The sequence below is a fragment of the Luteibacter anthropi genome (assembly GCF_023699965.1).
Classification (GTDB): domain Bacteria; phylum Pseudomonadota; class Gammaproteobacteria; order Xanthomonadales; family Rhodanobacteraceae; genus Luteibacter; species Luteibacter anthropi.
In genome coordinates, this window is the sequence record NZ_CP077072.1 from 344844 (window position 1) to 457223 (window position 112380).

The following is a 112380-nucleotide window of genomic DNA, read 5'->3' on the forward strand; positions in this document are numbered from 1 at the left end:
CCGAGGAAGCAGGGCGCGCAATGCGGCGGCCTCGTTCTTGGCGGGAAGGATGATGCTGATACGGCTCAAGAGGTATTCCCCGGTTAACCGGTGGATGATAAGCGAAAGCGCGGCCCTTCGCTGTCACAGGCCCTTCCCCGGCCCCGATATTCATCTCCGGTGACGTGACCGGTCACACGTTCTGGAGTAGATTGCCCCCGAATCTCGGGGTAAACGGAAGCCATCATGGTTTCAAACATGCAGCAACCCATGCTCGCCGGGCTGACGGGCATGGCTCGGCGGCTCGTCAGTGAAGGCGTCCTGCCGGAGGCCGACGTCCGCAAGGCCGTCCAGGACGCCGCTGACAAGCGGGTGTCTCTTTCGTCGTGGCTGGTCGACCACAACCTGGTCGACAGCGGCCGGTTGTCGCAGGTGGCCTCCGCCGAATTCGGCATGCCGCTGATGGACGTGTCTGCCATGACGCCGGCCAACCTGCCCCTGGATCTGGTCACGGAGGCACTGATCTCCAAACATCAGGCCCTGCCCCTGTTCCGCCGGGGCAAGCGCCTTTTCGTCGGCATCGCCGATCCCATGCAGTCGCATGCGCTGGACGAGATCAAGTTCCACTCCAATCATATGGTGGAGCCGGTACTGGTTGAGCGCGCCCAGCTGCGGCGTGTGATCGACAACGCCCTGTCGACCATGACCAGCAACGTCCCCGGCTTCGAGGACGGCGGCGGCCTGGACGAACTCTCGCTGGAAAGCGGCGAGGACGAGGCCGACGGCAGTTCCACCGGCATCGACGCCAACGCCAATGACGACGCGCCTGTCGTCAAGTTCGTCAACAAGATTCTGGTCGATGCGATCAAGCGCGGTGCCTCGGACATTCATTTCGAGCCGTTCGAGGCCGTATACCGCGTGCGCCTGCGCATGGATGGCATCCTGCGCATCGTGGCCAATGCGCCGATCAAGCTGGGTAATCGCATCGCCTCGCGCCTGAAGGTGATGAGCGGCCTGGATATCGCGGAAAGGCGCGTGCCGCAGGACGGCCGCATCAAGCTCAACCTGACCAAGACCCGGGCCATCGATTTCCGCGTGAGCACGCTGCCCACGCTGTTCGGCGAGAAGATCGTGCTGCGTATCCTGGACGGTTCGTCGGCCAAGCTCGGCATCGACAAGCTGGGCTACGAAGAACACCAGAAGAAGCTTTACCTCGATGCCATCGACAAGCCCTACGGCATGGTCCTGGTCACCGGCCCCACGGGCTCGGGCAAGACGGTCTCGCTGTACACGGCGCTGAACATCCTCAACATCGAGGGGCGCAATATCTCCACCGTGGAAGACCCCGTGGAAATCCGTGTCGAGGGCATCAACCAGGTCCAGCAGAACACCAAGCGCGGCATGACCTTCGCGGCGGCCCTGCGATCGTTCCTGCGCCAGGACCCGGACGTCATCATGGTGGGCGAAATCCGCGACCTGGAAACAGCCGAAATCGCCGTGAAGGCCGCCCAGACCGGTCACATGGTGCTCTCTACCCTGCATACCAACGATGCCCCTCAGACCATCTCGCGACTGATGAACATGGGCATCGCGCCCTACAACATCACCTCGTCGGTCACCCTGATCATCGCCCAGCGCCTGGCCCGCCGCCTGCACGACTGCAAACGCGAGGTCCACCTGCCCGCAGCGGCCCTGCTTGCCGAGGGCTTCACGCAGGAGGACATCGATGCTGGCATGACCGTCTACGAGCCGGTCGGCTGCGATGGCTGCAACGATGGCTACAAGGGCCGTGTAGGCATCTACCAGGTCATGCCCATGGTCGAGGACATCCAGAAGATCGTCCTGGAAGGGGGCAACGCCCTGCAGATCGCCGAAGTGGCGCGCAAGGCGGGCATCAACGACCTGCGGGCCTCGGCTTTGCTCAAGGTGCGCAACGGCGTCACCAGCCTGGCCGAGATCAACCGCGTCACCAAGGATTGATACGACTGGCCGGCAGCGTCAGGATGTGCGCTATATGGCAGAAAAATATACGGAAAGTCGTTCAGACTATCCGACGGTACGGGGCTCCCCACGGGGTCCCGGCAACAGTTTGATTCCCGGGGACCTCCGCCACATGGCATTTGCCACCGCCAACAAGAACACCAAGGCCATCGGCGCCGCCCGCGCGGAGGTCGCCAAGATGGCGATGTACGAATGGAGCGCCCTGGACAAGCGCGGCAAGCGCATGAACGGCGAAATGCAAGCGAAGAATGCCTCCCTCGTGAAGGCCGAGCTGCGCCGCCAGGGTATGAACCCCCAGCAGGTGCGGGAAAAACCCAAGCCGCTGTTCGGGGCCTCGGGCTCCACAGTGAAGCCCCGCGACGTAGCGATCTTCAGCCGCCAGATCTCCACGATGATGGCGTCGGGCGTACCGATGGTGCAGGCCTTCGACATCATTGCCAGCGGCCAGAAGAATATCCGCTTCAAGAATATCCTTACCGATGTCAAAACCAACATCGAAGGCGGCGCCTCATTGCACGAGGCGCTGGGTCAGTACCCGATACAATTCGACGAGCTTTACCGGAACCTCGTCCATGCAGGTGAGCAAGCCGGTGTGCTGGACACCATTCTGGACACGGTTGCCACCTACAAGGAGCGCGTGGAAGCCATCAAAGGCAAGATCAAGAAGGCCCTTTTCTACCCTGCCATGGTGCTCGTGGTTGCCTTGCTCGTAACAATGATCCTGCTGCTCTTCGTCGTGCCGGTGTTCCAGCAGACATTCAAGGACGCCGGTGCCGACCTGCCTGTACCCACACTCGTGGTAGTGAAAGCGTCTGAATTCATGCAGAGCTATTGGTGGCTTGTCATCGGCAGTATCGCGGGCATGATTACCGTGTTCATCATGGCCAAGAAGCGCTCGCAGAAGTTTGCTCATTTCCTGGATAGGCTCTCTCTGCGGATTCCGATCATCGGTGTTGTCCTGCGTCAGTCGGCGTTGGCCCGCTTCGCCCGGACCCTTGGCGTGACCTTCCAGGCAGGCGTGCCGCTGGTTGAGGCACTCGAGGCCGTTTCGGGTGCCACCGGAAGTATTGTTTACGGTGAAGCCGTGCTGCGTATGCGCGATGACGTATCCGTCGGTCACCAATTGCAGCTGGCCATGCGCCAGACCAATCTGTTTCCAAACATGGTGGTGCAGATGACAGCGATCGGCGAGGAAGCGGGCTCACTCGACTCGATGCTTTTCAAGGTGGCCGAATTCTACGAAGAAGAAGTAAACAACGCTGTCGATACCCTCAGCAGTTTGCTAGAACCCTTCATCATGGTGATCCTCGGCACCCTGGTCGGCGGTATGGTCATTTCGCTTTATCTGCCCATCTTCAAGATTGCCGGTACCACGTAACAGACCATCGCGAGGGTCCACGACGACGGGCTTGCGCGTTCTGGACCAATACGGAGACGAAACGCCTCGCATCGAACCATCAGGGAAGGTCTCAACTTCAAACGACCAGCGGCGGCTTTCCGCGACGAAAACCCGATGAGTGCCCGGTTTTTCCAATGCTGCCACCTGCTCGACCCAGCCCGTGTCCCAGGGAGGTGTACGCCGCAGGTGATCAACGTTCACGATTGCCCAGACCAGCATCCCAGCGATGACTGATACAGTCAGGGAGCTGGGACTTCGCGACCAGTTAGCCGCAAGCGCCCCCCAGATCAGCCACCACATGACCGCCTTGAGCCCAAAGAAGTACCTGTCGTGATCCAGGTTGACCGTAAGCATGTACGAAATGGTTGCGATCGCCAGAACGCACATCGCCATGGCAAAGGCGAACGGCAACAGAATTGCAAGTTTTGTTGGATGATCGACGCGTTTACCGAATAGGAGTGCAGCGACCAGTAAAACCAGCAACAACGGCACCAGGGCAGGAAATGCAGGCAAGCCTCCGAATAAATGGATCGGCAGTTGCCAGAACGCAAACAGCTCCATCCAATCCGCCCAGGGTCGGACATAGGGAGCGGCCCCTCCGTCACTCGCCGCCAACACCCCCATCTGAATAAGACTGGCAAGGAAGGAACCTGCCATGGCTGATCGGTCCAGCGCATTCGCGTAGGTGCGAACACTGGCAAGCCAGGATGCCCTGTTCGCTTTCCCGCCGTTGGCAGCCACTGCCAGCACGACGAGAACGATCGGAACCAGCAGAATGCTGAATGGGCCGGTCAGGCCAAGTAGCAGCGCCACGAGAAAGCATCCCCATCCCCCCCGGTGCCCGTCAGCCGAGGGCACCAGAACAAAGACAGCCAGGGCTAGGCCTGTGAACCAATGAATATTGGTGATGTAGCCATAAACCTCAGCGTTGGTCCAGCTGAGCAAAAAGGAGCCGGCAACGATCGCGGGAGGAATCACAAGGGCGAGCCGCCTGACGATGAAAGTCAGTGAGGCTGCGGCGATCACGATCGCCAGGATCGCATACACTTGTGGTTGCAATGTCAGGGGAAAGGGCATCGCCACCCAGGCGACTGCACGGATGAGGGTATGCAAATAGCCGGAGTACGGCGTGAAGAACACCGGCATGAGGTGCCCGAGTTGCTGCGCGAAGAAAATGGCACCATCTTCTGCCCAAAAGGCAGGAATGGAAAAGAAACCCGTGCTTTTCCACATGACACCGGCAAACATTAGTGCAAACACCACCACCGTGGATGGTACGTATCCCGCGCGCAACCAACCACGCCACGATCTGCACTCAGCGCCTGAAGCGTACGATGTCGCCCTGTACACCACTGAATTTCCCCCAATCCATTGCGACCTGCATGCTAACACCGTGTCTAGTCCAAGCGCAGCAGCTACGATGGAAGCCTCTCTTACTGACATGCAACCGCAATGCCTGACCTGTCCCTGACAACATGGATCATTCTTACCGGGGTTTTCGGCCTCCTGGTCGGCAGCTTCCTCAATGTGGTGATCCTGCGAATACCCCCGCGCATGGAAGCCCGATGGCGGCGCGAGGCAAGGGAAGTCCTTTCCCTGAAGGCTCTGGACGAGCCACTTCCTCCCGGCGTGGTCCGCGAAGGTTCGCACTGTCCGAGATGCAAGCATCCTCTGGCGGCCAGGGACAATATCCCCGTGCTCGGTTGGCTGATCTTGCGTGGTCGCTGCCGATACTGCGGTGAGCCCATTTCAAAGCAATATCCTCTGGTCGAATTATTCACGGGTATTGCTAGTGCGGCGATCATCTGGCGATTCGGCGTTACGCCGGGTGCGGCGGCGGCGCTGTTGTTGACGTATTTCCTGGTCGCCCTCTCCGGCATCGACGCACGCACGCAATTGCTGCCAGACGAGCTCAACTATCCGCTGCTCTGGCTCGGGCTCGGCCTGACACTGATCCCCGCCTGGCAGGCCCTGCCCATCGCTCCTTCTTCGGCCATCCTCGGCGCGCTCATCGGCTACCTCAGCCTGTGGAGCGTCTACTGGCTGTTCAAGCTGCTCACGGGCAAGGAAGGCATGGGGCATGGCGACTTCAAGCTCCTGGCCGCCCTGGGCGCCTGGATGGGGCCGTCTGCCATTCTTCCCGTCGTCCTGTTGTCCTCGCTCATCGGTGCACTGGTCGGCGGCACGCTCATGGCACTGAACCGCCACCGGCGCGATGTGCCCATGCCCTTCGGTCCCTACATCGCAGCGGCCGGCTGGGTCTGGCTGCTGGTCGGTGACCGACTGCTGGACACCTACCTGCGGATGTCGGGGCTCGCGTGAGTCGCTTCGTCGTTGCGTTGACCGGTGGCGTCGCCTCGGGCAAGAGCGCCGTGGAACGCTGCTTCGAAGCTCTCGGCGTGCGCACCTACGATGCCGATGTCGCGGCGCGTGCCGTCGTCGAACCAGGGGCAGAGGCGCTGACCGAGATCGCCCGGACTTTTGGTGCTGAGGCCCTCGACGCCGAGGGTCGCCTGGACCGTGCCTCCATGCGCCAGCACATTTTCACTGATCCCTCGGCCCGGACCACGCTCGAAGGCATTCTCCATCCGCGCATCCGCCAGTGGCTGCGCGATGCGGTCGAGGCCAGTGACGGACTTTACTGCGTCCTTTCCATTCCCCTGCTGGTGGAAAACCATGCGCACTATGCGTGGGTGAACCGGGTGCTGGTGGTGGATGCTCCCGAAGGCCTTCGTATCGAACGCCTAGTCAAACGTGACGGCATCGATGAGACGCTGGCAGAGAAGATGATCGCGGCACAGGCGTCCCGCGAGGAACGTCTGGCCATTGCCGACGATGTCATTGTCAACGATGGCGACGAGGCCACACTGGCGAAACGGGTCGAAGTGCTGCATGAGCACTACATCGAGCTGTCCACCCATCGGTAGAATCCCGCGGTGCAGAATATCTTCACGTCATCCCTGTGAAAGCTTCGGATCCAGTACGGTGCAGCGGGTTTTCGCGCCAGGGCTTTCTACGCACGAGCCGATGAGGCGTGGCGGTGTTTGCTGGTGAACCGGGGCGCTGGGTTCCAGCGTTCGCTGGAACGACGGGGTCTTGTTGCCCCATGCACTCACCACGGATGGGGTTACACCATCGAAGATGCCGCCAGGCGCTCGGCGACGAATTCGTCGGCCGGCATCGGGCGGCCGATGTGATAGCCCTGGACGACGTCGCAGTCCATCTCTACCAGGCGCAGCAGGGTTTCCTCGTTTTCCACGCCTTCGGCCACCGCTTCCATGCCCAGGCGATGGGCCACCTCGACCATCGCGCGTACAAGCTGCTCGGTACGTACGTCGCTGGTCATGGCACTGACGAAGGAGCGGTCGATCTTCAGCTCGGTCGCAGGAAAATGGCGCAGATAGGCGAACGAGGCATAGCCCGTCCCGAAATCGTCGATGGCTACCCGCACACCGCGATCACGCAGGCGACGCAGGCCGCGCACGCTCATGTCGAGATCGGTGAGCAGGGCGGTTTCGGTAATTTCCACGATCGCGGATTCCGCCGGCACACCCCATATTTCCAGTGCACTCAGGATGTGCTCGGCAAAGCCGTGCTCCACGAACACCTTCGGCGAGAGATTGATCGCCACGTCGAGCGGACACCGGCCCCGGTGCAATGCCGCGACATGCCTGAGCGACGCATTGAGGCTCCAGCGCGTGAGCGGCACGATCAGGTCGCTGCGCTCGGCGAAGGGAATGAAGTCGCCCGGCGCAACATCGCCGTGCATCGGCGTGCTCCAGCGGGCCAGTGATTCCACCCGCACCATGTCGCCGCTGCGCAGGTCACGCAGGGGCTGGAAGGCCACGTGCAGGCGGTTGCTTTCGATGTCCTCGCGCAACTCGCCGTAGAGGATTTCCACCGGCGTTACGTCCGGTTCGTAGATGGCGAAAGGCTCGCCCAGGCGAACCGCGTCATCGTGCGCCATCTCCGCGCGGCGGTAGAGCCATTCGGCGGAGTTTCCGTGGTCCGGGTGCATGGCCACGCCGATGACCACGCGGCCATGCCAGGGGCGCTCCGGGTGCGGCAGCGGCGTGTCAAAAGCCCCCACGATGCGAGTGGCGGCAAGCATGGCATGGGTGCGGTTGCGCACGGCAGGCAGCACGATCACGAAGTTGTCGTCGCCGGCGACGAATACCTTGTCGATATGGCGCAGCGCATCGACGATGCGTTCGCGGGCCGCCAGCATGATCTCGTTGCCGAAGCCATAGCCGAAGCGCAACTGCATTTCGCGCATGCCCTTCATGCGCACGACCAGCACCGCACACAGGCCGGTCTCGGGCAACGCCCGATCCAGTATCACCTGCACGGCGGGCAGGATGTGGCTACGCTCGCTCATGAGGCCAGGGACTCCCTCGGCTCGACGCCATGACTCCCCGGCGCCAGCGTCCGCTGGATTTCGCGGCGGACGCCTCCGTCCTGGCTGAGCAGGTCGACGATGACCGGGCGATCGAGCTTCTGCTTGTCGGTCCGGGTGAGTACCGCCACATGCGGCTGCAGCCGTCTGGTCTGGTTCTGCATCGTCACCACGGCGACCTCTCCGGTGTTGAGTTCCACCAACGAGCCTGTGGGATAGACACCGACGCAGGCCTGGAATTGTTCCACGAGCTCCCCCTGGAACTCACGGTCGCGACCGGCGTAGATCTGCCGGATCGCATTATGTTGTGACACCGCCGCCCGGTAGGGGCGCGGCGTGGACATCGCATGATAGGTGTCCACGATGGCTGCGATGCGACCGGCCAGTGGAATGGCGGTGCCCGCCAGTCCATGAGGATAGCCGCTCCCGTCGAAGCGTTCATGGTGCGTGAGCACCATGTCGCGGATTTCGTTGTCGGTGACGCCGGAGCCGTCGAGGATCCGCAGGCCGTCGTCGACATGCCGGCGGGCGATCGCCCACTCCGGTTCGCTCAGGGGGCCTTCGCGATGAAGCAGGTCATCGGGCCAGCGCGACTTGCCCACGTCCAGCAGCAGGCCGCCGGCCGCCAGGCTGACGATCGCCTCCTGCTCGATGCCCATGTGCCGGCCGAACACCGCCGCCAGGCTGGCGCAGCCCACGGCGTGGCGGTAGGTGTAGCTGTCGTAGCGACGCAGGCTTTCCACCCAGAGGAAGGCATCCGGACAGCGCAGCAGGCTGGCCACCATGGGAGCCACGCAGGCGCTGAGTTCCGCCGCGTCGAAGGTGCGGCCGGATTGCACGTCGGCCAGCAGTTTCCCGGCGAAGGTATTGATCCGCTCGAAGGCCGCGGCCGCGTGCGGCAGTTCTTCCGCCGCCGTCGCGGTGTCGGTATAGGTGCACTGCGAGATGAGACGGGTATTCAGCGCCGGGCGCGGGGCCGTGCTGGTGACGACGCGCGCAGGCATCACCCGTCGCTGCATGTCCACGAAGACGAACTTGCAGAACCGGCTGAGCTTCTCGATGTCCTCGCGTGACGTGATCGGCACGCCCTGCCACGGGAACGGCGTGTCGGACCACTCGCAATCGAGACGGCTGACAAACATGCCGACTTCCAGGTCGGACACGAAGACACGCCTCTCCACCAGATCGTACGCCACTTGCTACTGCTCCTTTGGATCTACCTGCCAGCACGCCAGCCATCGGGCGACGGCCCCGGCATGGCGCGCCGCATGGTCGTGCCACCGTCTGGCCGGCGTCAATGCCAGCTGAACAGAATGCCGAAATTGCGCCATGACAGACTACCTACGGTTGACCGGAGGCTTATCGGCCAGTTCCCCGCGAACTGAAGACGCCAGCTTGTCAGGAAAACGACGACTATCCGGTCTGCTGCGGTAAGCCACTGTCCGAAGGAGAGATTCATGGTCCGCGCACTTTCCGTCCTCGTCCTCGCTCTTGCCGCCTGCTCCAGCGCCTCGGCGCGGGAAGACGGCCTTCGGCTCCCTCCCCCGGCACAGGACACCGCCCCTGCCACGGGCGAAGCCAGCGCCGTTTTTGCCGGCGGCTGCTTCTGGGGCGTGGAAGGCGTCTTCCAGCACGTCAAGGGCGTGAAGAGCGTCCGCACCGGTTACTCGGGCGGCGACGCCAGGCACGCCAACTACGACGATGTGAGCGAGGGCGACACCGGCCACGCCGAATCCGTGCGGGTCGTCTACGACCCCGCGCAGGTCAGTTACGGCCAGTTGCTGCAGGTGTTCTTCTCGGTGGTCCAGGACCCCACCCTGCTCAACCGGCAGGGGCCCGACTCCGGCACACAATACCGGTCGGCGATCTTCTATGCGACACCCGAGCAGAAGACGGTGGCCGATGCATACATCGCCCAGCTCACGGCAGCGCATGCCTTTGCACGGCCGATCGTGACCCAGGTGGCACCGCTGAAGGGTTTCTACCTGGCCGAGGGCGAGCACCAGGACTATATGCGGCTGAACCCGGATGCCATCTACATCGCGATCAACGACCGGCCGAAGGTGCTGGCGCTGGAGCGCATCTACCCGCAGATGTACGTGGCCCAGTGGGCCAACGGCCGGTAACCCCGATTGTAGGAGCGCGCCTCGCGCGCGACCGGTGCGGAGCGAGCATATTCGGCTCCGCACCGGTCGCGCGCGAGGCGCGCTCCTACAGGGGGGTGTTCATCCCAGCATCGGGAGGTTCAGGCCCTGCTCCTTCGCGCAGGCAATGGCTTCCGGGTAGCCCGCATCCGCATGCCGCATCACACCGGTGCCGGGGTCGTTCCAGAGCACGCGGGCGATGCGCTTGTCGGCAGCCTCGCTACCGTCGCAGACGATGACCACGCCGCTGTGCTGGCTGTAACCCATGCCCACGCCGCCGCCATGGTGCAGGCTGACCCAGGTGGCGCCACCGGCCACGTTGAGCATGGCGTTGAGCAGCGGCCAGTCGCTCACGGCATCGCTGCCGTCACGCATGGCCTCGGTCTCGCGATTGGGGCTCGCGACCGAGCCCGAGTCCAGGTGATCGCGGCCGATCACGACCGGCGCTTTCAGCTCACCCTTACGAACCATCTCATTGAAGGCCAGGCCCAGGCGGTGGCGCTGGCCCAGTCCGACCCAGCAGATACGCGCCGGCAGGCCCTGGAAGCTGATTCGCTCACGGGCCATGTCCAGCCAGCGGTGCAGGTGCGGATCGTCGGGGATCAGCTCCTTCACCTTGGCGTCGGTCTTGTAGATGTCCTCCGGGTCGCCCGAGAGCGCCACCCAGCGGAACGGACCCACGCCCCGGCAGAAAAGCGGGCGTACGAAGGCGGGCACGAAACCCGGGAAGGCGAAGGCCTCGCCCAGCCCCTCGTCCTTGGCCATCTGGCGGATGTTGTTGCCGTAGTCGAAGGTGGGCACGCCCTGGGTATGGAAGGCCAGCATGGCCTCCACGTGACGGCGCATCGAGCGCTTGGCCTCGCGGGCCGTGCCGGTCGGATCGCTCTTGCGACGCTCCAGCCATTCCTCGACCGTCCAGCCCGACGGCAGGTAGCCGTTGACGGGATCGTGCGCGCTGGTCTGGTCGGTGACGGCATCGGGACGCACGCCACGGCGCACCAGCTCGGGTAGCACGTCGGCCGCGTTGCCCAGCAGGGCCACGGAGACGGCGCGGCCTTCCTTCGCGTAGCGATCCATGCGCGCCAGCGCATCGTCGAGATCGGTGGCCTGCTCGTCCACGTAGCGGGTCTTCAGGCGGAAATCGATGCGGCTCTGCTGGCATTCGATGGTAAGCGACGAGGCACCGGCGAGGCTGGCCGCCAGCGGTTGCGCGCCGCCCATGCCGCCCAGGCCGGCGGTGAGGATCCAGCGGCCGGCCAGGTTGCCGCCGTAGTGCTGGCGGCCCATTTCCACGAAGGTCTCGTAGGTGCCCTGCACGATGCCCTGCGAGCCGATGTAGATCCACGAGCCGGCCGTCATCTGGCCGTACATCATGAGGCCCTTGCGATCGAGCTCGTTGAAGTGCTCCCAGTTCGACCAGGCCGGCACGAGGTTGGAGTTGGCGATGAGCACCCGCGGTGCATCCGGGTGCGACGGAAACACCCCGACCGGCTTGCCGGACTGCACCAGCAGCGTCTGGTCGTCGCCCAGTTCGCGCAGGGCGCGCAGGATGGCGTCGAAGCATTCCCAGTTGCGGGCCGCGCGACCGATGCCGCCGTAGACCACGAGTTCGGCCGGATTCTCGGCGACTTCGGGATCGAGGTTGTTCTGCAACATGCGGAACGGCGCCTCGGTGAGCCAGCTCTTGCAGGTCAGTTCCGTGCCGCGCGGGGCGCGGATGGTGCGGGTGGTGTCGATGCGCGTCACGGCCGTCATCGGGGGCTCCATGATCCTGGGGAAGCCCCGATTATGGTCGCGCCACTCCGCGCCTCGCCATACGCGATGCAGCAATGATCAGCGGCTTGGTCAGTGGCCGCTGCTACCTGCCGGCGGCGGCTGGGTGGGGTGCTGCTCCTGATAGCGCCGTGCAGCGTCATCCTGGCGCGACTGATCGAGCTGCTGCTGCGCGCGCGAGGCATTTTGCAGCTGGTTGCGCTGGTTCGGATCCGTGGTGCCATTGATCTGCTGGTTCATGCTGTTCTGGCGCAGCTGGTTCTGCAGGTCGGCCTGACGCTGCTGGCTCTGGATCGCGCCACGGTCCGCAGCCCGCTGCCAGTCGTGCTGTGCCTGACTCGGCGGCTGGGGGGCCGGCCTCGGTGCGGGCGCGGCGGCCCTGGCGGGGACGTTGGACTGCTGCTGCGACTGGGCCATGGCAGCGGCCGGGAGGAGCACCAGGCACGCCAGCAACAGTTTCTTGCGTGATGAATTAGTCATGCTCGTGGTCCAAAATAGGCGGTTGTTACGAAACCAGAGCCTACGTCTGCCCCCATGAACGTCACGTTGCCCACCTCGTGGCGCGTTGCCATCGCGCTGCTCGTGGTGGTGCTGGCCGGCTGCTCCACGCAGCCCGCCAGGCCCGCCGCATCCTCCCCCGCCCCGGTGTTGCTGATTTCGATCGACGCATTCCGGCCCGACTACATGGATCGCGGTCTCACGCCCCATCTGGCGCAGCTCGCGGCGGAAGGCGCCCGTCCGGCGTACATGTTCCCGTCGTTTCCCTCGCTCACCTTCCCGAACCACTACACGATCGTCACGGGCCTGGTGCCCGACCACCATGGCATCGTGAACAACACGATGGTCGATCCGGCGCTGGGGAAATTCAGCCTGTCGCTGCCTGCCGCCACCAGCGACGGTCGCTGGTGGGCCGATGCCGAGCCGATCTGGGTCACCTTGCAGAAGCGCGGCCTGCGCACGGCCACGATGTTCTGGCCGGGCACCGAGGCGGCCATCCACAACGTGCGTCCCGACCACTGGATTCCCTACGACGGCCGGCTGACCTCGCGCCAGCGCGTGGACAAGCTGCTGTCGTGGATCGACGAGCCGGGTCCGAAGCCTGTCTTCGATACGCTCTACTTCGACACGGTGGATCACGCCGGTCACGAGCACGGTCCGGATTCGCCGGAGGTGAACGACGCCCTGCGCGAAGTGGACGATGCGATGGGCCACCTGGTGGCCGAGCTGCGTCGTCGCGGCCTCTACGACACCATGAACATCATCGTGGTGTCCGACCACGGCATGGCGCCGGTGCCCAAGGGCAATACGGTGTTCGCCGACGAAGCAACCGACCTGGATGCCCTCGATGCGGTGTCCTACGGCGTGATGGCCACTTTCAACCCGAAGCCGGGCCACGACGCCTCCCAGGCCATCGCGCGCCTGCTGGGTCCGCACGAGCATATGCACTGCTATCGCCGTGAAGACCTGCCCAAGCGCCTGAACTACGGCACCCATCGCCGTGTGCCGGCCATTCTCTGCCTCGCCGACACCGGCTGGGCCATCATCAGTCACGACGCCCTGGCAAAACGCACCGACCCGATGTCGCTGGGCGAACACGGCTACGACAACCTCGATCCCACCATGCGCGCGCTCTTCATCGGCCGCGGCCCCGGCTTCCGCCAGGGGGCGACCGTGGCTCCGTTCCAGAACATCGACGTATACCCGCTCGTGATGCACCTGCTCGGCCAGCCGCCGCTGCCGAACGACGGCCATCTCGACGAAGTGAAGGGTCTGCTGACCCGCTGACCCGCGATCTGGCGCAATCCCGTAGAATCCCGGGCATGCGCCAGATCTATACCTCTCCCCGCCAGGAAAACATCGACCGGATCGTGGCCCTTCTCGGCGAGCACGAGATCGAAACCACGGTCACGAACCGGTCGAACTGGAAACGCCCCAGCTACCAGCGTTTCAGCTATTCGCAGCGCCAGGACGACCGCGAGTCGTGGCCGCAGGTATGGGTCAAGCATGCGGATGATTTCCCGCGTGCCCGCGCCTTGCTGAAGGACATCGGCATCGAGCCGGTCGTGCGCTTCCAGGAAGAACTCCAGCTTCACCGCAGGCCGGATTACCGGCCGCCGGCGCAGCGCACGGCCGCACGGGTACGCCTCATGGTGCTGGCCATCGTCGCCAGCGTCATGCTGGTCGTGGTGCTGAAGGCCACCCAGGTTCTCTGAATGCACGGCGTCGCCGCAGCCACGCCCGCCCACCGATTCCTGCGCGAACAGACCCGCGACGCCCATGAGGCGGCCGAGGCCACGGCAGGTATGCGGTGGTTGATGGGGGAGGCGTTGGATGAGTCAGCCTACGAAGCGGTACTCGGTGCAAAGCTGGAGTTGTTCCGCGCATGGGAAACCGGGCGTGGTGAGTGGTTGCTGTCGATCCGGGAACAGTGGGGCTACGCATCCAGGGTCACCTCCCTCGAAGCCGACCTCTGTAGGAGCGCGCCTTGCGCGCGACCGGTCGCGCGCAAGGCGCGCTCCTACAGCGACACCGCCGGCTGGGGCGAGGCGCGCTCCTGCAGTGATGCCGTGTGCTGGGGGGAGCTTTATGTCATCGAAGGCTCTTCACTGGGTGCTCGCGTCATCGTGAAACACCTGCATGCGATGCTTCCCTCGCACCCGCACCACTTCTACGCGATGGGCGAAACCTCGCCCACCGACTGGCGCCGCTTCCAGTCCGTACTGGATGCCGCCCTGCCCGACGATGACGCGCGACACGACGCCCTGACGGGCGCCCGCTCCATGTTCGCGCGCTTTCAACAGACCCTCCAGGATGCTGTCGCTCATGTCTGAGTTGCCCGACCTCACCGCCTGCGACCGCGAACCCATCCATATTCCCGGTTCGATCCAGCCCCATGGTGTCCTGCTGGTCGTGGACGCCGCCACGCATGAGATCCTCCAGGCCAGTGAAAACGCCAACGAACTGCTGGGCGTTGAAAACGACGCCCTGAAAGGGGCACCGCTCGACGACGTGCTCACCCTGCCGCTGGGCCTGTTCGATGACGACGAGCGCCCCGCTCATAGCGCGTGGGTGCCGGTGTTCTTCCCGCATGGCCGCACGGATGGCACCTGGCATGCCGCCGTGCATGCGTACGACACGCGCTGGATGATCGAGATCGAACCGCGCGAGGCCTACTTCGAGGACGACCCGATCCGGGTCGCCTACGATCTTGCCCGCAAGCTCGAAAACGATCCCAACGTGGAACGCGCCGCGGCCCGTGTGGCGCGTGTCATCCGCAACGTGCTCGGCTACGACCGCGTGATGGTCTATCGTTTCGACCATGACTGGCACGGCGAGGTGGTGGCCGAGGCGCGACGCGACGACCTGGAGGCCTATCTCGGCCTGCACTACCCCGCCACCGACATTCCCGTGCAGGCGCGCGCACTCTACCTGCGCAATCGCGTGCGCCAGATCAGCGACTGCAAGTACATGCCGTCACGCATCCTGCCGGCGGCCGATCCGAAGACCGGCGACGCCACCGACCTCTCCGACGTGTCGCTGCGCAGCGTCTCTCCCGTGCACCTGGAATACCTCGGGTACATGGGCGTCACCGGCACGCTGGTCGCCTCCATCATCACCAGTGGCCGGCTTTGGGGCCTGATTTCCTGCCACCACTACAGCCCGTTCTTCGCGGACCACCAGATGCGCGAAGTGGCCGATGGCGTGGCGCGTGCGTTCGCCACGCGCGTGTCGGCCATCGAGGAGCTGGAAAAGATCGATGTCGAAAGCACCCTGCTCACGGTCCGCGAGAAGCTGATCACCGCCTTCAACGAAAGCGAGCAGATCGATCCTGACCTGCTCGCCTCGCTCGCGCCCGAACTGCTCGAGGTGGTCGATGCCGACGGCGTGGCTGTGTTTGCTGGCAATCGCGTCATGCGTCACGGCATCCTTCCTGATGAAGCCACCCTGCTGCGCATCCGCGATTTCGTGGGTACTGGCCAGCCCTCGGGCGAGGATGGCATTGCCGGCGTGCTCAACACCGACGAGATCGGTCGCCGTTATCCGGAGCTTGCCGCCGCCGAGGTCACGGGGCTCGCGGCCGGCATCATCTTCATGCCGCTCCAGGTCGACGCACACAATGCGGTGATCTGGACGCGTACGGAACAGGTGCGCCATGTACGCTGGGCGGGCAATCCCGCGCTGGCAAAGCTGGAGAACATCCCAGGCGCCCGCCTGTCGCCACGGCAGAGTTTCGCGTCCTGGCAGGAAACCGTGCGGGGCCGCTCCCGCCCCTGGTCGCGCCAGCACCTGGATTCCGCGCGCGGCCTGCGCGTGCTCATCGAGATGATGGAGCGCAAACACTACCAGCAGAGCTTTGCCCTGCTTCGTGCCTCGCTGGGACGCCTTCCCGATGCGGTAGTCATCACCGATGCGTCCAGTGCGGACTGGCGTGAATGCATCGTGGTTTTCGTCAACGCCGCCTATAGCCGTCTCACGGGACGCATGGCGGAAGCCGTGGCGGGATTGCCCATGTCGGCCTTGCTGGGCGGAGATACCGAAGCGCTGGCGCAGTCGCTGGATGCCCGCGCGGCGGTACGCGTCGATATCAGCCTGCGGCGGGACGACGAGACGCTGGTGCCGGGGCAGGTCGAGCTGGAGGCCGTGGCTGATCGCAATGGGGGAATTACCCATTGGATGTCGGTGCATCATCCCTTGGGCTAGACCGGTCGCGCGCAAGGCGCGCTCCTACAAATGTGGGGCGGGCGGCGCTATAACATGGGGGCATGACCGACCGCGTCCGCCTGTTCCAGACCCTGCCGCATACCTGCGGGTATTACGCCGAGCGGACGGCGCAAAATCTCGTGGTCGATCCGGGGGCACCTCACCTTGACCGGCTCTACGGTCCCGCACTGTCCAAGGGGTTTCGTCGCGCGGGCGGCCATCTCTATCTGCCGCAGTGTGTCTCCTGCCAGGCCTGCGTGCCCTGCCGTATCGACGTCGAGCGTTTCGAGCCCGACCGTACCCAGCGCCGCGGCCTGAAACGCAATGCAGACCTGACGGTGGCGGAGTCGATGCCCGGCTACAACGCCGAACGGCACGCGCTTTACGAGCGCTACCTGCATGCGCGGCATAGCGGCGGTGGCATGGACGCGGCGGATGCCGAAGACTTCCAGCGCTTCCTGAGCGCGCCGTGGAGTCCCACGCTGTTCCTCGAATTTCGCAAGGACAACCGTCTGCTCGGTGTGGCTGTCACTGACGTGCTGCTGGCCGGGCTTTCGGCCGTCTATACGTTTTACGACCCGGACGAAGCCGCGCGCAGCCTGGGCACCTTCGGCATCCTCCAGCAGGTGGCGCTGGCGCGGCGGCGCGGCATTCCGTATGTGTATCTGGGCTTCTGGATCGCCGGGCACCCGAAGATGGACTACAAGCGCCGCTTCAACGCGCTGGAAGTGCGCCGGCATGGTCGCTGGATACCCATGCCGGGCTGACCGGGCCTCTTACGGATAAAGCAGGCGGCTTGTCCAGCTTGTACCGTGGTCGGTATGCACGATGCGTTCGTGCAGGCGGAAGGTGGCGCCGTACCAGAACTCGATGCGATCCGGTTCCACGAGGTAGCCGCCCCAGTGCGGCGGACGCGTCACGTCTCGGCCGGCGAATTCCTTCTCAAAGTGGGCCACGCGCTCTTCGAAGGTCTGCCGGTCGGGCAGTTCCTGGCTCTGCTTCGAAGCCCAGGCACCGATCTGGCTGCCACGGGGGCGGCTGGCAAAGTAGGCATCGGACTCGGCATCGCCGACCTTCGACGCGCGGCCTTCGAAACGCACCTGGATGCCTTCGCGGATCTGCTTCCAGTGGAAACAGAGGGCGACCTGCTTGTGTTCGGCGATCTCGCCGGCCTTGGCGCTTTCGTAGTTGGTAAAGAAACGCAGGCCCAGCTCATCGATGGCCTTGAGCAGGACAATGCGCGAATGCACACGGCCACTGCCGTCGACGGTGGCGAGGTTCATCGCCGTGGGCTCGCGGTCGCCGCTGGCCCTGGCTTCGTCGAGCAGGCCACGGAAGGTATCGAGGATCTCGGGAGTGAGCATGACGGTGGGCTATGCTTCAGGCCATGGAAGCCCCCGATGCTAGCACGCTGGCCCAGGCCGTCCTTGGACGTTTCGTCGCGGGGATCGAGCCGTCGCGTCGGCCTTTCGTGCTCGGTGTTTCCGGCCTGCAGGGCAGCGGCAAGAGCACCCTCGCCGCCGCCCTCGTCACGGAGGCCGGGCATCGTGGCTGGGGTGCCGTGGCGCTGTCCCTGGACGACGTCTACCTGACCCACGCCGAACGCGACGCGCTGGGCCGCGACGTGCATCCCCTGCTGCGCACGCGTGGCGTGCCCGGCACCCACGACCTGTCCCTGCTCGGTACCACGCTGGATGCACTGGCGAAGGCGTCGCCTGAAAACCCGATTGCCGTACCGCGATTCGACAAGGGTCACGATGACCGCTACGACGCCCACCTGTGGCCCACGGTCGCCGGGGCGCCGCGACTGGTGGTGCTGGAAGGCTGGTGCCTCGGGGTCGGGCCGGAAACGGAATCCGCCCTGGATCGCCCCATCAATGCGCTGGAGCGCGACGAGGATGCCGACTGTCGCTGGCGGCGCTGGGTGAACGGCCAGCTGACCCGCTACGCATCCATCTGGCACCAGCTGGATGCGCTGGTGGTGTTGCAGGCGCCGTCCTGGGATGTCGTGGCGGGCTGGCGCGACGAGGCCGAACGGCCCCTGCGCGAGCGTGGCGAGCCACGTGCGATGGACGAAGCGGCACTGGCACGCTTCCTCCAGCACTACGAGCGACTGAGCCGGCACGCCCTGGCCACGCTGGGCGCAAACGCCGACTGGTGCATCCCCCTCGACCACAAACGCCACCCCGCCCTGTAGGAGCGCGCCTTGCGCGCGACCGGCGGATCCCCGGCACGGTCGACTCCCCCCTCCGGTAGCAACATAGCGTTGTAGGAGCGTGCTTGCGCGCGACCGACGGGGCCGAATCGTGCGATATCGCGATAACCGGTCGCGCGCAAGGCGCGCTCCTACAGGGGCGGGAGCAGCGATGTGTAGCCTTCGCGGGAATCCGGCCAGCGGCAGTAGAAGCCGCTCTGCCGCAACCGTGCGTTCGACAGCCGCTTGCTACCGACACCCGCCGGGCCGGGCCCGTCGGCCGGATGCGGCACGCCCAGCAGGTCGGCCAGATGGTCGTACAACACGTCGATCGGCAGCGGCGTGTCGTCCACGCCGACGTAAAGCGAGGCCGGCTTGTCCAGCGTCAGCACATGCACCAGAGAGGCCGCCGCATCGTCCACATGGATGCGGTTGGCAAACACCTCTTGCCCTCGCGGTACCACGACCTTGCCCTCGCGCAGGCGATCCAGCAGCTGCGTACGCCCCGGTCCGTAGAGCCCGGCGAAGCGCACCGCCACGCCACCAATGCCTTGCGCCGCCAGCCACTGCTCGGCCTCCAGCAACACGCGACCGTTGAAGCCGGGCGGATCGGGAGGCGTGTCCTCGTCGACCCAGCCCTCGCCCTGTGCGCCATACACCGCCGAGGACGACACGAACACCGTGCGCCGGGGCGGGTCTGGCAGTGCCTTCAGGAGGTTACGCAGTCCGTCCACGAACAGCGCCCGGTAAAGTGCTTCGTCGCGCCCATCCGGCGCGGGGGCGAAGATCACCGCATCCACCACCGGCAGGCGGCGCAATGTCGCAGGGTCGGTCAGGTCGCCACTCAGCCAGGTCACCGGATCGCCGGCCAGCGGCACTGGCCGCCGGCGCATGGCATAGACGCGATGCCCGCGCAGGGCAAGCTGGCGCGCCGCGCGCAGACCGATATCGCCCGCCCCCGCGACGAGGATCGTTTCATATCCGGAGGACGGCCTTGTTGCTAGCATGGGAGCAATGAATCCTTCGCCCAACCTCTTCCTGATAGGCCCCACGGGGGCCGGCAAGACGACGATCGGACAGCGCCTCGCGGCGCATTACGGTTTGCCGTTCGTCGACCTCGATGTGGAAATCGAATCGCGTTACGGCGCCACGGTGGCGACGATCTTCGAACGCGAAGGCGAGGCCGGTTTCCGGTCGCGCGAGAGCGCGCACCTCGACGAGTTTAGCCGTCGCGACGGCATCGTACTCGCCACCGGTGCCGGCGCCGTGCTCGATCCCGGCAACCGCGAACACCTGATGGCCCGCGGCACCGTGCTGATGCTCGGCGTGGAAGTCGACGAACAGCTCGACCGCCTGCAACACGACACGGCCCGTCCGATGATCGCCGGCGCCGATCGTCGCGGTCGGCTGGAAGCCCTGGCCGATGCACGCAATTACCTCTACGAGGAAATCGCGGACCTGATCTTCCACGGCCGCCACGAAAGCGTCGAAGACGCCGCCCCGCGCGCCGTGGCCCTCCTCGAACGCCACTGGAAACGCCGCTGATGGATACCGTCGACGTCGCCCTTGCCGGGCGCAGCTACCCCGTCTGGATCGGCCCCGGCCTGCTCGCCGACAGCGCCCGCTGGCGCGAACGCATCCGCGGTCGTCATGTGCTCGTGGTCAGCAATACCACCGTGGCACCGCTTTATCTCGATGCGCTGGCACGCGGCCTGGAAGGACTGCACTGGTCGTCCTTCCTGCTCGACGACGGCGAAACGCACAAGACCTTCGCCAACGTGGGCCGGGTACTCGACGCACTGGGTGCGCTGGGTGCGACCCGCGATGCCTGCGTCATCGCCCTGGGCGGTGGCGTGGTGGGCGATTTGGCCGGCTTCGCGGCGGCCTGCTGGATGCGTGGTATCGATTTCATCCAGGTGCCGACCACGCTGCTGGCCATGGTCGATTCGTCGGTGGGCGGCAAGACCGGCGTCAACCTGCCGGTGGGCAAGAACCTTGCCGGTGCCTTCCACCAGCCGCGCGCGGTGGTAGCCGATACCAGCCTGCTCGCCACACTGCCACAGCGCGAATACCTGGCCGGCGTGGCCGAGGTGGTGAAGGGCGCCGCCATCGGCGACCTGCCCTTCTTCGAATGGCTGGAAACCAACGCCGACGCACTCGCGCGACGCGAGGCCGCCGTGCTGGTGGAGGCCATCGCCCGCAAGTGTCGCTACAAGGCCGGCGTGGTCGCCCGTGACGAAACCGAACAGGGCGAACGCGCCCTGCTCAATCTCGGTCACACCTTCGGCCATGCGCTGGAAACCGCCGGCAACTACAGCGAGATCCTGCACGGCGAAGGCGTCGCCATTGGCATGGTGCTGGCGGCGCGATTGTCCGCCAGCCTCGGCATGGCGCCCGCGGAAGACACCCAGCGACTCGTCGCCCTGCTTACACGCCTGGGCCTGCCCGTGGAGCCGTCGAAAGTGCATACGGCCAGCCGCCTGCTCGACCTGATGCGCCTGGACAAGAAAAACACCGCCGGCACGCTGCGGCTCATCCTCTGGCGAGGCATCGGCAAGGCCGAGATCGTTTCCGGCGTACCCGACGCCGATGTGCTCGCCGTGCTGCAATGACGCACGGCGTGCGCCCCCCAGGGGGAGCGCCTACAATGGCCGGCCATGCGCTGTTCGGATCATCCGATGCGGATCTACCTGCAAACCTTGCCTGAACCGGGAGCGGAAGCACCCCGGTATGTCCAGATCTCGCTCGAACAGGACCTGTTCGGCGGCTGGACCCTCTACCGCGAAAGCGGCGTGCAGGGCGGCAAGGCCTCGCTCAAGCGCGATGTCTACCTGGAGTACGACAAGGCCCTCGTGGCCTTCGTCCGTGCCCGTGACGCACAACTGAAGAAGGGCCTGAAAGTGATGTTCAGCCAGGGCCAGGAGTCGGCACCGTGACCACCGACATCCTCCGCAACGATCGTTTCCTTCGCGCGCTGCGTCGCGAACCTACCGACACCACGCCGGTCTGGGTGATGCGCCAGGCAGGCCGCTACCTGCCGGAATACCGCGCCACTCGCACGAAGGCCGGCAGCTTCATGGGCTTGGCCACGCATCCGGAATATGCCTGCGAAGTCACGCTCCAGCCGCTGGAGCGTTTCGAGCTCGATGCGGCGATCCTGTTTTCCGACATCCTCACCATTCCCGATGCGATGGGTCTCGGCCTCTCGTTCGCGCAGGGTGAGGGTCCGCAGTTCGCGCATCCGGTGCGCGACGCGGCCGCCATTGAGCGGCTGACCGTGCCCGACATGGATGGCGCCCTGCGCTACGTGATGGATGCCGTTCGCCTGATCCGCAAGGAGCTGCACGGCCGCGTGCCACTCATCGGTTTCTCGGGCAGCCCGTGGACACTCGCCTGCTACATGGTCGAAGGCCAGGGCTCGCGTGATTTCGCTCGGGTGAAGGCCATGGCGTGGAACGAACCCGCCCTCGCCCATCGCCTGCTCGACGTGATCGCCCGCTCGGTGTCCGCCTACCTCATCGCGCAGGCACATGCCGGCGCGCAGGCGCTGATGGTGTTCGACACCTGGGGCGGTTTGCTCGGCCCGGTGCCGTTCCGCGAGTTCTCGCTGCGCTACATGGCGCAGGTGGTCGATGCGCTGAAGGCCGACGCCGTGGCACGCGAACTGCCGGTGATCCTGTTTTCCAAGGGTGCCAACGGGCATCTGGAAGCCATCGCCGACACCGGCTGCACGGGCGTGGGCCTGGACTGGACCATCGACATCGGCGAGGCGCGCCGCCGCATCGGTGAGCGCGTGGCGCTACAGGGCAACCTCGATCCGGCCGTGCTGCGTGCGTCGCCGGAGATCGTGATGCGCGAGGCACGCGCCGTGCTGGATGCCTTCGGCAACCACCCGGGCCACGTGTTCAACCTGGGCCACGGCATCACGCCGGAAGTGGATCCGGACAACGTGAAGGTGCTGGTGGATACCGTGCACGAGCACGGCCGGAAAATCCGGAACAACAACTGACACCGTAGGAGCGCGCCTTGCGCGCGACCGGATATGGCGAAGACCTTTGCAGGGTGTCGCATATCCGGTCGCGCGCAAGGCGCGCTCCTACAGGCGTATCGCTAGCGCGCAAGGCGCGCTCCTACAGGGGTATCGCTAGCGCGCGAGGCGCGCTCCTGCGATGCGATCAGAAGCGGTTGGGGCCTGCGATGTGGCACTTGGCCAGTTCGCCATGCGCGGTCGTTGCACCGGCCTGGTCGTCGGCCTGCAGGCGCATTTCGTACACCGTCTGCCAGTTGCGCGCGCAAAGGCTGCCCGACTTCGGGCCCATTTCGAAGGACTGCTTCGCCAGCTTCTCGGCGGTGGCGTAGTCCTGCTTGCGCACGGCGACTTCCGCGCGGTCCTGGATGAGCTCCGGGGCTTCCGGCGCCATCTTCAGGGCCTGCACCAGCTTGGTGTCGGCATCGTCGTACTTGCCCGCACGCTCATCGGCGAGGGCCGATTGTTCAAGGCCCTGCACGCCCGGATCGCGCAGCGGCGCGACTTCGATCGCCGACTTCTCGCGCTCACCCGCCGCGCGGATCTGGGCGACGATGTCGTAGTTGGGCTTGCTGGGACGGGTGGCCTGCGGCGGCGCAGGCTGGCTGCAGGCGGCGACGAGCGCGACGGTGACAATGGCGCAGATACGAAGGCGATACATGGGTCAATCCGTAGGATTACTGGGAACGGCCGGCGCGGGTTCCGCGTCGCCGCCGCCGAACATACCCTTGAATTGCTGCCAGAAACAGCCCTCCTCGCTTTCCGGCACGTAACCGGCCACGAACGGGAACTGCCGGGCGCCCTGGCAGGACGGATCGGTACGCTTGCCCGTCTGCGGATTCACCCAGGCCATTTCCAGCCCGTCGCCCAGGTCCGTGGACAGCGGACGCGTCGGCAGCTTGCGAAAAAGCTCCTGCCACACGCGCATGCTGCCCGTGGCGCCGTACAGGCGGGTGGGCTTGTTGTCGTCGCGGCCCATCCAGACGATGGCCAGGTGCTGGCCGGTGAAACCCGCGAACCAGCTGTCGCGCTGGCTGTCGCTGGTGCCCGTCTTGCCCGCCGCATGCAACACGCCGAGCGCCGAGTTACCGATGGCCGAGGCCGTGCCGCCGTTGACCACCTGCTGCATCGCCCACTTGATGAGTCGCGTAGGTGCCTGGTATTCGCCTTCGCCACCCTTCACCTCGTAGCGCTTGATCGTCTGGCCCTTCGCATCGACCACGCCGCGTACCGCCACCAGCGGCAAGGCGTGTCCGTCCGAAGCGATGAATTCATAAAGCTGCGCTACCTGGAACGGTGACAGGTCGATGGCGCCCAGCAACAGCGACGGGCTGGGGTTGACGTTCTCCAGGCCGAAGGATTCGAGGAAGCCCTTGATGCGTGCCACGCCCACCTGCATGCCGAGGTTCACCGTCGCCAGGTTCCACGAATGCACGAGGGCGTCGAGCATCGGCACCTGGCCGTGGATCTGCCGGTCGTCGTTCTTCGGTGTCCATGGCGTGCCGTCGGGCTGCATCATGTTGACCGGTTCGTCATCGACAATGGACGCGAGCGACCACTTCGACGGCTGCGACAGCGCCACGAGATACACCAGCGGCTTCACCAGCGAACCGATGGAGCGACGCGCATCGAGCGCACGGTTGAAGCCCTGCTCGCCCGGATCGCGCGAGCCGACCATCGCCAGCACGCTGCCATTGCTGGTGTCGGTAACCACGGCGGCGGCCTGCGCCTCTTCGCCACGCTTGCCGAGGCCCTTCACCGTGGTGAGGATCGCCTGCTCCGTATAAAGCTGGGCGGCGGGGTCGAGCGTCGTGAAGATGCTGAGGCTGCCGTCGCGCAATGCGGCTTCGTCGAAGTCGGCCGTGATCTGCGCACGCACCAACTGCATGAATGCAGGGAAACGGTTGTGCGGCAGCTGCGCATTGGCCGCGATACCCAGCGGCGAGGCCTGTGCCGTCTTCAGCTGTGCGTCGTCGAGCAGGCCGGTGTCGTGGAACTGCTGCAGCACGAGGTTGCGGCGCGACAGGGCCCGGTCCGGATAGCGACGCGGATCGTAATAGCTGGGGCCCTTCACAAGGCCCACGAGCAGTGCGATTTCCTGCGGACGCAGGTCTTCCATGCGACGGCCGAAGAAGAACTCCGCACCTGCCGCGAAACCATGCACGGCCTGGTTGCCCTGCTGACCAAGGAAGACCTCGTTCACATAGGCTTCGAGGATGCGTCCCTTGGAGTAATGCGCCTCCATCAGCAGCGAGAGGATCGCCTCGTTCACCTTGCGCAGCATGTTCTGGCTGCGATCGAGGAACAGGTTGCGAACCAGCTGCTGGGTGAGGGTGGAGCCGCCCTGCACCGTATGTCCTGCGCGCAGGTTGGCGAAGGACGCGCGGGCGATGGCCGAGAAATCCAGGCCGATGTGGTTCTTGAAGTCACGGTCCTCGACGGCCTGCAAACCCTGCACGAGCAGGGGCGGCACGTTGTCGAGGCGAACGATGCGGCGCTCTTCCTGCGCCGCGCCGTAGAAGGTGGCGATACGCGCCGGATCGAGATGGATCGACTTGATCGGCTTGTCGTTGGTGTCGTCCACCAGCGAGGCCACCGTGCCGTTGCCCAGCACGACGCGGATACGGTGCGGCAGCTCGCCGCCATCGGGGCCCGAGTAACCGCGCGACGCGATGATGAAGCGGGCGCCGTTCTTCGAATAGCTGCCCTGCACCTTGCCGTTGCCCTCTGGCGTGTAGCCGGCGAAGGTCAGCTCCAGTTCCAGGGTGGTCGGCGTCATCGCCCGGCCCGGCTCCAGCAGCAGCGGGCGCGCGTAGACGCGCGTGGGCACCGCGAAGACGAGATCGTTGAAGCGCTCCTGCAGACGCGAATTCAGGATCAGCGTATAGGGCAGCAGGAAGCCGAACAGCAGGCCCATCACGAGCCAGAACGGGATGCGCAGCCAGGGCCACGCCGTACGCAGGAAGGAACCGAGACGAGTCAGGAAAGCCAACGCGGGGAGGTCCTGGGGAAGTAGGTATGAGTGGGGATCATAGGGGCATACCCCCGGCGCCCATCTGAACGGATGCTGGCAATGCGGTGGCGATCGGAGTCAGGCGGGAGGACGCCACATGGCCGGATCCGGCCGGAACGGCCTCGGATGCACGTCCAGCACCTGCTCAAGGGCGGTATTGTCGGCGATCAGGTCGCTATCGAGCCGTTGAATGGGCCCACGCACGCGCGGCACCAGCCATGCGGCCAGCGACAGGGCAAAACCCGGTACGGGGATCGGCACGGTGGCAAAGCCACTGCTGCGACGCACCCGGCGGAACATTTCAGTGACCCCCAGACGCTCGCCTCCGCCGATGGGAAAGGTCTTGCCTCGCGCCTGGCTACGAACGAGGGCCGCCACCATGGCTGCCGCAATGTCGTCGGCATGCACCGGCTGGCGCTGGCCCCGTCCACCCGGAAGGGGAAACACACGGCGACGGGTGGCCTGCCTCACCATCGGCGTCAGGCTGTTATCGAGCCCCGCACCGTAGACCAGGGTGGGCCGAAATAAGGTCCAGGGCATGCCGCGCGATGCGCAGGAAGCACTGAGCAGTGTCTCTGCGGCACGCAGCCGCCGTGAAAGGTCGCGCTCGGCAGGCACATCGGAGTAGCGCTTGCTTTCGGCGCTCATCGACGATGTCGCGATGATATGGGGCGTGCCTTCCAGCCGTGTCGCGGACAGCCACTCGGCCAGGCAATCCAGCGGGCCACAGGACAGAATGGCCCGCAGGCGCGGCAGCGATGGCATGGCATGCGGCAAGCCACCTTTGATCCATGTTGAGTCGCCTTCCGGAGCACTGCGACTCAGGCAGAGCACCTCGTTGCCCAGGCCATGCAGCCGGGGCAGGAGGTAATGGCCGATCTGGCTGGATGCACCGATGACAAGAATCGTCATGCGCTGACTCAGCGTCCCGTCGCGATGCGCTCGTAAGCGCTTTGCAGGCGGGGATCGTCGGGGACGTAATGGCGGGCCCGGTCGAGCGAGGTGAAAGCACCCTGCCGATCACCCTGCGAGGCGCGCTGCAAGGCGTTGTCGATCCAGGCGCTGCCGAGGCGATGGCGCATTTCGCCCTGCGAGGCGTCACCTGGCGCAAGGTCGGACATCGTCGCGTAGAGATCTTCCGCGCGCTTCACGTTGCCGTTGGAAACCGCCTGGAGCATCAGCTTTTCCACCTGCGCGGGAAGGCCCTGCAACCCCGCGCGGGCCGCCGGGTCGTTGCCGTCGATGGCCAGCGCATTGCGATAAAGGTCGTAGGCGCTGTCACCGGGTGGATCCATGATCTCGCCACGGCCGACGGCAGCCTGCGCCCGCTGCACCAGCGCGACAACCCGGGCTTTCTGCTCGGGGCTGACGGCCAGCGATGCTTCGGCCGTATCGCCCTGCTGGCCGCCCGCCTGCGCCATGGGCAGCTTGCCGGCCTTCGGCGCGGCGGGTGCGGCGCTCCTCAGGTCGGCGCCAGCGATGCGGGCGCGCGCAGCGGCCAGCTCTGCCGATTTCGGCGCCAGCTTGGCCGCCTCGTCGAGCAGACTCGCAGCGTGGTCGTCGTCTTCGCTGTCGATAGCTGCATTGGCCTGCACGATGAGCGCCTGGGCCACCTGCCCGAGACCTGCTTTCGCGTCGGCGTTGTCGGGGTCGAGCGCAAGGGCCGCGCGAAAACGGGCCAGGGCATTGTCGTCGCCCTCGCCGGTGAAGCGTCCGGCGCGCATGGCGTCGGTACCCTGCTGCACGAGCGCGGCCACGGCCTGGTCGTCCTGCTTGCGGGTCTCGGCCAGCGAGGCGCGCAGTGCGGGGAGGTCGCCATAGTTGGGCACCAGCAGGGCGATGCGGTCTACGAGGGCGTTGGCCTTTGCCTTGTCGTTGTCGGCCATGGCCTGGCGCGCCTGCGCTGCGAGACCGTCGCCCACCTTGTCGAGGCCCCGCGCCGCCACGGCATTGTTCTTGTCGGCGTCCAGCACGCGACGATAAAGCGGACCTGCGCCGTCGTCTCCATCGAGCTTGCCGGCGGCGAGTGCCTGCTGCGCCTGGTCGATCAGGGTTTCTGTCTGCGACTGCGGATTGCGCGCGGTGGAGAGGCGCTGGCTGAGCTGTTCGATATCGCTGCCGCCGCCCAGGAGTTCGCGGGCGACATTGAGCGCGGCTTCCGCCTCATCGAGGTGGCCGGCACTGAGCGCGGCGTCTGCGCGGGCCACCTCGGCCTGCCCCACCCGGCGCAGGCCGTCGCGGGCCTGATCGCTGTCGGGCTGCTGGTCGCGGGCTTTTTCGAAGAGTTCGCGGGCGCTGTCGCCGTTGCTACCGTCGAGGCGGCCGGCATCGAGTGCCTGGTTGGCCTGGGTCAGCAGATCGTTGAGTTCGGTGCGCGGCAGCATGGTGCGCAGGCGATCCTGCTGCAGCCACAGGGCCGTGACTGCGCCGATGAGCACGAGCACGAGGAACGGGATGAGCCAACCGCGCTTGCGCGGACGCTTCGGCGGCGGCACGGGCGCATGCCCGCCGCGACGGCGCGGTTCGTCGATGACGATATGGGGCAGGCCGTCGTCCGCGGGCGGCGGTGTGGGCTTGTCCAGGTCGTCGAGCCGGCCGAGCGTGGGCTCGGTACGGCCGTGGTGGTCGTGGGAATCTCTGCGTCCGCTCATGGGAATGGATCGTCCTTACCAGCACCGGAGCTTAACATTCGCGTGTGAACGGGCGTTGTAGGGCGGTTAATCCTCAGCTTTCGGCTTCGCCGGTCGCGCGCGAGGCGCGCTCCTACAGTGGCTGGGCTTCGCTCCGGTCCGGTCGCGCGCAAGGCGCGCTCCTACAGTGGTAGGGCTTCGCTCCGGCCTGGTCGCGCGCGAGGCGCGCTCCTACATGGCGCTCGTGTAGGAGCGCGCCTTGCGCGCGACCGGGCGGAGCGGTATTCACTGGTTCAAAGCTGCACGCGGATCTTCGTCGCGGCCCGCTTGGCCTTCTCGAGGGCCTCGTCGATGCTACCTCCCCGCGCCAGGGTCACCGCCATGCGACGACGGCCACGCACCTCGGGCTTGCCGAAGATGCGAAGCATGGTGCCGGTCTCGGCCAGCGCCTCGGCGATGCCGTGGTAGGTGGGCGCATGACCCTCGCCCTCGACCAGCACCGCGCACGATGCCGCCGGACCGAAGGCATGAATCTCGGGAACCGGCAGGCCCAGGATAGCGCGCGCATGCAGGGCGAATTCCGAAAGATCCTGCGAAATAAGCGTAACCAGGCCGGTATCGTGGGGACGCGGGCTGACTTCGGAGAAAATGACCTCGTCGCCGCGCACGAAGAACTCCACGCCGAACACACCCCAGCCACCCAGCGCGGCGGTAATGGCATCGGCCTGGCCCTCGGCGGCAGCCTTCGCCGCATCGCTCATCGGCTGCGGCTGCCACGACTCGCGATAATCACCATCCTCCTGGCGATGCCCGATGGGCGCACAGAACGACACCCCATCACGATGGCGCACCGTCAGCAGGGTGATCTCGTAATCGAAATCGATGAACCCCTCGACGATCACTCGGCCCTTGCCCGCGCGGCCACCCGACTGCGCGTATTCCCAGGCGGCGTCGGCATCCTCCGTGCGGCGGACCACGCTCTGCCCCTTGCCGGACGAACTCATCACCGGCTTCACCACGCAAGGCGTGCCCAGTTCGGCCACAGCGGCGAGAAAGGCCTCGCGCGTATCGCAGAACCGGTAGGGCGAGGTGGGCAGGCCCAGTTCCTCCGCCGCAAGGCGACGGATGCCCTCGCGATCCATCGTGAGCCACGCTGCCTTTGCCGTGGGAATGACCTTCAGTCCCTGCTTTTCAAGCTCGACCAGGGTCGGCGTATGGATGGCCTCGATCTCCGGCACCACCAGGTGTGGCTTTTCCTGCTCGATGAGGGCGCGCAGGGCGGCGCCATCGAGCATGTCGATCACATGGCTGCGGTGGGCCACCTGCATGGCGGGCGCATTGGCGTAGCGATCGACCGCGATCACCTCGACCGCGAAGCGCTGGAGTTCGATGGCCACTTCCTTGCCGAGCTCGCCGGAACCCAGCAGCAGCACCCGCAGGGCGTTATCGGAATGGGGGGTGCCGAAGGTATGCATGAGGAGGCCTTGCCGGGGTCGGGAAACGCCTAGTGTACCGGCTGATCCCCCTGTCTCCGTCGGCACTTGACTCCGGCTGCGAACGTGATGAGATGCAGCTGTCCCCGTTGCCGGACGTACGCCCATGAGACGCTGTCTTGCCGTTCTCGCCGTACTTTCGTGCCTTGCCATCCAGCCGGCCCTGGCCGAACGTCGCTGGATGACCGTCCTGCTGGACGGCCGCAAGGTGGGAAGCCTGCAAATCGATCGCGACGTCACGCCCGATGCCGTCACCACGACGCAGACCCTCGACTTCCGCCTGACCCGCATCCACACGCCCCTGGTGACGCATACCACGGTGAAGACCGTGGAAGCACCCGACGGTACCCCGCTGGCCTTCTATGCCAACAGCAACATGTCGTCGAAGGAGAGCGTGGTGGAAGGAACCTCCCGTCAGGACGGCACCTTCCAGGTATCGAACACCGTCGGCGGCGAATCGCAGGTCAACCTGCTGATCTGGCCAACCGGGGCGGCACTGATCGAGGGCCAGCGACTGGCGACGGTCGCCCACGGATTTCGTGCAGGAACGACGTATCGCGTGCGCAACTTCGATTCGGTGAGACAGCAGGTCGCCACGGTGGATGTCGCCGTCGTGGGCGACGAAACCATAGAGATGCCCGATGGCAGCCATGAGCACCTTCATCACCTGCGCCAATCGCTGGTCAACGTACCTTCGGCGCATCCGGTCGATATCTGGGTGGACGACCAGGGAGCCATCCGGCGTGGCATTTCACCCCTGCTTGGCTTCCGCCTGGAAATGACCGCCTGCAACCAGGCGTGCGCCCAGGCCCCCGACCAGGACCTGGATATCCTGCGTGCAGCGCTGATCGATTCGCCACGGGCACTGACACCGAACTTCCGCTCCGCACCGATGCGCTACACCATCACCGTGCGCGGCAACCATCCCGAGCCGTTCATCGAGACGGACGAACAACATGTATCGTCATTGGGCGATGGCATGTATTACGTCGATATCGGCTTTGCACGCCCTGGCAGGGAAAGCTCGCCTTCTGGCGAGGACACGGCACCCAGCCCATGGGTGCAATCCGATTCTCCCCGAATCGCGGACTTCGCGAAATCGATCGTCGGAGACGCGAAAACCGACCTGCAGCGCATGCGCAAGCTGCGTGCCTTCCTGTCCGATTACATCGACCAGAAAGGCCTCGACGTGGGCTACGCATCGGCCCTGGAAACACTGGACAGCCGTCGTGGCGACTGCACCGAGCATGCCGTTCTGCTCACCGCACTGGCGCGTTCGCTCGGCATTCCGGCGCGGATGGTTACCGGCATCGCTTATGTGGAACGGATGGGAGGTGCATCGCGCGTCTTCGTGCCGCATGCCTGGACGCAGGCCTATATCGACGGGCGCTGGATCAGTTTCGATTCCGCCGAGCGACGTTTCGACTCGACGCACATCGCCCTGGGTACCGGCAATGGTGACCCGTGGCGTTTCTTCGCCGCGATGAATACCTTGCGAGACATACGCATCGACAAGGCCCAGCCATCGTCGAACCTGATCGACCTTCCTGGTCCGGCCGAAGGTGGCTTCGTTGGCTCGGCAGGTGCGGGCAGCGAACGCTGAAGGCGTCAGTCGCCGGAAGATCCCCGGGCAAGCGACCAGCCCACCGCCAGCCAGCCGGCGATGAAGGCAATGCCGCCCACCGGCGTGATGATGCCGACCCAGCGCGGGGCACCCAGCGTCAGCACGTAGAGACTGCCGCAAAAGAGCACGATGCCCACGGCGAAGGACACGATAGCCGTCTTGCGACCACCGCCGGCCGGCAGGCCCAATGCGGCAGCGAGCAAGGCCAGCGTGTGCCAGAAGTGATACTGCACGGCGGTGTGCCACGGCTGCATCGCCTGCGCATCGACCAGCCCGCGCAGGGCATGGGCCCCAAAGGCACCGAGGATCACGGCAGTGGCGCCGGACAGGGCGACGGTGAGTGCCGTGGCGCCGTTGACACGATGTCGCATCATGGGGAATTCCTGTCTCCTGGAGCCATGACGGCGGGAAGGGTGGCGTATGCTTCGGACGATATCTCGCGGAGTGTCGCATGAAGTCGTCCTCTTTCCGCAGGGTCGTGCTGGCCCTGTTCGCCTTCGTCGCCCTGGCAGGTCTTGCCGGCTGCCAGCGCGAACCGCAGCCCGAGTGGCGTCTGAATGATGTCTCCGGCCACCTGCCCGACCTCGACTTCAAGCTGGTGGACGACCAGGGCCGCAACGTGACCGGTGCCGATTACAAGGGCAAGGTTGCCATCCTGTACTTCGGCTACACCCACTGCCCTGATGTCTGCCCGCTCACCCTGACCCAGCTTCATGTGGTGCTCGACCGCCTGGGGCCGGCGGCGGAGAACGTGCGCATTCTTTTCGTCAGCGTCGATCCCAAGCGGGACACGCCGTCGGTGATGCATAGCTATGTCACCGCGTTCGACAAGCGTGCCATCGGCCTCAGCGGCCCCGACCCCGAACTGGAGAAACTGGCCAAGCGCTATCGCTCGGCATTCTCCCGTGAACCGGACCGTGGCGATGGCAACTACGAGGTGAGCCACAGCTCGGCCATCTTCATCTTCGACGCGCAGGGCAAGGCCCGCCTGCTTGCCACGCCATCGGCCTCGCAGGACGACATCGTGCACGATCTCACGCTGCTCACCACGCTGGAGAACCACTCGTGATGCTTCGTTCCGTTGCCTTCGCGCTCGTTCTTGTCGCCGGTGGCACACATGCCAGCGACAAACCTGCAAACAAAACTGTAGCGAAAACGCCGGCGACCGCCTCGCCCGTCATTGCATCGGACGGATGGATTCGCGTATTGCCCGGCACGCTGCCTGCGGGTGGTTTCGTGACATTCGAGAACACCTCGGACCGGGCGCTGTCGATCGTGTCGGCGGACAGTGCCGACTACGGCGACGTGATGATCCATCGCAGCAGCACCGAAGGTGGCATGGGCCGCATGGAAATGGTGGACAGCGTGCCGCTGCCGGCAAAGCAGAAGACGTCGTTCTCGCCCGGCGGTTATCACGTGATGCTGATGGACGCGAAGCACCCGGTGAAAGCCGGCGATACGCTCACGGTGACGTTCAAGCTCTCCGATGGTGAAGCCGTGCCTGTAAAAATGCTGGCCCGCCCGGCAAACGCCACCGGCCCCCACGGCTAACCCGCAGGAGCGCGCCTGGCGCGCGACAGCTTCGCGCGCAAGCACCACGATGGATGCCCCCCTGTAGGAGCGCGCCGGCGCGCGACCGGGCGTGAGTAAGCATCCATCATCGCGATAACGCCATCGTGATCAAGGTTTCGCGAAAACCTGTCGCGCGCAAGGCGCGCTCCTACAGGGTTATTTCACGAAGAAGGTGGTGGGCAGGGTTATTTCACGACGAAGGTGGTGGGGGCTTCGTGGGGGTGGAGTTCTTCGCGGTAGAGTTCTTCTACCGATGCCGTCGGGGGCCCCTGGTGGAGCCATGCCTCCAACTGATCGATGGCGACCGCCTCGCCGTACGCCACTACCTCGACGCTTCCATCGAGCAGGTTGCGCGCGTGGCCGGCAAGCTTCAAGGCCACGGCCTGGTCACGGGTAGACGCGCGAAAGAACACGCCCTGTACCCGGCCCCTGACGATGAAGCGTGCGGCATTCATCTCACTTTCCTCCGGCAATCGCCTCGCCGAGTTTCTTTGCATCCACCGGGCCGACGAAACGCTTGGCAACGTGACCATCCGGTGCGATGAGATAGGTGGTGGGCAGCCCCTGCGGCGGATCGAAATCCTTCGGCGGCTCGGTGACATCCACCTGCGCGATCGGATAGACGACCGGATGCTTGGCCAGGAATGCCTTGATCTCCTTCACGTCGGTGTCCTCGAAGGCCAGGCCGATCGCCGCGACGTTCTTGTGATCCTTCACGAAACCGGAGATATCCGGCATTTCCTTGATGCAGGGCACGCACCAGGTGGCCCAGTAATTCACGATCACCCACTTGCCACGCTGGGCAGACAGGTCGAAGGCATGGCCATCGACCGTGGTGACCTTGAGCGTAGGCGTGGCGGCGGTGGCCAGGACAGGCGCACTGGCGGCCAGGGCCAGGGCGGCGGCGAAGCGCAGGATCATTCGAAGGTGTCCTCGTTGGGGGAACGGACGACTTGGGGAGGAAACAGTGTATCCAGCCGGGCCCCCAGCGTGGCATCCAGCGCCAGCGCGAGATTGTCCAGAAGTACCAGCAGTTCGGCCGGCAACGCGATGCCCAGGCGCTCCACCTGCTCGCGCGGATGCAGCGGCAGGCGGTACTGGGCGCAGCGGTACACGCGCAGCAGTTCGGTGGCGTCGAGCGAACGGCTGAGCAACCAGCCACCGGCCTCGCCACGCTGGATCATGTCGGCCTTCTGCAGGTCGTCGAAGTAGCTTGCGATGGCATTGGACGACAGATAAGGCTCGCGCACGCGGACGATGGCCGGATCGACACTTTCGCCCAGGCGTTGCGCGCAAACGAAATGCTGGAGCACCACCAGCAGGCCGATGAACTCGGCGCCATCGGGCAAGGCCTCATGCGGCGTGGTGTACTCGAAGGCCGAAATCGACGCCGCAATGGAGGCGCCAAGGATCACGATGATCCATGACAGGTAGATCCACAGCAGGAAAATGGGAATCGCGGCCAGCGCGCCGTAGATTTCCTCGTAGTTCGGCGAGCGGCGGATGAACTGGGTGAAGCCCCAGCGCGCGATCTCGAAGAGCACGGCACCCAGCAGCGCACCGATGGCGGCATGCCGCCACGACACGCGCCGGTTCGGCACCATCGTATACATGAGCAACAGCGTCACGAACGTAATGCCGAACGGCACGAAATTCAGCAGGGTGCTCTGCGTGGCGATCTGATCCGCCGCCGCATGCAGCATGGGCAGGGCAGTGAGATAGGACGACAAGACGAGGCCACCCACCACGAGGATAGGCCCCAGCGTGAGCGCGGCCCAGTACAGCAGCAGGCGCGATGTCCAGCCGCGGGGCTTGCGCACGCGCCAGATACGGTTCAGGCGGTCTTCGATGCTGATCATCATGGTGACGGCACTGAACAGCATCACCAGCACGGAGATGCCCGTGAGCTGGCTCGCCTTGTCGGCGAAGGCGAGCATGTATTCCTGGATCTTCGCGCCCGTGGCCGGCACGAAGTTGCGGAAGGCATAGTCGGCAATGCTGCCGCGCCATTCGGCAAACACGGGAAACGCCGACAGGATGGCGAACACCGCCACCGTCAACGGCACCAGCGAGACCAGCGTGGTGTAGGAAAGCGCGCCGGCCGTCTCGAAGCATTTGTCGTCGAGGAAACGCGACCAGGTGAAACGAGTGAAGCTGAGGGCGCGATCCCGATCGAAACGCAAGCGCATGTCCATCCTTATCTTCCCGAACGATTGGGAACGTGTGGCAGTTCTGCGAGACTAGCGCCTTCGAAAAGGCGACCATCCATGTCCCACGACGTACTCGTACTCTACTACAGCCGTACGGGCCACACGGCCCAGCTCGCCCGCCTGCTGGCGCGCGGTATCGAGGAAGTGCCGGGCATGCGCGCCCGCCTGCGCCAGGTGCCTCCGGTGGCGCCGGTCACCGAAACGGCCATGCCGCCCGAGCCAGAAGAAGGTGCGCCGTATGTCTCGCGGGCCGACCTGATCGAATGCGTGGGCATGGCGATGGGCAGCCCCACGCGCTTCGGCAACATGGCGGCGCCACTGAAGCATTTCCTCGACACCACGGGTGCGGAATGGGCCTCGGGGGCGCTCGCCGGCAAACCGGCCGCCCTGTTCACGTCCACCAGCACCATGCATGGCGGACAGGAATCCACCTTGCTGTCGATGGCCCTGCCCCTGCTTCACCACGGCATGCTGCTGGTCGGCATCCCCTTCACGGAACCTGCCCTCAGCAGCACCACCAGCGGCGGCACGCCGTACGGGGCCAGCCATGTCGCCGGGCACCGAGGCGACCAGCCCATTTCCGAGGCTGAACGCGAACTGGCGCGTGCGCTTGGCAAGCGACTGGCGGATGTCGCCCGCCGCCTGGGCACGCCGGCGTGACGTCGCCGCTCACGGCCACGCAGAAGACCGGACTCATCGCCTGGGCCGCCCTGCTGGTGGTCCAGGTGCTGTGGTATTCGCTCTACGCGCCGGTATCCATTCCGCGCTGGGTCGCCTTCGCGCTTACGGTACCGCCGCTGCTGCTCCCGCTGCTGGCCCTGCCCAACGTCATCCGCGCCTTGCTGTGGGTGGGCATCCTTTCGCTGTTCTATTTCTGCCACGGCGTATCGGAGGTGTGGAGCTCCACGGCTGACCGCTGGCTTGCCGTGCTGGAGATCCTTTTTACCCTGCTCCTTATCGGCACGCTCGGTGCCGGCGTCCGTCGCCGACGCTGAATGGCCGGCGGCGCGCTGGCGCGTCCTGCGCCAATGCTGCGCAGCGTCTCGACCTCCGTTGCACGGCGGTGCAGGCTAGATCGCGGATACCGACGAAGAGGACCGCACGATGGGATTCCTTCAGGACTCGCCGCGACTGGCCCACCCGTTCCGCAACGACCGCGTGCTCGGCGCCTGGCTCGCACGCACGTTGCCCGATGAGCGGTTCGCCACCACCACTCCCGATCTCGTCGCCCTGGGCGACTACGCCGTCCATGCCTGGGAGCGCAGGCAGCGCACGCCGCGCACCGAACCGGTCCTCACGAACTGGGATGCCTGGGGCGCCCGCGTCGATCGCATTGCCCTGACGCCGGCCTGGGAAGAAGGCCCCTCCCTCACCACACGGCACGGCGTACTGGCCGCTGGCCATGCCTCGACGCCCTGGGCGCGAACGGAACAGTTCGCCCGCGTCTATCTGTATCACCCGGCCAGTGAGTTCTACTGCTGCCCGCTGGCGATGACCGACGGCGCCGCCACGGCCATCCGCGCGGCAGGCGGGCAGGCACTGATGGACCGCGCCCTGCCCCATTTCCTCAGCCGCGATCCCGCCACCTTCTGGCTGTCCGGTCAGTGGATGACGGAGACCCATGGTGGCTCGGACGTCGGCCAGACGGAGACCGTGGCCCGTCGCGATCCCGACGGCCAGTGGCGCCTGTACGGCCGCAAGTGGTTCAGCTCGGCCGTCGTGGGTGAGGCTGCGCTGGCGCTGGCCCGCCCCGAGGGAGCTGGCAAAGGCACCGCCGCCCTGGCCCTGTTCTACGTGGAAACGAAGGACGAACACGGCGCCTGGCGCGGCATCACCATCGACCGGCTTAAGAAAAAACTCGGTACGCACGAGCTTCCCACCGCTGAAATTCATCTCGACGGCCTGCCCGCGACACCGGTCGGACCGCTCGAACATGGCGTAAGGCAGGTGACGCCCATGCTGAACATCACACGCACCTGGAACGCCGTGTGCGCCGTCGCCAGCATGGCCCGGGCAATCTCGCTGGCCCGCGACTATGCCCATCGGCGCCAGGCCTTCGGTGCGTATCTCATCGACCAGCCGTTGCACGCACGTACCCTGGCCGACATGCAGGCCGAGTTCGAAGGCGCGTTCTCGCTCGCGTTCTTCGTCGCCGACCTGTTGGGTCGCAGCGAACAGGGCGAAGCCTCTCCCCGTGAAACCGCCCTGCTTCGCCTGCTTACTCCGCTGGCCAAGCTGTGGACGGCCAAGTCATCCATCGCCGTCGTGTCCGAAGCCCTGGAATGCTTCGGTGGTGCCGGCTATATCGAGGACACCGGCCTGCCCCAATTGCTTCGCGACGCGCAGGTTTACGCCATCTGGGAAGGCACCACCAACGTGCTCTCCCTGGACATGCTGCGAACCCTCAGCGCCGGAGGCCTTCCTGCCTTGAGAGAAACCGTGGCCACTCTGGTGCCGGCCGGCTCGACCGCCTTGCGGCCTATCCATGCGGCGCTGGACGCCACCGAATCGCTGCTCGCCGATACCGCCTCGGACCGTGGCGCACTCGAGGCCTCGGCTCGCGGCATCGCCTTCACGCTGGCCCGGAGCATGGCTGCGGCCCTGCTGGTGCGCTCGGCCGGCTGGGGAGAAGCGGCAGGCGATGATCGCCCGCTGGCGGCCTGCCGTCGCTTTATTGCACGGGGCCTGGACCGGCTGTCGCTGCCCCACACCGACGACGACGCCACGCTGGCGTACGACCGGCCGGCGACACCCTGCGCCCGGAAGGTGCGGGCGGCCATGTAGAATGGCCGCCCCGCTCCACGCCAGTCCCAGGTCAGCCCATGCAGCATCTCACCATCGTCACCACCGGCGGCACGATCGACAAGGTCTACTTCGACGACAAGTCCGACTACCAGATCGGCTCGCCGCAGATCGGTGAGATCCTCACCCAGCTGGGCGTGGCATTCCGTTTCGACGTGATCCCCATCCTGCGCAAGGACAGCCTCCACGTCACCGACGAAGACCGCGCCCTCATGCGCAGCACCATCGAGGCCCAGCCGCACCGCCACGTACTGGTCACCCATGGCACCGACACCATGGTGGAAACGGCGAAGGTGCTCGAAGGCATTCCGGGCAAGGTCATCGTGCTCACCGGTGCCCTGAACCCCGCCCGCTTCCAGGGCTCTGACGCCGTGTTCAACATCGGCTGCGCCGTCGGCGCCGTGCAGACACTGTCCGATGGCGTGTACATCGCCATGAACGGCCGCGTGTGGGACCCGAAGACGGTGCGCAAGAACCGCGACGCCAACCGCTTCGAAGCCGTCTGATTCAGCGCGTCGCCTCGCGACGCGCCCGGTCCTCGACCACGGCATCCACGGTGGCGCCGGCATCCATGACGCCAGCGCCACAGCCCTTCGGACAGCGCCCCTGCACGGGCCGCGCGTTGTCCACCAGTTGCTGCCTTACCTCCTCTACGCTGATCTGCGGATCGGCCGAGCGCATGAGTGCCACCAGCCCCGCCACCTGCGGCGCGGCCATCGACGTACCCGCCAGGTAGCCGAACACCGGGCGCGTTGCAGACGTGCGGCCAAGATCGAGCGTGGACACGATATCGTCCCGACGGATGCCTGACTTCGAGCCGCCCGGTGCGGATAGCGTCAACCCGTCGCCATGGTTGGAGTACCACGCCTGGCTGCCATCGCGCGCCAGCGCACCCACCGAAATGACGCCCGGGCAGTTAGCCGGTGAGAAAGTGGATGCCTTGACGCCATTGTTGCCCGCCGCGACGACGATGACGCTCCCCCTCGCCTGTGCGGCGGCGATGGCCGAAGCAAACGCCTCACCACATGCACCGGGACCACCCAGGCTGAGATTGATCACATCGGCCCGCCGCTCGACCGGAGGCACACCCTCCACGTCCCCACCCGACGCCCAGGTGATGGCATCGACCACGTCGGATGTCCAGGCACCGCACATGCCCGCGGCACGAACCGGCAACAACATCGCCCCCGGAGCCACGCCGACAACACCGTAGCTATTGTCCCCACGCGCGACCGCGAGTCCCGCCACATGCGTGCCATGCCAGGACGACGGATGCGCCACGAGCGATCCGCACTCACCCGGATCGCGCCAATCGCCTTCGTCGGTGGGATCGGCATCCCTTTCGTCCCCGTCGCGAGCCTCCTGCGCGTCGGACAGAAAGTCATAACCGGGCAACAGGCGTCCTTCGAATTCCCGATGGGAAACGATGCCGGAATCGACGACAGCCACCACGGCGCCCTCGCCCTGTGTGTAACGCCAGGCCACTTCCGCATCCGTGCCGTAGCGTGGATCGTGCATGTACCACTGGCGGCGCCAGAGCGGATCGGTCACGGCCGTGAGCTGCAGGCGACGGTCCTCTTCGACGGAAACGACGCCGGGAAGTGCGCGAAGTGCGTCGGCATCGGCCACCTCTTGTTCGTATACCGCCGCATCGGCGCCGAGTGATCTGAGCCGCCTCGCGGCGACGTCTTGGGTCGGCGCCACCGATCGCCGGACGCGTTTTCCTGGTGGTTTTGTTTCGGAGACGGACTGCGGGCTGGAGAACCGGACGATGTAGCGGGTGGACGATAAGGCGCCCTGACTGAAAGTGCCCAGAGCAAGGATCACGACGACGGCAAACGGACAGCGCATGAGGATGGTCCTTTATAAATGGACCATCCACGTTAGATGTGTGCGATTCGCTCGGCGATCACTGCCACCCGTGAGTTCGTGCCGGCAAGCCAACCTGCGCGATGTGGACTTGCCCGCTTGAGGGTAAACGGTCGCGCGCGAGGCGCGCTCCTACAGTCTTTAGGTGGTCGACTTGTATCTGGTCGGCGGATGAGGATTCGCGCCAGTGGCCCGGTCCTGGCGACACCGGCCGTTGTAGGAGCGCGCCTTGCGCGCGAAGGGGTATATTGCATGCCCGGTCGCGCGCAAGGCGCGCTCCTACAGTCAACGTGATTGGAGAACGGCGGATTCGCGCCAGAGGTCGGTGCCGCCATCGGTGGCATGGCGGTCGATTTCCGCGAGTTCTTCTGCGGAGAACGACAGCTGCTTTACGGCATCCAGCGAATTGTCCAGCTGCTCGACGGTGCGCGCGCCGATCAATGCAGAGGTAACACGCGGATCGCGCAGCACCCAGGCAATGGCCAGCTGCGCCAGCGTCTGGCCGCGACGCTCGGCGATGGCGTTGAGTGCACGGATACGCTGGAGATTTTCGTCACTCAACATGTCCTTGCGGAACGAGCCATCACGCGTGACACGTGCATCGGCGGGCACGCCACCGAGGTACTTCGAGGTGAGCAGGCCCTGCGCCAGCGGCGAGAATGCGATGCAACCGGTACCGAGATCATCCAGCGTATCGAGCAGGCCATCCTCGATCCAGCGATTGAACATGGAGTAGTTCGGCTGGTGGATAAAAAGCGGCACGCGCTCGTCGGCAAGGATGGCGGCGGCCTTGCGGGTGAGTTCGGGCGAGTAGCTGGAGATGCCGACGTACAAGGCCTTTCCCTGGCGATGGATATGCGCCAGCGCACGCATGGTCTCTTCCAGCGGCGTGGTCGGGTCCACGCGGTGCGAGTAAAAAATATCCACGTAGTCCAGGCCCATGCGCTTCAGCGACTGGTCGAGGCTGGCAATGAGGTATTTGCGACTGCCGCCGATGCCACCATACGGACCGGGCCACATATCCCAGCCGGCCTTGGTGGAAATGATCAGCTCGTCGCGATACGGCGCGAAGTCGGTGGCGAGAACACGCCCGAAGTTTTCCTCGGCCGATCCCGCGGGCGGACCGTAGTTGTTGGCCAGGTCGAAATGCGTGACGCCGCGATCAAAGGCACGACGCAGGATGGCGCGGCCGGTCTCGAAGACATCGGTGCCGCCAAAGTTCTGCCACAGGCCGAGCGAAATGGCAGGCAGATCGATACCGCTGCGGCCACAGCGGCGGTAAGGCATGAGGTTATCGTAACGGTCGGGGGCGGCGCGGTAAGACATGGGAAGGGCTCCATAGGGATGCCCGCCATCCTAGCAACCTCAGTGCATCGGATATCGGCTTGTCTTTCAACACAGCGATGAAGCTCGTTCATCGCCGATACGACATTTGTCACCCACGCAGCCCTGCCCGCGCCAGGCAGGCGGTCGGCGCCCCATCCTGCAACACCGCTCCCCTGTAGGAGCGCGCCTTGCGCGCGACCGGTGATATCGAAACGATGAAGATGTTCGCAACAACCGGTCGCGCGCAGGCGCGCTCCTACAGGGCGTCAGCAACGCCATGGGTAGATCTGCGCTGGCTACCTAAGGGGCAGGAGCCGACCGTGTCGGCGATGGCTATGGGGCGATTGATGCGCGTTCGCGAGCACCCATCGCGGATGCGATCCGCTCCCACCCCTTTAGTAGTGGCGTTGTAGGAGCGTGCTTGCGCGCGACCGGTGATATCGAAACGATGATGATGTTCGCGATAACCGGTCGCGCGCAGGCGCGCTCCTACAACAAGCTGCCGCGACGAGGGGAGAGGCGGCGGGGGCGGCCCTTGGCGCGACTTGATGGAGGTGAGGGGAGCGGGCGGATAAGGCCGCGTAGCGGGGCCGGCCAGGAAGGCCGGCCTTTTTCGCCGAGGCAGGAGCCGAGTCGAAAAACCCCGCCCGCTCTCCGGGCCCGAAGGGGCGTAAGCCATAAGACACTGAGCCACGCAGCGGCTCCTCCTTTCCCGAGGGACACCGTAGGCCGGAGCGACAAGGGCCGCCCCCGTCGCCTCGTTCGCCACCACGCTCACGCGCCGAGTGCGAGGCCGACAGGCGAGCCTTTCCTACGGAGCGAAACACCACACGGGCTGCGTTCCTACGGAGCGCTACATCGCCGATGCGATCAGCTCCCACACCTTCGGTAGGGAGGCTCTCTTGTTCGGAGACGCCACGTATCAAAGGGTCGCGCGCGAGGCGCGCTCCTACGCACGGGGGTGTAAAAAGCCCGGGCATCCCTGCCCGGGCTTTGTCGCACTGCAGAGATGACGCTTGTGCTTACTGGACTGCCTTCAGCGTCACGCCGGTGAAGGCCGAGTAGCCGCGCACCTTGATGTAGTACGTGCCGGGAGTCGACACGGTCAGGGTGCAGGTCTCGTTGTTGCCGGCAACGTACGGACGGCAGTCGTAGGTCGACGTGGTCGGGGCAGCGCCGCGACGCACGTACAGGTCGGCGTCACCGGTGCCACCGTTGATCGTGACGACGAGGGTACCCGCCGCTGCGTTCACCGAGTAGCTCAGCTCCTGGTTGGCCGAACCGGCGAGGCCGGTCTGGTTCAGCAGCACGGTGCCGCCGGTACCACCCGAGCAGCTCACGCCCACGGCAGCGAAAGCAGCCGTAACGTCAGCCTTGGTGAAGCCAAGGTCATTGGCCGCCGTTTCCACGCCGCATGCACCGCTGTTGAAGGTGCTGTTGGCCTGCCAGTAGAGCTTGTTCGCGCGGGCCATCGCCTGGAACGCGGTCTTCGTGTTCCAGCCGCTGGTCTTGGCGAGCAGGCAGAACGCCTTGTTGTACACACCCGAGGAGTAGTGCACGTCGAGGCTGCTGGTGTAGTTGGCGGCGTTGTCGATCGAGCGACCATCCTGGGTCGGGTTGCACATGTAACGCAGCGCACCGTTGCCCTTGAAGATCTCGGCACCCACCAGCCAGTCGTTCTGGCCGTTGCGGTCGAAGTACTCCACCGTTTCACCTGCCATGTCCGAGAAGGCCTCGTTCATGCCACCGGACTGACCACTGTAGGTCAGGTTGGAGTTCTGTTCCGTGTAGCCATGGCTGATTTCATGACCGGTCACATCGAGCGCCACCAGCGGGTAGAACGTGCTGGCGCCGTCGCCGAAGGTCATCGAGCTGCCGTCCCAGAAGGCATTCTCATAGTTGGTGCCGTAATGCACCTTCATCACCAGCACCATGTTCAGCGGCGGCGCACCGTTGTAGGCCTGGTACATGTCATGCACCACACCACCGAAGTGGTGAGCGTCGTTGATGGGACCATAGGCGCCGTTGATGGCATCGCCGCTGGAGTTCGGGCAGGTGAAGGTCCACAGCGTGCCGGTGCCGGACGTCGCCTTGTTCATGTTGTACGTGCGCACGTTCGCGTTCTGCGCCGTACAGCTCGTGCCCGACTGGGTCACGTCCAGATAGGCCAGGCCGTTGGCACCCCAGGTGTACTGACCGGTCTTCTGGTTGCCGCCGGGACCGGTGGCATTGGCGTAGGTCAGGCCGTCCCACTGCGAGATGATCTCGCCGGTGTTGGCATCGACGAAAGCGGTCGGGCGCGACGGATGGTCGCCGCCGATCACGAACGAGGTGAGATAGACCAGACGGGCCGGAGCGCCGTCCTGCGGATAGACGTAGAGGTCAGCCTTGGCGTTTTCCGGCTTTGCCGAGGTAAGTGCGATGGAGTTGCGGACCAGCGCAGCCACGGCGCGGGACTGATCGAGCTTCGGCGACACCGAAGCGATATCGACCTGCAGGTCGGACGAGACCACGCCGCTGGCGACGAGGGCATTGCCCTGGGCATCCTGTTCCACGGCGACGGTGTGACCGAAGACCGGCACACCCTTGAAGGTCTGCTGCATGCGGACGGTCTGCGTACCGCGGACGGTAGGCGCCGATGCCTTGGCAACGAAGCCGTTGTCCGAGGACAGGCCCAGCTTCGCAGCAAGCTGCGAGACCGGTGCGGCGCCCAGGTTCTGCGCCTGCAGTGCCTGCTCCGATGCCGCCGAGGCGATCGACGTTCCTGCGATCGCCAGCGAGGCGACAAGGAGTTTCAAGCGAACATGACGTGCCATTACGTTCCTCCTCCTGGAAAGGGCCGCACGAAACCATTGCGGTCGGCGGACCACATTCCGAAACGATATGAAAGTCGCGCCGGATGGCGCGAAGCCCGTACAGAATCAGCAAACCCCGCGCTGATCGGAATGCGCCGCCTTCTTCCCTGAGTCCTCGCTACAGCGGTGCGGACCGGAACAAGGGATCGGCGATACGTTGCGTCGATGCCCCACGGAGCCAACCGTCAGCCTCCCCGCCGACGGTCCTTGCCAACCTAGCGCAAGTTATCGCGAACGACTACCTAGGGATTTCCCTAGTAGCCTGAAAAAAGCGATGCTAGACACATCGCCGGCGCATGAACTTGCCGGTTAAGGGGAATGGTCATGACCGATGCATCACTACCTGACGCCGACCTGCGCCAGCGCGCGCCACGTGTACGCGCGTCCTTCCGGCTTACTTCCGACCGCCATCTCGTCGACCACCTGAAGGACCAGCTCGGCCTGGAGGCCGCGCATACCTGGCAGAAAGGCGACCTGGACGACACGGCAATCAACCAGCGCCGCGCCCATGGCTGGTGCCTGCGCATGCCCGAGCAGCGCACGTACACCACCGACACGGCACTGCGCGAGCTGCTCGATGCACTGCGCCCGCGCCAGGATGAGATCGTGACCGCCATCAAGGCGCTGGAGCTGGACGCTCACTTCCACCTGGATGTCGAGGTCCATGCAGGCCACCTGCCCGCCTGTTTCTGGTCGGATGCGAACATCCGCGCCGTCGCCATCTACGGCGCATCCCTGCATGCACAGCTCATCGACGCACCGGCCGAGGGCCGGCCGGCGGATCAGAGCATGCCGGTCTCGAGCTTGGCGGCGTCCGACATCATGGAGTGATTCCAGGGCGGATCGAACACGAGGTCGACGTCGGCCTCGATCACCGTGGGGATCATTTCCAGCTTGGTGCGCACGTCGTCCACGAGGATGTCGCCCATGCCGCAACCGGGCGCGGTCAGGGTCATCTTCACGTAGGCCTTGCGTCCGCCCTCTTCGCTGGTTTCCAGGCTGACGTCGTAGACCAGGCCCAGCTCGACCACGTTGATGGGAATCTCAGGATCGAAGCAGGTGCGCAGCTGCTGCCACACCAGCTTTTCCACGTCGTCGTCCGAGGCATCGTCCGGCAGCTCGATGGGCCGCGGCGGTTCCTTGCCCAGGGCATCGGCGTCGTTGCCGGCGATGCGGAACAGGTTGCCCTCGACATACACGGTGAAACTGCCGCCCAGGGCCTGGGTGATGTAGCCGATCTGCCCGGCCGGGAGCGTCACCGTCTCGCCCTGAGGCACCATGACTGCCGGGCAGTCGCGCTCCAGGGTGAAGGGCTCGCTGCTGAGGCTGAAACCACTCATGAGAATCCTGTAGAGGGCCGCACTGCGGCCGCAAAGTCGGTAATTATGCGCCCGCACGGAGCCTGCCGTAAGCGCTTACCGCCAAGGTCGGGGCTGCGCCTGCCCTGCTCAAGGGCATGACGGGCTGGCAGCCGCTATGATGCCCGCTTTGCCCGGACCTCCCCCTCCATGCCCCACCCGAGCCCGACCCATGGCGGCTGACAGCCTCCGCCGCCTCGCCAGCCTGCTGTTCGGCGCCGTGTGCGCCATCATGTTCGGGTTTGCTGCCGGTGCCCTGTGGATGGTGCCTGCCATGATGTTCGGCCGTGCGCTGCCCGCGCTGGCCCTTCCTGCGGGCTGGCTGCTGGGCCTGGTGGTGCGTCGCTGGCTGAGCATGGAAGGCGCCGTGGGAGCCAGCCTGGCCGCCCTGGCCACCCTGGTGGCCGCTACCTATACCTCCTGCCTGGTCGCCGCGGCGACCATTTCCGGCATGATGAACGTCAGCTTCGCCCAGGCCATCTCCGACGCCGGCCCCGGTATGCTGCTGGCCCTGGCACGACTGGCCCTGGATCCGTCCGATCTTGGGCTTTTCATCGCCGGCGCATTGCTTGCCGCCATCACCGCCCTGCCCATCAAACGGCCTCGCAGCTGACTTTCATGGCAGGTAAATGGCGATACCCGCACCATAAACCGCAAGAAATCCCGTCAACCGGCGCTCGCCGATCGCGTTTAGCGGAGTGAACCAAGGCGTTATGGAGCACGAGGATGGCAAGACTGACGAAACGGACGACGCCGTGAACGGCTCGTTGGCGCTCGACACCACCTCCCTCGAGGACATCCGCGACGTTCCCGCGAACATGAACGCCTTCCTGGCGGGCATCGAGCGCCGGGCCTGGCGCATGGCGGAAATCCACCTGGGCAACCGTGACGACGCGATGGACGCCGTGCAGGACGCCATGCTCCGCCTCGTGAGGCATTACGGCGAGAAGCCGGCCGGCGAGTGGACCCCGCTGTTCTGGGGCATTCTGCGCCGCCGCATCGTCGACCTGCAGCGCCGCCGCAAGGTCCGTTCGATCATCGTCGGCTGGATCGGTGGCGGTCGCGACGACGAAGGTGACGAGCTTCCCAGCTGGGACCCGGCTGACGACGCGCCCGACCCTTCCGCCCGCCTGCAGGATTCACAAGCTTATGGCGACATCGTCGAAGCCCTGCGCCGGCTGCCCAGGCGCCAGCGCGAGGCTTTCACCCTCCGCGTGATGGAAGGCCTCGACGTCGCTGAAACCGCCGCCGCGATGGGTTGCTCCGACGGCAGCGTCAAGACACACCTTTCGCGCGCGATGCATGCGCTGCGCGACCAACTGGAGGCATGGCGATGAGCCAGAACGATCGGAACCTCGAACGTCGCGCCCGGGATCTCTACCTGCGCGCCAGCCGTGATGTCGACCCGGCGATGGCCGGACGCCTCCGGGCGGCCCGCCGCACGGCGCTGGCCGGCCCGCGCGAGTCCATCGCCCGACGCCTGTTGATTCCCGCGAGTGCCTTCGCGATGGCCGCCCTGGCGTCGCTCATCGTCTGGCAGCCCGGCGGTGGTGGCACGGCCGGCGAGCCCACGGCAATCAGCCAAGCCATGGACAACGAGCCGAACGACCTGCCACCGGACGCCGACAGCGCCGATCCGACGCTGTACCAGAACCTGCAGTTTTACAGCTGGCTGGCCTACGCCGACGCCCCCTCGGCGGCGCAGCGCAAGTGATCGTCATGCGTCGTCTCACCGCCAGCGCCGTACTCCTGCTTGCCCTTGCCGCACCTGTGGCGGCGGGCGCCCAGGATCACCCGCCGCCCCACCAGGGCATGCAGATGCCGCAGGGCCCCCTGCCGCCGCCGCGCGCCTGGAAAGACCTGACCGCTCGCGACCAGGATGTCCTGAAGCCGCTCCAGCAGGACTGGGACGGTTTTCCGTCCGACAAGAAGTCGCGGTTCCTCGGCAAGGCCCTGCAGTGGCGCGACCTGCCGGACGACAAGCGGACCGAGATCCGCGACCGGATCGACCACTGGCAGAAGATGACGCCGGAAGAACGTGCCCAGGCACGCGCCAACCGCGAGAAGTTCAAGGACCTCACGCCGGAGCAGCGCCAGAAGCTGCACGACGCTTTCGAGCGCTTCAATAACCTGTCGCCCGACCAGCGCCAGGCGATCATCCAGAAGTGGCACAGCCAGACGCCGGAACAGCGCCGCCAGTGGGTCGACAACATCGGCCCCAACGACGCCCTGCCCCCGCCGCCTCCGCCGCCGGGCATGGGGCCGCCGCCTCCGGGTTCGCATCCACCGCCGCCCTCGGCGCGCTGAGCGGGTTAAGATGGGGGGATGAGCACATCCCCCCTCGACTTCCTCCTCGAGCGCCGCTCGGTCCCGTCACGTCAGCTCACCGAGCCTGCGCCGGACGACGCGACGCTTCGCCGCCTCATCGACGCTGCGATCCGCGTACCGGACCACGGCAAGCTCGATCCCTTTCGCATCCGCATCCTTCGTGGCGACGCCAAGCGCGAGTTCGGCCTTCGCCTGGCAAAGCGTGCTGTCGAGGCCAACCCCGACATCTCCGACGCCAAGCGCGAGAAGGAACGCAATCGCTACGAACACGCGCCCCTTGTACTTATCGTCACGGCGAAGATCGACGGCGACAGCAAGGTGCCCGAACTGGAGCAGCAGATCACCGCAGGCTGCGTGGCCTATAACCTGATGCTCGGCGTGCAGGCACTCGGCTTTGCCGGGCAGTGGCTCACGGGCTGGGCGGCCTACGATCGCGAAGTCGCGAAGCTGCTGGGCCTGAAGAAGAGCGAACAGGTCGTGGGCTTCCTCCACATCGGCACGCCGGCCATGCAGGCGCCCGAGCGCGAGCGCCCCGCGTTCGACGACATCGTGAGCGAATGGGCGCCGTGAGCGGTGATTCCCTCGTCCACCTGGTGGACGGCAGCCTCTACATCTTCCGCGCCTGGCACTCCATGCCGGACGAGTTCCACGACCACGACGGCCATCCGGTCAATGCCGTGCATGGTTTCACGCGTTTTCTCTGTGAGCTGCTCGAACGCAGCCGCGCGGAGCACATCGCCGTGGCATTCGATGCGTCGCTCACGACGTCGTTCCGTAATGCAATCTATCCGCTTTACAAGGCCAATCGCGAACTGCCGCCGCCCGATCTTGAGCGGCAGTTCGTGCTGTGCCGGGAGATCACGGCGGCGCTCGGCCTTACGGTGCTCAACGATCACCAGTACGAAGCCGATGACCTGATCGGTAGCGCGCTGTGGGGCCTGCGCTCGCATGGGTTCCGTGGCGTGATCGTGTCGGCGGACAAGGATTTCGGCCAGTTGCTCGGTGAATACGACGAGCAATGGGATTTCGCGAAGAACGTGCGCTGGGGACCTGCCGGCGTGTTCGAGCGCATGGGCGTTCATCCGCATCAGGTTGCCGATTACCTTGCGCTCTGCGGCGATGCCGTGGACAACATTCCCGGCGTACCGGGCATCGGCGCGAAGACGGCAGCGGCGTTGCTCGCTCATTTCGGCAGCCTCGATGCCGTGCTCGAACGCATCGACGAGGTGCCCTACCTGCGCATCCGCGGTGCTGCCGCCTGCGCCGCGCGATTGCGTGAGCATGCCGAACAGGCCTTGCTGTGCCGCCGTCTGACACGCATCGCACTGGACATCGCGGTAGCGGAAACAGCCGATGCACTGAGCCGCCGCCAGGGCGATGCCGTGGCGATCGACGAACTATGTGAACGCATCCGCTTCGGTCCCCTGACCCGCACCCGCCTGCGCGCCCTCCTGTAGGAGCGCGCCTGCGCGCGACCAGAATGACGGCGGCGCACGAGGTCGCGCGCAAGGCGCGCTCCTACAAAGAGCCTGCCCCTGCCACAGGCCTTGCGCGCCCCCTGTAGGAGCGCGCCTGCGCGCGACCGGAATGACGACGGCGCACGGGGTAGCGCGCTAGGCGGGCTTCTGCAAGGGCGATAGGCGAACGTCACATGCTCGCGCTACCCTTCCGGGGATTGCCCCCATCCGGAGCCGCCCATGCAGCACAGCCCCCTTCCCCATGCCTCGCCGATCCCCGACGACGCCAGCCTGCCGGAAGAAACCCTGCACAAGGCCAAGTGGCTCACGCTGAAGAAGCGCGGCCGGTGGGAGTACGTGGAGCGCAACAACCCCGGGGGCGCCGTGATCATCCTGGCCGTCACACCCGAGGACAAGGTCATCTTCGTCGAGCAATACCGTGTATCGATCCTGAAAAACACGATCGAGATGCCGGCCGGCCTCGTCGGTGACCTGGCCGGCGCGGAAGATGAAGACGTGCTGGTGGCCGCCAAGCGCGAACTGGAAGAAGAAACCGGCTACGCCTGTGGCCGCATCGAGTTCGTTCACGAGGGCCCGTCGTCATCGGGCATGAGCACCGAGATGATCGCCTTCGCCCGCGCCTGGGACCTGGTGAAGGTCGGCCAGGGCGGTGGCGACGAGACCGAAAACATCATCGTCCACGAAGTGCCGCGCGCCGAAGCCGGCAAATGGCTGTTCGACCGCGCCGCCGAAGGCTTTTCCATCGACGCCAAGCTGTTCGCCGGCCTCTGGTTCATCGACCATCCCGAGGCGCACATGCGCTGAGATTCGGGAAACCACACCCGAATCACCCGGCAGGGCCGTTTTTCGGTCCTGTCAATTCTTGCCCCGCCCCCCTCGCCCGGTTAGCCTCTCCAATGGCCTACACCGGCGCCGTTCATGTCAGTCCGCTTCGCCCATCTCCACCTGCACAGCGAATATTCGCTGGTCGACTCGACGATCCGCATCAAACAGCTGATCGCCGCCTGCGCGCGCGCGGGCATGCCGGCTGTCGCCCTTACGGACGACAGCAACATGTTTGGCCTGGTGAAGTTCTACAAGCAGTGCACGGCGGCCGGCATCAAACCCATCGGCGGCTGCGACCTCTGGGTGTCCAGTCCGGACGATCCGCGCCCCTGGCGGCTCACCCTGATATGCCAGAACCGCGACGGTTACCTCAACCTGTCGCGCCTGGTCTCGCGGGCATGGCGTGAAGGCCAGGGCAGCGGACGCGCCCTGGTCGATGCCAGCTGGCTCACCCCGGACGCTGTCCATGGACTGATCGCCATCGTCGGCCGCGAAAGCGAACTGGCGCGCGTGGCCCTCGGTGCCGGCCTCTCTGCCGCCTCGGGTCGCCTGGGTTTCCTGCGCCGCCTTTTCCCCGAAAGGCTCTACCTCGAACTCACCCGCACCGGACGCGAGAACGAGGAAAACTGGGTGCGCGCCGCCATGGCACTGGCCGGCGAGCACGAACTGCCGGTGATCGCCAGCAACGACCTGCGCTTCCTGGAACGCTCGGGCTTCGAATCGCACGAGGCCCGCACCTGTATCAACCAGGGCCGCGTGCTGGCCGATCCCAAGCGCCCGCGCGACTTCAGTGAAGAACAGTATTTCAAGTCGCCTGAAGACATGGCGGAGCTGTTCGCCGACATTCCCGAGGCGCTCGAAAATACCATCGAGCTGGCCAAGCGCTGCAACCTCGAACTGGAATTCGGCACCTATTATCTGCCGAACTTCCCGGTGCCCGAGGGCCACACTCTCGACACCTTCATTCGCGAACAGGCCCAGATGGGCCTGGAAGAGCGCCTGGCGGCGAACCCCATCGCTCCGGGCAAGACACGCGAGGACTACCAGGCCCGCCTTGACCGCGAAGTGGACGTCATCATCCGGATGGGCTTTCCCGGCTACTTCCTGATCGTGGCGGACTTCATCAACTGGGGTAAGCAGAACGGCATCCCCGTGGGTCCGGGCCGTGGTTCGGGTGCCGGTTCGCTGGTGGCCTGGGTGCTGAAGATCACCGACCTCGATCCGCTCCAGTTCGAGCTGCTGTTTGAGCGATTCCTGAACCCTGAACGCGTGTCGATGCCCGACTTCGACATCGACTTCTGCATGGATCGCCGCGACGAGGTGATCGACTACGTGTCGCGCAAATACGGCCGCGACCATGTCAGCCAGATCATCACCTATGGTTCCATGGCGGCCAAGGCCGTGCTGCGCGACTCCGGTCGCGTGCTCGGCATGGGCTATGGCCAGGTTGATCGTATCGCCAAGCTGATTCCGCCGCGTCCACTCGATCTGACGCTTTCATGCGCGCTCGGCCGCTCCGAAAAGGCAAAGAAAGAGCCGGACCGCATCGTCAAGGAATTCTGCGACCTCTACGAGAACGAAGAAGAATCGCGCACGCTGATCGACCTGGCACTGAGCCTGGAAGGCCTCACCCGCAATGCCGGCAAGCATGCCGGTGGCGTGGTGATCGCGCCCACCCCGCTCACCGACTTCGCCCCGCTGTACTGCGAACCCAGCGGCGAAGGCGTCGTCACGCAGTACGACAAGGACGACGTGGAAGCCGTAGGCCTGGTGAAGTTCGACTTCCTCGGCCTGCGCACGCTCACGATCATCGACTGGGCGGTCAAGGCCATCAACCGCCGCCGTGCGACCAGTAGTGAGGAACCACTGGTCATCGAGAGCCTGCCGCTCGACGATCCCAAGGTCTACGACCTGCTGAAGAAGGCGCAGACCGTCGCCGTCTTCCAGCTCGAATCGCGCGGCATGCAGGGCATGCTGAAAGACGCCCAGGCCGACCGTTTCGAGGACATCATCGCGCTGGTGGCGTTGTACCGCCCCGGTCCCATGGACCTCATCCCCAGCTTCTGCGCCCGTAAACACGGCAAGGAAGCGGTGGAATACCCCGATCCGCGCGTCGAGCCCATCCTGAAAGAGACCTACGGCATCATGGTCTACCAGGAGCAGGTGATGCAGATGGCGCAGATCGTGGGCGGTTACACGCTCGGCGGCGCCGACCTGCTTCGCCGCGCCATGGGCAAGAAGAAGCCCGAGGAAATGATCAAGCACCGCGCCACCTTCCGCGAAGGTGCCGCGAAGGACGGTATCGACGGCGAGAAGGCCGATGCGATCTTCGACCTCATGGAGAAGTTCGCCGGCTACGGCTTCAACAAGTCGCACGCGGCCGCCTATGCGCTGGTCTCTTACCAGACCGCCTGGCTGAAGGCGCACTACCCCGCCGAATTCATGGCGGCCACCATTTCGTCGGATATGGACAACACCGACAAGGTGGTGACCTTCCTCGACGAAACCCGCGCCATCGGCATCAAGGTGCTGCCGCCGGATGTGAACGCGTCGGAGTGGATGTTCGAAGCCGTCGAGCCGCGCGTGGTGCGCTACGGCCTGGGCGCCATCAAGGGCGTAGGCCAGGGCATCTGCGAAGAGATTGCCGCCGAACGCAAGGCACGCGGCCCCTACAAGGGCCTCGTGGACTTCTGCCAGCGCATCGGTTCGAACAAGCTCAACAAGCGCGTGATGGAAGCGCTGGTGCAGTCCGGTGCGCTCGATGCGCTCGGCGAAAACCGCGCCACGCTGGTGATGCATATTCCCGAAGCGATGCGCGCGGCCGACCAGGAAGCCAAGAACCGCGTTTCGGGCCAGGTCGATATCTTCGGTGCGGCCTTCGGCGACGCCGAAGCGCCCAGCATCATCGAGCTGTCTGGCTCCGTGCCCGAGTGGCCGCTGGAGCAACTGCTCCAGGGCGAGCACACCACGCTGGGCCACTATCTGTCAGGTCATCCCACCGACCCGTGGAAGGCCGAACTGGCGCAGTTGTCCAGCTGCCCCATTGGCGAGATTCCCCAGCGTTACCAGCCGCCCCGCCCCCGTCGCAACGATGATGATGAAGGCGGCAACCGCTTCCGTCGCGGCCCTGAAACACCGTGGACCGTGGCAGGCATGGTGGTCGGCATGCGCAAGCGCGGCGACAGCGATGCCTTCGTGCAGATCGAGGATGCCACGGGCCTGCTGGAAACCAGTTTCTTCCGTGAAGTGTTCACCGATGCCGCACCGCTGCTCACGCGCGGCAACATGATCGTGATCGAAGGCGGCCTGCGCATCGATGATTTCGCCGGTGGCTACCAGCTGCGCGCACGCAAGGCCTATTCACTCTCCGATGCGATGGAGCATTTCGGTCGCCTGCTGACACTGAAACTCAATGGCGTGGGGCCTGATTTCCCGAAGCACCTGAAGCAGGCGCTGATGGGCTATCGCGGTGGCCGCACGCCACTGATGCTGGCCGGCTACCGCAACGACATCGGGCAGGCGAGCATGGAACTGGGCGAGGCATGGCGCGTGCGGGCCCTGCCCGACCTCGTGCGCACGCTGCGCACGCTGCCGGGCGTACTTGGCACGGAACTGCGCCTCGTACGCCCGGCGGAGTGATCAGTCGTCGAAGTCCAGGTCGATGATCGGATGCGTCGTGACCGTGCGCTGCACGGTTACCTCGCCCAGCTCGACCTCCGAGCCAGACGCATTCTTGATGCCGAGAGACATATGCCGGGCAGAAGGAAACCGGCTCGCATCCACTTCCAGATGCATGGCGCCGGAAAGTGGCCAGCCCGGAGTCGCCATGGCCGACGACTCCTGTCGCTCCAGCAGCACCTTGTTATCGTCATCGCGCAATTGAACGCGAAGCTTGATGGCCGATTCGACATGTCGCGCGCCGAAAGGCACGCGGATCGCGTAACGCACGCCCTGGGCAGGCTTTCGGTCAACGTATTCAGGCTGTCCCAGTTCAAACGTCTGCATGACGTAATCGCCTGCGCTGGCCAGGGAGAATGCCTGGACCAGATGCCGTTTCACACGTCCCGACTCGGTCTTCTCCCGATAGACCCATGGGTGGATGTGTTCCTCGATGCTGTGGGTAGCAACAAGGTTGTATCGCATGAGCGCACCATCATGACGATATTCATCGCCCGTGCCGCCGCCGAAGTCCGCATTGGGCACCGGCACATCGTAGGTCGCGTGATACGGAAGGCCACCCATGGCCCGGGCATCGGGAGCCAGTGCCATGGCGGCGACAAGCATGGCCATCGCATGCATGGTTTTCATCTCGTTCAATCCTTTGTCGAGTGGAATCATTCGTGTGTCTTGCCTTGCGCGATACTTACCGCCGAGACCACCAGTCGCTTGCCGCCATCATTGCCCTGGCGGCGGAAGGCCAGCTTGACCTGCGCCCCTTCCGGAACCGACGGCACCTCCCAGCGAAGCACATGATGGCCCCAGGTTCGCGATGCGGGCACGACGACTTCATCGCGGGCCTGAATGACCTTGCCCGTCGCATCGAGCAACATCACGATGACCTGCAATCGGCTGCCATCCGTATCGAACGCACCTGCGGAATAACGGACGATGAAGTGGCTCCGGCTATCCAGCGATGGAATGGCAGCCACGGCCTGCCACAGGGCATGCCCATCGGCGTGCAATTCAGCGCCCCAGCGGCCTGCGTATTCCCCGGCATAATTGTGCCGCCGATGCGTTCCTTCCCAGTGCACCAGATGCGTCCAGCGAATCGCACGCGAACTGCCGATACGACCGGTCATCGTAAAGTCGCCGTTCTTGAGCCCCAGATCGCATGCGGTGCTGAAATCAGGAAGCAATCCGTTCGCACAGACCGAAGATCCGGCCATTGCAGGGCAGGTCCAGGCCGACATGATGCAGAGTGCCGTCGCAGCTCGCCAGGCGAGTGTTCGTGACTGATTCTTATGCATCGTCATGTCACCAATCCTGCCTGGCCCACTGCGCCGCTACTGCCTCGTCCATGCGCACCACCGATACTTCGGTGACGGTAACCGGCGCGCTCGCCGTGGTCACCGCGAGCTTCACATTAAGCGCATCTACATCGTCGCCAGCAGGTACGACAATCCAGCCGATCAGGCCCGCGCCCGCTCCACCCCGGGCCGGACGGGACAGGACCACGGACGACTGTGTAGAACCGACAGCCGCCCCACGTTTCAACAAGGAGAGATCCAGACTGACAGAAGCCTCTCCTTTCGTAGCGTCGATCCGGGCACGAACCGCATAAACCACGTCGTGCATGGCGGGCGTTTCCTGCGTGGGCAACCGGATCGTCTGGCTGATGCCGTCGCGCTGACGTGCGAGCGTGAAGACTTCGTCGGCTGCCGTCTGCTGGTGGCGGCCCCGGCTGCCGTCGATATATATCCACGGAGCGATGTGCTGCGCCACGCTATGCCTCGGGCTCTCCGGCTCCCAGGCCCCACCCCATGACGGCTCGTGCCAGCGCTCATCGCCGGGAAATCCCCCCAGGGTTTCGTTGGGCACGGAAACCCGACAGGTATCGCTCCACGAAGCGCCCTCGCAGGAGGGCAGGCGATCGATTACTGAAGCGGCATTTGCAACGCCGCTGCATGTCACGGCCAGGGCAACGATGCCCAGGCTGCGGAGAAACATGTCCTTGTTCATTTGCATTCCTTTGGTATGTCAACGGTCCCACGGATGACGTGCGTCACCGGGGCGAAACTGTAGTTCGGGGACAAATGTGTCCGGTGGTGCCCGGAGGATGAAGACGTCATCGATCGTGGTTGCTCCCCACCCACTTTGCGTGGCAATGGATACGCGCAACGCGGTCGGATGGTTTGTCCCGGAAGAACCGATCCATGCCGTCAGCTCACGTGACGCGCTGTAGCTGGGCGTTCGCATCTGCAAGGTCCGGTTTGCCGTGGCAATCACCTTGTCTCCTTCCAGCAAGGTCAGTTCCATTCTTACGTCGACGTGGCCGCTCCACGAGCCGACGTGGGCATGCACGGTGTAACCCGTAGCCCCGCCACGGCCCTGCACGGGAAGCGATACGGTCTGCATGACGACGTCACCGACGCTTTTCAGGTGAAAGGCATCTTCTGCATCCTGCTGCGGATACCCTGTGCCCGCGTAATCGATGTATGTCCAGGGCGCGATATGGTCCGCCACGCTGTGCGGCCATTGCCAGAACAGATAGGGCTGGTAACCATGCGAGTAGCGGTAGTCATCGGGCGGCCCGTCGAACCGGCCATTGGGTACCATGAGATGACATGGTTGCTCGACGCCGGCACGCTCGCACGCCGGCAGGCGATGCAGGCCGGGATGTCCTGGAATAACGACCTGCGCATTAGCATCACCAACCACCAGCAGCATGAAGAACCATGCCCCGGCAGCGATGCATGCGCATCTATTCTTTCCACTATCCAGCGCGCGCATCACCGTACGGGCACCAGTTCCTCCCATGCCACATCGGCAGGAGCCCGTACCAGCATCACGTCATCCACGATCACGGGGCCGACACCCCGGGCGGCCGCGCCCAAGGCAATGACAAGCGTATCGGCATCCGCACCTGCGGGTACCAGGAGGTGGTTTACGAAAGCCTGTACGGGCGCGCCACGACCCGGTGCAGCTTGCGTGTACCCGATGGATTGAAGGGTTACGGCCTCATTCTTGAGCATCACCAGACCGGCGGCCGCATCGGATGGCCTTGTCGTTCCTCTGACGTACGCAACAAGGGTGTAACGCATGTCCATGGGGGCCGCTGTCAGCGCACCCATTCTCTGCACGATCCGGTCTCCCGGACTGTAGAGGGTCACGTAGGTGGTGGCAGTGAGCCCTTTGTGGAACTCACTGCCCGCCCCAGCGACGTAAGTCCATGGAGCGATATGCTCGGTGACACCATGCCTCCTGCCTGTACTGGGCGTCCAGGTAAATTCGTCATGGTAGTGATTGTCCCCCGAGGGCCCTGAGAATTCCGCATTGGGCACATGGATGCGACAGGCATCCAGCCACGTGGCGGATTGGCATGATGGAAGGTGCTGCAACACGTCATGCAGCGGCCCACTTGCATGACTGCTGCCATGCCATGCCAGCCCCATGCAACTCACACCTACGAACGCCCAGCGGCGCCATTGCACTGTCATCGTCATCACTCCTTTGACTTGTCGATTCTTCCGTTCCCTGGACACGGGAACGAGAGCGGAATCCCTCCGCGCCACCATTGAAGCAATCCCTGAAAAGGTTTTGGGCGCGGACTACAGGAGACGGTATCGAGGACTACGGATTGACGGGTGAGATGACCGCAATCTGCCACCGGCCTCGCATGAGCCCAGAAGATTCTCATCCAATTCAGCCACTTGCAGGCCGCAGCCACTCCATACTGCCGCGCACACCACCCCGGCCACGGCCCGGCTATAATGACCGGTCTTGCCCGGATGCTCCGTATTCCATGAATCCCAACTTCCTCGATTTCGAACAACCCATTGCCGAGCTGGAAGCGAAGATCGAAGAACTCCGCCATGCCAGCAGCGGACAGGCGTTCAACATCGATGAGGAAGTGGCCCGCCTGCGCGAAAAGCTCAAGCTGAAAACGGCCGAAATCTTCCGCAATCTCACGCCATGGCAGGTCAGCCAGCTGTCGCGTCATCCGGGGCGCCCGTACACGCTGGATTACATCCAGGGCATGTGCGAGGAATTCCACGAACTCAAGGGTGACCGCATGTTTGCGGACGACCAGGCCATCGTCGGTGGCCTGGCGCGCATCAACGGTCGCTCGATCATGATCGTGGGTCACCAGAAGGGCCGCGACACCAAGTCGAAGGTCAAGCGCAACTTCGGCATGCCGCGGCCCGAGGGCTACCGCAAGGCGCTGCGCCTGTTCAAGATGGCCGAGCGCTTCGGCATTCCCGTCTTCACCTTCATCGACACCGCAGGCGCATGGCCCGGCATCAATGCCGAGGAACGTGGCCAGTCCGAGGCCATCGCGCGCAACCTGCTCGAAATGGCCGAACTGCGCGTGCCCATCCTGTGCACGGTGACGGGCGAAGGCGGTTCCGGCGGCGCACTCGCCATCGGCGTGGGCGACCGCACGCTGATGCTGCAGTACTCCACGTACTCGGTCATCACCCCGGAAGGCTGCGCATCCATCCTGTGGAAGAGCGCCGACAAGGCCAAGGATGCTGCCGAGGTCATGGGCCTCACGGCGCCGCGCCTGCTGGAGAACGGTCTTATCGACAAGATCGTCCGCGAGCCGCTGGGCGGCGCCCATCGCAGCCCGCAGTCCATGGCCGTGCGCCTGAAGGCCGTGCTGCTCAACCAGCTCGACGCGCTGGAGGCCCTGCCGATCGACACCCTGCTCGAACAGCGCTACCACCGCCTGCGCGGCTACGGCGCCTTCACCGAATGAGCATCCGGGGCCTGGCGCACGTTTGAACCCTGCGCCAGGCCCCTAAACCTACGCGGGCGTGACGTAGCTGCCTGTACCATCGGCGCATCCCTGAATGTGGAGCGCCCCATGGCCAACGACATCACCGACAAGCTGGCCGTCCTCATCGACGCCGACAATGCACGCCCGGCGATCGTCGATGGCCTGCTCTCGGAGGTCGCCAAGTACGGCACGGCGCACGTCAAGCGCATCTACGGCGACTGGACCGGGCCCAACCTCAACGGCTGGAAAAGCAGCCTGCTGGATCACTCCATCCAGCCGATCCAGCAGTTCGCCTACACCTCCGGCAAGAACGCGACAGACTCGGCCATGATCATCGATGCCATGGACCTGCTGTATTCCGAGCGGTTCGACGGCTTCTGCATCGTCTCCAGCGACAGCGACTTCACCCGCCTGGCGTCGCGTATCCGCGAGGCGGGGCTCATGGTCTATGGCTTTGGCGAGACCAAGACACCCAAGCCCTTCGTTTCGGCATGCGACAAATTCGTCTACACCGAAGTGCTGGTCGGCACCGAGCAGGACGAAGGCGAGGCCATGCCGCCGCCGCGTTCGGCCAATGAATTGCGCGGCGACTCTCGCCTGATGAACCTGCTGCGTAACGCCATCGCCGCGGCGTCTGACGAGCACGGCTGGGCCGCACTGGGCGGCGTGGGCAGCATCCTCAGCAAGCGCACCCCCGACTTCGATTCGCGCAACTATGGCTATGCCAAGCTGAGCGGCCTGATCAACGGCATCGGCGTCTTCGATGTGGAAGAACGTCAGTTCGGCAATGCCAAGCATCTCTACGTACGACTTCGCAGCAAGGGCAAATGAGCGACACGCTTTCCTCGCATCTCATCGCCGCGCTCGACGGTCATCCCGACGCAAACCTGGTCGTCGGCTACAGCGGTGGCCCCGATTCCACCGCCCTGCTCCACGCGCTGGCAACGCTGCCCTCGCGACCACGGCTGAGGGCGGTGCACATCGATCACGGACTGCACGCCGACAGCGGCCTGTGGGCCGCACACTGCCGGCGGTTTTGCGAATCGCTGGATGTGCCGCTCGCCGTGGCGCGGGTGGCCGTGGACCTGACCACCGGACACGGCATGGAGGCGGCCGCGCGACATGCGCGCAGGGCCGCCTTCATCGCAGAGATGAGGCCTGGCGAACGCCTTGTGCTCGCCCATCACCGCGACGATCAGGTGGAAACCGTCCTGCTCAAACTGCTGCGCGGCGCGGGCCCGGAAGGCCTCGGTGGCATGCGTGAGCTGCGCGCCCTTGGTGCCGGCGAACAGTGGCGCCCCCTGCTGGACCTGCCGAGGGAAGCGCTGCTGGCCCATGTCGCCACGCACGGGCTGGACGCCGTGCATGACCCCTCCAACGACAACCCGCGCGTGGCGCGCGCGTATCTGCGCTCTACCGTGATGCCGGCCCTGGCGCCGCTGTGGCCGCAGGCGGCGCGCAGCATCGTGCACAGTGCCCGTCTCTGCCGCGAAGCCGCCGACTCGCTACAGGAAACCTGGGCGACGGCTCTCGCCTCGCTGAAAGCCAGCGACGGCAGCCTGGACGCCGCCGGCTGGCTGGCGCTGCACCCGGCCCACCGGGCACCCGCCCTGGATAGCTGGCTGCACGACTCAGGCCTGGAGGCGCCCACCAGTGCGCAACGCGAGGCGCTTGAACGGCAGGTCGGGCAGGCTTCCGCCGAACGCCTGCCCGTCGTGGGCTGGCAGGACACCGAGGTACGCATGTGGCGGGGCCGTTTGTGGGCAATGCGCCGCCCCCGTGCCTTCGATGCCACCTGGAAAGCCCACTGGCGGGGTGAGCCGCTGGATCTACCTGGGGGGGGCACGTTGACCCTTGCGGGCCGTCTGCCCCGGCCGCTCACGGTCCGCTACCGGGAAGGCGGGGAAACCCTGCGTCCGGCGGGCGATCCACACACCCGCGAATTGCGTGACCTGTTCCAGCGCGGCAACGTACCGCCATGGGACCGTCCGCGCATGCCGATCATCGTCGACGATGACGGTCGCATCGTCGCGATTGCCGACCGATGGATCACCGCCGAAGGGGCCACGTTGTTCGACGGCATCGGCAGCCGCCCCGTCTGGTACCGGGGCGGCACGTTGCCCTGAGTGCTCAATACTCGGGCTTCTGGCCTTTCTCGGCGACGAACGTTGGCGTGCCCGCCGTTCCTGAATAAGTGACGATCAGCTCCACCGGCTGGTCGCCGGTGACACCGCGATGCACCGCGCCCACGGACTCGGTAAACGCCTGCCCCGCCGCGTAGGTCTGTTTCTTGCCGCTGTCCCGGTCCTCGATCGTGATCTGGCCGGAAAGCACGTAGCCGGCATTGGGAATGGGATGGGTGTGCCACGGCAACGCCGTGTGCGCGGGGATGTGAAATTTAAGCACCGTCAGCTCGGGGCGGCCGGACGGGTAGGCCGTATAGGGAATACCGTTCCAGGACTGGTCGCTTTTCACCAGCACATCGACCTTCGCGGAACGGGTCGTCTCGGCATGCGCCGCAAAGCCAAGCGGCAACACCGACAACATCAGCAGGATCTTCTTCATTCGCATACGTCCACCAGGGTCGGAAATCCTCGATCCGAGGATAGGACTGCCCCATCGGAGCTGCTAGGACATTTGTGTCACGGCACGGGCAAGCCCGCGCCGTGACAGCGGTTCAGAAACGCTCGCGAAGGACCAGCGACACATCGTCGATAAAGGCCACCGAGGAAGATTCATCGTCATCCTCCCGTTCGAACTCGATCACGATGTAGGCATCTTCTGGCAAATCACGGCGGGGGACGATCGACTCCATGTCCTCCCATACCTGACCCGCAGACACGGAGCCTTCAACGACCCGCCCCAGGCGCTTGCCGGTTTCATCCACCAGCAGGATCCGGTAGCCGACATGGACGGGCGCCGCTTCGCTTGACCTCAGGCGAAACCGCATGGCGTAGGTAGCCTCCTTGCCAGCCACGTATGCCTGATTCAAAGGCAGTCGCGTGGTCTGGGAAAGCCGCGAGCCCGCTTCCTCCAGGACGGCGACGAACGATCCGCCGTCGTATGAGCGCGGAAACGGCAGTGACGAACCATCCTTCGACCAGCCGTGGTCTGCATGCAGCTCGAAACCCGGATTGACCAGGGACACGACGCACGCATCGGGATTCGAAGCCACAGACCACGCGGCCGGGCACGCGGGAAGGCCCGCCGGATCGGAGCGACGACCGGCCACCGCATCGGCGGGTGACAGGCTGGCAAGGGCGATGGCCACACCGGCCATCGCGCAACAGAACGGGGGACGTTTTCCTGATGTCATGATGATTCCTTTCATCGTTGGAGGGGACGGGCCCAGGCAAGGATCCCGCCATCGGCATTCCAGCACGCCACAACGCATCATGGACACGCCCGTGACACGAAGGGACATAGTCCTACGTTATCAACCACCTATACCTACAAAACCGCGCCTCATACAACGACGCCTCATTGATCACAAAGGCCATGTGAGCTAGTTTTAGCGGCATGCCGAAGTCCCCTGCCCCGCCTGCGCCCGTGTCGTCCATTGCCGAGTTCGAGCATTCGCTCGACGAGCTCGAGCAACTGGTCACGCGCATGGAAGGTGGCGAACTCAGCCTCGACGAGTCGCTGAAGTCGTTCGAGCGCGGTATCGGCCTCTACCGGCAATGCCAGACGGCGCTGGAACAGGCCGAACTGCGCGTGCGCCTGCTGCTCGACCCCGAATCCCCCGACAGCGCCACGCCCTTTGAATCCCGTCCCGAATGAGCTGCCGGCGCCCTTGAAGGCGCTGGTCGGCCGGGCTGACGACGCGCTTGCGCGCGCCCTCCCCGGCGAAGACCTTCCCCCCGTCGAACTGCACCGCGCGATGCGCTATGCCGGCCTTGGCCCGGGCAAACGCCTGCGTCCGCTGCTGGTCTATGCCGCCGGCCATGCGCTGGGCTGCGACGGCCCCATCCTCGATGCACCGGCCTGTGCCGTCGAAATCATCCACGCCTACTCGCTCGTCCACGACGACCTGCCGGCGATGGACGACGATGACCTGCGCCGTGGCCGCCCCACCTGCCACATCGTGTACGGCGAAGCCATGGCGATCCTGGCCGGCGATGCACTGCAGGCGCTCGCGTTCGAGATTCTCGCCGTATCGCCCGAGGGCGACGACATCTCGGCCCGGCTGGCCATGATGCGCACGCTGGGCACTGCCTGCGGTGCGGAAGGCATGGCCGGCGGCCAGGCCTTCGACCTGGCCGGCGTGGGCCGCAGACTGGAGCTGGCCGAACTGGAGCGGATGCACGCCTACAAGACCGGCGCGCTGATCCGGGCCTCGGTGAAGCTCGGCGCACTGGCGGCGGGCTGCAAGGACAACGAGATACTGGAACGGCTGGAACGCTACGGCCACGCCGTAGGCCTGGCCTTCCAGGTGCGCGACGACATCCTCGATATCGAGGGCGAATCCGAAGTCATCGGCAAGACGGCCGGCAAGGATGCGGCGGCCGACAAACCCACCTTCCCGTCCATCATCGGCATGGACGCATCACGCGCCCGACTTACCGAGCTGACCGAAACGGCACTGGATGCCATCGCCCCGCTGGGCGAGCGCGGCGAATGGCTCGCCGCACTGGCACGTTATACGGCAAGCCGGGGCCACTGAGCCCCGGCTTGCCCGGCCTCAGCTGACGAGGCGCAGGGCGAACGGGTAGCGATAGCTGCCGTTGGAACTGACCTTCACTGCGGCGATGATGCAGAAGATCAGGTTCGCCAGCCACAGCAGTGGCGACAGGATGGCGCCGATCAGCAGGAAGGTAAGCACCCAGCAGATCATGAAGCCGATGAGCACCGTGATCTGGAAATTCAGCGCTTCCTTGGCCTCGGCCACGAGATAGGTCTTGTCGCTGCGATCCTTGTGGATCAACCACACGATGAGCGGCACGATGATGCTGAAGATGATGCCCGACAGGTGCGTCAGCATGGCGAGGTTCTTGTCGTCATTGCTGGTGACCGGCGGCGGAGGGGCCGGATCGTACGGAGGCGGCGACGGCGGGTACTGATCGGACGGCGTACTCATGATCGTAAGCTCCCTGGGCGATGTCGCAAGTACTGTCGATCCCGCCCACGGGAGCTGTCAAGCCGACTTCCGGCACCCGGCCGAAGGTCACTCTCCGGCAATGGTCATCTTTTCGACGAGCCAGGAACCGGTAAGCACATGGGATCGATGATCCACGTCGGCGCCGATGGCCACCAGGTTGGCGAACATGTCGCGCAGGTTGGCCGCGATGGTGATTTCTTCCACCGGGTAGGCGATCTGGCCGTTTTCCACCCAGAAACCCGACGCACCACGGGAGTAGTCGCCCGTGATGATGGACACGCCCTGCCCCATCACCTCGGTCACCAGCAGGCCCGTGCCCAGGCGGCGCAGCATGCCGGTGAAGTCGTCGTCGCCGGTTTTCACGAAGAGATTGTGGATGCCACCTGCATTGCCGGTGCTGGTGAGGCCCAGCTTGCGTGCCGAATAGCTGCCGAGCACGTAGCGTTCGAGTACGCCATCGACCACCAGCGGGGATTCTGCCGTGGCAACGCCTTCACCGTCGAACACCGAGGAACCCAGGCCACGCGGAATGAGCGGCTTTTCGTCGATGCGGAACCACGACGGCAGGATCTGCTTGCCTACATGATCGAGCAGGAAACTGGAACGGCGGTACAGCGAACCGCCGCTGACGGCACCGAGCAGGTGCCCGATCAGGGAACGGGATACTTCCGGCGCGAACAGCACCGGCGACTGCCGCGTGCTGAGGCGACGCGCGCCCAGGCGCGACAGCGTGCGTTCCGCAGCCTTGCGGCCCAGCGAGGCCGGGTCCATGAAGCTACGGGCATCACGGACCGTGTCGTACCAGTAGTCGCGCTGCATGGTGTCGTCGTCGCCCGCGATCAGGGCCACCGACAGCGAATGCCGGGTGCCACGCTCACGGCCGAGGAAGCCATGGGAGTTGGCGTAGACCGACACGCTCTGCCCTGCGTTGACGCTGGAACCGTCGGAATTGGTGATGCCGTCGACCGCCCGGCCGCCCTCCTCGATCTCACGCCCCAGCGCGATGGCACCATCGACGTCGATGTCCCAGGGATGCCAGAGGTCGAGATCCGGGAACACCGTGGCCATGCGGTCGGCGTCGGCGAGGCCCGCGGCCGGGTCTTCCTCGGTAAACCGGGCGATGGCGCAGGCCTGGTCGATCGTGGCCTGGATGGAGTCCGGATTCAGGTCGGCCGTGCTGGCCGAGCCCTTGCGCTGGCCGAAATACACGGTAAGCGAGAAGCCGCGATCCCGCGTGTGCTCTACAGTCTCGACCTCGCCCAGGCGGACGTTCACGTTCAGGCCCACGTCGATGCTGGCCGACACCTCGGCCTGGCTGGCGCCTGCGGCACGGGCCCGGCGGATGGTGTCCTCGGCCAGACTGGCGAGGCGGTCGAGGTCGTGATGGCTGCTATCGAGGGTGGAAACGTGGCTCACGTGGGCTTCCCGGGGGCTCATGGTTACAATATCGGGTCATGCGGACCCACCCCCGTCGAAATGGGGGCGCGCCGCCCGATCAAAAGCAATGCACCGCCCATGGTGCCATGGAAACCGTATGAGCATCCGTGTCGGCTACTACCGTCACTTCAAGGGCATGCCTTATCGCGTGCTTGGCGTGGCCCGCCACAGCGAGACAATGGAAGAACACGTCGTCTACCAGGCGCTGTACGGCGATCACGGCCTATGGGTGCGCCCGGCCGCGATGTTCGCCGAAACGGTGGAACATGATGGCCGCGTACAACCCCGTTTCGCCTTCGAGCGCGACGCCGACAACGTGATTCCGCAGGAGACCCAGGCATGAGGCCTTTCGACGAACGCCCCTCGCAGGACGACGAGGAAGACTACGGCCCGAGCCGCAGCGAACGCCGCCGCAATGCGCTGGACATCCTGAAGCTCGCGCAGCAGCTGGTCGAGTTGCCGCCGAGCCGCATTCCGAAGCTCAACCTTCCGGAAGACATCATCGACGAGATCGGCCGCACGCGTAAGGTCACCTCGCACATCGCCCGCAAGCGACAGATGGCCTTCCTCGCCAAGCAGATGCGCCGTCATGGCGACGAAGCCTTCGTGGACGCCCGCGCCGCCCTCGGCGAGGACCGCGACCGCCAGCGCCAGGAAGCCGCGTACATGCACCGCCTCGAAGCCGCACGCGAGCGCATCATGGAAGGCGGCGATACCGCGCTGGGCGAACTGTTCGATCGCCATCCGGAACTGGATCGCCAGCACCTGCGCTCGCTCGTACGCCAGGCGCGCGCAGAACGCGAGGCCAACAAGCCCCTGCACGCCTTCCGCGAAATCTACCGCATCCTGAAAGACCTGGAAGCCACCGAGTAACCCCCGTCACCGTTGTAGGAGCGCGCCTGCGCGCGACCATTTGAAACGGGGCGCTCCGTAGCAAAACCAAGCTGCCTACCGAAGGGGTGGGAGCTGCTCGCATCGGCGATGCGTGTGCTCCGTAGAAACGTCGGCCTTTGTGGGTTTCCGCTCCGTAGCAAGGGCTCGCCTATCGGCCTCGCGCTCGGCGCCTGTGGCGTGGCGGCGAACGAGGCGACGGGGGCGGCCCTTGTCGCGCCGGCCTGCGGTGTCCCTCGGGAAAGGAGGAGCCGCTGCGCGGCTCAGTGTTTTGATGGCTTACGCCCCTTCGGGCACGGGGAGCGGGCGGGGTTTCCTGACTCGACATCCTGTCTCGGCAGGAAAGGCCGGCCTTCCTGGCCGGCCCCGCTACGCGGCCTTATCCGCCCGCTCCCCTCACCTCCATCAAGTCGCGCCAAGGGCCGCCCCCGCCGCCTCTCCCGATCTCACGGTGATCTTGTAGGAGCGCGCCTGCGCGCGACCGATTGTCGCGAAAACCATCATCGCTTCGATTCAACCGGTCGCGCGCAAGGCGCGCTCCTACAGGGATACGGTGTCGTCGGGTGCATCGCTTCCTATCGCGACATTCCCCAAAGCCAGACCGCGCCCAGCGACGCGCCCACCAATCGCGCATTCGCCGCTTCAAACATCACGCCCGGCCATACCTCCCGCGGCAGCAAACACCTATGCGCCGCCATATTCCCCACGGCGAAGGATCCGGCAATAAACGCCACAAAAGCCAACACCGAAAACATCCGCGCCCCCGTCGCCAGCGAACACCTCTGGCCATAGCTGCTCATGTAGACAAGCAGGTTCACCACCAGCAACACCAGCGCCACACCCACTTCCCACAGCCCCACGATCACTTCGCGCCTCCCAGCGCACGCACCTCGTCCCACATGCGCCGCACGTTCGCCTGCTTGGTACATTGCAGGCCCATGCGATACAGCACGTTGACGCCGGACATCGCCCGGGCGACACCGCGTTGATTCGGCAACTCGGTTTCCGGCATGTATTCGGTCAACACCGACTGCATCGCCTCGGCATACGCTTGCCACGCCATCGCATCGGCTTTGACGCCGATCGATTCGATATCCATCGTGCGACACGCATCGCCTGTAGGAGCGTGCTTGCGCGCGACCGGTTGAATCGAAACGATGATGGTTTTCGCGACAACCGGTCGCGCGCAGGCGCGCTCCTACAAGTTGCGCGGTTGGATGCAACGTGAAATCGCACGAAAAAGGGCGGTGGATTGCTCCACCGCCCTTTTCGTTTTTACCGCATCAGAACCTTACCAGCCGATTCCGAACTCGAGGTGTTCCGGCTTGCCGTCGATGAGCGACGAGCTGTGGTCGGAGACATCGTCGTAGGAGAAGCCGTAGGCCTTGCCGTCGATGCTGTGAGCGTGCCAAAAGCGCGAGTAGTAGTTCGACGGAGCCTGCAGGTAATACTGGCTGTCGTCTTTCCACGTCGTCACATCCTGCACCACGTGGCGGTTGAACGCGCCACACAGCTGTGCTTCGAGCTGGCCTTCCACGCCCCACGGATCGTGGGAGTTGGCGAGGTTGCCCTTGCCTTCGAGCACATCCTGCGTGGTCGGCTTGCTGACATTGAACAGCATGCCTTCCGGTTCGTCCTGCTCGTGGAACGTGGCCCAATTGGTGTGCTGGAACGTCAGCACGCCATCCACCACGACACCTTCGAACTCCTTCTGGCCGATGGTCATCTTCAGCGTGTGGTTTTCGTAGTACTGCCACATCGCATCGACATACGCATCGTAGTAATGGGCCTGCGGCTTGTTGTAGTCGAACGCATCCTTGCCCGGGGCGAGGATACGAACGGTGTCCGGACCGAGGTTGGCGATCTGGAACTCCGCAGGCACTTCCTTGTTGTACTCGGTGAAGATCTGGTCACGGGTTTCCGTGATGCCGGCCTTCTGGTGGTTCGTCTTGCCATCGCCATACAGGTCGAGGGTAAGCGGGATCGAGAACTGGTCGACCTGGGTCGTGTTGATCCAGATGCCGTTGTCGCCCCACGTGAACTCGTACCAGTCGTAGCGGATGTCGAGGTTCGGGTCCGTGGCGTTGAGCGGATTGGGACCCGCGAAGCCCAGGACGCCGTCGGCACCCAGCACGTTCTTCATGTACAGCGGTTCGCCCAGAGAGATGAAGATGCGGCCCGAGAACAGCGGCGGCAGCTTCAGCAGCTTGGCCTGCTTCAGCGTGAACGCGTAGTTCGGGAACGTATCGCCATTCTTGGTGAGGTGGCCCGGGCCGGTGTTGTCCGCGATGTTCATCGGAACAATCGTGCCGTCCGGCTTCACCCACGAGAACACACCGTTGTTGGCCGGATCTTTCGCGATCACTTCCACGAAGATCTGGTCGTCCGTCCACTTACCGTTGGTCTTGTTCAGCAGCGACGCGCCGATGAAGCCCGGATACACGTCGTAGTTGAAGCCCTGCGACGGATCGTTGTTGCCACCCTGCGGCGGCGGGGGCGGCGGAGGCGGAGGTGGCGTGGTGCTGCCGTCGTCCGGACCATAGACTTCCATTTCCCACAGCGAGTAGCCGTACTGGGTGCTACGGGTGATGCCGCGCATGCGAACGTAGCGTGCGGACACCGCAGCGAAGGTACGCGTTTCCACGCCACCGGTGCTGGTCGGGTTCTCGTCCACCTTGTTCCATGCCTGACCATCGATCGACACTTCGATCACGTAGTCGTTGGCATGTGCGTTTTCCCAGCTCAGCACGACCTTGTTGACGCTCTTGACCGCGCCGAGGTCGACGCTGATCCACTGGTCGTTCGTGAAGCCCGACGACCAGCGCGTGCCGGTGTCACCGTCGTTGACGTTGGCTGCCTTGAAGGCCACCGGGTTCTCGACGTCCGAAGCCGTGACCGGCTGGTGGAGGGCGAGGTTGACGTTGCCCTGCGGCGGCGTCGGGGCCTGCGGCGGGATGGCCGCATTCACCGTCAGCGTGGCGGGGTTGCTGTTCACGGAACGACCGGCGTTGTCGGTGACCACGACATCGTAGTTACCGGCATCGGCGGTGGCCGGGGTGAAGCTGAGCGTGGCCTGCGTGGCACCCTGGACCGGGGCACCGTTGTGACGCCACTGGTAGGACACCGTGCCGTTGGCCTGGACGCCGACCGTGAAGGTCACCGGCTGGCCCGCCGTCACCACGGCCGACTGCGGCTGGCCGACGATCTTCGGCAGCGGTGCGGCATACACCTCGAACTCCCACAGCGAGACACCGTACTGGCTGCTCTTCGCGGTGCTGTGCATGCGGACGTAACGTGCCGTCTGCGCAGCGAAGTCACGACGCTCCACGCCACCCAGACCGGCGTACGGCTGGCTGCTGACCGACTGCCATGCATTGCCGTCGTTGGACACTTCGATCGTGTACTGGGTCGAGTAGGCATTCTCCCAGCGCAGGATCACGTGGTCGAAGATCTGCTGCGAGCCCAGGTCGAGGGCAATCCATGCTTCCGGCTGGAACTTGGAACTCCAGCGGGTGGTGAAGTCACCATCGACCGCACCGGCCGGCGCGAGATAACCATCGTTCTCGTTGCCGTTGGACGTGGCCGTCGCATGGAGGGCGATGTTGGTGCCACCCTGCCCGTCACCCGGCGTACCGGTGCCCGGCTGGTTCGGGTTGCCCGGCTGGTTCGGCTGGTTCGGCGTGGTGCCGAAGACCGGGTCCACACCGTTGGTCGAGTTGTCGACCGTGAGCACGGCATCGCTGCTGACCGAGGTCAGGCCCTGCGCGCTCGTCACCTTGACGCGGAAACGTGCACCGTTGTCGGCTGCTGCAAGCGCCGTCGTCGTATACGTGCCGTCCGAGGTGCTGGACAGGAACGTTTCGACGTCATGGCCGTCGGCACCCTGGGTCACGCGGTACCAGTCGTAGGCAAACGGAGCCACGCCCGTCGCCACGGCCACGAACTTCGCCGCACGCGTCGCACCCACCGTCTGGCTGGCCGGCTGCGTTGCGATGCCCGGGGCGATGGCCTTGTTACCCAGCACGCAGAGCACGTGGCCCGGGTTGTTCTCGGCGACCACGCGATTGACCACGCCCTGCGACGTCACCTGGTAGGCGAAGGTGGCATCGGTCGGGTCCTGGCCGTCCGTCCAGGTCGTCCATGCACCCGGGAACGCCGCGGTCGAGGCATTCTGGCCACTGATGGCCAGCGCTTCGTCACGGGTCGGCAGACGCATGTTGTCCTTGGCGCACTCACCGGCGGCGACCGACTGGGTGAACTGCGCGCCCTGGTCGGTGAAGCCACGCTGGATGCGATCCCAAGTCAGGCCGCTGAGCGTATCGGTCACGTCGGTGGTCGGCTGACCATCGAGCTTGCCCGGCACGAGCTGGTAACGATCACCGGTGTTGCAGCAACCGGCCGAGTTGTAAACCTCGAACTCGTAGATCGAATAGCCGTAGTCGGTGGCACGCGTAACGCCCTGCATGCGGACGTAGCGACCCTTGACCGGCTGCGGGAAGGTCATGTCTTCCACGCCGCCCAGGCTGTTCGTGATTTCAGGCAATGCATCCTGGAAACCCGAGTCCGGGGAATCGGAGTACTGCACCTTGTAGTCGGACGCGTGGGCATTTTCCCACTTGATCACGACACGGTTGAACACGCGGGACGACCCCAGGTCCACCGTCAGCGACGCACCGTTGTCGCCAATCTTGGAGCCCCAGCGGGTGGTGCCGTCGCCATCCACGGCCTGCCAGGAGGCGGTGCCGTTCGGGTTTTCGACTTCCGTGGAGGTGGTCGGCTTCTGGCGGGCCAGGTTCGCACCCGGCGGAGCCAGCGTGAGCTTGGCCGAGATGGTGGCCGCGGCGGCATCGCCCAGCACGTTGGTGACGGTTACCGAGTAGGTGCCGACGTCGTTCTGGGTGACACCGTTGACGGTCAGCGTGGGCTGGTCGTCGCCGATGGCCTGGCCGTTGTGCGACCACTTGTAGTGGAACGGCGAAGTGCCGGTCACCAGCGACGTGACGTCGAAGGTGGCAGGCTGACCCGGATTGGCGCGAACGTCGGGCAGCGTACCGGTGAAGGCCGGCGGACGTGCCGGATTGACGGTGAGCTGCGCTTCCTTCGAACCCATCTGGCTGCCGAAGTTGCTGACCACGACGGAGTACGTGCTGCCGCTGTCGGAGACATTCAGCACGGGCGTGTCGTAGGTCAGGCCATTGGCATCCGGAATCACCTGGTCGTTCTTCATCCACTGATACTTCAGCGTGGGCGAACCCGACGCACGCACCGTGAAATGAGCCGTCTGACCCTGGTCGACGTTAGCCGGCGCCGGGTCTTGCGTGATGGTCACCTGCTGGAAGGCCGAGACCGATAGCGTAGCCTGCGTCGATTCCTGGTCCGGACCCTGACCATGCACCACGACGGTGTACTTCGCGTTGTTGTCGCCCAGCACCGTGGCAGGCGTGGTGTAGCTCGCCTGGTTCGCACCCTGGATTTCAACGCCGTTCTTCTTCCAGGTGAAGGTCAGCGGCGGAGCGCCGGAGGCCGTCACGGAGAAGTGGCCTACATCGCCCACGGTGACGCTGTCGTCGTTCGGCTGCGCGATGATCGACGGCGGACCGGAGACCGACGGGGCCTGCGGCACGGGTGCGATGTTGAACGACACCGAACCCGGCTTGAGGCCGGCTGCGGTGGCCGTCACCTGCACGGTACCGGTGGTGAACTTCGAACGCAGTGCGATCTTCTGCAAGCCACCTTCGAACTGCAGCTCGTGCGAGCCCGGCGCATGGTAGTAATGCATCGGTTCGGCGATGCCACCATTCGGATCGGGCACTTCACCCGCGCTGTAGTCGACGTAGGCCTGCGTACCGCCCTGGTAGGTCACCAGCGAGTCACCACTGGTGACGTCGAAGTTCACCTTCTGCGTAGCATCAGGCACCAGGTGGTTCTGCGCATCGAGCACACGGGCCACGATGAACGCCGCGTCGGAGCCGTTGGCAGTGACCTGGAACACGGTGCCGTCCGGCTTGCGGATGGGGTCCGTGGTGTTGACCACCTGCAGATCGATGTGATCGGCGGTGCCGGCGGTGTACAGGATGTCCTGCACCGGGTTGCCGTTGCTGTCGGTGCGGACCACGCCACCGTCGATGCACTGGGCCACGGCCTTGCCGGACTGCCAGGTCACATTCCAGTGAACCTGACCCGGGAGCTTCGTGGTCTGCTCAGCCGTGCTGACGCCCACGATCTTGCCGGTGTTTTCGTCCACGGCACCGTTTTCGGCGTCGTACGAAGCGGTGTCGATGGAATCCCAGCGGTTCGGCACCTGGTCGGTGCCCTGCGGCACATCGTTGATCAACAGGCGCACGGCCGGGCAGTTGCTGAACGCATCCACCTTGATATCGCCACTGCGATTCCAGGTGTTGGCCAGCTTCACCATCGGCTTGACGCTGTACGGCATCCACACGGATTCGTAGATGTAATAAAGCATGCGCGGGAAGCGGTTCGCGTCGGTCATCGACGCGTTGTTGCCGCGCGAGTTGTGACGGAAGGCCTTCACCGGCGTGCCATCCGGATGCTTCACGATGTTGCCGTTCGCATCCAGCTGGTAGACCCAGTGCGTGGCATCTTCCAGGCCATCGACCTGTTCGATCACTTCACCCGGCGTATCGGCGTAGTACCACTGCGCCATGCCAAAGGTATTCACCGCACGCGCCTGCGAGAACGGCACGAGGTAGTTCAGGGCAAAGGCCAGCTCGGTGTCGTATGCACTGCGCGAACCACCCGGACCCCAGTACTCGGCACCCCAGGCGGGTTTGTTCGGGAAGTCGACCTGGTGCAGGTGGGTTTCGCAACCGGCCTTCGAGCAGCTGAGGATGTCGCCGTTCTGGTCGTTCGGTGTACGGTCGGCGGCAGCGCGGGGGCTGACGTTGTCCCACTTGCGGGCAAGGGCGCGCAGTTCCTGTGCGAACGGCGTATCCATCTGGCCGTTGTCGTGTTCCCACGCAACGATCGACGGGTGGCTGCGATCGCGGATCACGATGTCACGATGGACCTCGCGCTTGATCGTCCACATGTCCTTGCACTGCTGGTAATCCTTGTCCGACGGATTGCACACGTTCGCAAAACCGTTCTCGCCGTCGCCGCTGGGCTGGACGATGAACACGCCCAGGGCATCGGCCGCATCGACGAATTCAGGACTGGACGGCGAATGGCCCGGACGCCAAAGGTTGCCGCCCATCGCGGCCATGTCCTTGAGGTCGCGCCACTGCTGTTCCTCGGGCACCGACGAACCCAGGGCCGGGTAGTCGTAACGGCCGGAACCGCCCACGAGATACTGCTTCTTGCCGTTGACGTAGGGAAAATCCTTGTCCCAGGTGATCATGCGGATACCCAGCGTACTCTGCTTGGCATCCACCACCTGGCCGTCGATGCTGACGGTATGGATCACGTGGTAGAGATACGGCTTGCCGTCGGGGCTGCCGTTCGGGAACCACAGCGTGGGATCGGACACCGTCAGCGTCTGGTCGAAGATCGGCGTGGCGTTGTCGTTCTGCGGCTGGGTGGGTGCCAGCGTCTTGTCCTGCTGGTCGCGTGCCACTTCCACGCCGTTGGCGTCGACGATCTGGGTGATCAGCGTCACCGTCTTCGCCACGCCCGACTCATTGGCGACATTGGTCTGTACGCGAATGGTCGCCGAGGAATGGTCGGCGCTCAGCGCCTGCGTGGCGACGTAGGTACCCCAGGTGTTCTGGCCGGCGTAGACGTTCTCGGGAATGTGCACGAGGTTCGTCACGTGCAGCTTTACCGGACGGAAGATGCCCGCCTCGGACTGGCCGAAGCGGAACGCACCGGAGAAGCCCGGGTCCTCGAAGAATCCGCCACCCGAACGACCCACCTTGACGGCGAGCACGTCGGTGCCATCGAACTTCATGTACTGGATGACCGAAGGCGAGGTCAGGTCGACGATGTGCGGCAGGAAGCCGATCACATGGGTCGCCTGCGCGTCCGGCTGGCCCGGCTGGTTGAGCACGCCGGTACCCGGGATGAAGTGTCCGTTGATGTACACACGGTCGCCCGTATGCGCACCTTCGAATTCCACCATGACCTTCTTGCCGCGCCACTGGGCGGAATTCGACAGCGTCGTGCGATACCAGCTGGTCTCGCCGTCCAGGCTGCCCTGGCCGCCGCCGGACTCCTGGTTGATGAAGGTGGTGAAATCGTTGGCCGCGTGGGGCAGGCCCACGGTGAGCCACTTGCTGTCGTCGTAGTTGACGGCCGCACCATCATCCCCGTTGGGGAGCGGTGCGTAGACGTTGGGATCGTTCGGATTGACGATCCACTGCTTGGTGTACTTCCAAGGCTGGGCGCCGAGGTTGATGTCCTGGCGATCCGATGGCGCCACGGTCACGGCCTGCGCCGTGACCGTTACACCAAGGAGCGCAGTGGCGATGAAGGCCGCAAGCCTCCTGCGCCCCATGCTTCCTGGTGGTGCTACGGGATGACTCTTCATTGGGTGGTTCCCCTGGTTGAAGTCGCTGTCGGACAGCGCTTCCCCATCGCGCACGACGTGAAAAGCCGGCGATCCTTCCGCCGGCTTCCTTCGTCTTGCTCGTGGGTGGATCAACCAAGCCCTGGCTAACGGGCTGTACGAGCCCCGGCGTCGCTACCGGTTTGGACGTCCATACGCTGTCTTCACGCAGGATCATCCACGCAAGAAATGATCGTCACAATACAAATTGCCAGAAAATACGACAATTCCTGCGACCGGCATCGCAATTCGTGACGCGCTTCAGGGTTGACGCGTCACCGATAGATTTGAACAAGACGTCAGGCGGCTGTTCCACCGACTGTCATGCCATCGACGCGCAACGTCGGTTGACCGACGCCCACGGGCACACTCTGACCATCCTTGCCACACACGCCCACGCCTTCGTCGAGGGCGAGGTCGTTGCCGATCATCGAAACGCGCGTGAGCACGTCAGGCCCCGAACCCACGAGCGTGGCGCCCTTTACCGGACGCGTGACCTTGCCGTCTTCGATGAGATAGGCCTCGCTGGCGGAGAACACGAACTTGCCATTGGTGATGTCGACCTGGCCGCCGCCGAAGTTCACGGCATACAGGCCACGCTTCACCGAGCGGATGATTTCTTCCGGCTCACGGTTACCGGCCAGCATGTAGGTGTTGGTCATGCGCGGCATCGGCAGCTGCGCGAACGATTCGCGGCGACCGTTGCCCGTGGACTTCACGCCCATGAGGCGGGCGTTGAGCTTGTCCTGCATGTAGCCCTTGAGGATGCCGTTCTCGATCAGCGTGGTGCACTCGGTGGGCGTGCCTTCGTCGTCGATGCTGAGCGAGCCGCGACGTCCCGGCAACGTGCCATCGTCGACCACGGTGACACCTTCGGCAGCCACGCGCTGGCCGATGCGGCCGGCAAAGGCCGAGCTGCCCTTGCGATTGAAATCGCCTTCAAGACCATGACCGATGGCCTCGTGAAGCAGCACCCCGGGCCAGCCCGGGCCGAGCACGACCGTCATGCTGCCGGCGGGCGCATCGACGGCTTCGAGGTTGACCAGTGCCTGGCGCACGGCTTCCTCGGCGAACGCGTGCGCACGACCGTTTTCGAGCAGCTCGCGATAGCCGTAGCGACCGCCACCGCCCGAATGTCCCTGCTCGCGGCGACCGCCCTGCTCGGCGATGACCTGCACGTTGAGCCGCACCAGCGGGCGCACGTCGGCCGCCAGCGTGCCATCGGAAGCGGCCACGAGGATGGTATCGAGCGTGGCCGAGAGGCTGACCACCACCTGCTTCACGCGCGGATCGCGCGAGCGGGCATAGGCGTCGACCTCGCGTAGCAGCGCGATCTTCTCTTCGTTGGGCAGGCTCTCTACCGGATCGATGGCGGGATACAACCCGCGCCCCGTGGCAAGCGCCAGCGGCTTGCCTGCCCCTGCACCACCCTGCGCAATGGCACGGGCGGCCTTCGAGGCTTCAAGCAGCTGGGGCAGCACGATTTCATCGGAGTAGGAGAAGCCGGTTTTCTCGCCCGAGATGGCGCGCACGCCCACGCCCTGTTCGATGGAATGGCTGCCATCCTTCACGATGCCCTCCTCCAGCACCCAGGATTCGCTGCGCGAATGCTGGAAGTAGAGGTCCGCCGCGTCGATCGAGGGCCCCATCAGCTGGGAGAACACGCGATCGAGATCGGTGGCGGCAAGGCCACCCGGGGTGAGCAGACGACGTTCGGCGAGGGTGATCAGGGAATCCATCAGGAATGGCCGGCAGTAGAACGGTAGAGCCCCGAGATGGGGCCGGAAACAACGAGATTAAACCTTCGGACGCCGTTTGGCAGCGCCAGCCGCCGCAGGCGCCTTCCGAGCGGGCAGCGTGCGGGACAGTTCGGACCACGGAATGATGGCGGCCAGTTCGTCTGCCAGCCAGCCGTGCGACGTCAGCGTGCCGGCTTGGCTGTCGAGGGTTCGCCCTTGTCGATGGGCGTCATGACGGGTTTTTCCCAGGTGCCGGTGACGTGGTAGCGCTTGCGCGCGGCCTGGTTGAGGCCGTGACCCAGAATGCCCTGCACGGCCAGGCCTGCCGCCGCGCCCACCGGGCCACCGGCCAGCGCGCCCACCACAGGCAGGCTGTTGCCGACATGGGGTACCACCAGCACTTCCTGGTCGTAATCGCGTGTGCGCAGGCCCGTGCGGCCCGTGATGGAAATCTCGGCCGCAGGGCCGCGGATCTTCAGGTTCTGTGTCGTGGCGCTGCCATCGGCGAAGCGGAAGTCGCCGTTGATCGAGTCGAATCCGAAACCCTTGCCGAGCACATCGCCAAAATCGAGCGCGAGGCGACGAGGCAGTTCCGTTACGGAAACCAGGCCAAACAGGCGGCCCACGCCGGGCTGCACTTCGAGGATGCGGCCATTGGCGATGTCGATCTTCAGCGTGCCGTCCATGTTCGCCAGCGCCAGTGCGGAGGGGCCACCGGGCCAGACGGCGTCGAGGCGGGCCTCGGTGCGTCCACCCTGGAAAATGCCGACAAAGCCCAGCGCATCGAGCATGCGTGCAACATCTTCGGACGCAAAGTCCATGGCCAGGTGCGTGCGGCTGTTGTGCTCGTCGCCGTTCCAGTCGCCCGTGGCCGTGATCTGCACGTTCTTCGACTGCGCACGTATCTGGTCGATATGCATGCCCTCGTCCGTGGGCCAGGTTTCCAGACGCGCCTCACCCAGCCTTGCCTTGCCCAGGCGAAGATCGCTGACATGCAGGTGCAACGGCGGCAGGCTGGACGGCGTGACGCCCGTATCGGCGGCATCGGCCGGTTTCTTCGCCGCAGCCGAGGCAGCCGTGGCCGGTGCGGTGACATGGTCTTCGGCCTTGGCCACGGTCGCGGCCGCCGTGGTTGCAGCGCCAGCGGCAGCGCGCCCCTTCCTGGCCGCGTCTGCGGCGTCGTCAGCCGCCGGCCACCACAGCTTGTCCATGCGCGCGGTAATGCCGCGACGACGAAGATCGTCATTGGGCACGGTCATCTCACCCACCATGCCATCGCTGTCGACACGCAACGAGAGCTCCTGCGGGCCGGGCTTCGCTACCAGGTGCATGTTGGTGAAATGCTGGCCGAAGACCTCGCCGTCATCTGTCTGCAGATCGAGGTTATTGAGGCCGGGGCCGTCGCTTCCCGTGGCCGATCCCACGACGTATTGCACCCAGCCCGACACATCCAGGTGTGCCGACTTGCCGCCGATCAGGTATCCCGACGGCGGCAGGCTGGCCGGTGGCGTGGCACCGAGATTGAACGCCGCGGCCAGGGGCAGCTTGTTCTTTTCATCCGGCAGGCGCAGGCGTCCGCGCACGATGTCACCCAGTGCAAGATCCAGCCGCGCGCCGTCCACGGGCAAGCCGATACGCACGGACAGCGGCTGGGGAGCGGCCGCAGGCTTCTTCACCGGCGTGGGCATCAGCAGTTCGACGCCACGCAGATCGGAATTGACGGTCAGCCACTGCGGGTCCGTTCCCTGATCGGCGCGATCCAGCTCAAAACCGACGCGGAAATTGCCGCGTCCCTTCGCGATATCGCCGAGCCATTTGAGGTTGTCGTAACCGGAGACCATCTCGTCGACGGTGAACGCACCCGTGACCGAGGCCGTCACGATCTTGCCGGGATCGTCCGTGCCTCCGGCGATGGCGAGATCGAGATTGGCGGGTTGTCCGTGAAACGACGTTTTAAGGCCAGACGCCTTGAAGCCCTTGCCATCGAAACTCATCGGACCTGTGATCTTGTCGAGCTTCAGCTTCCACTCGTTTGCAACGAGATCGGCATCCTTGATGGCGGCCTTGCCGTCGAGCGTGAAGTCTTTCGCGTCTTTCAGCGGCATGAGCAGGTTGAAACCGAACTCACCGGTGCCGCCGAGTTTCATCTTGTCCAGCGCATCGCGGCTGTTGCCAGCGACCGGGCTGTTCTTCACAAAGTCGAGAAAACTGGTGCCTGTACCTGCGCCACTCACGCGCAGGTCGAGCATGCTTTCGCCGAAATCGGCAATGGTTGCCGTGGCAGCACTCACCGCATTGCCAAGGGAGTGCCCCTCGCTCGCGTCGATATACATGCCGTTGTCGATGAAGCTGGCAACGGCCGTGATGCCTTCGGCCTTTGGCCAGCCATTGCCGTAGTCGAGCACGGTATCGTCGATGAGCGCACGCGCTTCGAAGCGCCCCTGGTGCTCATGGAACGGGAAATCGCGAAGGTTGCCACGAATCACTGCGGAGCCACCGACGATGTGACCGGAAACGAGGCCGCGATTGAGCCAGTTCTGTGCGCCTTCGGACATCGAGTGGATCGGCCAGAACAACTTGGCCGCCGGCACGTCGCCCTCGCCCAGCGCGACGTACATGTCCATGAAGGGACCGGTGTCTTCATGGGGCACCACGAATTCACCGCGCGCCTGCCCGCTGAATCCCTCGCCATGGAAATCGAGGGGATCCACGCCGATGTGCCAGTCGTCGTCTTCACGATAAACCGTCACGTCACCTTCGATCGCCGACATCGCGAACGGTTTGCGGAACACACCGGTGGCGTCGATCGTGGTGGCCTGCCGTGGCAGGCTGAGGGTGAGCGCCTCGGCATCGCCGAATACTTCGCCCTGGAGCGAAGACAACCCGGGCAGCTTGCCGCTCGCATCGATGCCAAGGCCGGAGAAAGTGGCATGCGCGAAGCTCAGGCCGTCATCGGAATTCCAGTCGGCGCGGACACTGTCGAACTGCCCGCGCGGATGACCTTCGCCCAGCCAGCGGGCGATGGATGGTGACAGGTCGGGAAGCACGCCCGCCCACGGCGCCAGCGGCGCAAGATCGAGCTTGCGGGCCACGATGGTGCCCTCGCTGCGCGTGCCTGCGCTCTTCAGCAACAGGGCCAGATCGCTGCCGTCGCGCCCCGCCCAGTCGATACGCTGGCCATCGGCGTTGCGATGCAGGTCGATGATGCCGTGCAGCCCGGACGTCGCCACGGTGCGCTCGAGGCCACGCACCTTCAGATCGTCGAGATCGATGCGCGATGTGGCCCTGACCACGTGAGCGTTGCGCCAGTCGAGCCAGGCCTCGAAGCTGCCTCGCCCCGTGGCGAGCGAATAACCCGCCATGTCGAAATCGGACGTGAGCGCGGCGAAGTCCACCTCGCTGCCCTTCACATACACCTTGCCATCGGAACCGTCGACAGCGAAGCGGCCGGCAGCAGTGAGCAGGCCACCACCCTTGTCGCGGCGCAACGTGCCACCGACGCGAACAGCCTGCCCTTGCAGGCTGATGCGCAGCTGATCGGCAATGAGTGCGTAATCGCGCCCCGTCGTTTCATCCGCGATATCCAGGCGCAGGTTGCCCAGCCACAGATCGGCGGAGAGATTGCCGAAGGATACCTTCTGCGTATTGCCGCCGGCACCGAAGCCATCGATGCTCCAGCGTCCGTCCGGCGCGCGTCGCAGGCCAAGACGCAGATCGCGCAGGCGCAGGTTGAGCAGGTGACGCGACGGCAGCACGAAGGCACCGAAGTCGAGCTTCACCGCGGCCTGCGGCAGATGCAGCGTATCGCCGCCCTCCGTGCTCTCCACGGTGACATCGCGCATCACGAACAACGGACCCGATGGACGCCAGAAGCCTTGCAGCGAGGCAAAGTGAACGGGCTTGTGCAGTTTTTCGCTGAGCAGTGCCGCCACGCGCTCCGGGTAGCGCGCCGCGAGGGGCAGCAGCAACTGCCCCATGGCCATCACGATGGCGAGCGCAACCAGCACGCTCGCGACCAGCCCCAGAAGGAAGAACCGCAGGCGTCTTGCGCGATGGCGCCAGGCCGGACTCACCGGCCCGGAATCCGGCGGTGACCGCCGGGCTTAGAGGAGTACGACATCGAACTGTTCCTGCGAATAATGCTCTTCGGCCTGGAAGCGTATGCTCTTGGCGATGAACTCTTCCAGTTCGGCCACGGCGGCCGATTCCTCTTCGAGGATGCGTCCCACCACTTTCGGGCTGGCCATCACCAGGAGCTTCTGCGCGTTGAACTGGCGCACCGCACGGGTGATCTCCCGGAAAATCTCATAGATGACGGTTTCGGCCGTCTTCAGCGTGCCGCGACCGCTGCACGCCGGGCACGGCTCGCAGAGCTGGCGTTCGAGGCTTTCCGTAGTGCGCTTGCGCGTCATCTCCACGAGGCCCAGGGCCGACATCGGATAGACGGTGGTTTTCGCGTGGTCGCGCTGGAGGCCTTTTTCCAGCATGCGCAGCACCTGGCGCTTGTGTTCGTCTTCCACCATGTCGATGAAGTCGATGATGATGATGCCGCCCAGGTTGCGCAGCCGGAGCTGGCGCGCGGCAGCCTGCGCCGCCTCCAGGTTGGTGCGGTACACGGTTTCCTCGAGGTTGCGGCTGCCGAGGTAGCCGCCCGTGTTCACGTCGATCGTGGTCATCGCTTCGGTCTGGTCGACGATGAGATAGCCGCCCGACTTCAGCGGCACCTCCTTGCGCAGGGCGCGCTGGATTTCATCCTCCACGCCGTACAGGTCGAAGATGGGCCGCTCGCCGGAATAATGCTCTACCCGGCCCGACAGCACCGGCATGAACTTCTGCACGAATTTGACGGTTTTCTCGTAGGTTTCGCGTGAATCCACGCGCACCTTCTCGATGCCCTCGTTGAGCGAATCGCGCAGCGAACGCAACGGCAGCGAAAGTTCTTCGTAGACGCGCTCGCCGAGTTTCGCCTTCGCGATATTTTCCTGCACCACGCGCCATACCTTGCCCAGGTAGGTCACGTCGAAGGCCAGGGATTCCTCCGACTGGCCTTCGGCATTGGTGCGCACGATGTAACCCAACGGGTTTTCACCGATGAGCGGGGTGATGACATCCTTCAGGCGCTGGCGCTCGGCTTCGTCCTCGATGCGTACGGAAACGCCAAGCGTGCGCGAATGCGGAAGCAGCACGAGGTAGCGCGAGGGAATCGACAAATGCGTGGAGAGTCGCGCTCCCTTGCTGCCGATGGGGTCCTTCACCACCTGCACCACGATTTCCTGGCCTTCGTGCACCAGTTCGCTGATGGGGGGTACGGGGCCATGGCCGTTGCTCTTGCCTTCGGCGGCATCCGTGGCCTGCACGGGCGCACGCACGATATCCGAGGCATGCAGGAACGCGGCGCGCTCAAGCCCGATCTCCACGAAGACCGCCTGCATGCCGGGCATCACCCGCTGCACACGGCCCTTGTACACGTTGCCCACGTAGCCGCGCTTCTGCGCGCGCTCGACGTGGACTTCCTGCAACATGCCGTTTTCAACGATCGCGACGCGTGTCTCACGCGGCGTGACATTAATCAGGATCTCCTCGCTCACCGCCGCCCCTTTTCCTTTGTTCACCGCACTTTATAGCCCGCGTGCGGACGATATGTCACTGACCCCGGAGAAGTCGTGAAGTTTCGTACAGCGGAAGGCCCATCACGCCGGAATACGTGCCCGACAGATGGGAGATGAAAGCGGCCGCGCCGCCCTGGATGGCATAGGCTCCCGCCTTGCCGAAACATTCGCCGCCGGCCACGTAGGCGGCAATCTGCGCGTCGTCGAGCGCTGCGAAGCGCACCGTGGATATGGCCACCTCGCCACGCTCTCCAGCGGCATCCTTGAGCCATACGGCCGATACCACGCGGTGTTCGCGGCCGGAAAGGCGCTGCAGCATCGCGGTGGCATCACTGGCATCGCGGGGCTTGCCGAAGACTTCGTCGCCAAGAATCACTTCGGTGTCGGCAGACAGCACGCGTGCCACCGGGTCGGCGGCCACCAGCGCATGGCCAGCGCGCGCCTTGTCCAGCGCCACCCGCGAGACATACGCATCGGGCGACTCCCCGGACTGGCGGATTTCCTCAACATCTACGTCGAGTGTCTGGAACGCCACGCCCATCTGGCCAAGGAGTTCGCGGCGACGCGGGGACTGAGAAGCCAGGTAGAGCACGGCGTTTCCTTCAGGCGCGGTGATAGGGATGCCCTGCCACGAGCGTCGTGGCGCGATAAAGCTGCTCGGCAAGCACAAGACGGACAAGCATGTGCGGCAGCGTCAGCGGCCCCAGCGACCAGCTCTGGTCCGCGCGCGCCAGCACCTCGGGCGCGTGCCCGTCGGGGCCACCGATCAGGAAGGCCAGGTCGCGCCCACCCATGCGCCACTGTTCGAGCTGGCGACCCAGGTCTTCGCTGGACCAGGTCTTGCCACGCCCATCAAGCGCGACGACATGGATATCGCGAGGAAGCGCGGCGAGGATGGCCGCACCCTCATCGAGGGTAGCCTTCGCATCATCGCGGCCCTTGCCACGAATGCCGGGTTTGATCTCGAGCAGATCGAGCGGAAGCTCGTGCGAAAGCCGTTTGCGATATTCGGCGAAGCCTTCGGCCACCCAGGCCGGCATGCGTTCGCCGACGGCGATGAGGCGAGCCCGCATCGCGGGCGTCAGTCGTTGGCGGCGGCGTCGGCACCGTCGTCGCCGACGGTCCACAGACGCTCGAGCCCATAGAACTCGCGGATACGGGGCAGCATCACGTGGACGATGACGTCGCCCAGGTCGACCAGCACCCATTCGGCTTCGGCCTGGCCTTCGACGCCCAGAGGCATCACGCCGGCTTCCTTCGCGAACTTCACCACCTCATCGGCGATGGACTTCACGTGGCGGGCCGAGGTGCCCGAGGCGATGAACAGGGTATCGGCGACGGAGGTCTTGCCGCGGACGTCGATCTCACGGACATCCTTGGCCTTGAGGTCTTCAAGGGCTGCGACGACGCGCTGGCGGAGTACTTCGTTGCCGTCGGCGGAGCGGGCCTTGCGGGGGGCGGGAGAACTCAAGATAGGAAAACCTCGTACGGCGGGAATGCCGGTCTGTCGGGGCGGATTATAACCGCCCGGCACGCGCCACGCGTCAAATGCCCGCGCAGGCCCGTCAGCCGGACGGAATCACCATGATCGAGCCGATTCGCACGTTGTTGTCGGTCATCTTGTTCGCCAGCTTGAGCGCCCCGACCGACACCCCGTACTGCTGGGCGATGCCTGTCAGGGTCTCTCCGCGCGTCACCCGGTGCACGTCGCGCACGTTGTCGTCCGCCCGGCCGCGCGATTTCGGTGTGTCGGCCCTGGCCACCACGCTGGTTTTCGGGGCTTTCGGCTCGGGCGCCACGGCCCGGCTGGCCGATTTTACGGCGTCGGAGGCCACGGCATTGGCATCGGAAGCCACCGCCGGGGCGGCTGGCGCGGATGCCGCCGTGCTGGCCAGCGAGGTGCCATTGCGACGCGCTGCCTGTGCCGCGAACCAGGTTCCCGGCGGCGGCATGGACTCGAAGTAGTTGCGCACGCCGCCCAGCACGGCGGTGGCCAGTTCGCGACGATGGCTGTCATCGCGCAGGCGGCGTTCTTCGGCCGGATTCGTAATGAAGGCCGTTTCGACCAGGATCGACGGCACGTCGGGCGAGCGCAGCACCACGAAGTTGGCGCGCTCCACATAGCCGCGATGCGTGGGACCCAGGCGGCCCAGGGCTTTCAGCACGTTGCCTGCGATGGATTCGCTGGCCTGCATGGCGTAGCCCTGCTGGAGATCGAGCAGCACGGCGGCCAGGCTGTCGTCCTTGTCGTCCAGCGAGACGCCGCCCACCAGGTCGGCCCGGTTTTCACGATCGGCCAGCCAGCGGGCGGCTTCGGAGGTCTTGCCGCGCGGCGACAGCACCCAGACCGAGGAGCCCTTGGCGTCGCTGTTCTTGAAGGCATCCGCGTGGATGGACACGAACATGTCCGCATTGTGCTCGCGGGCGATCTCGTAACGGCGCTTCAGCGGGATGAAGTAGTCGCCGGTGCGGGTCAGGAATGCCTGCATACCCGGCTGGCGATTGATCTGGTCGGCCAGCTCGCGGCCCACCTGCAGGGTGACGTCCTTCTCGCGCAGGCCCGTAGCGCCGCGGGCACCCGGATCTTCGCCGCCGTGACCTGGATCGATCGCCACGATGACCTTGCGCTCGCCCGTGAGCGGGGGCGGCACCTTGCCCGGCGCCACGGCACGTCCGCGCGAACCGCGCGACGATCGGGTCACCGGTGCCGGTGGCGGCGTCGGAGCGTCGGCAACCGCCGGGGAATCTCCGCCATCGCTGCCGCCCGGCGAGCTGTCGCCGGGCGAATTGTCACCCGGATCGCTCTGGCCGCCCGGATATAGATCCAGCACGAGCCGGTAACCGTAGTCGCCGGCCGGCTTGAGCAGAAAGCTCTTCGGCTTGGCCTGGGTATCGACCTTGGCCGTCATACGGGCGTTGCCGCCCTGCTTGCCCGACGACATCGACTTGAACAGGCCCTGGGCGCCGGGTGCCGAGAAATCGCCGGAAACGGAGCTGCCGGCGATATCGAGCACCACCGTGCCCGGGACATCGCCCTGGGACATCTTGTAGGTGGCCGGGCCGGACAGGTCGAAGACCACGCGCGTGTACTCGGGCCCGGCCCAGACGCGCGCGGCCTTTACATCAGCCGCCACACCCATGGCAGGAGCCAGCGCCGTGACGGCTGCCACGCACGCGATAAGGCCGAGTTTGCTAGTGATTCCCCACATATGGCCGGATTGAACTGCAAGCGCCCGCTGATTGCAAGATTTTTTCCCTTGGTAATCCATAACCTGCAAACACTTCGTCAACGACCGTACAGGTATGGTCCACAACCTGACTATGCAGGAGCGTGCCTCGCGCGCGCCGCGCGGGGCGAAGTGTGAGATTTCGCGCAGGACGGGTCGCGCGCGAGGCGCGCTCCTACAGGCCCAGGGCTTGTACGAGGCGGCGACCGGCTTCGGAGCGGGGCTGGAAGCCCACGACGCGTCCCATGCCGTCATGTCGGAAATACAGCTCCAGGTCGACCGGCGGCAGCGCACCCTGCCCTCGTTCGGGCCACTCGACGAGCACGATCGCGCCCGGCTCGGAGAGACTGTCCAGCCCCAGCCATTCCAGCTCACCGGGATCGGCGATGCGGTAGAGATCGAGGTGGAAGGCCCGGCGTTCGCCGATGTCGTAGCCTTCGACGAGGCTGTAGGTGGGGCTTTTCACCCGCTCGCCCACACCCAGCGCCTTGAGGAAGGCCCGGGCAAAGGTGGTCTTGCCGGCCCCTAGATCGCCATGCAGGAAGGCAACCAGGCCGTCGGGCAGGGCCTCGGCCAGGCGCCTGCCCAGGGCCAGCGTGGCTTCTTCGTCCGCCAGGATCAGTTCCATGCTCATGCCTCCAGCCCGTTGACGAGCCGGCGCAGCGGCGTAAGGAGATCCCCTGCCAGCAGGCCACGTTCGCCCTCGCGCGCAGCGACATCCGCCGCCCGGGCGTGCAGCCCCACGCCGAGGCAGGTGGCTGCATAGGGATCGCATCCCTGCGCCAGCAAGGCCGCAATGATGCCTGTCAGCGTGTCGCCCATGCCGCCACTGGCCATGCCCGGATTACCCCAGGGGCAGACCGAGACGCGACCATCCGGCGCCACGACCAGGCTGCCATTGCCTTTGAGCACCACGACGGCGGCATGCCGGCGCGCCAGCTCGCGGGCTGAGGCGAACCGGTCAGCCTGTACCTCTGCGGTGGACACACCGAGCAGACGCCCGGCCTCGCCCGGATGCGGAGTCAGCACGACGTGCCGCGGCAAGGCGCGTGGCTCGGCATGCAACAGGTTGAGGCCGTCGGCATCGAGCACCGTCGGCAGGCCTGCATCCAGCGCCGTCGTCCACAGGGCATGCCCCCAGGCGCCCTGCCCCAGGCCCGGACCAAGCGCCACCACGGAAGCTTTTTCCAGCATCGGGGCGAGCGCCTGCGGACCGTTGACGCCATGGGCCATCAGCTCGGGACGCGCCGCGTTCATCGGCATCACGTTCTCGTCGCGGGTGGCGACGCTGACCAGGCCCGCGCCCGTACGCAACGCGGCTTCGGCAGCCATGCGCACGGCACCCGCCGTGCCGTGGTCGCCACCGATGGCAAGCACGTGGCCGTTGTTTCCCTTGTGGGAATCGCGCGGGCGACGCGGCAAGGCCGCAGGTTGCAGCAGCACGGCATCAGGGGTGCTGCGCAGATCGGGCGGCACGCCCAGGTCGAACAGTTCGATATCGCCGGCCAGCTCGCAGCGCCCGGTATGCAGGCCGCGCTTGTGGACGATGAAGCTGGCCGTCGCGGTCGCCCGCACCGCCACGCCAGGAGTGGCCCCGGTATCGGCAGAGAGGCCGGAGGGAACGTCCAGCGCCAGCACGGGAAGCCCCGAAGCTGAGATGGCCTCGATGGCAGCCTGCGCGTCGCCTTGCGGCGCACGGTTCAGGCCCGTGCCATAGATCGCATCGACCAGCACGTCGAGGTTGCCTAGCGTGCCGGGCCACGGCTGCGGCAGCCCGCCTTCCGCCAGGAAAGCCTCGCGCGCCCTGGCAGCGTCGCCTTCCGAACGAGGCTCGCCCAAGGCGAACAACTGCACGGAAAGACCCGCGCGCAAGGCATCGCGACCGACCAGGTAGCCATCACCGCCGTTGTTGCCAGCGCCACAGACGATGCCGATGCGCGAGGCCTGAGGCCAGCGGCGCCGGAGCATCGCAAAGGAAGCCGTCGCCGCACGTGACATCAGCTCGAAACCGGGGATGCCGGCGTCGGCAATCGCCCTGGCGTCGATGCGGCGCGACTGCTCGGACGTATAGAGAGCGGTATCGGGAGAGATGGCGGTCATCCGGCAATTATAGGAGCCCCCGGTAGAATGGACGCATGCACGATCCCGCCGCCACCGACTACGCCGCCCTCGCCCGGGACATCAAGCACTGGGCCCGTGAACTCGGCTTCGCCGACGTGGGCATTGCCGGTACCGACCTGGGCCACGACGAGGCCTACCTCGAACGCTGGCTGGCCGACGGCCACCATGGCGAGATGGACTACATGGCACGGCATGGCACGCGGCGCAGCCGCCCTGCGGAACTGGAGCCCGGCACGCTGCGGGTGGTGTCGGTACGCATGGATTACATTCCGCCGGGCACGGCCAATGCGTGGGGCGTGATCCACGATGGCGAGAAGGCCTATGTGGCCCGTTACGCCCTGGGCCGCGACTATCACAAGGTGATCCGCAACCGTCTGCAAAAGCTGGCCGCACGCATCACCGAACGCGTCGGCGACTTCGCCTATCGTGCCTATGTCGATTCCGCGCCCGTGCTTGAAAAGGCGCTTGCGCGCAATGCCGGCCTGGGCTGGATCGGCAAGCACACCGTCTTGATCAACAAACGTGCGGGGTCGTACTTCTTCCTTGGCGAGTTGTACACCAACCTGCCGCTGCCCATCGATGAACCCGCCAGCGCACATTGCGGCAGCTGTCGCCGCTGCATCGATATCTGTCCTACGCAAGCCATCGTGGCGCCTTATCGGCTCGATGCACGCAAATGCATTTCCTATCTCACCATCGAGCTGAAGGGCAGCATCCCCGAGGAACTTCGGGCACCGATGGGCAACCGTGTTTTCGGCTGCGACGATTGCCAGCTCATCTGCCCCTGGAACAAGTTCGCGCAGGATGCGACGGAGCCTGATTTCGCTCCGCGACATAGCCTGGATGGCGCAAAACTGGTCGAGCTGTTCGGATGGAGTGAAGAAACCTTTCTCTCACGCACCGAAGGCATGGCCATCCGACGCACGGGCTACGAGGGCTGGTTACGCAACCTGGCGGTTGGACTGGGCAATGCACCGACAAGCGCCGATGTCGTCAGCGCACTTCAATCCCGTGCCCATCATGCTTCCGATGTCGTGCGTGAACATGTCGCATGGGCGATGAAGCAACACGGCATGACGTGACGACAACGCGTAGCCGTCGCTACACACCCATCAGCCTCGCCCTGTACGAAGCCGGCGTTTCGCCGAGCACCCTGCGAAACGAAGTGGGGACACGCGGGAAACGCTTCGGGAGGTTGCAGACGGTATCGGTTTCCTTCTGCTCGATCAGGCGATCCGGACTCAGGCGTCCTTGAGCATCGTCCCGGTATCCAGCCAGCGCTGGTGCCAGGACAGGGCTTCCGGCAACAGGTGCGGCGTGTGCTTGCCAAAGCTGGCACGCGAGGCACGGTCGAAATAATCCTCCAGCTGCGCGCGATACGACGGGGCTACGCAACGATCGATCAGCTGGCGCGCACGATGACGCGGCGGCAGTCCGCGCAGGTCGGCCAGACCGTGCTCGGTAACGACGATGGAAACGTCGTGCTCGGTGTGGTCCACATGGCTCACCATGGGCACGATCGCCGAGATGCTGCCGTTCTTTGCCGTACTGGGGCTCAGGAAGATGGAAAGGAAACTGTTACGGGCGAAGTCACCCGAACCACCGATGCCGTTCATGATGCGGCTGCCCATGACGTGCGTGGAATTCACGTTGCCATAGAGATCGGCTTCGATCATGCCGTTCATGGCGATGCAGCCAAGGCGACGCACAAGCTCGGGATGGTTCGAGATCTCCTGCGTGCGCATGATGATCCGCTCACGGTAGAAAGCGATGTTGCGCTTGAACTCCTCGTTGGCCTCGGGGCTCAGGGCAAAGCCCGTGCAGGAAGCCACCTTGAGTACTCCACTGCGCAGCAGATCCAGCATGCCATCCTGGATCACCTCGGTGAACGCGGAGAGGTCACGGAAACCACTGCTGGCCAGGCCCGCCAGCACGGCGTTGGGAATATTGCCAACACCGGACTGCAAGGGCAGCAGGTTCGCCGGCAAGCGTCCCCTGGCCACTTCGTGCTTCAGGAAGTCGATGAGGTGTTCGGCGATACGCTCGCTGGTGGCATCACCCGGCGTGAAGGGGCTATTGCGATCCGGACCATGCGTGCGCACGACCGCAACGATCTTGTCAGGGTCGCAGTGCAGCGATGTCTCGCCGATGCGATCGTCCGCGTGCACCAGGGGAATGGGCTTGCGATGCGGTGGCAATGCCGTTCCGTAGTAGACATCGTGCATGCCGTCGATACCCTCCGGCTGCCAGTCGTTGACTTCAACGATGACCTTCTTCGCCAGATCGAGCCAGGTCTTGTTGTTGCCTATCGAGGTAGACGGAATCAGGCTTCCATCCTCGCGAATGCCGGCGACTTCAATCACGGCGGTATCGATGTCACCGTAGAAGCCAAACCATACGTGCTGGGCAACATGGCTCAGGTGGATATCGATGTAATCCAGCGTGCCGGCATTGATCCGCTGGCGCGCGTCGGGATCGGTCTGGAACGGCATGCGCAACGCGATGCCATCGGCCTTCGCCAGCGCGCCATCGAGTTCAGGCGCCGTGGAGGCGCCCGTCATGAGGCGGATCTTGAAATCCCGCCCGTCGACATGCGCATCCTCGATGCGACGCGCCAGGGCCAGGGGCACCGCCTTCGGATAGCCCGACCCCGTGAAACCGCTCATCGCCACGGTTTCGCCGGGCTGGATCAGCGCGGCGGCCGCTTCGGCAGAGACCACGCGGTCGCGCAGGAGGGAATGGCGGATTCGCTCGGTGGACATGGGACAAGCTCGGGGGATGGGGAGTGCCCATTATCCTCCCCGGCCGCCGCGGCGAGACATGCGACCATCGTTGGATGGACGCTACTGCGATCCATATAGGAGCGCGCCTCGCGCGCGACAGAGTCATGCGACAACCTGTCGCGCGCAAGGCGCGCTCCTACAACAGCTTTTTCAGGCCATGCCGGCCGACTTGCGGGTAATCAGCATCGCCAGTTCAAGCGACTGCTCGTAGTTCAGGCGAGGATCGACCATCGACTTGTAAGCCCGGTCGAGATCCTGTTCCACCAGCCCACGCGCGCCACCCAGGCACTCGGTGACGTTCTCGCCCGTAAGCTCCAGATGCACGCCACCCAGGCGTGTACCCGCGGCCGCATGGATATCGAAGGCCTGATCGAGCTCGCCCGCGATATTGGCAAAACGCCGGGTCTTGTAGCCGTTGCTGGTGCTCTCGGTATTGCCATGCATGGGATCGGCCACCCAGAGCACGCGACGCCCTTCACGCTTCACGGCTTCCAGCAGCGGCTGCAACTGCGTGGCGATCTTGTCGTTACCCATGCGGTGGATCAGCGTGAGGCGACCCGGCTCTTCATTCGGGTTGAGCACGTCGATCAGACGCAGCAGGTCATCCGGCTGCACCGTCGGCCCCACCTTCACGGCGATCGGGTTGCGGATGCCACGGAAATACTCCGTATGCGCACCGTCGAGCGCCGCCGTACGCATGCCGATCCACGGGAAATGCGTGGACAGGTTGAACCAGCCGTCCTGGCGCGGCACGCGGCGGGTCAGCGCCTCTTCGTAGTGCAGCAGCAAGGCTTCGTGTGAGGTGTAGAAATCCACGCGCGAGTACGAAATGGATTCACCACCCAGGGTTTCCATGAAGCGCAGCGAGTCGCCGATGTTGGCAACCATGCGCTTGTACTCCACCGCCAGGGGCGAATGATCCACCCACGCCAGGTCCCAGTACTCGGGATGGTGCAGGTCGGCAAAACCACCGTCGATGAGCGCGCGGACGAAGTTCATCGTCATGGCCGAACGGGCATGCGCCTTGATCAGGCGACGCGGATCGGGGCGGCGCGCCTCCGGGGTGAATTCCGGGCTGTTCACCAGGTCGCCGCGGAACGCTGGCAAGGTGATGCCGTCGCGGGTTTCGGTATCCGCCGAGCGCGGCTTGGCGTACTGGCCCGCAAAACGCCCCACGCGCAGCACCGGCTTCTTCAGGCCATGGACGAGCACGAGACTCATCTGCAGCAGCACCTTGAGACGGTTGGAGATGATCGGGCTGGTGCAGTCGGCAAAGCTCTCGGCGCAATCGCCACCCTGGAGCAGGAAACGCTCGCCGACCTGAGCCTCGGCGATGGATTTCTTCAGCGCCAGGATCTCCCAGGAGGTGACCAGCGGCGGAAGCTCGCCAAGCTGGGCCAGGGCTCCATCCAGCTCGGGGATGTCTTCATAGGTGGGTTGCTGGAGAGCGGTCCTCGACCGCCACGAACCCGGTACCCAGTCGGGGGACGGGGAAGTTACGGCTTTGAGGGAGTGCTGCATGACGGCGGTGCCTGCGTTAAAGCGCCTTTGGCGGCGCGGAAAGTCAACGAACGGAACGACGGACGGCCACGAGGGCCCAGATGACGAGGACGACGAACCAGAGCAATGTCCAGCCCGGCATCGGGATACCGAGGATCGGCTCAATCTTGGCGCACTCACCCGAACCGGTGAACGCGAGCTTGAGCATCTTCATGAAGGGAAAAGCGTCGAACAGATACCCCAGGCCAGGGCCGCATGCCGGCACCTGGTCAGCCGGAAGGCTCTGCAACCACAGGTGGCGACCGGCCGTGACAATGCCCCAGATACCGCCCAGAGTGACCAGCGTGGCGTAGACAGCCCGCGTCTTCGTGCTCCGCGGCGCATGCAGGCCGCCGATGAGGAAGAACAACCCCATGGTGCACACCGCGATCCGCTGGAAAATGCACAGCGGGCACGGATCGAGATTCATCACGTACTGGGCGTAGAGAGCAAAACCCATCAGCGCCGCACAGACGACAAACGCGGCGAGGTAGCGGATACGGAAAGACCAGGTCTTGGGATTCATGGCGCGCCGGGGCGTTGCGGGATACCCACGTTAACGCTTTGTGCATGCCGTTGTCAGTAGGCCGCCGAAGTTTCGTCTGCAACCATGTCAATGATTTGCAAAGACATCTGTCACCCGGAAAGCCGATTTCCTGTCAAAACGGCCATTTACACCAGCCACACCGATGGCAGGCGGCGATTGATCTCATGTATGACGAAAATTCCTGCGGCAAAACGCCGCTGCCCGTAACGATCCAGGCCATCCACGCAAGCACAGGATTGTGTAGGAGCGCGCCTCGCGCGCGACCGTTTAATACATCTCGTTGACAACCGTAGAAGCCTCGCTACCAAAAAACGTGTGGGAGCCAATCGCATCGGCGATGGGTGCTCGCGAAGGCGTGTCTATCGCTGCGCAGGCATCGCCGACACGGTCGCCCCCTCCGGCAGCCGCACGGCGTTGTAGGAGCGTGCTTGCGCGCGACCGGTGGAACAGGAACGGTGATGTACATCGCCATGAACGGTCGCGCGCAGGCGCGCTCCTACAACAAGCGGCGATTACGTTGGGAGAGGCGGCGGGGGCGGCCCTTGGCGCGACTTGATGGAGGTGAGGGGAGTGGGCGGATAAGGCCCGAAGGGGGCCGGCCAGGAAGGCCGGCCTTTTTCGCCGAGGCACGGAGGCCGAGTCGAAAAACCCCGCCCGCTCACCGGGCCCGAAGGGGCGAAGCCATAAGACACTGGCCGCGCTAGCGGCTCTCCTTTCCCGAGGGACACCGCAGGCCGGAGCGCCAAGGGCCGCCCCCGCCGCCTCCAAGCGACCACGCCACACGCGCCGAGCGCCGAGCGCGAGGCCGAACGGCGAGCCCTGCCTACGAAGCAGAGCACACCAACGTCGAGCCCTGCAGAGCGAACACTCCAAACGCATAAAAAAACCCCGGCAGGTCACCCGGCCGGGGTTTCGATGACACTTGATGCCTTACGCTTACTCGGCGTCGACGGCGTCGGTCTGCTGCGGACGATCCACGAGTTCGACGTAGGCCATCGGGGCGTTGTCGCCCGGACGGAAGCCGCACTTCAGGATGCGCAGGTAGCCGCCGGGACGCTCGCGGTAGCGGGGGCCGAGCTCAACGAAGAGCTTGCCGACGGCCTGCTTGTCGCGCAGACGCGCAAAAGCAAGACGGCGGTTGGCGACGCCATCGGTCTTCGCGAGCGTGATGAGCGGCTCGGCGACGCGACGGAGTTCCTTGGCCTTCGGGAGGGTGGTGCGGATGAGCTCGTGCTTGATCAGCGACGAAGCCATGTTCTTGAACATCGCTTCGCGGTGGCTGCTCGTGCGGTTGAGCTTGCGACCGGATTTCTGGTGACGCATGGTGATTACTCTCTATGTCTGTTGTTATGAAAAACCGGCCAGGATAGGCCGACTTCCCGCGGTTACCCGCTGTTCGAGGCTGTCAGAACGCCTCGTTATAAGAGCACGGCCTCTATGGACCGCTTCAGGCTCCCAGTGGAAATGCACGCAGCATCCGCTGGGTCGTACAAAGGATCGGGGCGATCGAAAAGCGATCGCCCCGTAAAACATCAACCCAGCTGCATACCGTGGGAAAGACCCGGCGGCGGCCAGTTTTCGAGCTTCATGCCGAGGGCGAGACCACGTCCGCCCAGGACATCCTTGATTTCCGTCAGCGACTTCTTGCCGAGGTTCGGGGTCTTGAGCAGCTCGACTTCGGTCTTCTGAACCAGATCGCCGATGTAGTAGATGCTCTCTGCCTTGAGGCAGTTGGCCGAACGAACCGTCAGTTCGAGATCATCTATCGGGCGGAGCAGGAGCGGATCGAAACCGCCCTTCTCAGCCTTGGTCGAATCGCTCTCACGACGCGAGAAGTCACCGAACACCGACAGCTGATCGTTGATGATTTCAGCCGCCTTGCGGACGGCATCTTCAGCACCGATCGTGCCGTTCGTTTCGATGTCCAGCACGAGCTTGTCGAGGTTGGTGCGCTGCTCGACACGAGCGGCGTCAACTTCATAGGCAACGCGCAGGACCGGAGCAAACGACGCGTCGAGCTGCAGACGGCCGATCGGACGGGTCTCATCGTCCGGGTGCTGACGGGCGCTTGCCGGCTGGTAGCCGACGCCCTTACGCACCTTGAGACGCATGTTGAGAGCCACATCCTTGGTGAGATGGCAGATCACATGCTCGGGATTGACGATTTCCACGGAGTGGTCGACGGCGATATCGCCGGCGGTGACCACGCCCTTGCCCTTCTTGGACAGCGTCAGGGTGACTTCGTCACCGCTGTGCTGACGGATGGCAACGTCCTTGAGGTTCAGCAGGACTTCGATCACGTCCTCCTGCAGGCCTTCCAGAGTGGTGTACTCGTGCAGCACGCCGTCGATTTCGACTTCGACGATCGCGCTGCCCGGAATCGAAGAGAGCAGCACGCGACGCAGCGCGTTGCCCAGGGTGTGACCGAAGCCACGCTCGAGCGGCTCGACCACCACCTTCGCGCGGTTCGCTCCAAGCTGCTCGACGCTGAGGCCACGAGGCCGCAGCACACTAGTAGACGATACTGCCATGCAAGGCTCCGGTGGATTACTTCGAGTAAAGCTCGACGATCAGGGCTTCGTTGATATCGGCCGGCAGATCGCCACGATCCGGAACGGCCTTGAACGTGCCTGCGAACTTCTTGCTGTCGACTTCAACCCACGACGGACGGAGGTCCATGGTGTCGTAGATGGTTGCCGCTTCCTGCACGCGCAACTGGCTGCGGGCCTTTTCGGTCAGCGAAACTTCGTCGCCCGGACGGACGTGGTACGAAGGAACGTTGACCTTCTTGCCGTTGACCGTCACAGCCTTGTGGGCCACGAGCTGGCGAGCCTGGGCGCGGGTGACCGCGAAACCCATGCGATAGACGACATTGTCGAGACGGCTTTCCAGGAGGCGAAGCAGGTTTTCACCCGTGTTGCCCTTCTGGGTCGAAGCCTTGGTGTAGTAGTTGCTGAACTGACGCTCAAGCACGCCGTAGATGCGCTTGACCTTCTGCTTCTCACGCAACTGGACGGCGTAGTCGGACAGACGAGCGCGCTTGTTGGCGCCATGCTGACCGGGCTTGTTTTCGAGCTTGCACTTGGAGTCAAGCGCGCGAGCCGGGCTCTTCAGACCGAGGTCTGCACCCTCACGACGCGCCAGCTTGCAGGTAGCTCCACGATAACGGGCCATGGTTATGCTCCTTAGACGCGACGCTTCTTGGGGGGACGGCAGCCGTTATGCGGAATCGGCGTGACGTCAATAATGTTGAGCACCTTGTAGCCCAACGCGTTCAGGGAACGCACGGCCGATTCACGGCCCGGGCCGGGGCCCTTGATGCGAACTTCCACGGTCTTCACACCGTAGTCGCCGGCAGCGCGGCCAGCCTTTTCGGCGGCAACCTGGGCAGCGAACGGGGTCGACTTACGGGAACCGCGGAAACCCGCGCCGCCCGCCGTCGCCCACGACAGGGCATTGCCCTGGCGATCGGTGATCGTGACGATGGTGTTGTTGAAAGAAGCCTGCACGTGGGCCACGGCATCCGTGACAACGCGCTTGATCTTCTTTTTGGTCTTAACCGGCTTAGCCATATTCGGTATCCGTTACTTCTTGATCGGACGACGCGGACCCTTGCGGGTACGGGCGTTGGTACGCGTGCGCTGGCCGCGCACCGGCAGGCCGCGACGGTGGCGCAGGCCACGATAGCAACCGAGGTCCATGAGACGCTTGACGGCCATGCCGATTTCGCGGCGGAGGTCGCCCTCGACCGTGTACTTAGCGATTTCGGCGCGGATCTTCTCGACCTCACCTTCGCTCAGCGACTTGATCTGGGTGGTCGGAACCACGCCAGCGTCTACACAAACCTTCTTCGCCCGCGAACGGCCGATTCCGTAAATGCTCTGAAGGCCAACCCAGACATGCTTCTGGACCGGCAAATTGACACCCGCGATGCGCGCCATGATGTACTGTCTCCGATGTGCTTCGTGCGCGGTAAACGCGCAATTCTAACCTGAATTAACCTAAACGGGAAGTCCTGCGGCGCTGGGCGCCGCGGCCTCCCCTACTTGGGGACTTCCATCCAATCTCAGCCGCGGCGGAGATTGGACTTCTTGAGCAGACTCTCGTACTGGTGGCTCATCAGATGGGCCTGAACCTGGGAGATGAAATCCATCACCACCACCACCACGATCAGCAGCGAAGTGCCGCCGAAATAGAACGGGACGTGCCAGGCGTTCTGCATGAACGTGGGCACCAGGCAGACCAGAACGATGTAGACCGCGCCAACACCCGTAAGACGGGTCATGACACCATCGATGTAGTCTGCCGTGGAGCGACCCGGACGAATGCCCGGAATCAACGCACCCGAACGCTTGAGGTTATCGGCCGTTTCCTGAGAATTGAACACGATCGCCGTGTAGAAGAAGGCGAATCCGATCACCAGCACCGCAAACACGATGTCGTGGACCGGCTCACCCGGGCTCAGCGCCGTGGTCAGCCATTGCAGCCAGCGGGACTGGTTGGCAGAACCGAACCAGGTCGCCGCGGTAGCGGGGAAAAGCAGGAGGCTGGTCGCAAAGATCGGCGGAATGACACCCGCCATGTTGATCTTCAACGGCAGATGCGAGACCTGACGCTGCTGGAACTGACGCTGCCCGCCCTGCTTCGCATAATTCACGGTGATGCGTCGCTGCGCACGTTCCATGAACACCACGAATGCGGTGACCGCGAGGATCGCAGCGGTGACCATCAGGAGCTTCAGCACCGACAGCTCACCGTTGTTCGCCATGGTCAGCGTGTGCGCGATGGCACCCGGCAGACCGGCCACGATACCGGCGAAGATCAGCATGGAAATACCATTGCCGATACCACGCTCGGTAATCTGCTCGCCCAGCCACATCAGGAACATGGTGCCGGCGGTGAGGCCGACGACCGATGCCATGACGAAGCCGGCACCCGGCATGTAGACCACCGGGGCACCGCCCAGAGCGGTCTGCTTCTGCAAGGCCACCGCGATACCGAAAGCCTGGAAGGCTGCCAGTGCCACCGTGCCGAAGCGCGTGTACATGGTCATCTTGCGACGACCCGACTCGCCTTCCTTGCGCAGCGCCATGAGGGACGGCACCACCGAACCCATCATCTGCACCACGATCGATGCAGAGATGTACGGCACCACACCCAGAGCGAACACCGAGAAGCGGGAAAGCGAACCGCCCGAGAACATGTTGACCATGTTCAGGAGGCCACCACCGCCCTCGACGAGGCTTGTCATCGCATCGGGGTTCACGCCCGGAACGGGAATGAACGAGCCGAGGCGAAAGACGATCAGCGCACCAATAAGGAAAAGAATGCGCTGACGCAGTTCCGTCAGTTTGCCCAGCGAGCCGCCGAGCTTTTTGCCCTGCGCTCCGGCCACTGGATTACTCCACGCTGCCGCCGGCGGCTTCGATGGCGGCCTTGGCACCGGCCGTCGCGAGCACACCCTGGAGCTTGACCGCGCGAGTGATTTCACCCTTGAGCACGATCTTCACCTTCTTGGCGCGGCTGGTCACCAGACCAGCGGCGTGAAGCGCGATCAGGTCGATGGTGTCGGCCTGGATCGAAGCCAGCTGGTAGAGCATGACCTGCTCGGTGTCGGCCTTCTTCAGCGAGCGGAAGCCCACCTTGGGAAGACGACGCTGCAGCGGCATCTGACCGCCTTCGAAACCGACGCGGTGGGTGTTACCAGCACGGGCGTGCTGACCCTTGTGACCGCGACCGGCGGTCTTGCCGAGGCCGGAACCGATACCGCGAGCAACGCGGGTGCGGGTCTTGCGGGCGCCCTTGCCGGGCTTGATGTCGTTAAGACGCATGATTGCTTACTCCTCGACCCGGACCAGGTAGTAAACCGTGTTGATGAGGCCACGGACCTGCGGGGAATCCTTCAGTTCGCGCACGTCGTTGAGCTTGCCGAGGCCCAGGGCCTTCACGCTCAGACGGTGGCGGCTCTGCACACCACGCAGGCCCTTGACGAGGCGCACGCGGACGGTGCCGGTGGTTTCGGTGTTCTTAGCCATTGCCCAGCACCTCTTCGATCGTCTTGCCACGCTTGGCGGCGATGCGCTTCGGCGAGGCGACGGCCTGCAGACCCTTGATCGTCGCGCGGACGAGGTTGATCGGGTTGCGCGAGCCGACGGCCTTCGCAAGCACGTCCTTCACGCCGACCACTTCCAGGACAGCGCGCATGGCGCCGCCGGCGATGACGCCGGTACCCTGAGAGGCAGGCTGCATGTAGACGCGGGCGGCGCCGTGGTTGGCCTTGATGGCGTACCAGAGCGTGCCGTTGTTGAGTTCGATGGACACCATGTTGCGGCGGGCGCGCTCCATGGCCTTGGAGATGGCAACCGGCACTTCACGGGCCTTGCCATAACCAAAACCGACGCGACCCTCGCCATCGCCGACAACCGTCAGCGCGGTGAAGCTCATCTGGCGGCCACCCTTGACGGTCTTGGCCACGCGGTTGACGGCGATCAGCTTTTCAAGCAGGCCGTCCGAATTTTCGCGATCTGTCGAGGACATCTCTTTTCCTGGATAGCCCGGGAGACCCGGGACTTCTGTTTACGGCTTGGTCGCCGCTTGGAGTTGTAGTTACATCGGGCGACACCGGCCCCTGGGGACCGGTGTCGTTGCCTGACGCCTCTTAGAACTTGAGGCCGGCTTCACGGGCGGCATCGGCCAGAGCCTTGATGCGACCGTGATAACGGAAGCCCGAGCGGTCGAAGGCGACGGCTTCGATACCGGCGGCCTTGGCGCGCTCGGCAACGATGCGGCCCACCGTGGTGGCGGCCTCGACGTTCTTCTTGCTCTTGAGACCTTCGGCAACCGACTTCTGCACGGTCGAGGCAGCTGCCACGACGGTGCCGTTCGGTGCGAAGACCTGGGCGTAGATATGCTGACCGGTGCGGTGCACGCTCAGGCGGGCGACGGCGAGCTCACGGATGTGGGCACGGGTCGACTTGGCGCGGCGCAGGCGGGATTCGTTCTTGTTCATCGTCTCGTCTCCAGAAAGCGGATAGGCCGATTAGGCCTTCTTGGCTTCCTTCAGGATGATCGTCTCGCCGGCATAACGGACGCCCTTGCCCTTGTAGGGCTCCGGCGAACGGAACGCGCGGATCTTGGCTGCCACCTGGCCCACCAGCTGCTTGTCGGCACCCTTGATCAGGATTTCCGTCTGCGTGGGGACTTCGATGGTGATGCCTTCCGGCGCGTCGAAGACGACCGGGTGCGAGAAACCGAGGGAAAGGTTCACGGCCTTGCCCTGCAGCTGCGCGCGGTAACCCACGCCGACCAGTTCGAGCTTCTTCTCGAAGCCGTTGGCGACGCCGGTGACCATGTTGGCAACGATCGCACGGGCGGTGCCACCGAACTTGTCGTCAGCGCCTTCGGCGAGGACGATCGTGGCGACGCCGTTTTCCTGCTGGAACGAAACGCCCGGCAGTTCGTGCGTGGTCAGGGTGCCCTTCGGGCCCTTGACGGTGACGGTGCCGTTCGCGACGGTGAGTTCAACGCCCTTCGGGAGGGAGATGGGCTTCTTGGCTACACGTGACATGTCGGGACTCCTTACGCCACCTGGCCGATGACTTCGCCACCGAGACCCTTGGAACGGGCCTGTGCGTCGGTCAGCAGACCGGCGGAGGTGGAGATGATCGAGATACCCAGGCCACCGAGGACCTTCGGCAGCTCGTCCTTGCCGCGGTAGACGCGGAGACCGGAACGGCTGACACGGGAAATGGATTCGATAGCCGGACGGCCTTCGAAATACTTCAGCTTGATCTCGAGGACCGGCTTGCCGTCTTCGTCGGCGACGCGGGCGTCGAGGATGTAGCCTTCGTTCTGGAGAAGCTTGGCCAGGGCCAGCTTCACTTTCGACGACGGAATACGGACAACCGCTTTGCCAGTGGCCTGGGCGTTGCGGATGCGCGTAAACAGATCGGCGATGGGATCAGTCATGCTCATAGTAAAAACCCTTGAGAGTGCACCGATATCCGTATGACCGGAGATCTTTTAAATTGTAAAGCCGACAAGTCGTCGGTCTGCATTGCGCAGACCGACGACTATATCAGGCCGAGGCGGCCTGGACAAGTTTTGCCCAAGTGACGCCCTGCCCCGCCCGGAGGCGGGGCCGGTATTGCTTACCAGCTGGCCTTGCGCAGGCCCGGAACGTCACCACGCATGGTGGCTTCGCGCAGCTTGTTGCGGCCGAGGCCGAACTTGCTGTAGACGCCACGGGGACGACCGGTCAGGGCGCAGCGGTTGCGCTGACGCGAGGGGCTCGCGTCACGCGGCAGCTTCTGCAGCTTGGTCTGGGCTTCCATCTTCTCGTCGTACGAGGCGGTGGCGCTCAGGACAACCGCCTTCAGTTCGGCGCGCTTGGCGGCGTACTTCTTGGCGAGCTTGGCGCGCTTGAGGTCGCGCTCGATCATCGAGGTCTTTGCCATGTGTTCTCTCTGGCGATCAGTTGCGGAACGGGAAGCTGAAGGCTTCCAGCAGCGCCTTGGCTTCTTCGTCGGTCTTGGCCGTGGTGGTGATGGAGATATCCATACCACGCAGGGCGTCAACCTGGTCGAAGTCGATTTCCGGGAAGATGATCTGTTCCTTGATGCCGAAGTTGTAGTTACCACGGCCATCGAAGGCACGGCCCGAGACACCACGGAAGTCGCGCGTACGCGGCAGCGAGATGTTGATCAGGCGGTCCAGGAATTCCCACATCTGGGCACGACGCAGCGTGACCTTGCAACCGATCGGCCAACCGTCACGGATCTTGAACGAGGCCACCGAAACGCGGGCCTTGGTCGTGATCGGCTTCTGGCCGGCGATCTTGGTCATGTCGGCCACGGCATTTTCGAGGATCTTCTTGTTACCGGCGGCTTCGCCGACGCCCATGTTGAGCGTGATCTTCGTGATGCGCGGGACCTGCATGACGTTCTGGTAACCGAAGCGCTCAGTGAGCTTCTGCATTACCGACTCTTTGTAAAACGTTTCAAGACGGGTCATGACTTCGGTTCCTTACGCGTCGACCACTTCGCCCGAAGCGAACACGCGCACCTTGCGCCCGTCCTCGAGCGTCTTGGTGCCAACGCGCTCGCCCTTGTTCGAGGCGGAGTTGAAGAGCTGGACATTGGAGATATGGATCGAGGCTTCACGCTCGACGATACCGCCAGGCTGGTTGGCCTGGGGATTCGGCTTCGTGTGACGCTTGACGATGTTGACGTTGGCAACGACCACGCGGTCGCCGTCGACGCGCAGGACATCGCCACGCTGGCCCTTGTTCTTGCCGGTGATCACGACGACGTGGTCACCCTTGCGGATACGGTTCATGTTCTGGTCTCCGCTCAGAGCACTTCGGGCGCGAGCGAGACGATCTTCATGAACTTCTCGCTGCGCAGCTCGCGGGTCACCGGCCCGAAGATACGGGTACCGATCGGCTCGAGCTTGTTGTTGAGGAGTACGGCAGCGTTACCGTCGAAACGGATCAGCGAGCCGTCGTTGCGACGCACACCCTTGGCGGTGCGGACCACAACGGCGTTGTACACCTCGCCCTTCTTAACCTTGCCGCGGGGAATGGCGTCCTTGACGGTCACCTTGATCACATCGCCGATGCCGGCATAGCGACGCTTGGAGCCGCCCAGCACCTTGATGCACATCAGTTCCTTCGCACCGCTGTTGTCCGCCGCGGAAAGCGTGCTTTGCATCTGAATCATCGCAGCTCTCCCTTAGCCTTCAGCGCGCGTGACGATGGCGACCACGCGGTGATGCTTGGTCTTCGACAGCGGACGGCACTCCGCGATGCGTACCACGTCGCCCTCGTTCGCACCGGTCTCGTCATGTGCGTGGAGCTTCGTGGAGCGGCGGATGATCTTGCCGAGCAGCGGGTGCTGCACCTGACGCTCGATCAGAACCGTGACCGTATTGGCCATCTTGTTGCTGATGACGCGACCTTCGAGGGTACGCGCCGTTTTCTGGTTATCGCTCATATCAGCCGTCCCTTACTTCTTATCGCCGAGCACGAACTTCGTGCGGGCGATGTCGCGCCGAACGCGGCGCAGCTGGTGCGGCTGAGTGAGCTGACCGGAGCCCTTCTGCATGCGCAGATTGAACTGCTCCTTGCGAAGGTCCAGCAGATGCTGCTTCAGCTCTTCCGCCGACTTCTCTTTGATTTCTTTGATGGCCATTACATCACCGCCCTGGACACGAACTGGGTCTGGACCGAGAGCTTGGCAGCGGCAAGGCGCATGGCCTCGCGTGCGGTTGCCTCGTCGACACCTTCGATTTCATAAAGCATGCGACCCGGCTGGATCTCGGCGACCCAGAACTCGACGCCACCCTTACCTGCACCCATTCGAACTTCAATGGGCTTACGGGTGATCGGCTTGTCCGGGAACACGCGGATCCACAGCTTGCCGCCACGCTTGACGAAGCGCGTGATGCAACGACGGGCCGCTTCGATCTGACGCGCGGTCAGCTGACCGTGCGTCGTCGCCTTGAGGCCGTACTCGCCAAAGCTCACGAGGTTCGAGGTGAACGCCAGGCCGTCATTGCGACCCTTAAACATCTTGCGGTACTTGGTACGCTTCGGTTGCAACATGACAACGCTCCTTACTTGGCAGAGCGCTCGCCACGCTCACGGCGGTTTTCACCACCGTCGCGACGCGACGACTGCTGCGGCTGCTGATCTTCCTTCGACGCCTCGGCCGTGGCGGCCGCGAGGTCGAAGATCTCGCCCTTGTAGACCCACACCTTCACACCGATGATGCCGTACTGCGTCTTCGCTTCGGCGGTGCCGTAGTCGATGTCAGCGCGGAGGGTGTGGAGCGGCACGCGACCTTCACGAGCCCACTCGGAGCGCGCGATCTCGGCGCCGTTCAGACGGCCGGAGACGTTGATCTTGATGCCCAGGGCGCCGAGGCGCATGGCATTGCCAACCGAGCGCTTCATCGCGCGACGGAACATGATGCGGCGCTCGAGCTGCTGCGCGATCGACTCGGCAACGAGCTGGGCGTCGAGTTCCGGCTTGCGGACTTCGCTGACGTTGATGTGCGTCGGGACGCCCATCAGGTCGGTGACTTCCTTGCGAAGCTTCTCGATGTCCTCGCCCTTCTTGCCGATCACCACGCCCGGACGGGCGGTGTGGATCGTCACGCGGGCGGTCTTGGCCGGGCGCTCGATCTGGATCTTCGAGATACCGGCGGCGGCGAGCTTCTTGCGCAGCATCTCGCGGACCTTGAGGTCGGCAGCGAGGTACTGGGCGTACTCACCCTTGTTGGCGTACCACTTCGAGTTCCAGTCCTTGGCAATGCCGAGGCGGATACCGGTGGGATGAACTTTATGACCCATGGTTTCTTACCCCAGTCAGTTGCCCACAACCACAGTGATGTGGCTGGTGCGCTTCAGGATGCGCGAACCGCGGCCTTTGGCGCGGGCGTACATGCGCTTCATCGCCGGACCTTCGTCGACAAAGATGCGCGAGACCTTCAGGTCGTCGACGTCGGCGCCGAGGTTGTTTTCGGCGTTGGCGACGGCGGACAGCAGCACCTTGCGAACAAGGTGGGCGGCCTTCTTGTTGGTGTAGGCAAGCACGTCGCTCGCCCGACCCACGGGGAGACCCCGGACCAGGTCGGCCACCAGGCGTGCCTTCTGCGCCGAGATGCGGGCGCTGCGCAGGATCGCTTTGGCTTCAGTGCTCATCACTTGCCCTTCTTATCGCCGGCGTGGCCCTTGTAGGTGCGGGTCACCGCGAACTCGCCGAGCTTGTGCCCGACCATGTTCTCGTTGATAAGCACCGGCACGTGCTGGCGGCCGTTGTGGATGGCGATGGTCAGACCGACCATCTCCGGCAGGATCATCGAGCGACGCGACCAGGTCTTGATCGGACGCTTGTTGTTGGCGGAAACGGCGGCTTCCACCTTCTTTACGAGGTGCAGGTCAACGAACGGACCTTTCTTTAGAGAGCGCGGCATAATCGTTTCCTATTACTTGCGACGACGCACGATGAACTGCTGGGTGCGCTTGTTGCTGCGCGTCTTGTAACCCTTGGTCGGCGTACCCCACGGGCTGACCGGATGACGGCCGCCGGAGGTCTTGCCTTCACCACCGCCGTGCGGATGGTCGACCGGGTTCATGACAACACCACGGACAGTCGGACGGATGCCCTTCCAACGCTTCGCACCGGCCTTGCCGAGCTTGCGCAGGGAGTGCTCCGAGTTGCCGACTTCACCGATGGTGGCGCGGCATTCAACCGGCACGCGACGCATTTCGCCGGAGCGAAGACGCAGCGTGGCGTAACCCTGTTCGCGAGCAACGAGCTGCACGGAAGCACCGGCGGAGCGAGCGATCTGCGCGCCCTTGCCCGGCTTCATTTCGATGCAGTGGATCGTGGAACCCACCGGGATCGAACGAAGCGGCAGGCAGTTGCCGGCCTTGATCGGGGAGTCGGAACCCGACACCAGACGGTCGCCAACGGCAACGCCCTTCGGGGCGATGATGTAGCGGCGCTCGCCATCGGCGTAGCACAGCAGCGCGATGTGCGCGGTGCGGTTCGGGTCGTATTCCAGACGCTCGACAACGGCGGCGATGCCTTCCTTGTCACGCTTGAAATCGATGATGCGGTATGCCTGCTTGTGACCGCCGCCGCGATGACGCGTGGTGATGCGACCGTAGTGGTTGCGGCCACCCGTCTTCGACTGCGATTCGGTCAGGGGTGCGTAAGGCGCGCCCTTGTGCAGACCCTCGGTCCGAACGCTGACTGCGTCGCGGCGGCCCGGGGAGGTCGGCTTGTGAGTGATCAGTGCCATCTCAATTCAACTCCTGGCTCAGGCCTTGGCCGACACGTCGATCGTGTGGCCGTCGGCGAGGCGCACGTAAGCCTTACGCTTGCCCTGGCGATTGCCCTGGCGGAAGCGGAACGACTTGACCTTGCCCTTCGTGTTCACGAGGTTCACGTCCACGACCTTGACGTCGAAGAGGTGTTCCACCGCAGCGCGCACGTCGGCCTTGGTCGCTTCGGGCGCCACGACGAACACGTACTGGTTGTTTTCCGCAAGACGGGCCGACTTCTCGGAGATGTGCGGCGCGCGAAGCGTGTTGAGCGTGCGTTCGGTGCTCATGCGAGCCACTCCTCGACCTTCTTGACCGCGTCCACCGTCATGACGACGAAGTCGCTACCGACCAGGCTGACCGGGTTCAGGGCCAGCACGTCGACGACGTGGATGTACGGAATGTTGCGGGCGGACAGGTACAGCGCTTCAGTGGAGTCTTCCGACACCAGCAGCACGCGACCCTTGACTTCGAGCTCGGCGAGCTTGGCGATCATGCCCTTGGTGCTGGGCTTCTCGATCGACAGCTCCGTCACCACCTTCAGGCGACCCTGACGGGCCAGCTCGGCGATGATCGAGCGGATGGCGACGCGGTAAGCCTTGCGGTTGACCTTCTGCTCGAAGCTGCGCGGCTTGGCAGCGAACGTGACACCACCGCCGACGAAGATCGGAGCGCGATAGTCACCGTGACGAGCACCGCCACCCTTCTGCTTCTTGAACTTCTTCGTGGTGCCCGACATCTCACCGCGCGAGAGCTGCGCTTTGGTGCCGGCACGACCGCCTGCCTGGTAGGCAGTGACGACCTGGTGCACGAGGGCCTTCTTGTACTCGCCGCCGAACACTTCGTCCGAGACAGTGAGCGACTGGGCGCCAATAACGTTAAGTTCCATGGCGTGTCTCCTCAACCTTTGGTCGTCGGACGGATCACGACGTCGCCACCGGTCGCGCCCGGGACTGCGCCCTTGACTGCGATGAGGTGACGCTCGGCATCGACCTTGACCACTTCCAGGCCCTGCACGGTGCGATTGACCGCACCCATGTGGCCCGACATCTTCTTACCAGGGAACACGCGGCCCGGCGTCTGGCGCTGGCCGATCGAGCCCGGGGCGCGATGCGACAGCGAGTTACCGTGCGTGGCGTCACCCATCTTGAAGTTGTGACGCTTGATGGTGCCCTGGAAGCCCTTGCCCTTCGACACGCCGGCCACGTCGACCGTCTGACCGACGGTGAACACGCCTTCTGCGGTCAGCTCGGAGCCAACTTCATACTTGCCGGCTTCGTCCGCATTGATGCGGAACTCCCACAGACCACGACCCGGCTCGACCTTCGCCTTGGCGTAATGGCCTTTGGCGGGGTTCGTCAGCAGCGAGGCGCGCTTGGTGCCAGCGGTGACCTGGACGGCAGTGTAGCCGTCGACTTCTTCGGTCTTCACCTGGGTCACACGATTCGGGGTCGCTTCAATCAGCGTCACCGGAATCGAACGGCCGTCTTCGGTGAAGAGCCGGCTCATGCCGCACTTGCGGCCAACCAGTCCGATACTCATCTTCGTATCCTTATATCCGCTCAGCCGAGCTTGATCTGGACGTCAACGCCAGCCGCAAGATCGAGCTTCATGAGCGCGTCCACGGTTTTGTCGTTGGGGTCGACGATGTCCAGAACGCGCTTGTGGGTACGAGTCTCGTACTGGTCGCGGGCATCTTTGTCGACGTGCGGCGACACCAGAATGGTGTAGCGCTCGATCTTGGTCGGCAGCGGGATCGGGCCGAGGACCGTAGCGCCAGTGCGCTTGGCCGTCTCGACGATTTCGCTGGCCGAACGGTCGATCAGACGATGATCGAACGCCTTGAGCCGGATGCGAATCTTTTGGTTCGCCATAAAACCGTGTCCTGTTATCGAAAGAACGTTCTTGTGATTCGAAGTGGCTTCTCGCCACCCCGCACAACCCTATTGCTACTACGGGTACTGCAACGGGCCGCCAGGAGCAGCCAAGGACTGCCCAAAACGACCCGAAAAAGCCAGACAGACCACAAAACGGCCCGCCCGGACTAAAAAGTATAGAATGCACAAAAGATCAGGTCAACCGGACTCGCATCCGATGACCTTGGCCGGCACCCTACCCGGCTTCCTTGCCTGCGAACTCGAAGCGCCTTCCATGCACCTCATTTCGCGGTATCCGAAAGCCTGCAAGAGGCATCCGGGAGATATAGCCCGACGACTATACCCTATCGGTTTGGAAATTGGAAGCTTTTTGACCAAATCATTTCAGCAGCCCTGTAGGAGCGCGCCTTGCGCGCGACCGGGGACCAGGGAGACATCCGGATAAACTGATCGCCACCCCAAAACCGGTCGCGCGCAAGGCGCGCTCCTACAGGAAAAGCCAGTCACGGGCGATGGGGCGATCCACCGCGCATAAAAAAAGCGGGGGCTTTCGCCCCCGCTTTTCAGGACACCCTTGCAGGTAACCGGTATTACGCCGTGATCTTGGCAACCACGCCGGCGCCGACGGTGCGGCCGCCTTCGCGAATGGCGAAGCGCAGGCCTTCGTCCATGGCGATCGGCTTGAGCAGCGTGACTTCCATCTTCACGTTGTCGCCCGGCATCACCATCTCGGTGCCTTCCGGCAGCTTGCAGGCGCCGGTGACGTCGGTGGTGCGGAAGTAGAACTGCGGACGGTAGTTATTGAAGAACGGGGTATGACGACCACCCTCATCCTTCGACAGCACGTACACTTCGGCTTCGAACTGGGTGTGCGGCTTGATCGTGCCCGGCTTCGACAGCACCTGGCCACGCTCGACGTCGTCACGCTTCAGGCCGCGGAGCAGCAGACCGGCGTTGTCGCCTGCCTGGCCCTGGTCGAGAAGCTTGCGGAACATTTCGACGCCCGTCACGGTGGACTTCTGGGTGTCGCGCAGGCCGACGACTTCGATTTCGTCACCCACCTTGATGATGCCGCGCTCGATACGACCGGTCACGACCGTGCCGCGACCCGAGATCGAGAACACGTCTTCGACGGGCATCAGGAAGGTCTTGTCGATGTCGCGTTCCGGCGTCGGGATCCAGGTGTCGAGCGCATCAACCAGGTTGATGATCGCCGGCACGCCGATTTCCGACTGGTCGCCTTCGAGAGCAAGACGGGCCGAACCCTTGATGATCGGGGTGTCGTCGCCCGGGAACTCGTACTTCGACAGCAGTTCGCGGACTTCCATCTCGACGAGCTCCATGAGCTCGGCGTCGTCGACCATGTCGGCCTTGTTCAGGAACACGACGATGTACGGCACGCCGACCTGACGCGAGAGCAGGATGTGCTCGCGGGTCTGCGGCATCGGGCCGTCAGCGGCCGAGCACACGAGGATCGCGCCGTCCATCTGGGCGGCACCGGTGATCATGTTCTTGACGTAGTCAGCATGTCCCGGGCAATCGACGTGGGCATAGTGGCGGGTGGCCGATTCGTACTCGACGTGGGCGGTCGAGATCGTGATACCACGAGCCTTCTCTTCCGGCGCGGCATCGATCGCGTCGTAACCCTTGAACTCGCCGCCGAAACGATCGGCGCCGACCTTGGTCAGTGCGGCGGTCAGCGTGGTCTTGCCGTGGTCGACGTGACCGATGGTGCCGACGTTGACGTGCGGCTTATTGCGCTCGAACTTACCCTTTGCCATGACTCTAAACCTCTAAAAGAACGTTGTATGTTTTAAAGAAGAAGCCCTTATCAGGACTTCTTCATGACCTCGTCGGCGATATTCTTCGGCGCCGGCTCGTAATGGTCGAATTCCATCGTGAACGTGGCGCGACCCTGGGTCTGCGAACGCAGCGACGTGGCGTAGCCGAACATTTCACCGAGCGGGATCATCGCGTTGACGGTCTTGCCCGAAGGGGTTTCTTCCTGACCGGTCAGCATGCCGCGACGACGCGAGATATCGCCCATCACGTCACCGACGTAGTCTTCCGGCGTCACGACCTCGACCTTCATGATCGGCTCGAGCAGCACCGGCTGCGCCTTGGCGAAGCCCTGCTTGAACGCCATCGAAGCGGCGAGCTTGAACGCCATTTCGGACGAGTCGACGTCGTGGTACGAACCGAAGACGAGCTTGACCTTGACGTCAACCACCGGGAAGCCGGCGAGCGGACCACTGGTGATCGTCTCGCGCAGACCCTTTTCAACGGACGGGATGAATTCCTTCGGAATCACGCCGCCGGTGATGTCGTTGATGAAGAGGAAGTCGTCCTTGATCGTCAGCTTCGGATCGGCGCGGTCTTCAGCGGTGATCGGCGACAGCTCGATCACGACGTGACCGTACTGACCCTTACCACCCGACTGCTTGGCGTGCTTGTAGTCCGACTTGACGTCAGCGGCCTGAATCGTCTCGCGGTAAGCCACCTGCGGCTTGCCCACGTTGGCTTCGACGTTGAACTCGCGACGCATGCGGTCCACCAGGATGTCCAGGTGAAGCTCGCCCATGCCCGAGATGATCGTCTGGCCGGACTCTTCGTCGGTCTTGACGCGGAACGACGGATCTTCCGCGGCCAGGCGGCCGAGGGCGATACCCATCTTTTCCTGGTCCGACTTGGTCTTCGGCTCCACCGCCATCGAGATCACCGGCTCCGGGAACGTCATGCGCTCCAGGGTGATGATGCTGTCCTGCGCGCAGAGCGTGTCACCGGTGGTGACGTCCTTCAGGCCGACAGCGGCGGCGATATCGCCAGCGCGGACTTCCTTCAGTTCGTGACGCTCGTTGGCGTGCATCTGCAGGATGCGGCCAATGCGCTCCTTCTTCGACTTGACCGGGTTGTACACCTGGTCACCGGCGTTCAGCGTGCCCGAGTAGACACGGAAGAACGTCAGCGCGCCGACGAACGGGTCGGTCATGATCTTGAACGCCAGCGCCGAGAACGGTGCGTCGTCCTTGGCCGGACGGGTATCCGGCTGCTCGTCTTCGTTGATGCCTTCGACCGGCGGACGGTCGATCGGCGACGGAAGAAGATTGACGACGGCATCGAGCATCGCCTGGACGCCCTTGTTCTTGAACGCCGTGCCGCAGAACACCGGAATGATCTCGCTGCGCAGGGTGCGCAGACGCAGACCTTCGATGATTTCAGCCTCGGACAGCTCTTCGCCGCCCAGGTACTTGTCCATCATCTCTTCCGTGGCTTCCGCCGCGGCTTCGATCATGGCAGTACGGGCCGATTCGGCCTTTTCCTGGAGGTTGGCCGGGATGTCCTGGTATTCGAACTTCATGCCCTGGGACTCCATGTCCCAGATGATCGCCTTCATCTTCAGCAGATCGACGACGCCTTCGAAGTTGTCTTCGGCACCGATCGGAACCTGCATTTCGATCGGGTTGGCGCCCAGACGAGCCTTGAGCTGCTCGACGACCTTGTAGAAGTTGGCGCCGGTACGGTCCATCTTGTTGACGAACGCGAGACGCGGCACCTTGTAGCGATTGGCCTGACGCCACACGGTCTCGGACTGCGGCTGCACGCCACCCACGGCGCAGAGCACGAACACCGCACCGTCGAGCACGCGGAGCGAACGCTCCACTTCGATGGTGAAGTCGACGTGTCCCGGGGTGTCGATGATGTTGAAGCGGTGCTCGGGCAGCGAACGGTCCATGCCCTTCCAGAATGCCGTGGTGGCAGCGGAAGTGATGGTGATGCCGCGCTCCTGCTCCTGCTCCATCCAGTCCATCGTCGCGGCACCGTCATGCACCTCGCCAATCTTGTGACTGACGCCGGTGTAGAACAGGATGCGCTCCGTGGTCGTGGTCTTGCCGGCATCGATGTGGGCCATGATGCCGAAGTTGCGGTAGCGCTCGATGGGAGTGGTGCGTGCCACGGTCTTTCCTCAGATCGGGTAGCTGGAAGGGATTACCAGCGGTAATGCGAGAAGGCCTTGTTGGCCTCCGCCATACGGTGCGTTTCTTCGCGCTTCTTGACGGCGCCGCCACGGGACTCGGAAGCCTCGAGGAGTTCAGCAGCCAGCTTGCGCGGCATGGACGTCTCACCGCGCTTGCGAGCGGCTTCGATCACCCAGCGCATGGCAAGAGCCATACGACGACCCGGACGGACTTCGACCGGCACCTGGTAGGTGGCACCGCCGACGCGGCGGGACTTCACTTCGACGGCCGGGGCGATGTTGCCCAGGGCCTTCTCGACGAGCTGCACCGGCTCGGCATTCTTCTCGCCGATGTGCTCGAGGGCGCCGTAGACAATAGCTTCGGCGACGGACTTCTTACCGGACTTCATCACCATATTGATGAAGCGGGCAATCAGCTGGCTTCCGTGCTTCGGGTCCGGGAGGACGACACGGGCGGGATGGGAACCTTTACGCGACATAATTGTTGTCCTTTACTCTCAGCCCTTCGGGCGCTTGGCGCCGTACTTCGAGCGCGACTTGCGACGCTTGGTCACGCCCGCGCAGTCGAGGCTGCCGCGAACGGTGTGGTAACGCACACCCGGGAGATCCTTGACGCGACCGCCACGGATCAGGACCACCGAGTGCTCCTGGAGATTGTGACCTTCGCCACCGATGTAGCTGATGACTTCGAAACCGTTGGTGAGGCGCACCTTGGCAACCTTACGCAGCGCCGAGTTCGGCTTCTTCGGGGTGGTCGTATAAACGCGCGTGCAAACACCGCGGCGCTGCGGGCTGCTCTGCAGGGCCGGCGAGGCGCTCTTGTACGCCTTGGGGCTGCGGGATTTGCGCACCAACTGGTTGACTGTCGTCATGCGAAGCTATTCCTGAGAAACATAAAGGCAGACCGAAAGATCGGCCCGCCGTATAAGCGATTTTAACGTGCGCCGCCGCTTGGAGCGGCCGGCACCCATCGTCCTTGAATCCGAACACGAGGCGCATCCGTGCGCCTCATTTCGTATGTACGGGCGAAGCCCGTACGGGGCCTCACTCGGCGCTATCGTTGGACCCGGCGGGAGCTTCTGCGAACGTGACAGCCGGCGCCGAACCCGAGAGGGTTTCGAGCTCCGAAGCCGTCAGGCCGCTCTGGTTACGACGCGCAGCGTGGTAAGCCAGACCTGTACCCGCAGGGATTAGCCGCCCAACAATAACATTTTCCTTCAGGCCACGCAACGTATCCCGGGTGCCACGGACCGCTGCCTCGGTGAGGACGCGGGTGGTTTCCTGGAACGAGGCCGCCGAGATGAACGACTCGGTGGCCAGCGAGGCCTTGGTGATGCCCAGCAGCACCGATTCGAACTCGGCGCGACGCTCGCCACGAGCCTCCGCACGGTCGTTCTCTTCGTTGATACGGATGCGCTCGACCTGCTCACCGCGCAGGTAGGTGCTGTCGCCCGCCTCCGTGATCTCGACCTTGCGGAGCATCTGGCGAATGATCGCTTCGATGTGCTTGTCGTTGATCTTCACGCCCTGGAGACGGTAGACGTCCTGGATTTCCTTGACCAGGTAGGAGGCCAGCGGCTCGACACCCAGCAGGCGCAGGATGTCATGCGGATTCGGCTCGCCGTCCACGACGGTTTCGCCCTTCTCCACGTGCTCGCCTTCGAACACGATGACCTGACGCCACTTCGGGATCAGCTCTTCGTGCTCGTTGCCATCCGCGTCCTTGATGATGAGACGCTGCTTGCCCTTGGTGTCCTTGCCG

117 protein-coding genes (2 of these 117 running past the window's edge) are annotated in these 112380 nt (G+C 64.6%); 40 read left to right on the top strand and 77 right to left on the bottom strand.

The genetic code is table 11. The annotated features are described in order from the left end of the window. Positions 1–69, bottom strand: the 5' end (the start) of a protein-coding gene (locus tag KR767_RS01560; protein WP_250877893.1) for a glycosyltransferase family 2 protein. It extends 786 nt beyond the left edge of the window; 69 of the gene's 855 nt are visible here — the first part of the coding sequence; it begins with the start codon at positions 67–69; its stop codon lies off the left edge, out of view. Positions 70–225: 156 nt separating this feature from the next. Between KR767_RS01560 and pilB the strand changes: the two genes are divergently transcribed. Together pilB and KR767_RS01570 are read left to right on the top strand one after the other, a co-directional pair. Next, positions 226–1959 (top strand): type IV-A pilus assembly ATPase PilB, encoded by a 1734-nt coding sequence (gene pilB, locus KR767_RS01565; RefSeq protein ID WP_250877894.1) that lies wholly within the window; start codon positions 226–228, stop codon positions 1957–1959. Positions 1960–2092: 133 nt separating this feature from the next. After that, on the top strand, positions 2093–3358 hold the full coding sequence (locus KR767_RS01570; protein ID WP_250877895.1) for a type II secretion system F family protein: 1266 nt from the start codon (positions 2093–2095) through the stop codon (positions 3356–3358). Here KR767_RS01570 and KR767_RS01575 read toward each other — a convergent pair. Further along, positions 3263–4627: a hypothetical protein gene (locus KR767_RS01575; protein WP_250877896.1), complete on the bottom strand. Its 1365-nt coding sequence runs from the start codon at positions 4625–4627 to the stop codon at positions 3263–3265. The two genes, KR767_RS01570 and KR767_RS01575, sit on opposite strands and share 96 nt — an antisense overlap. A 204-nt stretch (positions 4628–4831) precedes the next feature. On the opposite strand from KR767_RS01575, the gene KR767_RS01580 reads away from it, so the two are divergent. Together KR767_RS01580 and coaE are read left to right on the top strand one after the other, a co-directional pair. Then, positions 4832–5701: a prepilin peptidase gene (locus KR767_RS01580; protein WP_250877897.1), complete on the top strand. Its 870-nt coding sequence runs from the start codon at positions 4832–4834 to the stop codon at positions 5699–5701. Next, positions 5698–6306, top strand: coding sequence for a dephospho-CoA kinase (gene coaE, locus KR767_RS01585; protein WP_166952735.1), 609 nt, complete (start codon positions 5698–5700; stop codon positions 6304–6306). The genes KR767_RS01580 and coaE overlap by 4 nt, the downstream gene beginning before the upstream one ends. A gap of 200 nt (positions 6307–6506) precedes the next feature. Here the strand turns inward: coaE and KR767_RS01590 are convergent, their stop codons facing one another. Continuing rightward, positions 6507–7757 carry a putative bifunctional diguanylate cyclase/phosphodiesterase gene (locus KR767_RS01590; RefSeq protein ID WP_166952732.1) on the bottom strand — a complete coding sequence of 417 codons (1251 nt, stop codon included), beginning with the start codon at positions 7755–7757 and terminating at the stop codon, positions 6507–6509. Further along, positions 7754–8971, bottom strand: a complete 1218-nt coding sequence (locus tag KR767_RS01595; protein ID WP_250877898.1) for a cyclic di-GMP phosphodiesterase — start codon at positions 8969–8971, stop codon at positions 7754–7756. The genes KR767_RS01590 and KR767_RS01595 overlap by 4 nt, the downstream gene beginning before the upstream one ends. A gap of 261 nt (positions 8972–9232) precedes the next feature. On the opposite strand from KR767_RS01595, the gene msrA reads away from it, so the two are divergent. Next, positions 9233–9901 carry a peptide-methionine (S)-S-oxide reductase MsrA gene (gene msrA, locus KR767_RS01600; protein WP_250877899.1) on the top strand — a complete coding sequence of 223 codons (669 nt, stop codon included), beginning with the start codon at positions 9233–9235 and terminating at the stop codon, positions 9899–9901. A 99-nt stretch (positions 9902–10000) separates the two neighbouring features. Here msrA and hutU read toward each other — a convergent pair whose 3' ends face one another. Both hutU and KR767_RS01610 read right to left on the bottom strand, forming a co-directional pair. Further along, entirely contained in the window at positions 10001–11674 is a 1674-nt protein-coding gene (gene hutU / locus KR767_RS01605) for a urocanate hydratase (protein ID WP_250877900.1), read from the bottom strand. 90 nt (positions 11675–11764) lie between these two features. Further along, positions 11765–12172 (bottom strand): hypothetical protein, encoded by a 408-nt coding sequence (locus tag KR767_RS01610; RefSeq protein ID WP_166952720.1) that lies wholly within the window; start codon positions 12170–12172, stop codon positions 11765–11767. Between the two features lie 54 nt (positions 12173–12226). Between KR767_RS01610 and KR767_RS01615 the strand changes: the two genes are divergently transcribed. The 5 genes from KR767_RS01615 (at position 12227) to KR767_RS01635 (ending at position 17160) form a co-directional block, all read left to right on the top strand. Continuing rightward, positions 12227–13477 carry an alkaline phosphatase family protein gene (locus tag KR767_RS01615; protein WP_250877901.1) on the top strand — a complete coding sequence of 417 codons (1251 nt, stop codon included), beginning with the start codon at positions 12227–12229 and terminating at the stop codon, positions 13475–13477. 35 nt (positions 13478–13512) lie between these two features. Further along, the gene (locus KR767_RS01620; protein WP_250877902.1) at positions 13513–13905 is read left to right on the top strand and encodes a DUF2007 domain-containing protein; all 393 of its coding nucleotides are present in this window, start codon (positions 13513–13515) and stop codon (positions 13903–13905) included. Next, the gene (locus tag KR767_RS01625; RefSeq protein ID WP_250877903.1) at positions 13906–14523 is read left to right on the top strand and encodes a biliverdin-producing heme oxygenase; all 618 of its coding nucleotides are present in this window, start codon (positions 13906–13908) and stop codon (positions 14521–14523) included. Next, complete coding sequence (locus tag KR767_RS01630; RefSeq protein WP_425602762.1) at positions 14507–16393, top strand: GAF domain-containing protein; 1887 nt, start codon at positions 14507–14509, stop codon at positions 16391–16393. Before KR767_RS01625 ends, KR767_RS01630 begins: the two co-directional genes overlap by 17 nt. Positions 16394–16455: 62 nt before the next feature. Then, entirely contained in the window at positions 16456–17160 is a 705-nt protein-coding gene (locus tag KR767_RS01635; protein ID WP_250877905.1) for an arginyltransferase, read from the top strand. A 9-nt stretch (positions 17161–17169) separates the two neighbouring features. Here KR767_RS01635 and pdxH read toward each other — a convergent pair whose 3' ends face one another. Next, complete coding sequence (gene pdxH / locus KR767_RS01640) at positions 17170–17757, bottom strand: pyridoxamine 5'-phosphate oxidase (protein WP_250877906.1); 588 nt, start codon at positions 17755–17757, stop codon at positions 17170–17172. A gap of 23 nt (positions 17758–17780) precedes the next feature. On the opposite strand from pdxH, the gene KR767_RS01645 reads away from it, so the two are divergent. Then, entirely contained in the window at positions 17781–18590 is an 810-nt protein-coding gene (locus KR767_RS01645) for a kinase (protein WP_250877907.1), read from the top strand. A 149-nt stretch (positions 18591–18739) separates the two neighbouring features. On the opposite strand, the gene KR767_RS01650 is transcribed toward KR767_RS01645, so the two are convergent. Beyond that, positions 18740–19594, bottom strand: a complete 855-nt coding sequence (locus tag KR767_RS01650; protein ID WP_250877908.1) for an NAD-dependent epimerase/dehydratase family protein — start codon at positions 19592–19594, stop codon at positions 18740–18742. Between the two features lie 7 nt (positions 19595–19601). Between KR767_RS01650 and KR767_RS01655 the strand changes: the two genes are divergently transcribed. The 4 genes from KR767_RS01655 to hemE all read left to right on the top strand — a co-directional run bounded on the left by KR767_RS01655 (position 19602) and on the right by hemE (position 22596). Further along, entirely contained in the window at positions 19602–20132 is a 531-nt protein-coding gene (locus KR767_RS01655) for a shikimate kinase (RefSeq protein WP_250877909.1), read from the top strand. After that, positions 20132–21199, top strand: a complete 1068-nt coding sequence (aroB, locus tag KR767_RS01660; protein ID WP_250877910.1) for a 3-dehydroquinate synthase — start codon at positions 20132–20134, stop codon at positions 21197–21199. Before KR767_RS01655 ends, aroB begins: the two co-directional genes overlap by 1 nt. Before the next feature lie 66 nt (positions 21200–21265). Beyond that, entirely contained in the window at positions 21266–21523 is a 258-nt protein-coding gene (locus KR767_RS01665) for a WGR domain-containing protein (RefSeq protein WP_166952691.1), read from the top strand. After that, positions 21520–22596: a uroporphyrinogen decarboxylase gene (gene hemE, locus KR767_RS01670; RefSeq protein ID WP_250877911.1), complete on the top strand. Its 1077-nt coding sequence runs from the start codon at positions 21520–21522 to the stop codon at positions 22594–22596. Before KR767_RS01665 ends, hemE begins: the two co-directional genes overlap by 4 nt. A 166-nt stretch (positions 22597–22762) precedes the next feature. On the opposite strand, the gene KR767_RS01675 is transcribed toward hemE, so the two are convergent. The 5 genes from KR767_RS01675 to purT form a co-directional block, all read right to left on the bottom strand. Continuing rightward, the gene (locus KR767_RS01675) at positions 22763–23275 is read right to left on the bottom strand and encodes a tetratricopeptide repeat protein (protein WP_250877912.1); all 513 of its coding nucleotides are present in this window, start codon (positions 23273–23275) and stop codon (positions 22763–22765) included. 3 nt (positions 23276–23278) lie between these two features. Next, the gene (gene mrcB, locus KR767_RS01680; protein ID WP_166952682.1) at positions 23279–25606 is read right to left on the bottom strand and encodes a penicillin-binding protein 1B; all 2328 of its coding nucleotides are present in this window, start codon (positions 25604–25606) and stop codon (positions 23279–23281) included. 99 nt (positions 25607–25705) lie between these two features. Then, complete coding sequence (locus tag KR767_RS01685; protein WP_250877913.1) at positions 25706–26539, bottom strand: SDR family oxidoreductase; 834 nt, start codon at positions 26537–26539, stop codon at positions 25706–25708. An 8-nt stretch (positions 26540–26547) separates the two neighbouring features. Then, a complete protein-coding gene (locus KR767_RS01690; RefSeq protein WP_250877914.1) occupies positions 26548–28278 on the bottom strand; it encodes a tetratricopeptide repeat protein in 1731 nt (576 codons plus the stop codon). Positions 28279–28550: 272 nt separating this feature from the next. Then, positions 28551–29732 carry a formate-dependent phosphoribosylglycinamide formyltransferase gene (gene purT / locus KR767_RS01695; RefSeq protein ID WP_166952674.1) on the bottom strand — a complete coding sequence of 394 codons (1182 nt, stop codon included), beginning with the start codon at positions 29730–29732 and terminating at the stop codon, positions 28551–28553. A 124-nt stretch (positions 29733–29856) separates the two neighbouring features. Between purT and KR767_RS01700 the strand changes: the two genes are divergently transcribed. Further along, complete coding sequence (locus KR767_RS01700; RefSeq protein WP_166952671.1) at positions 29857–31353, top strand: transglutaminase-like domain-containing protein; 1497 nt, start codon at positions 29857–29859, stop codon at positions 31351–31353. A 5-nt stretch (positions 31354–31358) separates the two neighbouring features. Here KR767_RS01700 and KR767_RS01705 read toward each other — a convergent pair whose 3' ends face one another. Beyond that, positions 31359–31745 carry a DUF423 domain-containing protein gene (locus KR767_RS01705; protein WP_166952803.1) on the bottom strand — a complete coding sequence of 129 codons (387 nt, stop codon included), beginning with the start codon at positions 31743–31745 and terminating at the stop codon, positions 31359–31361. A gap of 80 nt (positions 31746–31825) precedes the next feature. On the opposite strand from KR767_RS01705, the gene KR767_RS01710 reads away from it, so the two are divergent. After that, positions 31826–32443, top strand: coding sequence for an SCO family protein (locus tag KR767_RS01710; RefSeq protein WP_166952668.1), 618 nt, complete (start codon positions 31826–31828; stop codon positions 32441–32443). After that, the gene (locus KR767_RS01715; protein ID WP_250879209.1) at positions 32443–32925 is read left to right on the top strand and encodes a copper chaperone PCu(A)C; all 483 of its coding nucleotides are present in this window, start codon (positions 32443–32445) and stop codon (positions 32923–32925) included. Before KR767_RS01710 ends, KR767_RS01715 begins: the two co-directional genes overlap by 1 nt. Positions 32926–33131: 206 nt before the next feature. On the opposite strand, the gene KR767_RS01720 is transcribed toward KR767_RS01715, so the two are convergent. The 3 genes from KR767_RS01720 to KR767_RS01730 are packed head-to-tail and all read right to left on the bottom strand — an operon-like array spanning position 33132 to position 35135. Further along, on the bottom strand, positions 33132–33401 hold the full coding sequence (locus tag KR767_RS01720) for an acylphosphatase (RefSeq protein WP_250877915.1): 270 nt from the start codon (positions 33399–33401) through the stop codon (positions 33132–33134). A 1-nt stretch (position 33402) separates the two neighbouring features. Beyond that, the gene (locus KR767_RS01725) at positions 33403–33867 is read right to left on the bottom strand and encodes a TlpA family protein disulfide reductase (RefSeq protein WP_166952658.1); all 465 of its coding nucleotides are present in this window, start codon (positions 33865–33867) and stop codon (positions 33403–33405) included. Beyond that, positions 33864–35135 carry a YihY family inner membrane protein gene (locus KR767_RS01730; protein ID WP_166952655.1) on the bottom strand — a complete coding sequence of 424 codons (1272 nt, stop codon included), beginning with the start codon at positions 35133–35135 and terminating at the stop codon, positions 33864–33866. Before KR767_RS01730 ends, KR767_RS01725 begins: the two co-directional genes overlap by 4 nt. Positions 35136–35213: 78 nt before the next feature. Between KR767_RS01730 and wrbA the strand changes: the two genes are divergently transcribed. The 4 genes from wrbA to KR767_RS01750 all read left to right on the top strand — a co-directional run bounded on the left by wrbA (position 35214) and on the right by KR767_RS01750 (position 38464). After that, positions 35214–35816, top strand: coding sequence for an NAD(P)H:quinone oxidoreductase (gene wrbA / locus KR767_RS01735; protein ID WP_166952652.1), 603 nt, complete (start codon positions 35214–35216; stop codon positions 35814–35816). After that, entirely contained in the window at positions 35813–36151 is a 339-nt protein-coding gene (locus KR767_RS01740) for a DUF2069 domain-containing protein (protein WP_166952649.1), read from the top strand. The genes wrbA and KR767_RS01740 overlap by 4 nt, the downstream gene beginning before the upstream one ends. Before the next feature lie 109 nt (positions 36152–36260). After that, positions 36261–37940, top strand: coding sequence for an acyl-CoA dehydrogenase family protein (locus KR767_RS01745; protein WP_250877916.1), 1680 nt, complete (start codon positions 36261–36263; stop codon positions 37938–37940). Positions 37941–37978: 38 nt separating this feature from the next. Further along, a complete protein-coding gene (locus tag KR767_RS01750; RefSeq protein ID WP_166952643.1) occupies positions 37979–38464 on the top strand; it encodes an asparaginase domain-containing protein in 486 nt (161 codons plus the stop codon). 1 nt (position 38465) lies between these two features. Here the strand turns inward: KR767_RS01750 and KR767_RS01755 are convergent, their stop codons facing one another. The 3 genes from KR767_RS01755 to KR767_RS01765 all read right to left on the bottom strand — a co-directional run bounded on the left by KR767_RS01755 (position 38466) and on the right by KR767_RS01765 (position 43969). After that, positions 38466–39587 carry a S8 family peptidase gene (locus KR767_RS01755; RefSeq protein WP_250877917.1) on the bottom strand — a complete coding sequence of 374 codons (1122 nt, stop codon included), beginning with the start codon at positions 39585–39587 and terminating at the stop codon, positions 38466–38468. Between the two features lie 525 nt (positions 39588–40112). Further along, a complete protein-coding gene (gene mgrA, locus KR767_RS01760; RefSeq protein ID WP_250877918.1) occupies positions 40113–41153 on the bottom strand; it encodes an L-glyceraldehyde 3-phosphate reductase in 1041 nt (346 codons plus the stop codon). 1022 nt (positions 41154–42175) lie between these two features. Then, a complete protein-coding gene (locus KR767_RS01765) occupies positions 42176–43969 on the bottom strand; it encodes a M4 family metallopeptidase (protein WP_250877919.1) in 1794 nt (597 codons plus the stop codon). 363 nt (positions 43970–44332) lie between these two features. Here KR767_RS01765 and KR767_RS01770 point away from each other — a divergent pair, with 363 nt between their 5' ends. Continuing rightward, a complete protein-coding gene (locus tag KR767_RS01770; protein ID WP_250877920.1) occupies positions 44333–44839 on the top strand; it encodes a DUF4279 domain-containing protein in 507 nt (168 codons plus the stop codon). Here the strand turns inward: KR767_RS01770 and sufT are convergent. Beyond that, positions 44791–45348 carry a putative Fe-S cluster assembly protein SufT gene (gene sufT, locus KR767_RS01775; RefSeq protein ID WP_166951386.1) on the bottom strand — a complete coding sequence of 186 codons (558 nt, stop codon included), beginning with the start codon at positions 45346–45348 and terminating at the stop codon, positions 44791–44793. The two genes, KR767_RS01770 and sufT, sit on opposite strands and share 49 nt — an antisense overlap. A 190-nt stretch (positions 45349–45538) precedes the next feature. Between sufT and KR767_RS01780 the strand changes: the two genes are divergently transcribed. From KR767_RS01780 to dnaE, 8 genes are all read left to right on the top strand, one after another. Then, on the top strand, positions 45539–45979 hold the full coding sequence (locus tag KR767_RS01780) for a hypothetical protein (protein WP_166951383.1): 441 nt from the start codon (positions 45539–45541) through the stop codon (positions 45977–45979). 100 nt (positions 45980–46079) lie between these two features. Further along, positions 46080–46703: an RNA polymerase sigma factor gene (locus KR767_RS01785; protein ID WP_208392676.1), complete on the top strand. Its 624-nt coding sequence runs from the start codon at positions 46080–46082 to the stop codon at positions 46701–46703. Then, positions 46700–47080 (top strand): hypothetical protein, encoded by a 381-nt coding sequence (locus KR767_RS01790; protein WP_250877921.1) that lies wholly within the window; start codon positions 46700–46702, stop codon positions 47078–47080. The genes KR767_RS01785 and KR767_RS01790 overlap by 4 nt, the downstream gene beginning before the upstream one ends. Positions 47081–47085: 5 nt before the next feature. Continuing rightward, positions 47086–47673 (top strand): DUF3106 domain-containing protein, encoded by a 588-nt coding sequence (locus KR767_RS01795; RefSeq protein ID WP_250877922.1) that lies wholly within the window; start codon positions 47086–47088, stop codon positions 47671–47673. A gap of 18 nt (positions 47674–47691) precedes the next feature. Continuing rightward, positions 47692–48264 (top strand): nitroreductase family protein, encoded by a 573-nt coding sequence (locus KR767_RS01800; RefSeq protein WP_166951374.1) that lies wholly within the window; start codon positions 47692–47694, stop codon positions 48262–48264. Positions 48265–48326: 62 nt separating this feature from the next. Further along, entirely contained in the window at positions 48327–49151 is an 825-nt protein-coding gene (locus KR767_RS01805; RefSeq protein WP_425602763.1) for a 5'-3' exonuclease, read from the top strand. Between the two features lie 240 nt (positions 49152–49391). Next, positions 49392–49976, top strand: coding sequence for an NUDIX hydrolase (locus KR767_RS01810; RefSeq protein WP_166951368.1), 585 nt, complete (start codon positions 49392–49394; stop codon positions 49974–49976). Positions 49977–50090: 114 nt separating this feature from the next. Beyond that, positions 50091–53636 (top strand): DNA polymerase III subunit alpha, encoded by a 3546-nt coding sequence (gene dnaE / locus KR767_RS01815; RefSeq protein ID WP_250877924.1) that lies wholly within the window; start codon positions 50091–50093, stop codon positions 53634–53636. Here dnaE and KR767_RS01820 read toward each other — a convergent pair whose 3' ends face one another. Both KR767_RS01820 and KR767_RS01825 read right to left on the bottom strand, forming a co-directional pair. Next, positions 53637–54305, bottom strand: coding sequence for a hypothetical protein (locus KR767_RS01820; protein WP_250877925.1), 669 nt, complete (start codon positions 54303–54305; stop codon positions 53637–53639). It abuts the gene before it with no gap. 26 nt (positions 54306–54331) lie between these two features. Next, on the bottom strand, positions 54332–54796 hold the full coding sequence (locus tag KR767_RS01825) for a hypothetical protein (RefSeq protein ID WP_250877926.1): 465 nt from the start codon (positions 54794–54796) through the stop codon (positions 54332–54334). 16 nt (positions 54797–54812) lie between these two features. Here KR767_RS01825 and KR767_RS01830 point away from each other — a divergent pair, with 16 nt between their 5' ends. After that, positions 54813–54953 carry a hypothetical protein gene (locus tag KR767_RS01830; RefSeq protein ID WP_250877927.1) on the top strand — a complete coding sequence of 47 codons (141 nt, stop codon included), beginning with the start codon at positions 54813–54815 and terminating at the stop codon, positions 54951–54953. 18 nt (positions 54954–54971) lie between these two features. On the opposite strand, the gene KR767_RS01835 is transcribed toward KR767_RS01830, so the two are convergent. From KR767_RS01835 to KR767_RS01845, 3 genes are read right to left on the bottom strand one after another with little or no spacing between them, the layout of a single operon-like run. Then, on the bottom strand, positions 54972–55676 hold the full coding sequence (locus KR767_RS01835; RefSeq protein ID WP_250877928.1) for a hypothetical protein: 705 nt from the start codon (positions 55674–55676) through the stop codon (positions 54972–54974). Positions 55677–55694: 18 nt separating this feature from the next. Then, positions 55695–56474, bottom strand: a complete 780-nt coding sequence (locus KR767_RS01840) for a hypothetical protein (protein ID WP_250877929.1) — start codon at positions 56472–56474, stop codon at positions 55695–55697. Continuing rightward, positions 56447–57154: a hypothetical protein gene (locus KR767_RS01845; RefSeq protein ID WP_250877930.1), complete on the bottom strand. Its 708-nt coding sequence runs from the start codon at positions 57152–57154 to the stop codon at positions 56447–56449. Before KR767_RS01845 ends, KR767_RS01840 begins: the two co-directional genes overlap by 28 nt. Positions 57155–57459: 305 nt before the next feature. On the opposite strand from KR767_RS01845, the gene KR767_RS01850 reads away from it, so the two are divergent. From KR767_RS01850 to tilS, 3 genes are all read left to right on the top strand, one after another. Next, positions 57460–58416: an acetyl-CoA carboxylase carboxyltransferase subunit alpha gene (locus KR767_RS01850; protein WP_166951348.1), complete on the top strand. Its 957-nt coding sequence runs from the start codon at positions 57460–57462 to the stop codon at positions 58414–58416. Positions 58417–58524: 108 nt separating this feature from the next. Then, positions 58525–59268, top strand: a complete 744-nt coding sequence (locus KR767_RS01855) for an NYN domain-containing protein (protein ID WP_166951345.1) — start codon at positions 58525–58527, stop codon at positions 59266–59268. Continuing rightward, on the top strand, positions 59265–60563 hold the full coding sequence (gene tilS / locus KR767_RS01860) for a tRNA lysidine(34) synthetase TilS (protein WP_250877931.1): 1299 nt from the start codon (positions 59265–59267) through the stop codon (positions 60561–60563). The genes KR767_RS01855 and tilS overlap by 4 nt, the downstream gene beginning before the upstream one ends. A gap of 4 nt (positions 60564–60567) precedes the next feature. On the opposite strand, the gene KR767_RS01865 is transcribed toward tilS, so the two are convergent. Together KR767_RS01865 and KR767_RS01870 are read right to left on the bottom strand one after the other, a co-directional pair. Next, positions 60568–61002 carry a cupin domain-containing protein gene (locus tag KR767_RS01865; protein WP_250877932.1) on the bottom strand — a complete coding sequence of 145 codons (435 nt, stop codon included), beginning with the start codon at positions 61000–61002 and terminating at the stop codon, positions 60568–60570. Between the two features lie 112 nt (positions 61003–61114). Then, the gene (locus tag KR767_RS01870; RefSeq protein WP_250877933.1) at positions 61115–61753 is read right to left on the bottom strand and encodes a hypothetical protein; all 639 of its coding nucleotides are present in this window, start codon (positions 61751–61753) and stop codon (positions 61115–61117) included. Between the two features lie 203 nt (positions 61754–61956). Between KR767_RS01870 and KR767_RS01875 the strand changes: the two genes are divergently transcribed. Both KR767_RS01875 and KR767_RS01880 read left to right on the top strand, forming a co-directional pair. Further along, positions 61957–62217, top strand: coding sequence for an exodeoxyribonuclease VII small subunit (locus KR767_RS01875; RefSeq protein ID WP_250877934.1), 261 nt, complete (start codon positions 61957–61959; stop codon positions 62215–62217). After that, a complete protein-coding gene (locus tag KR767_RS01880) occupies positions 62198–63100 on the top strand; it encodes a polyprenyl synthetase family protein (protein ID WP_250877935.1) in 903 nt (300 codons plus the stop codon). Before KR767_RS01875 ends, KR767_RS01880 begins: the two co-directional genes overlap by 20 nt. An 18-nt stretch (positions 63101–63118) precedes the next feature. On the opposite strand, the gene KR767_RS01885 is transcribed toward KR767_RS01880, so the two are convergent. Continuing rightward, positions 63119–63514 carry a DUF4870 domain-containing protein gene (locus KR767_RS01885; RefSeq protein ID WP_166951329.1) on the bottom strand — a complete coding sequence of 132 codons (396 nt, stop codon included), beginning with the start codon at positions 63512–63514 and terminating at the stop codon, positions 63119–63121. A gap of 87 nt (positions 63515–63601) precedes the next feature. Further along, on the bottom strand, positions 63602–64951 hold the full coding sequence (gene pmbA / locus KR767_RS01890) for a metalloprotease PmbA (RefSeq protein ID WP_250877936.1): 1350 nt from the start codon (positions 64949–64951) through the stop codon (positions 63602–63604). Between the two features lie 118 nt (positions 64952–65069). Between pmbA and KR767_RS01895 the strand changes: the two genes are divergently transcribed. Then, a complete protein-coding gene (locus KR767_RS01895) occupies positions 65070–65315 on the top strand; it encodes a DUF1653 domain-containing protein (RefSeq protein ID WP_250877937.1) in 246 nt (81 codons plus the stop codon). Then, positions 65312–65845 (top strand): ribosome biogenesis factor YjgA, encoded by a 534-nt coding sequence (gene yjgA / locus KR767_RS01900; protein WP_250877938.1) that lies wholly within the window; start codon positions 65312–65314, stop codon positions 65843–65845. The genes KR767_RS01895 and yjgA overlap by 4 nt, the downstream gene beginning before the upstream one ends. Positions 65846–66438: 593 nt before the next feature. Here yjgA and KR767_RS01905 read toward each other — a convergent pair. From KR767_RS01905 to KR767_RS01960, 12 genes are all read right to left on the bottom strand, one after another. Beyond that, positions 66439–66729, bottom strand: a complete 291-nt coding sequence (locus tag KR767_RS01905; RefSeq protein WP_250877939.1) for a hypothetical protein — start codon at positions 66727–66729, stop codon at positions 66439–66441. Next, positions 66726–66962, bottom strand: a complete 237-nt coding sequence (locus tag KR767_RS01910; RefSeq protein ID WP_250877940.1) for a hypothetical protein — start codon at positions 66960–66962, stop codon at positions 66726–66728. The genes KR767_RS01905 and KR767_RS01910 overlap by 4 nt, the downstream gene beginning before the upstream one ends. A 192-nt stretch (positions 66963–67154) precedes the next feature. Next, a complete protein-coding gene (locus KR767_RS01915; protein ID WP_250877941.1) occupies positions 67155–74351 on the bottom strand; it encodes a beta-1,3-glucanase family protein in 7197 nt (2398 codons plus the stop codon). Positions 74352–74668: 317 nt separating this feature from the next. Continuing rightward, positions 74669–76108: a metalloprotease TldD gene (gene tldD, locus KR767_RS01920; RefSeq protein WP_166951308.1), complete on the bottom strand. Its 1440-nt coding sequence runs from the start codon at positions 76106–76108 to the stop codon at positions 74669–74671. Positions 76109–76290: 182 nt separating this feature from the next. Further along, a complete protein-coding gene (locus tag KR767_RS01925; protein WP_250877942.1) occupies positions 76291–80181 on the bottom strand; it encodes a YhdP family protein in 3891 nt (1296 codons plus the stop codon). 30 nt (positions 80182–80211) lie between these two features. Beyond that, positions 80212–81696, bottom strand: coding sequence for a ribonuclease G (gene rng / locus KR767_RS01930; RefSeq protein ID WP_166951303.1), 1485 nt, complete (start codon positions 81694–81696; stop codon positions 80212–80214). A gap of 55 nt (positions 81697–81751) precedes the next feature. Further along, complete coding sequence (locus tag KR767_RS01935; RefSeq protein WP_284732866.1) at positions 81752–82309, bottom strand: Maf family protein; 558 nt, start codon at positions 82307–82309, stop codon at positions 81752–81754. A 10-nt stretch (positions 82310–82319) separates the two neighbouring features. Continuing rightward, positions 82320–82790, bottom strand: coding sequence for a 23S rRNA (pseudouridine(1915)-N(3))-methyltransferase RlmH (gene rlmH / locus KR767_RS01940; protein ID WP_250877943.1), 471 nt, complete (start codon positions 82788–82790; stop codon positions 82320–82322). Positions 82791–82798: 8 nt separating this feature from the next. After that, complete coding sequence (gene rsfS, locus KR767_RS01945) at positions 82799–83188, bottom strand: ribosome silencing factor (RefSeq protein WP_166951294.1); 390 nt, start codon at positions 83186–83188, stop codon at positions 82799–82801. Between the two features lie 94 nt (positions 83189–83282). Next, the gene (locus KR767_RS01950) at positions 83283–84926 is read right to left on the bottom strand and encodes an N-acetylmuramoyl-L-alanine amidase (protein ID WP_250877944.1); all 1644 of its coding nucleotides are present in this window, start codon (positions 84924–84926) and stop codon (positions 83283–83285) included. 193 nt (positions 84927–85119) lie between these two features. Next, positions 85120–85572: a tRNA (adenosine(37)-N6)-threonylcarbamoyltransferase complex ATPase subunit type 1 TsaE gene (gene tsaE / locus KR767_RS01955; RefSeq protein WP_250877945.1), complete on the bottom strand. Its 453-nt coding sequence runs from the start codon at positions 85570–85572 to the stop codon at positions 85120–85122. Positions 85573–85574: 2 nt separating this feature from the next. Further along, positions 85575–87044, bottom strand: coding sequence for an NAD(P)H-hydrate dehydratase (locus tag KR767_RS01960; RefSeq protein ID WP_250877946.1), 1470 nt, complete (start codon positions 87042–87044; stop codon positions 85575–85577). A 35-nt stretch (positions 87045–87079) separates the two neighbouring features. Here KR767_RS01960 and queG point away from each other — a divergent pair, with 35 nt between their 5' ends. Further along, positions 87080–88147, top strand: coding sequence for a tRNA epoxyqueuosine(34) reductase QueG (gene queG / locus KR767_RS01965; RefSeq protein WP_250877947.1), 1068 nt, complete (start codon positions 87080–87082; stop codon positions 88145–88147). Between the two features lie 159 nt (positions 88148–88306). Here the strand turns inward: queG and scpC are convergent, their stop codons facing one another. The 35 genes from scpC to rpoC all read right to left on the bottom strand — a co-directional run. After that, complete coding sequence (gene scpC / locus KR767_RS01970; protein WP_250877948.1) at positions 88307–89827, bottom strand: succinyl-CoA:acetate CoA-transferase ScpC; 1521 nt, start codon at positions 89825–89827, stop codon at positions 88307–88309. Between the two features lie 171 nt (positions 89828–89998). Then, on the bottom strand, positions 89999–91369 hold the full coding sequence (locus tag KR767_RS01975) for a class II 3-deoxy-7-phosphoheptulonate synthase (RefSeq protein ID WP_166951258.1): 1371 nt from the start codon (positions 91367–91369) through the stop codon (positions 89999–90001). Between the two features lie 43 nt (positions 91370–91412). Then, complete coding sequence (locus tag KR767_RS01980) at positions 91413–91913, bottom strand: disulfide bond formation protein B (RefSeq protein ID WP_250877949.1); 501 nt, start codon at positions 91911–91913, stop codon at positions 91413–91415. Between the two features lie 957 nt (positions 91914–92870). Then, the gene (gene rplQ / locus KR767_RS01985) at positions 92871–93257 is read right to left on the bottom strand and encodes a 50S ribosomal protein L17 (protein WP_166951252.1); all 387 of its coding nucleotides are present in this window, start codon (positions 93255–93257) and stop codon (positions 92871–92873) included. A 209-nt stretch (positions 93258–93466) separates the two neighbouring features. Continuing rightward, complete coding sequence (locus KR767_RS01990) at positions 93467–94465, bottom strand: DNA-directed RNA polymerase subunit alpha (protein WP_166951249.1); 999 nt, start codon at positions 94463–94465, stop codon at positions 93467–93469. Between the two features lie 16 nt (positions 94466–94481). Then, positions 94482–95108 (bottom strand): 30S ribosomal protein S4, encoded by a 627-nt coding sequence (gene rpsD, locus KR767_RS01995; protein WP_166951247.1) that lies wholly within the window; start codon positions 95106–95108, stop codon positions 94482–94484. An 11-nt stretch (positions 95109–95119) separates the two neighbouring features. Next, a complete protein-coding gene (gene rpsK / locus KR767_RS02000) occupies positions 95120–95506 on the bottom strand; it encodes a 30S ribosomal protein S11 (RefSeq protein WP_007513384.1) in 387 nt (128 codons plus the stop codon). 12 nt (positions 95507–95518) lie between these two features. Then, positions 95519–95875, bottom strand: coding sequence for a 30S ribosomal protein S13 (rpsM, locus tag KR767_RS02005; RefSeq protein ID WP_144916975.1), 357 nt, complete (start codon positions 95873–95875; stop codon positions 95519–95521). Positions 95876–96000: 125 nt separating this feature from the next. Then, complete coding sequence (gene secY, locus KR767_RS02010; RefSeq protein ID WP_166951234.1) at positions 96001–97329, bottom strand: preprotein translocase subunit SecY; 1329 nt, start codon at positions 97327–97329, stop codon at positions 96001–96003. 4 nt (positions 97330–97333) lie between these two features. Then, positions 97334–97765 (bottom strand): 50S ribosomal protein L15, encoded by a 432-nt coding sequence (rplO, locus tag KR767_RS02015; RefSeq protein WP_166951232.1) that lies wholly within the window; start codon positions 97763–97765, stop codon positions 97334–97336. 6 nt (positions 97766–97771) lie between these two features. Next, complete coding sequence (rpmD, locus tag KR767_RS02020; protein WP_166951230.1) at positions 97772–97969, bottom strand: 50S ribosomal protein L30; 198 nt, start codon at positions 97967–97969, stop codon at positions 97772–97774. After that, positions 97962–98471 carry a 30S ribosomal protein S5 gene (rpsE, locus tag KR767_RS02025; RefSeq protein WP_166951228.1) on the bottom strand — a complete coding sequence of 170 codons (510 nt, stop codon included), beginning with the start codon at positions 98469–98471 and terminating at the stop codon, positions 97962–97964. Before rpsE ends, rpmD begins: the two co-directional genes overlap by 8 nt. A gap of 121 nt (positions 98472–98592) precedes the next feature. Continuing rightward, the gene (rplR, locus tag KR767_RS02030) at positions 98593–98943 is read right to left on the bottom strand and encodes a 50S ribosomal protein L18 (protein WP_029213880.1); all 351 of its coding nucleotides are present in this window, start codon (positions 98941–98943) and stop codon (positions 98593–98595) included. 30 nt (positions 98944–98973) lie between these two features. Next, on the bottom strand, positions 98974–99501 hold the full coding sequence (rplF, locus tag KR767_RS02035; RefSeq protein WP_250877950.1) for a 50S ribosomal protein L6: 528 nt from the start codon (positions 99499–99501) through the stop codon (positions 98974–98976). Between the two features lie 11 nt (positions 99502–99512). Further along, entirely contained in the window at positions 99513–99908 is a 396-nt protein-coding gene (rpsH, locus tag KR767_RS02040; RefSeq protein ID WP_166951223.1) for a 30S ribosomal protein S8, read from the bottom strand. 176 nt (positions 99909–100084) lie between these two features. Next, the gene (rpsN, locus tag KR767_RS02045) at positions 100085–100390 is read right to left on the bottom strand and encodes a 30S ribosomal protein S14 (RefSeq protein WP_166951221.1); all 306 of its coding nucleotides are present in this window, start codon (positions 100388–100390) and stop codon (positions 100085–100087) included. A gap of 16 nt (positions 100391–100406) precedes the next feature. After that, entirely contained in the window at positions 100407–100946 is a 540-nt protein-coding gene (rplE, locus tag KR767_RS02050; RefSeq protein ID WP_166951219.1) for a 50S ribosomal protein L5, read from the bottom strand. Between the two features lie 12 nt (positions 100947–100958). Next, positions 100959–101270: a 50S ribosomal protein L24 gene (gene rplX / locus KR767_RS02055; RefSeq protein WP_166951217.1), complete on the bottom strand. Its 312-nt coding sequence runs from the start codon at positions 101268–101270 to the stop codon at positions 100959–100961. A gap of 14 nt (positions 101271–101284) precedes the next feature. After that, positions 101285–101653, bottom strand: coding sequence for a 50S ribosomal protein L14 (rplN, locus tag KR767_RS02060; RefSeq protein ID WP_166951215.1), 369 nt, complete (start codon positions 101651–101653; stop codon positions 101285–101287). 12 nt (positions 101654–101665) lie between these two features. After that, positions 101666–101926, bottom strand: a complete 261-nt coding sequence (rpsQ, locus tag KR767_RS02065; RefSeq protein ID WP_166951212.1) for a 30S ribosomal protein S17 — start codon at positions 101924–101926, stop codon at positions 101666–101668. A gap of 12 nt (positions 101927–101938) precedes the next feature. Then, on the bottom strand, positions 101939–102124 hold the full coding sequence (gene rpmC, locus KR767_RS02070; RefSeq protein ID WP_166951211.1) for a 50S ribosomal protein L29: 186 nt from the start codon (positions 102122–102124) through the stop codon (positions 101939–101941). Beyond that, positions 102124–102537 (bottom strand): 50S ribosomal protein L16, encoded by a 414-nt coding sequence (gene rplP / locus KR767_RS02075; protein WP_166951209.1) that lies wholly within the window; start codon positions 102535–102537, stop codon positions 102124–102126. Before rplP ends, rpmC begins: the two co-directional genes overlap by 1 nt. Positions 102538–102548: 11 nt before the next feature. Beyond that, positions 102549–103286: a 30S ribosomal protein S3 gene (gene rpsC / locus KR767_RS02080; protein ID WP_166951206.1), complete on the bottom strand. Its 738-nt coding sequence runs from the start codon at positions 103284–103286 to the stop codon at positions 102549–102551. Positions 103287–103301: 15 nt separating this feature from the next. Further along, complete coding sequence (gene rplV, locus KR767_RS02085; RefSeq protein WP_166951203.1) at positions 103302–103637, bottom strand: 50S ribosomal protein L22; 336 nt, start codon at positions 103635–103637, stop codon at positions 103302–103304. Then, a complete protein-coding gene (rpsS, locus tag KR767_RS02090) occupies positions 103637–103909 on the bottom strand; it encodes a 30S ribosomal protein S19 (RefSeq protein ID WP_029213892.1) in 273 nt (90 codons plus the stop codon). Before rpsS ends, rplV begins: the two co-directional genes overlap by 1 nt. Positions 103910–103921: 12 nt before the next feature. After that, the gene (gene rplB / locus KR767_RS02095; RefSeq protein WP_166951201.1) at positions 103922–104743 is read right to left on the bottom strand and encodes a 50S ribosomal protein L2; all 822 of its coding nucleotides are present in this window, start codon (positions 104741–104743) and stop codon (positions 103922–103924) included. An 18-nt stretch (positions 104744–104761) separates the two neighbouring features. Next, positions 104762–105055, bottom strand: coding sequence for a 50S ribosomal protein L23 (gene rplW / locus KR767_RS02100; RefSeq protein ID WP_166951198.1), 294 nt, complete (start codon positions 105053–105055; stop codon positions 104762–104764). Beyond that, positions 105052–105654 (bottom strand): 50S ribosomal protein L4, encoded by a 603-nt coding sequence (gene rplD, locus KR767_RS02105; RefSeq protein WP_166951196.1) that lies wholly within the window; start codon positions 105652–105654, stop codon positions 105052–105054. Before rplD ends, rplW begins: the two co-directional genes overlap by 4 nt. 11 nt (positions 105655–105665) lie before the next feature. Further along, complete coding sequence (rplC, locus tag KR767_RS02110; RefSeq protein WP_166951193.1) at positions 105666–106307, bottom strand: 50S ribosomal protein L3; 642 nt, start codon at positions 106305–106307, stop codon at positions 105666–105668. 20 nt (positions 106308–106327) lie between these two features. Then, complete coding sequence (rpsJ, locus tag KR767_RS02115; protein ID WP_014402136.1) at positions 106328–106639, bottom strand: 30S ribosomal protein S10; 312 nt, start codon at positions 106637–106639, stop codon at positions 106328–106330. Between the two features lie 593 nt (positions 106640–107232). After that, positions 107233–108423, bottom strand: coding sequence for an elongation factor Tu (gene tuf, locus KR767_RS02120; RefSeq protein ID WP_166951192.1), 1191 nt, complete (start codon positions 108421–108423; stop codon positions 107233–107235). A 50-nt stretch (positions 108424–108473) separates the two neighbouring features. Further along, positions 108474–110597: an elongation factor G gene (fusA, locus tag KR767_RS02125; RefSeq protein ID WP_166951190.1), complete on the bottom strand. Its 2124-nt coding sequence runs from the start codon at positions 110595–110597 to the stop codon at positions 108474–108476. 32 nt (positions 110598–110629) lie between these two features. Further along, positions 110630–111097, bottom strand: coding sequence for a 30S ribosomal protein S7 (rpsG, locus tag KR767_RS02130; RefSeq protein WP_166951188.1), 468 nt, complete (start codon positions 111095–111097; stop codon positions 110630–110632). An 18-nt stretch (positions 111098–111115) separates the two neighbouring features. After that, entirely contained in the window at positions 111116–111490 is a 375-nt protein-coding gene (gene rpsL, locus KR767_RS02135; protein ID WP_045829438.1) for a 30S ribosomal protein S12, read from the bottom strand. Between the two features lie 172 nt (positions 111491–111662). Next, on the bottom strand, positions 111663–112380 hold the 3' end of the coding sequence (gene rpoC / locus KR767_RS02140) for a DNA-directed RNA polymerase subunit beta' (RefSeq protein WP_166951186.1). Its footprint extends 3497 nt past the window's final position; 718 of the gene's 4215 nt are visible here — the last part of the coding sequence; its start codon lies off the right edge, out of view; it ends in the stop codon at positions 111663–111665.

What these genes read in the sequence shown, in the direction of transcription:
- KR767_RS01805 (WP_425602763.1), top strand. Translation starts at nt 48,327, where the DNA reads ATGCCGGACGAGTTCCACGACCACGACGGCCATCCGGTCAATGCCGTG.
- rplN (WP_166951215.1), bottom strand. Translation starts at nt 101,653, where the DNA reads ATGATTCAGATGCAAAGCACGCTTTCCGCGGCGGACAACAGCGGTGCG.
- KR767_RS01620 (WP_250877902.1), top strand. Translation starts at nt 13,513, where the DNA reads ATGCGCCAGATCTATACCTCTCCCCGCCAGGAAAACATCGACCGGATC.
- KR767_RS01855 (WP_166951345.1), top strand. Translation starts at nt 58,525, where the DNA reads ATGGCCAACGACATCACCGACAAGCTGGCCGTCCTCATCGACGCCGAC.
- KR767_RS01635 (WP_250877905.1), top strand. Translation starts at nt 16,456, where the DNA reads ATGACCGACCGCGTCCGCCTGTTCCAGACCCTGCCGCATACCTGCGGG.
- scpC (WP_250877948.1), bottom strand. Translation starts at nt 89,827, where the DNA reads ATGTCCACCGAGCGAATCCGCCATTCCCTCCTGCGCGACCGCGTGGTC.
- KR767_RS01950 (WP_250877944.1), bottom strand. Translation starts at nt 84,926, where the DNA reads ATGTGGGGAATCACTAGCAAACTCGGCCTTATCGCGTGCGTGGCAGCC.
- KR767_RS01675 (WP_250877912.1), bottom strand. Translation starts at nt 23,275, where the DNA reads ATGTATCGCCTTCGTATCTGCGCCATTGTCACCGTCGCGCTCGTCGCC.
- rpsJ (WP_014402136.1), bottom strand. Translation starts at nt 106,639, where the DNA reads ATGGCGAACCAAAAGATTCGCATCCGGCTCAAGGCGTTCGATCATCGT.
- tilS (WP_250877931.1), top strand. Translation starts at nt 59,265, where the DNA reads ATGAGCGACACGCTTTCCTCGCATCTCATCGCCGCGCTCGACGGTCAT.
- KR767_RS01570 (WP_250877895.1), top strand. Translation starts at nt 2,093, where the DNA reads ATGGCATTTGCCACCGCCAACAAGAACACCAAGGCCATCGGCGCCGCC.
- KR767_RS01655 (WP_250877909.1), top strand. Translation starts at nt 19,602, where the DNA reads ATGAATCCTTCGCCCAACCTCTTCCTGATAGGCCCCACGGGGGCCGGC.
- pilB (WP_250877894.1), top strand. Translation starts at nt 226, where the DNA reads ATGGTTTCAAACATGCAGCAACCCATGCTCGCCGGGCTGACGGGCATG.
- KR767_RS01885 (WP_166951329.1), bottom strand. Translation starts at nt 63,514, where the DNA reads ATGAGTACGCCGTCCGATCAGTACCCGCCGTCGCCGCCTCCGTACGAT.
- KR767_RS01725 (WP_166952658.1), bottom strand. Translation starts at nt 33,867, where the DNA reads ATGATCCTGCGCTTCGCCGCCGCCCTGGCCCTGGCCGCCAGTGCGCCT.
- KR767_RS01835 (WP_250877928.1), bottom strand. Translation starts at nt 55,676, where the DNA reads ATGAACAAGGACATGTTTCTCCGCAGCCTGGGCATCGTTGCCCTGGCC.
- KR767_RS01625 (WP_250877903.1), top strand. Translation starts at nt 13,906, where the DNA reads ATGCACGGCGTCGCCGCAGCCACGCCCGCCCACCGATTCCTGCGCGAA.
- KR767_RS01980 (WP_250877949.1), bottom strand. Translation starts at nt 91,913, where the DNA reads ATGAATCCCAAGACCTGGTCTTTCCGTATCCGCTACCTCGCCGCGTTT.
- KR767_RS01705 (WP_166952803.1), bottom strand. Translation starts at nt 31,745, where the DNA reads ATGCGACATCGTGTCAACGGCGCCACGGCACTCACCGTCGCCCTGTCC.
- KR767_RS01810 (WP_166951368.1), top strand. Translation starts at nt 49,392, where the DNA reads ATGCAGCACAGCCCCCTTCCCCATGCCTCGCCGATCCCCGACGACGCC.
- KR767_RS01865 (WP_250877932.1), bottom strand. Translation starts at nt 61,002, where the DNA reads ATGAAGAAGATCCTGCTGATGTTGTCGGTGTTGCCGCTTGGCTTTGCG.
- KR767_RS01745 (WP_250877916.1), top strand. Translation starts at nt 36,261, where the DNA reads ATGGGATTCCTTCAGGACTCGCCGCGACTGGCCCACCCGTTCCGCAAC.
- tldD (WP_166951308.1), bottom strand. Translation starts at nt 76,108, where the DNA reads ATGGATTCCCTGATCACCCTCGCCGAACGTCGTCTGCTCACCCCGGGT.
- KR767_RS01650 (WP_250877908.1), bottom strand. Translation starts at nt 19,594, where the DNA reads ATGCTAGCAACAAGGCCGTCCTCCGGATATGAAACGATCCTCGTCGCG.
- KR767_RS01990 (WP_166951249.1), bottom strand. Translation starts at nt 94,465, where the DNA reads ATGGCAGTATCGTCTACTAGTGTGCTGCGGCCTCGTGGCCTCAGCGTC.
- rplB (WP_166951201.1), bottom strand. Translation starts at nt 104,743, where the DNA reads ATGGCACTGATCACTCACAAGCCGACCTCCCCGGGCCGCCGCGACGCA.
- purT (WP_166952674.1), bottom strand. Translation starts at nt 29,732, where the DNA reads ATGCATACCTTCGGCACCCCCCATTCCGATAACGCCCTGCGGGTGCTG.
- tsaE (WP_250877945.1), bottom strand. Translation starts at nt 85,572, where the DNA reads ATGGAACTGATCCTGGCGGACGAAGAAGCCACGCTGGCCCTGGGCAGG.
- KR767_RS01710 (WP_166952668.1), top strand. Translation starts at nt 31,826, where the DNA reads ATGAAGTCGTCCTCTTTCCGCAGGGTCGTGCTGGCCCTGTTCGCCTTC.
- KR767_RS01685 (WP_250877913.1), bottom strand. Translation starts at nt 26,539, where the DNA reads ATGACGATTCTTGTCATCGGTGCATCCAGCCAGATCGGCCATTACCTC.
- KR767_RS01715 (WP_250879209.1), top strand. Translation starts at nt 32,443, where the DNA reads ATGCTTCGTTCCGTTGCCTTCGCGCTCGTTCTTGTCGCCGGTGGCACA.
- dnaE (WP_250877924.1), top strand. Translation starts at nt 50,091, where the DNA reads ATGTCAGTCCGCTTCGCCCATCTCCACCTGCACAGCGAATATTCGCTG.
- rpsN (WP_166951221.1), bottom strand. Translation starts at nt 100,390, where the DNA reads ATGGCAAAGACCTCGATGATCGAGCGCGACCTCAAGCGCGCCAAGCTC.
- rplX (WP_166951217.1), bottom strand. Translation starts at nt 101,270, where the DNA reads ATGAACCGTATCCGCAAGGGTGACCACGTCGTCGTGATCACCGGCAAG.
- queG (WP_250877947.1), top strand. Translation starts at nt 87,080, where the DNA reads ATGCACGATCCCGCCGCCACCGACTACGCCGCCCTCGCCCGGGACATC.
- KR767_RS01720 (WP_250877915.1), bottom strand. Translation starts at nt 33,401, where the DNA reads ATGAATGCCGCACGCTTCATCGTCAGGGGCCGGGTACAGGGCGTGTTC.
- KR767_RS01910 (WP_250877940.1), bottom strand. Translation starts at nt 66,962, where the DNA reads ATGGATATCGAATCGATCGGCGTCAAAGCCGATGCGATGGCGTGGCAA.
- KR767_RS01975 (WP_166951258.1), bottom strand. Translation starts at nt 91,369, where the DNA reads ATGCAGCACTCCCTCAAAGCCGTAACTTCCCCGTCCCCCGACTGGGTA.
- KR767_RS01575 (WP_250877896.1), bottom strand. Translation starts at nt 4,627, where the DNA reads ATGTTTGCCGGTGTCATGTGGAAAAGCACGGGTTTCTTTTCCATTCCT.
- rplE (WP_166951219.1), bottom strand. Translation starts at nt 100,946, where the DNA reads ATGACCCGTCTTGAAACGTTTTACAAAGAGTCGGTAATGCAGAAGCTC.
- KR767_RS01615 (WP_250877901.1), top strand. Translation starts at nt 12,227, where the DNA reads ATGAACGTCACGTTGCCCACCTCGTGGCGCGTTGCCATCGCGCTGCTC.
- rplR (WP_029213880.1), bottom strand. Translation starts at nt 98,943, where the DNA reads ATGAACAAGAACGAATCCCGCCTGCGCCGCGCCAAGTCGACCCGTGCC.
- KR767_RS01875 (WP_250877934.1), top strand. Translation starts at nt 61,957, where the DNA reads ATGCCGAAGTCCCCTGCCCCGCCTGCGCCCGTGTCGTCCATTGCCGAG.
- tuf (WP_166951192.1), bottom strand. Translation starts at nt 108,423, where the DNA reads ATGGCAAAGGGTAAGTTCGAGCGCAATAAGCCGCACGTCAACGTCGGC.
- KR767_RS01610 (WP_166952720.1), bottom strand. Translation starts at nt 12,172, where the DNA reads ATGACTAATTCATCACGCAAGAAACTGTTGCTGGCGTGCCTGGTGCTC.
- rpsD (WP_166951247.1), bottom strand. Translation starts at nt 95,108, where the DNA reads ATGGCCCGTTATCGTGGAGCTACCTGCAAGCTGGCGCGTCGTGAGGGT.
- rplF (WP_250877950.1), bottom strand. Translation starts at nt 99,501, where the DNA reads ATGTCACGTGTAGCCAAGAAGCCCATCTCCCTCCCGAAGGGCGTTGAA.
- KR767_RS01750 (WP_166952643.1), top strand. Translation starts at nt 37,979, where the DNA reads ATGCAGCATCTCACCATCGTCACCACCGGCGGCACGATCGACAAGGTC.
- KR767_RS01580 (WP_250877897.1), top strand. Translation starts at nt 4,832, where the DNA reads ATGCCTGACCTGTCCCTGACAACATGGATCATTCTTACCGGGGTTTTC.
- rplW (WP_166951198.1), bottom strand. Translation starts at nt 105,055, where the DNA reads ATGAGCACCGAACGCACGCTCAACACGCTTCGCGCGCCGCACATCTCC.
- KR767_RS01800 (WP_166951374.1), top strand. Translation starts at nt 47,692, where the DNA reads ATGAGCACATCCCCCCTCGACTTCCTCCTCGAGCGCCGCTCGGTCCCG.
- rpsG (WP_166951188.1), bottom strand. Translation starts at nt 111,097, where the DNA reads ATGTCGCGTAAAGGTTCCCATCCCGCCCGTGTCGTCCTCCCGGACCCG.
- mgrA (WP_250877918.1), bottom strand. Translation starts at nt 41,153, where the DNA reads ATGTCTTACCGCGCCGCCCCCGACCGTTACGATAACCTCATGCCTTAC.
- KR767_RS01795 (WP_250877922.1), top strand. Translation starts at nt 47,086, where the DNA reads ATGCGTCGTCTCACCGCCAGCGCCGTACTCCTGCTTGCCCTTGCCGCA.
- KR767_RS01825 (WP_250877926.1), bottom strand. Translation starts at nt 54,796, where the DNA reads ATGACCGGTCGTATCGGCAGTTCGCGTGCGATTCGCTGGACGCATCTG.
- KR767_RS01895 (WP_250877937.1), top strand. Translation starts at nt 65,070, where the DNA reads ATGAGCATCCGTGTCGGCTACTACCGTCACTTCAAGGGCATGCCTTAT.
- KR767_RS01785 (WP_208392676.1), top strand. Translation starts at nt 46,080, where the DNA reads ATGGAGCACGAGGATGGCAAGACTGACGAAACGGACGACGCCGTGAAC.
- rlmH (WP_250877943.1), bottom strand. Translation starts at nt 82,790, where the DNA reads ATGCGGGCTCGCCTCATCGCCGTCGGCGAACGCATGCCGGCCTGGGTG.
- KR767_RS01590 (WP_166952732.1), bottom strand. Translation starts at nt 7,757, where the DNA reads ATGAGCGAGCGTAGCCACATCCTGCCCGCCGTGCAGGTGATACTGGAT.
- rpsK (WP_007513384.1), bottom strand. Translation starts at nt 95,506, where the DNA reads ATGGCTAAGCCGGTTAAGACCAAAAAGAAGATCAAGCGCGTTGTCACG.
- rplC (WP_166951193.1), bottom strand. Translation starts at nt 106,307, where the DNA reads ATGAGTATCGGACTGGTTGGCCGCAAGTGCGGCATGAGCCGGCTCTTC.
- rpsL (WP_045829438.1), bottom strand. Translation starts at nt 111,490, where the DNA reads ATGACGACAGTCAACCAGTTGGTGCGCAAATCCCGCAGCCCCAAGGCG.
- sufT (WP_166951386.1), bottom strand. Translation starts at nt 45,348, where the DNA reads ATGAGTGGTTTCAGCCTCAGCAGCGAGCCCTTCACCCTGGAGCGCGAC.
- rplP (WP_166951209.1), bottom strand. Translation starts at nt 102,537, where the DNA reads ATGTTGCAACCGAAGCGTACCAAGTACCGCAAGATGTTTAAGGGTCGC.
- KR767_RS01820 (WP_250877925.1), bottom strand. Translation starts at nt 54,305, where the DNA reads ATGAAAACCATGCATGCGATGGCCATGCTTGTCGCCGCCATGGCACTG.
- KR767_RS01960 (WP_250877946.1), bottom strand. Translation starts at nt 87,044, where the DNA reads ATGACCGCCATCTCTCCCGATACCGCTCTCTATACGTCCGAGCAGTCG.
- KR767_RS01665 (WP_166952691.1), top strand. Translation starts at nt 21,266, where the DNA reads ATGCGGATCTACCTGCAAACCTTGCCTGAACCGGGAGCGGAAGCACCC.
- rpsM (WP_144916975.1), bottom strand. Translation starts at nt 95,875, where the DNA reads ATGGCGCGCATCGCGGGTGTCAATTTGCCGGTCCAGAAGCATGTCTGG.
- rpmD (WP_166951230.1), bottom strand. Translation starts at nt 97,969, where the DNA reads ATGGCTAAGAACACCGAAACCACCGGCACCGTCCGCGTGCGCCTCGTC.
- KR767_RS01840 (WP_250877929.1), bottom strand. Translation starts at nt 56,474, where the DNA reads ATGGGAGGAACTGGTGCCCGTACGGTGATGCGCGCGCTGGATAGTGGA.
- rpsE (WP_166951228.1), bottom strand. Translation starts at nt 98,471, where the DNA reads ATGTCCTCGACAGATCGCGAAAATTCGGACGGCCTGCTTGAAAAGCTG.
- pdxH (WP_250877906.1), bottom strand. Translation starts at nt 17,757, where the DNA reads ATGCTCACTCCCGAGATCCTCGATACCTTCCGTGGCCTGCTCGACGAA.
- KR767_RS01645 (WP_250877907.1), top strand. Translation starts at nt 17,781, where the DNA reads ATGGAAGCCCCCGATGCTAGCACGCTGGCCCAGGCCGTCCTTGGACGT.
- KR767_RS01730 (WP_166952655.1), bottom strand. Translation starts at nt 35,135, where the DNA reads ATGCGCTTGCGTTTCGATCGGGATCGCGCCCTCAGCTTCACTCGTTTC.
- rplQ (WP_166951252.1), bottom strand. Translation starts at nt 93,257, where the DNA reads ATGCGTCACCAGAAATCCGGTCGCAAGCTCAACCGCACGAGCAGCCAC.
- rpsS (WP_029213892.1), bottom strand. Translation starts at nt 103,909, where the DNA reads ATGCCGCGCTCTCTAAAGAAAGGTCCGTTCGTTGACCTGCACCTCGTA.
- wrbA (WP_166952652.1), top strand. Translation starts at nt 35,214, where the DNA reads ATGTCCCACGACGTACTCGTACTCTACTACAGCCGTACGGGCCACACG.
- msrA (WP_250877899.1), top strand. Translation starts at nt 9,233, where the DNA reads ATGGTCCGCGCACTTTCCGTCCTCGTCCTCGCTCTTGCCGCCTGCTCC.
- KR767_RS01700 (WP_166952671.1), top strand. Translation starts at nt 29,857, where the DNA reads ATGAGACGCTGTCTTGCCGTTCTCGCCGTACTTTCGTGCCTTGCCATC.
- KR767_RS01765 (WP_250877919.1), bottom strand. Translation starts at nt 43,969, where the DNA reads ATGGCACGTCATGTTCGCTTGAAACTCCTTGTCGCCTCGCTGGCGATC.
- KR767_RS01870 (WP_250877933.1), bottom strand. Translation starts at nt 61,753, where the DNA reads ATGACATCAGGAAAACGTCCCCCGTTCTGTTGCGCGATGGCCGGTGTG.
- KR767_RS01845 (WP_250877930.1), bottom strand. Translation starts at nt 57,154, where the DNA reads ATGACAGTGCAATGGCGCCGCTGGGCGTTCGTAGGTGTGAGTTGCATG.
- rpsQ (WP_166951212.1), bottom strand. Translation starts at nt 101,926, where the DNA reads ATGAGCGATAACCAGAAAACGGCGCGTACCCTCGAAGGTCGCGTCATC.
- rpmC (WP_166951211.1), bottom strand. Translation starts at nt 102,124, where the DNA reads ATGGCCATCAAAGAAATCAAAGAGAAGTCGGCGGAAGAGCTGAAGCAG.
- KR767_RS01770 (WP_250877920.1), top strand. Translation starts at nt 44,333, where the DNA reads ATGACCGATGCATCACTACCTGACGCCGACCTGCGCCAGCGCGCGCCA.
- KR767_RS01790 (WP_250877921.1), top strand. Translation starts at nt 46,700, where the DNA reads ATGAGCCAGAACGATCGGAACCTCGAACGTCGCGCCCGGGATCTCTAC.
- rplO (WP_166951232.1), bottom strand. Translation starts at nt 97,765, where the DNA reads ATGCGTCTTAACGACATCAAGCCCGGCAAGGGCGCCCGCAAGACCCGC.
- KR767_RS01850 (WP_166951348.1), top strand. Translation starts at nt 57,460, where the DNA reads ATGAATCCCAACTTCCTCGATTTCGAACAACCCATTGCCGAGCTGGAA.
- KR767_RS01690 (WP_250877914.1), bottom strand. Translation starts at nt 28,278, where the DNA reads ATGAGCGGACGCAGAGATTCCCACGACCACCACGGCCGTACCGAGCCC.
- rplD (WP_166951196.1), bottom strand. Translation starts at nt 105,654, where the DNA reads ATGGAACTTAACGTTATTGGCGCCCAGTCGCTCACTGTCTCGGACGAA.
- rpsH (WP_166951223.1), bottom strand. Translation starts at nt 99,908, where the DNA reads ATGAGCATGACTGATCCCATCGCCGATCTGTTTACGCGCATCCGCAAC.
- aroB (WP_250877910.1), top strand. Translation starts at nt 20,132, where the DNA reads ATGGATACCGTCGACGTCGCCCTTGCCGGGCGCAGCTACCCCGTCTGG.
- KR767_RS01780 (WP_166951383.1), top strand. Translation starts at nt 45,539, where the DNA reads ATGGCGGCTGACAGCCTCCGCCGCCTCGCCAGCCTGCTGTTCGGCGCC.
- rpsC (WP_166951206.1), bottom strand. Translation starts at nt 103,286, where the DNA reads ATGGGTCATAAAGTTCATCCCACCGGTATCCGCCTCGGCATTGCCAAG.
- KR767_RS01915 (WP_250877941.1), bottom strand. Translation starts at nt 74,351, where the DNA reads ATGAAGAGTCATCCCGTAGCACCACCAGGAAGCATGGGGCGCAGGAGG.
- hutU (WP_250877900.1), bottom strand. Translation starts at nt 11,674, where the DNA reads ATGACGGCCGTGACGCGCATCGACACCACCCGCACCATCCGCGCCCCG.
- rplV (WP_166951203.1), bottom strand. Translation starts at nt 103,637, where the DNA reads ATGAGCACTGAAGCCAAAGCGATCCTGCGCAGCGCCCGCATCTCGGCG.
- yjgA (WP_250877938.1), top strand. Translation starts at nt 65,312, where the DNA reads ATGAGGCCTTTCGACGAACGCCCCTCGCAGGACGACGAGGAAGACTAC.